Origin of the sequence: Citrobacter sp. Cy070 (genome assembly GCF_030332245.1) — a bacterium.
GTDB lineage: Bacteria > Pseudomonadota > Gammaproteobacteria > Enterobacterales > Enterobacteriaceae > Citrobacter > Citrobacter youngae.
In genome coordinates this window covers 1-85,253 of record NZ_JAOWIG010000061.1, presented here as the reverse complement: position 1 = coordinate 85,253, position 85,253 = coordinate 1, and the positions used below count along the sequence as shown (strand labels likewise).

General features: G+C 53.2%; 78 protein-coding genes and 5 tRNA genes. 63 read left to right on the top strand and 20 right to left on the bottom strand.

The features are described 5' to 3' along the window. Positions 1-125 precede the first annotated feature (125 nt). Positions 126-201: transfer RNA gene (locus tag OGY19_RS10035), tRNA-Trp, on the top strand. Between the two features lie 102 nt (positions 202-303). Here the strand turns inward: OGY19_RS10035 and hdfR are convergent. After that, positions 304-1,149: an HTH-type transcriptional regulator HdfR gene (hdfR, locus tag OGY19_RS10030; RefSeq protein WP_286596416.1), complete on the bottom strand. Its 846-nt coding sequence runs from the start codon at positions 1,147-1,149 to the stop codon at positions 304-306. A 106-nt stretch (positions 1,150-1,255) separates the two neighbouring features. Here hdfR and maoP point away from each other — a divergent pair, with 106 nt between their 5' ends. After that, positions 1,256-1,594 carry a macrodomain Ori organization protein MaoP gene (gene maoP, locus OGY19_RS10025; protein ID WP_003018025.1) on the top strand — a complete coding sequence of 113 codons (339 nt, stop codon included), beginning with the start codon at positions 1,256-1,258 and terminating at the stop codon, positions 1,592-1,594. 24 nt (positions 1,595-1,618) lie between these two features. On the opposite strand, the gene OGY19_RS10020 is transcribed toward maoP, so the two are convergent. Next, positions 1,619-3,139: a YifB family Mg chelatase-like AAA ATPase gene (locus OGY19_RS10020; protein ID WP_115601249.1), complete on the bottom strand. Its 1,521-nt coding sequence runs from the start codon at positions 3,137-3,139 to the stop codon at positions 1,619-1,621. A gap of 352 nt (positions 3,140-3,491) precedes the next feature. Here OGY19_RS10020 and ilvL point away from each other — a divergent pair, with 352 nt between their 5' ends. From ilvL to ilvA, 6 genes are all read left to right on the top strand, one after another. Then, positions 3,492-3,590 (top strand): ilv operon leader peptide, encoded by a 99-nt coding sequence (gene ilvL, locus OGY19_RS10015; RefSeq protein WP_001311244.1) that lies wholly within the window; start codon positions 3,492-3,494, stop codon positions 3,588-3,590. A 139-nt stretch (positions 3,591-3,729) separates the two neighbouring features. Beyond that, positions 3,730-5,376 (top strand): acetolactate synthase 2 catalytic subunit, encoded by a 1,647-nt coding sequence (ilvG, locus tag OGY19_RS10010; protein WP_115601248.1) that lies wholly within the window; start codon positions 3,730-3,732, stop codon positions 5,374-5,376. Continuing rightward, on the top strand, positions 5,373-5,636 hold the full coding sequence (gene ilvM, locus OGY19_RS10005) for an acetolactate synthase 2 small subunit (RefSeq protein WP_003018017.1): 264 nt from the start codon (positions 5,373-5,375) through the stop codon (positions 5,634-5,636). Before ilvG ends, ilvM begins: the two co-directional genes overlap by 4 nt. Positions 5,637-5,653: 17 nt before the next feature. Then, complete coding sequence (locus OGY19_RS10000; RefSeq protein WP_003018014.1) at positions 5,654-6,583, top strand: branched-chain amino acid transaminase; 930 nt, start codon at positions 5,654-5,656, stop codon at positions 6,581-6,583. Between the two features lie 60 nt (positions 6,584-6,643). Beyond that, complete coding sequence (ilvD, locus tag OGY19_RS09995) at positions 6,644-8,494, top strand: dihydroxy-acid dehydratase (RefSeq protein ID WP_003844609.1); 1,851 nt, start codon at positions 6,644-6,646, stop codon at positions 8,492-8,494. Between the two features lie 5 nt (positions 8,495-8,499). Beyond that, complete coding sequence (ilvA, locus tag OGY19_RS09990; RefSeq protein WP_061068785.1) at positions 8,500-10,044, top strand: threonine ammonia-lyase, biosynthetic; 1,545 nt, start codon at positions 8,500-8,502, stop codon at positions 10,042-10,044. A gap of 86 nt (positions 10,045-10,130) precedes the next feature. Here ilvA and ilvY read toward each other — a convergent pair whose 3' ends face one another. Then, on the bottom strand, positions 10,131-11,021 hold the full coding sequence (ilvY, locus tag OGY19_RS09985) for an HTH-type transcriptional activator IlvY (protein WP_048214055.1): 891 nt from the start codon (positions 11,019-11,021) through the stop codon (positions 10,131-10,133). 153 nt (positions 11,022-11,174) lie between these two features. On the opposite strand from ilvY, the gene ilvC reads away from it, so the two are divergent. Beyond that, entirely contained in the window at positions 11,175-12,650 is a 1,476-nt protein-coding gene (gene ilvC, locus OGY19_RS09980) for a ketol-acid reductoisomerase (protein ID WP_048214056.1), read from the top strand. A gap of 93 nt (positions 12,651-12,743) precedes the next feature. On the opposite strand, the gene ppiC is transcribed toward ilvC, so the two are convergent. After that, positions 12,744-13,025, bottom strand: coding sequence for a peptidylprolyl isomerase PpiC (gene ppiC, locus OGY19_RS09975; RefSeq protein ID WP_003017999.1), 282 nt, complete (start codon positions 13,023-13,025; stop codon positions 12,744-12,746). A gap of 84 nt (positions 13,026-13,109) precedes the next feature. Between ppiC and rep the strand changes: the two genes are divergently transcribed. Next, on the top strand, positions 13,110-15,131 hold the full coding sequence (gene rep / locus OGY19_RS09970) for a DNA helicase Rep (RefSeq protein WP_115601246.1): 2,022 nt from the start codon (positions 13,110-13,112) through the stop codon (positions 15,129-15,131). A gap of 50 nt (positions 15,132-15,181) precedes the next feature. On the opposite strand, the gene gppA is transcribed toward rep, so the two are convergent. Next, complete coding sequence (gene gppA, locus OGY19_RS09965; RefSeq protein WP_048214058.1) at positions 15,182-16,666, bottom strand: guanosine-5'-triphosphate,3'-diphosphate diphosphatase; 1,485 nt, start codon at positions 16,664-16,666, stop codon at positions 15,182-15,184. A gap of 8 nt (positions 16,667-16,674) precedes the next feature. Then, the gene (rhlB, locus tag OGY19_RS09960) at positions 16,675-17,943 is read right to left on the bottom strand and encodes an ATP-dependent RNA helicase RhlB (protein ID WP_048214059.1); all 1,269 of its coding nucleotides are present in this window, start codon (positions 17,941-17,943) and stop codon (positions 16,675-16,677) included. A 239-nt stretch (positions 17,944-18,182) separates the two neighbouring features. On the opposite strand from rhlB, the gene trxA reads away from it, so the two are divergent. From trxA to OGY19_RS09860, 20 genes are all read left to right on the top strand, one after another. Beyond that, on the top strand, positions 18,183-18,512 hold the full coding sequence (trxA, locus tag OGY19_RS09955; RefSeq protein WP_001280776.1) for a thioredoxin TrxA: 330 nt from the start codon (positions 18,183-18,185) through the stop codon (positions 18,510-18,512). Positions 18,513-18,688: 176 nt separating this feature from the next. Further along, a complete protein-coding gene (locus OGY19_RS09950; RefSeq protein WP_101743114.1) occupies positions 18,689-18,772 on the top strand; it encodes a rho operon leader peptide in 84 nt (27 codons plus the stop codon). Between the two features lie 78 nt (positions 18,773-18,850). Next, positions 18,851-20,110, top strand: a complete 1,260-nt coding sequence (gene rho, locus OGY19_RS09945) for a transcription termination factor Rho (RefSeq protein WP_002437993.1) — start codon at positions 18,851-18,853, stop codon at positions 20,108-20,110. Between the two features lie 239 nt (positions 20,111-20,349). After that, positions 20,350-21,453 carry a UDP-N-acetylglucosamine--undecaprenyl-phosphate N-acetylglucosaminephosphotransferase gene (gene wecA, locus OGY19_RS09940; RefSeq protein ID WP_005133353.1) on the top strand — a complete coding sequence of 368 codons (1,104 nt, stop codon included), beginning with the start codon at positions 20,350-20,352 and terminating at the stop codon, positions 21,451-21,453. A gap of 12 nt (positions 21,454-21,465) precedes the next feature. Then, positions 21,466-22,512, top strand: coding sequence for an ECA polysaccharide chain length modulation protein (gene wzzE, locus OGY19_RS09935; RefSeq protein ID WP_048214060.1), 1,047 nt, complete (start codon positions 21,466-21,468; stop codon positions 22,510-22,512). Positions 22,513-22,567: 55 nt separating this feature from the next. Further along, a complete protein-coding gene (gene wecB, locus OGY19_RS09930) occupies positions 22,568-23,698 on the top strand; it encodes a non-hydrolyzing UDP-N-acetylglucosamine 2-epimerase (RefSeq protein ID WP_048214061.1) in 1,131 nt (376 codons plus the stop codon). After that, positions 23,695-24,957: a UDP-N-acetyl-D-mannosamine dehydrogenase gene (wecC, locus tag OGY19_RS09925; RefSeq protein ID WP_048214062.1), complete on the top strand. Its 1,263-nt coding sequence runs from the start codon at positions 23,695-23,697 to the stop codon at positions 24,955-24,957. Before wecB ends, wecC begins: the two co-directional genes overlap by 4 nt. Continuing rightward, the gene (rffG, locus tag OGY19_RS09920; RefSeq protein ID WP_101743113.1) at positions 24,957-26,024 is read left to right on the top strand and encodes a dTDP-glucose 4,6-dehydratase; all 1,068 of its coding nucleotides are present in this window, start codon (positions 24,957-24,959) and stop codon (positions 26,022-26,024) included. Before wecC ends, rffG begins: the two co-directional genes overlap by 1 nt. A 33-nt stretch (positions 26,025-26,057) precedes the next feature. After that, positions 26,058-26,939: a glucose-1-phosphate thymidylyltransferase RfbA gene (gene rfbA, locus OGY19_RS09915; protein WP_048214064.1), complete on the top strand. Its 882-nt coding sequence runs from the start codon at positions 26,058-26,060 to the stop codon at positions 26,937-26,939. Continuing rightward, positions 26,917-27,594 carry a dTDP-4-amino-4,6-dideoxy-D-galactose acyltransferase gene (gene rffC, locus OGY19_RS09910; protein ID WP_115601245.1) on the top strand — a complete coding sequence of 226 codons (678 nt, stop codon included), beginning with the start codon at positions 26,917-26,919 and terminating at the stop codon, positions 27,592-27,594. Before rfbA ends, rffC begins: the two co-directional genes overlap by 23 nt. A gap of 4 nt (positions 27,595-27,598) precedes the next feature. Beyond that, positions 27,599-28,729, top strand: a complete 1,131-nt coding sequence (gene rffA, locus OGY19_RS09905; protein WP_048214066.1) for a dTDP-4-amino-4,6-dideoxygalactose transaminase — start codon at positions 27,599-27,601, stop codon at positions 28,727-28,729. A 1-nt stretch (position 28,730) separates the two neighbouring features. After that, the gene (gene wzxE, locus OGY19_RS09900; RefSeq protein ID WP_115601244.1) at positions 28,731-29,981 is read left to right on the top strand and encodes a lipid III flippase WzxE; all 1,251 of its coding nucleotides are present in this window, start codon (positions 28,731-28,733) and stop codon (positions 29,979-29,981) included. Beyond that, complete coding sequence (locus tag OGY19_RS09895) at positions 29,978-31,057, top strand: TDP-N-acetylfucosamine:lipid II N-acetylfucosaminyltransferase (RefSeq protein ID WP_048214068.1); 1,080 nt, start codon at positions 29,978-29,980, stop codon at positions 31,055-31,057. The genes wzxE and OGY19_RS09895 overlap by 4 nt, the downstream gene beginning before the upstream one ends. After that, positions 31,054-32,409, top strand: a complete 1,356-nt coding sequence (gene wzyE / locus OGY19_RS09890) for an ECA oligosaccharide polymerase (protein ID WP_115601243.1) — start codon at positions 31,054-31,056, stop codon at positions 32,407-32,409. The genes OGY19_RS09895 and wzyE overlap by 4 nt, the downstream gene beginning before the upstream one ends. After that, the gene (gene wecG, locus OGY19_RS09885) at positions 32,409-33,149 is read left to right on the top strand and encodes a lipopolysaccharide N-acetylmannosaminouronosyltransferase (RefSeq protein WP_115601242.1); all 741 of its coding nucleotides are present in this window, start codon (positions 32,409-32,411) and stop codon (positions 33,147-33,149) included. Before wzyE ends, wecG begins: the two co-directional genes overlap by 1 nt. A 278-nt stretch (positions 33,150-33,427) precedes the next feature. Then, positions 33,428-34,813, top strand: a complete 1,386-nt coding sequence (gene thrP / locus OGY19_RS09880) for a bifunctional threonine/serine APC transporter ThrP (protein ID WP_048214071.1) — start codon at positions 33,428-33,430, stop codon at positions 34,811-34,813. A gap of 102 nt (positions 34,814-34,915) precedes the next feature. After that, positions 34,916-34,992, top strand: a tRNA-Arg gene (locus tag OGY19_RS09875). Between the two features lie 56 nt (positions 34,993-35,048). Next, a tRNA-His gene (locus OGY19_RS09870) sits at positions 35,049-35,124 on the top strand. Between the two features lie 20 nt (positions 35,125-35,144). Next, a tRNA-Leu gene (locus tag OGY19_RS09865) sits at positions 35,145-35,230 on the top strand. Between the two features lie 41 nt (positions 35,231-35,271). After that, positions 35,272-35,348: transfer RNA gene (locus tag OGY19_RS09860), tRNA-Pro, on the top strand. 455 nt (positions 35,349-35,803) lie between these two features. Here OGY19_RS09860 and hemY read toward each other — a convergent pair. The 4 genes from hemY to hemC are packed head-to-tail and all read right to left on the bottom strand — an operon-like array spanning position 35,804 to position 39,887. Next, positions 35,804-37,003, bottom strand: a complete 1,200-nt coding sequence (hemY, locus tag OGY19_RS09855; RefSeq protein ID WP_048214072.1) for a protoheme IX biogenesis protein HemY — start codon at positions 37,001-37,003, stop codon at positions 35,804-35,806. A 2-nt stretch (positions 37,004-37,005) separates the two neighbouring features. Then, the gene (gene hemX / locus OGY19_RS09850) at positions 37,006-38,187 is read right to left on the bottom strand and encodes a uroporphyrinogen-III C-methyltransferase (RefSeq protein WP_048214073.1); all 1,182 of its coding nucleotides are present in this window, start codon (positions 38,185-38,187) and stop codon (positions 37,006-37,008) included. Between the two features lie 21 nt (positions 38,188-38,208). Further along, positions 38,209-38,949 (bottom strand): uroporphyrinogen-III synthase, encoded by a 741-nt coding sequence (gene hemD / locus OGY19_RS09845; RefSeq protein WP_048214074.1) that lies wholly within the window; start codon positions 38,947-38,949, stop codon positions 38,209-38,211. Further along, the gene (hemC, locus tag OGY19_RS09840; RefSeq protein ID WP_137345892.1) at positions 38,946-39,887 is read right to left on the bottom strand and encodes a hydroxymethylbilane synthase; all 942 of its coding nucleotides are present in this window, start codon (positions 39,885-39,887) and stop codon (positions 38,946-38,948) included. The genes hemD and hemC overlap by 4 nt, the downstream gene beginning before the upstream one ends. A gap of 389 nt (positions 39,888-40,276) precedes the next feature. Here hemC and cyaA point away from each other — a divergent pair, with 389 nt between their 5' ends. Continuing rightward, complete coding sequence (gene cyaA / locus OGY19_RS09835; RefSeq protein WP_048214075.1) at positions 40,277-42,823, top strand: class I adenylate cyclase; 2,547 nt, start codon at positions 40,277-40,279, stop codon at positions 42,821-42,823. Between the two features lie 46 nt (positions 42,824-42,869). Here cyaA and cyaY read toward each other — a convergent pair whose 3' ends face one another. After that, a complete protein-coding gene (gene cyaY / locus OGY19_RS09830; protein ID WP_003828967.1) occupies positions 42,870-43,190 on the bottom strand; it encodes an iron donor protein CyaY in 321 nt (106 codons plus the stop codon). Between the two features lie 137 nt (positions 43,191-43,327). Here cyaY and lptM point away from each other — a divergent pair, with 137 nt between their 5' ends. The 8 genes from lptM to corA all read left to right on the top strand — a co-directional run bounded on the left by lptM (position 43,328) and on the right by corA (position 50,247). Beyond that, complete coding sequence (gene lptM / locus OGY19_RS09825; protein WP_005133315.1) at positions 43,328-43,531, top strand: LPS translocon maturation chaperone LptM; 204 nt, start codon at positions 43,328-43,330, stop codon at positions 43,529-43,531. A 36-nt stretch (positions 43,532-43,567) separates the two neighbouring features. Further along, positions 43,568-44,392: a diaminopimelate epimerase gene (gene dapF, locus OGY19_RS09820; RefSeq protein ID WP_005133314.1), complete on the top strand. Its 825-nt coding sequence runs from the start codon at positions 43,568-43,570 to the stop codon at positions 44,390-44,392. After that, positions 44,389-45,096 (top strand): DUF484 domain-containing protein, encoded by a 708-nt coding sequence (locus OGY19_RS09815; protein ID WP_061066917.1) that lies wholly within the window; start codon positions 44,389-44,391, stop codon positions 45,094-45,096. Before dapF ends, OGY19_RS09815 begins: the two co-directional genes overlap by 4 nt. Then, entirely contained in the window at positions 45,093-45,995 is a 903-nt protein-coding gene (gene xerC / locus OGY19_RS09810) for a tyrosine recombinase XerC (protein ID WP_061066918.1), read from the top strand. Before OGY19_RS09815 ends, xerC begins: the two co-directional genes overlap by 4 nt. Beyond that, complete coding sequence (yigB, locus tag OGY19_RS09805; RefSeq protein ID WP_115601241.1) at positions 45,995-46,711, top strand: 5-amino-6-(5-phospho-D-ribitylamino)uracil phosphatase YigB; 717 nt, start codon at positions 45,995-45,997, stop codon at positions 46,709-46,711. Before xerC ends, yigB begins: the two co-directional genes overlap by 1 nt. 64 nt (positions 46,712-46,775) lie before the next feature. Then, a complete protein-coding gene (uvrD, locus tag OGY19_RS09800; RefSeq protein WP_115601240.1) occupies positions 46,776-48,938 on the top strand; it encodes a DNA helicase II in 2,163 nt (720 codons plus the stop codon). A 148-nt stretch (positions 48,939-49,086) separates the two neighbouring features. After that, complete coding sequence (gene ysgD / locus OGY19_RS09795; RefSeq protein WP_212723238.1) at positions 49,087-49,143, top strand: YsgD/CorL family protein; 57 nt, start codon at positions 49,087-49,089, stop codon at positions 49,141-49,143. 153 nt (positions 49,144-49,296) lie between these two features. Continuing rightward, positions 49,297-50,247 carry a magnesium/cobalt transporter CorA gene (corA, locus tag OGY19_RS09790; RefSeq protein ID WP_003017920.1) on the top strand — a complete coding sequence of 317 codons (951 nt, stop codon included), beginning with the start codon at positions 49,297-49,299 and terminating at the stop codon, positions 50,245-50,247. A gap of 73 nt (positions 50,248-50,320) precedes the next feature. Here the strand turns inward: corA and rarD are convergent, their stop codons facing one another. Together rarD and yigI are read right to left on the bottom strand one after the other, a co-directional pair. Beyond that, positions 50,321-51,214: an EamA family transporter RarD gene (rarD, locus tag OGY19_RS09785; RefSeq protein WP_101743044.1), complete on the bottom strand. Its 894-nt coding sequence runs from the start codon at positions 51,212-51,214 to the stop codon at positions 50,321-50,323. Positions 51,215-51,265: 51 nt separating this feature from the next. After that, positions 51,266-51,733 (bottom strand): acyl-CoA thioesterase YigI, encoded by a 468-nt coding sequence (gene yigI / locus OGY19_RS09780; RefSeq protein WP_003017917.1) that lies wholly within the window; start codon positions 51,731-51,733, stop codon positions 51,266-51,268. A gap of 165 nt (positions 51,734-51,898) precedes the next feature. Here yigI and pldA point away from each other — a divergent pair, with 165 nt between their 5' ends. The 3 genes from pldA (at position 51,899) to rhtC (ending at position 55,370) form a co-directional block, all read left to right on the top strand. Then, a complete protein-coding gene (gene pldA, locus OGY19_RS09775; protein WP_079939623.1) occupies positions 51,899-52,768 on the top strand; it encodes a phospholipase A in 870 nt (289 codons plus the stop codon). 88 nt (positions 52,769-52,856) lie between these two features. Further along, positions 52,857-54,686 carry an ATP-dependent DNA helicase RecQ gene (recQ, locus tag OGY19_RS09770; RefSeq protein ID WP_115601239.1) on the top strand — a complete coding sequence of 610 codons (1,830 nt, stop codon included), beginning with the start codon at positions 52,857-52,859 and terminating at the stop codon, positions 54,684-54,686. A gap of 63 nt (positions 54,687-54,749) precedes the next feature. Next, positions 54,750-55,370: a threonine export protein RhtC gene (gene rhtC, locus OGY19_RS09765; protein ID WP_003828942.1), complete on the top strand. Its 621-nt coding sequence runs from the start codon at positions 54,750-54,752 to the stop codon at positions 55,368-55,370. Positions 55,371-55,408: 38 nt separating this feature from the next. Here the strand turns inward: rhtC and OGY19_RS09760 are convergent, their stop codons facing one another. Together OGY19_RS09760 and rhtB are read right to left on the bottom strand one after the other, a co-directional pair. After that, the gene (locus OGY19_RS09760) at positions 55,409-56,281 is read right to left on the bottom strand and encodes an Rpn family recombination-promoting nuclease/putative transposase (RefSeq protein ID WP_115601238.1); all 873 of its coding nucleotides are present in this window, start codon (positions 56,279-56,281) and stop codon (positions 55,409-55,411) included. A 162-nt stretch (positions 56,282-56,443) separates the two neighbouring features. After that, complete coding sequence (gene rhtB / locus OGY19_RS09755) at positions 56,444-57,064, bottom strand: homoserine/homoserine lactone efflux protein (protein WP_069325083.1); 621 nt, start codon at positions 57,062-57,064, stop codon at positions 56,444-56,446. 110 nt (positions 57,065-57,174) lie between these two features. On the opposite strand from rhtB, the gene pldB reads away from it, so the two are divergent. From pldB to OGY19_RS09740, 3 genes are all read left to right on the top strand, one after another. After that, complete coding sequence (gene pldB / locus OGY19_RS09750) at positions 57,175-58,191, top strand: lysophospholipase L2 (RefSeq protein WP_115601237.1); 1,017 nt, start codon at positions 57,175-57,177, stop codon at positions 58,189-58,191. Positions 58,192-58,206: 15 nt separating this feature from the next. Then, complete coding sequence (yigL, locus tag OGY19_RS09745) at positions 58,207-59,007, top strand: sugar/pyridoxal phosphate phosphatase YigL (protein ID WP_115601236.1); 801 nt, start codon at positions 58,207-58,209, stop codon at positions 59,005-59,007. A gap of 75 nt (positions 59,008-59,082) precedes the next feature. Next, on the top strand, positions 59,083-59,982 hold the full coding sequence (locus tag OGY19_RS09740) for a carboxylate/amino acid/amine transporter (RefSeq protein WP_115601235.1): 900 nt from the start codon (positions 59,083-59,085) through the stop codon (positions 59,980-59,982). Here the strand turns inward: OGY19_RS09740 and metR are convergent. Then, a complete protein-coding gene (metR, locus tag OGY19_RS09735; RefSeq protein ID WP_115601234.1) occupies positions 59,870-60,823 on the bottom strand; it encodes an HTH-type transcriptional regulator MetR in 954 nt (317 codons plus the stop codon). The two genes, OGY19_RS09740 and metR, sit on opposite strands and share 113 nt — an antisense overlap. Before the next feature lie 235 nt (positions 60,824-61,058). Between metR and metE the strand changes: the two genes are divergently transcribed. Beyond that, on the top strand, positions 61,059-63,320 hold the full coding sequence (gene metE / locus OGY19_RS09730; RefSeq protein WP_115601233.1) for a 5-methyltetrahydropteroyltriglutamate--homocysteine S-methyltransferase: 2,262 nt from the start codon (positions 61,059-61,061) through the stop codon (positions 63,318-63,320). 54 nt (positions 63,321-63,374) lie between these two features. On the opposite strand, the gene OGY19_RS09725 is transcribed toward metE, so the two are convergent. Further along, positions 63,375-64,181, bottom strand: coding sequence for a dienelactone hydrolase family protein (locus OGY19_RS09725; RefSeq protein WP_115601232.1), 807 nt, complete (start codon positions 64,179-64,181; stop codon positions 63,375-63,377). A gap of 265 nt (positions 64,182-64,446) precedes the next feature. On the opposite strand from OGY19_RS09725, the gene udp reads away from it, so the two are divergent. From udp to tatD, 9 genes are all read left to right on the top strand, one after another. Then, a complete protein-coding gene (gene udp / locus OGY19_RS09720; RefSeq protein WP_003017903.1) occupies positions 64,447-65,208 on the top strand; it encodes a uridine phosphorylase in 762 nt (253 codons plus the stop codon). A 158-nt stretch (positions 65,209-65,366) separates the two neighbouring features. Beyond that, the gene (gene rmuC / locus OGY19_RS09715) at positions 65,367-66,779 is read left to right on the top strand and encodes a DNA recombination protein RmuC (protein WP_233605626.1); all 1,413 of its coding nucleotides are present in this window, start codon (positions 65,367-65,369) and stop codon (positions 66,777-66,779) included. A 94-nt stretch (positions 66,780-66,873) separates the two neighbouring features. Next, a complete protein-coding gene (gene ubiE, locus OGY19_RS09710) occupies positions 66,874-67,629 on the top strand; it encodes a bifunctional demethylmenaquinone methyltransferase/2-methoxy-6-polyprenyl-1,4-benzoquinol methylase UbiE (RefSeq protein ID WP_003017897.1) in 756 nt (251 codons plus the stop codon). A 13-nt stretch (positions 67,630-67,642) separates the two neighbouring features. After that, complete coding sequence (gene ubiJ / locus OGY19_RS09705; RefSeq protein ID WP_115601231.1) at positions 67,643-68,248, top strand: ubiquinone biosynthesis protein UbiJ; 606 nt, start codon at positions 67,643-67,645, stop codon at positions 68,246-68,248. Next, a complete protein-coding gene (gene ubiB, locus OGY19_RS09700; RefSeq protein WP_061066930.1) occupies positions 68,245-69,885 on the top strand; it encodes a ubiquinone biosynthesis regulatory protein kinase UbiB in 1,641 nt (546 codons plus the stop codon). The genes ubiJ and ubiB overlap by 4 nt, the downstream gene beginning before the upstream one ends. A gap of 78 nt (positions 69,886-69,963) precedes the next feature. After that, a complete protein-coding gene (gene tatA, locus OGY19_RS09695; protein WP_003017888.1) occupies positions 69,964-70,218 on the top strand; it encodes a Sec-independent protein translocase subunit TatA in 255 nt (84 codons plus the stop codon). 3 nt (positions 70,219-70,221) lie between these two features. Then, entirely contained in the window at positions 70,222-70,770 is a 549-nt protein-coding gene (tatB, locus tag OGY19_RS09690; protein WP_048214091.1) for a Sec-independent protein translocase protein TatB, read from the top strand. A 2-nt stretch (positions 70,771-70,772) separates the two neighbouring features. Then, positions 70,773-71,564 (top strand): Sec-independent protein translocase subunit TatC, encoded by a 792-nt coding sequence (gene tatC, locus OGY19_RS09685; RefSeq protein WP_048214092.1) that lies wholly within the window; start codon positions 70,773-70,775, stop codon positions 71,562-71,564. Positions 71,565-71,605: 41 nt separating this feature from the next. Continuing rightward, positions 71,606-72,388 (top strand): 3'-5' ssDNA/RNA exonuclease TatD, encoded by a 783-nt coding sequence (gene tatD / locus OGY19_RS09680; protein WP_048214093.1) that lies wholly within the window; start codon positions 71,606-71,608, stop codon positions 72,386-72,388. A 10-nt stretch (positions 72,389-72,398) separates the two neighbouring features. Here the strand turns inward: tatD and rfaH are convergent, their stop codons facing one another. After that, positions 72,399-72,887 (bottom strand): transcription/translation regulatory transformer protein RfaH, encoded by a 489-nt coding sequence (rfaH, locus tag OGY19_RS09675; protein WP_005133248.1) that lies wholly within the window; start codon positions 72,885-72,887, stop codon positions 72,399-72,401. A 166-nt stretch (positions 72,888-73,053) separates the two neighbouring features. On the opposite strand from rfaH, the gene ubiD reads away from it, so the two are divergent. The 4 genes from ubiD to OGY19_RS09655 all read left to right on the top strand — a co-directional run bounded on the left by ubiD (position 73,054) and on the right by OGY19_RS09655 (position 77,418). Further along, positions 73,054-74,547: a 4-hydroxy-3-polyprenylbenzoate decarboxylase gene (gene ubiD / locus OGY19_RS09670; protein WP_040230095.1), complete on the top strand. Its 1,494-nt coding sequence runs from the start codon at positions 73,054-73,056 to the stop codon at positions 74,545-74,547. Positions 74,548-74,587: 40 nt separating this feature from the next. Next, positions 74,588-75,289 (top strand): NAD(P)H-flavin reductase, encoded by a 702-nt coding sequence (gene fre / locus OGY19_RS09665; RefSeq protein ID WP_115601229.1) that lies wholly within the window; start codon positions 74,588-74,590, stop codon positions 75,287-75,289. Positions 75,290-75,515: 226 nt separating this feature from the next. Then, positions 75,516-76,430 (top strand): ROK family protein, encoded by a 915-nt coding sequence (locus tag OGY19_RS09660; RefSeq protein ID WP_115601228.1) that lies wholly within the window; start codon positions 75,516-75,518, stop codon positions 76,428-76,430. 7 nt (positions 76,431-76,437) lie between these two features. Next, a complete protein-coding gene (locus OGY19_RS09655) occupies positions 76,438-77,418 on the top strand; it encodes a LacI family DNA-binding transcriptional regulator (RefSeq protein ID WP_115601227.1) in 981 nt (326 codons plus the stop codon). Positions 77,419-77,596: 178 nt separating this feature from the next. Here the strand turns inward: OGY19_RS09655 and fadA are convergent, their stop codons facing one another. Both fadA and fadB read right to left on the bottom strand, forming a co-directional pair. Then, positions 77,597-78,760: an acetyl-CoA C-acyltransferase FadA gene (gene fadA, locus OGY19_RS09650; protein WP_061066935.1), complete on the bottom strand. Its 1,164-nt coding sequence runs from the start codon at positions 78,758-78,760 to the stop codon at positions 77,597-77,599. Between the two features lie 9 nt (positions 78,761-78,769). After that, positions 78,770-80,959, bottom strand: coding sequence for a fatty acid oxidation complex subunit alpha FadB (gene fadB, locus OGY19_RS09645; protein ID WP_115601226.1), 2,190 nt, complete (start codon positions 80,957-80,959; stop codon positions 78,770-78,772). A 189-nt stretch (positions 80,960-81,148) separates the two neighbouring features. Between fadB and pepQ the strand changes: the two genes are divergently transcribed. The 4 genes from pepQ to hemG are packed head-to-tail and all read left to right on the top strand — an operon-like array spanning position 81,149 to position 85,141. Beyond that, complete coding sequence (gene pepQ, locus OGY19_RS09640) at positions 81,149-82,480, top strand: Xaa-Pro dipeptidase (protein WP_115601225.1); 1,332 nt, start codon at positions 81,149-81,151, stop codon at positions 82,478-82,480. Then, positions 82,480-83,094 carry an IMPACT family protein gene (locus OGY19_RS09635; RefSeq protein WP_048214101.1) on the top strand — a complete coding sequence of 205 codons (615 nt, stop codon included), beginning with the start codon at positions 82,480-82,482 and terminating at the stop codon, positions 83,092-83,094. Before pepQ ends, OGY19_RS09635 begins: the two co-directional genes overlap by 1 nt. 38 nt (positions 83,095-83,132) lie before the next feature. Next, on the top strand, positions 83,133-84,584 hold the full coding sequence (trkH, locus tag OGY19_RS09630) for a Trk system potassium transporter TrkH (protein WP_286596400.1): 1,452 nt from the start codon (positions 83,133-83,135) through the stop codon (positions 84,582-84,584). Between the two features lie 11 nt (positions 84,585-84,595). Continuing rightward, positions 84,596-85,141: a menaquinone-dependent protoporphyrinogen IX dehydrogenase gene (gene hemG, locus OGY19_RS09625; protein WP_005133225.1), complete on the top strand. Its 546-nt coding sequence runs from the start codon at positions 84,596-84,598 to the stop codon at positions 85,139-85,141. Positions 85,142-85,253: the final 112 nt, after the last annotated feature.

Here is an 85,253-nt window from a genome sequence, read left to right as displayed (position 1 = left end):
CGGTAGTTCAGTTGGTTAGAATACCTGCCTGTCACGCAGGGGGTCGCGGGTTCGAGTCCCGTCCGTTCCGCCACTTATTAGAAAATTAAGCCTGCTTAGTAGCAGGCTTAATGATAAGAAAATTTAGGGGCGTAGCTCAGTTGGTAGAGCACCGGTCTCCAAAACCGGGTGTCGCGAGTTCGAGTCTCTCCGCCCCTGCCAGAAACAATCCTTAGCATCCTTGCTAAGGATTTTTTTTTACCTGAACATCATATTCTGGATCTTCCAGTTCATTTTTTCCCGGCATCCTTGCCAGCGTTTTCATTAATCTTCCAAAATATTTGTTTTCAGCAGATCGCGAATAAGTGCATGTTTGTCGCTATTTTGCAGCCAAACCGCATATAACGGACGTGAAAGAGTCGTACTGTCAGTAACTGTGTGAAGATCGCTTTTGGTTCTGGCCCAACTGACGGGAAGCCAACTAAACCCTTTAATTACAGAAAGTTGCTGTCTTGCCAGTTCTGCAGAACTGGTGGTAAGTACCGGCACTTCATCTCCAGCAATCAATCCCGCTTCGTGCTGCTGAAAATCCGGTCCCCATTCCAGGCGTAGGTAATTCAGTTCATCTTTGGTTTGCGATGGAGAGCTACAATAGAGCGCCAGCGTGAAATATCCCAACAGTTGGCTGCTAAATTCGTCCATTTTTGGGGTTTCGGTCGTAATTAACAGATCCAGCTGTCGTTCATGGAGCTGCTTTACTAGCGACTGGCGCTGAGCGATCCTCGCTTCAAACTGCAGGCTGGATTGTGGCTCCTGAGATTGGTATAAACGCCGCAACCAGTCATTGAGCATGCATTCCCAAAGGGATGCACTGGCACCGATCGAAAACTCGTTGTGCCGTGAGGTATTCGCGACCTCCTTACGTGCTGCTTGCCATGTATTCATCAGCGTTTCTGCGTAAGGCAATAATTTTTCACCTGCAGCGGTCAAACGAATATTGTTTCTGTGTCGGGTGAACAGGTTCACACCCAGTTGATTTTCCAGTTGTCTGATCCGAAAACTCACCGCCGACTGGGTCAGGTAGAGCGCTTCAGCTGCCCGACCAAAGTGGCGTGTCCGGCTAACTTCCAGGAAAGTTTTTAACAATTCCGTATCCACAACGCGCTCCATAAAATTATTTGTCGTGATGATTTAAATCTTTTGTTTGACGCTCTGTCAAGCGTAACTAATACTCCGCGCCATAAATAGCTCGGCCAAAGAATTAGGAGCGTGCAGGATGGCGGAAAGCTTTACGACGACTAATCGATATTTCGACAATAAATATTACCCCCGCGGATTCTCCCGTCATGGTGATTTCACCATTAAAGAGGCACAGCTGCTTGAGCGTCATGGCTATGCCTTCAACGAGCTGGATCTGGGTAAACGTGAGCCAGTAACTGAAGAAGAAAAATTGTTTGTTGCGGTATGCCGTGGTGAACGTGAGCCAGTTACCGAAGCTGAACGCGTGTGGTCTAAATACATGACGCGCATTAAGCGTCCAAAACGCTTCCACACGCTGTCTGGCGGGAAACCTCAGGTGGAAGGTGCAGAAGACTACACCGAATCTGATGATTAATAAAAAAGGGCGTAAGCCCTTTTTTTATGCCAGTAATTTCTGCAGGTGAATTAATAACCTGTCTATCGCCCGATAAGCAACGGCCTCCTGCAAGTGCTGGCGGGTGATATGGTCGCACTGTTCAATATCCGCAATGGTACGTGCGACTTTTATCAGGCGTAGCCAGGCGCGGATGGACAATCCAAGACGAGCTAACGTGTCCTCAAGCCAGTGCGCATCATCACTGCGAAGCATGCAAAATTTATGGATATCCTGGCTGTCCAGATACGCATTTAACTTATTTTGCCGCCGATACTGACGCTCTCGTGCGGCGATGACGCGTTGCTTCACCGTTGCGCTATCTTCACCTTTCACTACGCTCTGGCTGAGTATGCCGGGTGGCGGTAAGGGAATTTCGAGGGAGAGGTCAAAGCGGTCAAGAAATGGACCTGATAATCGATTGAGGTAGCGCAGAGTCTGTTCTGGGGTACAGCGGTTATGATTCCCCTGATAATGGCCTGTCGGGCTTGGATTCATTGCAGCAATGAGTTGAAAGCGCGCGGGATAGGTTATTTTTGCTCTGGTACGGGATAGATGGATCTGCCCGGACTCAATGGGTTCGCGCAGTGCATCCAGCGTGCGTCGCTCAAACTCAGGTAATTCATCCAGAAATAATATACCGTTATGCGCCAGGGAGATCTCGCCTGGCGCAGGAATAGAGCCTCCACCGACCATTGCGGTTAATGAAGCACTGTGATGGGGAGAACGAAAAGGGCGTTGCTTCCACTGTTTTTGTATCGTATCGGAATTGACCAGACTGAGGATCGCTGCACTTTCCAGCGCCTCATCGTTGCTAAGTGGAGGAAGCAGTCCTCTGAGACGGCTGGCCAGCATGGTCTTGCCCGTACCTGGCGGGCCGATAAACAGGAGGTTGTGACCACCAGCGGCGGTGATCTCCAGCCCTCGTTTACCCTGTTCCTGACCGATAACATCGCTGAGATCCTCTGGTGAAGGTTCGGCGGTAAAGTCTGCAGATTGCGGTTTGTCTAAATCATGCTTTCCTTCCAGGAATGCGCATACCGCCTGCAGGTGATCGGCAATCAGGCACCCTTCGCCGTGTATTAGACCAACCTCTGCGGCATTCTCTTTAGCGACAATGATTCTCCGGCCTGCACGAATCGCTTCGGTTGCGCTTGATATAGCGCCTGGAACGCTGCGTAAAGCGCCTGTAAGCGCTAATTCGCCTACCAGCTCATAGGTGTCGAGATTATGGGTTGTAAGCTGCTCAGAAGCGACCAGAAGCGCAACAGCGATAGGTAAATCATATCGCCCCCCTTCTTTGGGGAGGTCAGCCGGAGCCAGGTTGATGGTTATCTTCCTAGCCGGGAATTCATACCCGCTATTAATAATTGCACTGCGTACCCGATCGCGAGCCTCTTTCACTGTCGTTTCAGGTAACCCCACCATGGTTAAACCAGGCAGGCCATTACTAATATGTACCTCGATGGTAATGGCTGGTGCATTCACGCCGAGGGCGGCGCGTGTGTGAACAATCGATAGTGACATAACCCCTCCTGATGGGAATATTATGTCGCAATAGATATCAGCAAGATTCTGCATAATTGATGTTTTTAGACGCTTATTCCTGTGTTTTTGTGTAATCAGGAATTGCTTGCCCCATGTCTGGAATCTCGCTCGCAAATGCGTATAAGTGTGCCGAGGAAAGAGATCGCAGGTGGTGCTGATGCGCTGAAACGTGAAATATTTTCATTTTATATTTTTTGTATAAAAAACAACGATATTTATCTAAACCGTTAACGGCGTCAGAAAAATGAAAACAAAAATATCTTGTGCTATTCGCAAATTCTATGGTAACTCTTTAGGTATTCCTTCGAACAAGATGCAAGAAAATACAAAAATGACAGCCCTTCTACGAGTGATTAGCCTGGTCGTGATTAGCGTGGTGGTGATTATTATCCCACCGTGCGGGGCTGCACTTGGACGAGGAAAGGCTTAGAAAACAAGCCTTAACGAACTAAGACCCCCGCACCGAAAGGTCCGGGGGTTTTTTTTGACCTTAAAAACTTAAACGAGGAGCAGAAAGTGAACGACAGCATAAAATTCTGTTTCTCAAGATTTACGGCGGGGATGTAACTATGAATGGGGCACAGTGGGTGGTACATGCGTTGCGTGCACAAGGGGTTCAAACCGTCTTTGGTTATCCCGGTGGCGCAATTATGCCGGTTTACGATGCATTGTATGACGGCGGCGTAGAGCACCTGTTGTGCCGACACGAGCAGGGTGCGGCGATGGCGGCGATTGGTTATGCCCGTGCAACGGGTAAAACCGGTGTTTGTATCGCCACTTCCGGCCCTGGTGCTACCAACCTGATCACCGGACTTGCCGATGCGTTGTTAGATTCTGTTCCAGTGGTCGCGATCACCGGCCAGGTGGCATCACCTTTCATCGGAACGGATGCGTTCCAGGAAGTGGACGTGCTTGGTATGTCGCTGTCCTGCACCAAACACAGCTTCCTGGTGCAGTCACTGGAAGAGCTGCCGCGCATCATGGCTGAGGCCTTCGCCGTGGCGAATTCCGGTCGCCCGGGTCCGGTTCTGGTGGATATCCCGAAAGACATCCAATTAGCCAGCGGTACGCTGGAGCCGTATTTTACCACCGTCGAAAACGTTGAGGCTTTCCCGCATGCTGACGTTGAGCAGGCGCGTAACATGCTGGCGCAGGCGCAAAAACCGATCCTGTACGTCGGTGGCGGCGTAGGTATGGCGCAGGCGGTTCCGGCCCTGCGTGAGTTTATTGCACTTACTCAAATGCCGGTTGCCTGCACGCTGAAAGGCTTGGGCGCAGTAGAAGCCGACTACCCCTACTATTTGGGCATGTTGGGAATGCACGGGACTAAAGCGGCAAATTTCGCGGTGCAAGAGTGTGATTTACTGATTGCAGTTGGCGCGCGTTTTGATGACCGGGTGACTGGTAAGCTGAATACTTTCGCACCGAACGCCAGCGTGATCCACATGGATATCGACCCGGCAGAAATGAACAAACTGCGCCAGGCGCATGTGGCCCTGCAGGGCGATTTAAATTCGCTGCTGCCGGCATTACAGCAGACGTTGAAGATTGACGAATGGCGTCAGCACAGTGCAGAACTGCGAGCAGAGCATGCCTGGCGCTACGACCATCCGGGTGAGGCCATCTATGCACCGTTGTTGTTAAAACAACTGTCGGACCGTAAACCAGCGGATAGCGTTGTTACGACGGATGTTGGCCAGCATCAGATGTGGTCTGCACAGCATATGATCTATACCCGCCCGGAAAATTTCATCACCTCGAGCGGCTTGGGTACGATGGGCTTTGGTTTACCTGCCGCGGTTGGCGCACAGGTTGCTCGCCCGAACGATACGGTAATCTGTATCTCCGGTGACGGTTCCTTCATGATGAATGTACAGGAACTCGGCACCGTAAAACGCAAGCAGTTGCCGCTGAAGATAGTTTTACTCGACAACCAGCGGTTAGGCATGGTGCGACAATGGCAGCAGCTGTTTTTCCAGGAACGTTATAGCGAAACCACCCTTACCGATAACCCCGATTTCCTCATGTTGGCCAGCGCCTTCGGCATACCTGGTCAGCACATCACCCGTAAAGACCAGGTTGAAGCGGCACTCGACACCATGCTGAACAGCGAGGGGCCATACCTGCTTCATGTCTCAATCGACGAACTTGAGAATGTCTGGCCTCTGGTACCACCAGGTGCCAGCAACTCAGAAATGCTGGAGAAATTATCATGATGCAACATCAGGTCGCCGTTGAGGCTCGTTTCAATCCGGAAACGTTAGAACGTGTTTTACGCGTGGTACGCCATCGTGGTTTTCAGGTGTGCTCCATGAATATGGAAGCCGCCAGCGATGCGCAGAATATAAATATCGAATTGACCGTTGCCAGCCCCCGGTCGGTCGACTTACTGTTTAGTCAGTTAAGTAAACTGGTGGACGTTGCACATGTTGCCATCTGCCAGAGCACAACCACATCACAACAAATCCGCGCCTGAGCGCAAAAGGAAGAAAAATGACGACGAAAAAAGCTGATTACATTTGGTCTAATGGCGAGATGATTCGTTGGGAAGACGCGAAGGTTCACGTGATGTCCCACGCGCTGCACTACGGTACTTCTGTATTTGAAGGCATCCGTTGCTACGATTCTCACAAAGGGCCGGTGGTGTTCCGTCATCGCGAACATATGCAGCGTCTGCGTGATTCAGCCAAGATCTATCGTTTTCCCGTTTCTCAGAGCGTTGATGAGCTGATGGAAGCTTGCCGTGAGGTGATTCGTAAAAACAATCTGACCAGCGCCTATATCCGTCCGCTGGTGTTTGTTGGCGACGTGGGGATGGGCGTTAACCCGCCAGCGGGTTACACCACCGACGTGATTATCGCCGCGTTCCCGTGGGGGGCTTACCTTGGTGCTGAAGCGCTGGAACAGGGGATCGATGCGATGGTTTCTTCCTGGAACCGCGTTGCGCCAAACACTATCCCTACCGCTGCTAAGGCTGGTGGTAACTATCTGTCTTCGCTGCTGGTGGGTAGCGAAGCGCGTCGTCATGGTTACCAGGAAGGTATTGCGCTGGATGTGAATGGTTACATCTCTGAAGGCGCGGGTGAAAACCTGTTTGAAGTAAAAGACGGCATTCTGTTTACCCCGCCGTTTACCTCCTCCGCGCTGCCAGGTATCACCCGTGACGCAATCATTAAGCTGGCGAAAGATCTCGATATCGAAGTGCGTGAGCAGGTGCTGTCCCGTGAATCGCTGTACCTGGCCGACGAAGTGTTTATGTCCGGTACTGCGGCCGAAATCACGCCCGTACGCAGCGTCGATGGTATTCAGGTGGGCGAAGGCCGCTGCGGCCCTGTCACCAAACGCATCCAGCAGGCCTTCTTTGGTCTCTTCACCGGTGAAACGGAAGATAAATACGGCTGGTTGGATCAGGTTAATCAATAAACATAAATTTGGGACGGCACGCACCGTCCCAATTATTAGACAGACGGGAGTTAATCAAGCATGCCTAAGTATCGTTCTGCTACCACCACCCACGGCCGTAATATGGCGGGTGCCCGCGCACTGTGGCGCGCCACCGGGATGACCGATGATGACTTCGGTAAACCTATTATCGCTGTGGTGAACTCTTTTACCCAGTTTGTGCCGGGCCATGTCCATCTGCGCGATCTCGGTAAGCTGGTTGCCGAACAAATCGAAGCCTCTGGCGGCGTAGCGAAAGAGTTCAACACCATTGCTGTGGATGATGGTATCGCCATGGGCCACGGGGGCATGCTGTATTCACTGCCGTCACGCGAGCTGATCGCTGACTCCGTTGAGTACATGGTTAACGCCCACTGCGCCGATGCGATGGTCTGCATCTCCAACTGCGACAAAATCACCCCGGGGATGTTAATGGCCTCCCTGCGTCTGAACATTCCGGTGATCTTTGTTTCTGGTGGCCCGATGGAAGCCGGGAAAACCAAGCTCTCTGACCAAATCATCAAGCTCGATCTGGTTGATGCAATGATTCAGGGCGCGGACCCGAAAGTCTCTGACTCACAAAGCGAACAGGTTGAGCGTTCCGCCTGCCCGACCTGCGGCTCATGCTCCGGGATGTTTACCGCAAACTCCATGAACTGTCTGACCGAAGCGCTGGGTTTATCGCAGCCGGGTAACGGTTCGCTGCTGGCGACTCACGCCGACCGTAAAACGCTGTTCCTTAACGCGGGTAAACGCATCGTTGAGCTGACTAAACGCTACTATGAGCAGGATGATGCTTCTGCGCTGCCGCGCAACATTGCCAGCAAGGCGGCGTTTGAGAATGCCATGACGCTGGATATCGCCATGGGTGGCTCCACCAACACCGTTCTGCACCTGCTGGCGGCGGCGCAGGAAGCGGAAATCGACTTCACAATGAGTGATATCGACAAGCTGTCCCGCAAAGTCCCACAGCTGTGTAAAGTGGCGCCGAGCACGCAGAAATACCATATGGAAGATGTGCACCGCGCAGGCGGCGTATTGGGTATTTTAGGCGAACTGGATCGTGCCGGACTGCTGAACCGCGACGTGAAAAACGTGCTGGGGCTGACGCTGCCGCAAACGCTCGATCGGTATGACGTGATGCTGACCAAAGATGACGCGGTGAAAAAGATGTTCCGCGCTGGCCCGGCGGGCATCCGTACCACTCAGGCGTTCTCGCAGGACTGCCGCTGGGACACGCTGGATGACGATCGCGCCGAAGGCTGTATCCGTTCGCTGGAACATGCTTACAGCAAAGATGGCGGTCTGGCAGTCCTGTACGGTAACTTCGCGGAAAACGGCTGTATTGTGAAAACCGCAGGTGTGGATGACAGCATCCTGAAATTTACTGGCCCGGCGAAAGTGTACGAAAGCCAGGATGACGCGGTTGAGGCGATCCTTGGCGGCAAAGTGGTGGCGGGCGACGTGGTGGTGATTCGCTACGAAGGGCCGAAAGGCGGGCCAGGTATGCAGGAAATGCTCTACCCAACCACCTTCCTGAAATCGATGGGGCTCGGCAAGGCCTGTGCGCTGATAACAGATGGCCGTTTCTCCGGCGGCACATCCGGCCTGTCTATCGGCCACGTTTCCCCGGAAGCGGCCAGCGGCGGTAATATCGCGATTATCGAAGATGGCGACATGATTGCTATCGATATCCCGAATCGTGGTATTCAACTGCAGTTGAGCGATGCGGAAATCGCTGCGCGTCGTGAAGCACAGGAAGCACGCGGTGACAAAGCCTGGACGCCTAAAGATCGTCAGCGCCAGGTCTCCTTTGCGCTGCGCGCCTACGCCAGTCTGGCAACCAGCGCCGACAAAGGCGCGGTGCGCGATAAGTCGAAACTCGGGGGATAATGACCATGGCGGATTCACAACCTCTATCTGGCGCTCCTGAGGGCGCCGAGTATCTCAGAGCGGTATTGCGTGCGCCGGTCTACGAAGCGGCGCAGGTAACGCCGCTACAAAAAATGGACAAGCTCTCTTCGCGCCTCGATAACGTCATTCTGGTGAAGCGCGAAGACCGTCAACCCGTTCATAGCTTCAAGCTGCGCGGAGCCTACGCCATGATGGCGGGCCTGACCGAAGAGCAAAAAGCGCATGGGGTCATCACCGCATCGGCGGGTAATCATGCCCAGGGCGTCGCGTTCTCTTCTGCACGACTAGGCGTGAAGGCACTGATTGTCATGCCAACGGCTACTGCCGATATCAAAGTTGATGCCGTGCGCGGCTTCGGCGGAGAAGTGCTGCTGCATGGCGCGAATTTTGATGAAGCCAAAGCCAAAGCGATTGAGCTATCGCAGCAGCAGGGTTTTACCTGGGTTCCACCGTTTGATCATCCGATGGTGATTGCCGGGCAGGGCACGCTGGCGCTGGAGTTACTGCAGCAGGATGCTCACCTTGACCGTGTTTTTGTCCCGGTGGGCGGCGGCGGTCTGGCGGCGGGCGTGGCGGTGTTGATTAAACAGCTGATGCCGCAGATCAAAGTGATCGCCGTTGAAGCTGAAGATTCCGCCTGCCTGAAAGCGGCGCTGGATGCCGGTCATCCGGTTGATCTCCCGCGCGTCGGTCTTTTTGCTGAAGGCGTGGCGGTCAAACGCATTGGTGATGAAACCTTCCGTCTGTGCCAGGAATACCTCGACGACATTATCACCGTTGATAGCGATGCTATTTGCGCAGCGATGAAAGACCTGTTTGAAGATGTGCGAGCCGTGGCTGAGCCATCGGGCGCGCTGGCGCTGGCGGGAATGAAAAAATACATCGCCCAGCACAATATTCGCGGTGAACGACTGGCACATGTGCTGTCCGGTGCGAACGTTAACTTCCATGGCCTGCGCTACGTGTCTGAACGCTGTGAATTGGGGGAACAGCGCGAAGCGCTGCTGGCGGTGACCATCCCGGAAGAGAAGGGCAGCTTCCTGAAATTTTGCCAACTGCTGGGTGGGCGCTCGGTTACTGAGTTTAACTACCGTTTTGCTGATGCCAAAGATGCCTGCATTTTTGTCGGCGTACGCCTGAGCCGTGGTCTGGAAGAACGTAAAGAAATCCTCCAGTTGCTTAGCGACGGCGGCTACAGTGTGGTGGATCTGTCCGACGACGAAATGGCGAAGCTGCACGTGCGCTATATGGTCGGTGGACGTCCGTCAAAACCCTTGCAGGAGCGACTGTTCAGCTTCGAATTCCCGGAATCGCCGGGGGCGCTGCTGAAGTTTCTGCATACTCTGGGGACGCACTGGAATATTTCATTGTTCCACTATCGCAGTCATGGAACTGACTACGGCCGTGTTCTGGCAGCATTTGAACTGGGTGAACATGAACCTGATTTCGAAACGCGACTAAATGAACTGGGCTATGACTGTCATGATGAAACACATAACCCGGCGTTTCGTTTTTTTCTCGCGGGGTAATGTTTGGGGAGCCTGACGGCACTGCGCCTGTCAGGCCTGCGCCCTGACTCTCTGCCGGTTAAGGTGCTTGCGCCGCCGTTCGGCGGCTAGTGATTTGGCAATATCTTCCAGAAAGCATCAATAAGCGGCTCATGCAGCCGCTTTTTTTGTGCGCATACGCCCAGCTCGAACGGTGTTTTTTCGTCGCTACGTTCCAGAATCATCACGCGGTTACGTACCGGCTCCGGGCTATTCTCCAGCACCACTTCTGGCAACAATGCTACGCCGCAGCCCAGCGCCACCATCGACACCATCGCCTCGTGGCCGCCCACGGTGGCGTAAATCGACGGGTTGCTGATTTTATTGCGCCGGAACCACAGCTCAATGCGGCGGCGCACCGGCCCCTGGTCGGCCATGATAAACGGCACCGTTGACCAGTCTGGCTCATCCACCGAAATCTGGTTGCGCACCGGGCAGGGCAGTGCTGGCGCTATCAATACCACAGCCAGATTCTCCAGCATGGAAAATGCCACCGCGCCGGGCAGTGTCTCGGGCTTACCGGCAATTGCCAGATCGGCCTCGCCGGTGACGACTTTTTCCATTGCATCAGCCGCGTCACCGGTGGTGAGCTTGATTTCCACCGACGGATGCTCGGCGCGGAAGCGGTCGAGGATCGGTGGTAAATGGCTGTAGGCGGCAGTCACTGAGCAGAATATATGCAGTTCACCGGACAACGACGGTCCTTGTTGATCAATGGTATGGCGTAATTGCTGATACTGCAGCAGCGTCTGCTGGGCAAACACGCGCAGCTCCTCACCGGCTTCGGTGAGCGTCACCGTGCGGTTATCGCGGACAAACAGCGGCTGGCCGAGGTCTTCTTCAAGACGCTGAATTTGCCGGGAGAGCGTGGAGGGGCTGACGTGCATCGCCCGCGCGCTGCGGCCAAAATGGCGGCTTTCCGCCAGATGCAGGAACATTTTCAAATCGCGTAAATCCACAGATTCCACTCCCTCTTTTTATATTGCAGAAATTGCAACGTGACGTTGTGAATATATCAATTTCCGCAATAAATTTCCTGTTGTAATGTGGGTTCATTCTCGCTGAAACGCGAACCGAACAATAAGACACACAACATCACGGAGTACACCATCATGGCTAACTACTTTAATACACTGAATCTGCGTCAGCAGCTGGCTCAACTGGGCAAATGTCGCTTCATGGGCCGCGAAGAATTCGCCGACGGCGCAAGCTACCTTCAGGGTAAAAAAGTGGTCATCGTCGGCTGTGGCGCTCAGGGTCTGAACCAGGGCCTGAACATGCGTGACTCCGGTCTGGATATCTCCTACGCCCTGCGTAAAGAAGCGATCGCTGAGAAACGTGCTTCGTGGCGTAAAGCGACCGAAAACGGCTTCAAAGTCGGTACCTACGAAGAGCTGATCCCGCAGGCTGACCTGGTGGTTAACCTGACGCCAGACAAACAGCACTCCGACGTTGTGCGTTCCGTACAGCCGCTGATGAAAGACGGTGCAGCGCTGGGTTATTCCCACGGTTTCAACATCGTCGAAGTGGGCGAGCAGATCCGTAAAGACATCACCGTTGTGATGGTGGCACCGAAGTGCCCGGGTACCGAAGTGCGTGAAGAATACAAACGCGGTTTCGGTGTTCCAACCCTGATCGCAGTTCACCCGGAAAACGATCCAAAAGGCGAAGGCATGGCGATCGCTAAAGCCTGGGCTGCAGCGACCGGTGGCCACCGTGCTGGCGTACTGGAGTCCTCCTTTGTTGCAGAAGTGAAATCTGACCTGATGGGCGAGCAGACTATCCTGTGCGGTATGCTGCAGGCGGGCTCTCTGCTGTGCTTCGACAAGCTGGTGGAAGAAGGTACTGACCCGGCTTACGCAGAAAAACTGATTCAGTTCGGCTGGGAAACCATCACCGAAGCGCTGAAGCAGGGCGGCATTACGCTGATGATGGACCGTCTGTCTAACCCGGCGAAACTGCGCGCTTATGCGCTGTCCGAACAGCTGAAAGAGATCATGGCGCCGCTGTTCCAGAAACACATGGACGACATCATCTCCGGTGAATTCTCCTCCGGCATGATGGCTGACTGGGCTAACGACGATAAGAAACTGCTGACCTGGCGTGAAGAGACCGGTAAAACCGCGTTCGAAACCGCACCGCAGTTTGAAGGCAAAATTGGCGAGCAAGAGTACTTCGATAAAGGCGTCCTGATGATTGCGATGGTGAAAGCGGGCGTTGAGCTGGCGTTCGAAACCATGGTTGATTCTGGCATCATCGAAGAGTCTGCTTACTACGAATCACTGCACGAACTGCCGCTGATCGCGAACACCATCGCGCGTAAGCGTCTGTACGAAATGAACGTGGTTATCTCCGATACCGCAGAATACGGTAACTACCTGTTCTCTTACGCTTGCGTACCGCTGCTGAAAGAGTTCATGACCACTCTGCAGACCGGCGATCTGGGCAAAGCGATTGCTGAGGGTGCGGTAGATAACGCGCAGCTGCGTGATGTGAACGAAGCGATTCGCGGCCACGCTATCGAGCAGGTTGGTAAGAAACTGCGTGGTTATATGACGGATATGAAGCGTATTGCGGTAGCGGGTTAAATAGATTGTCGGGTGGTGCTAGCGCTTACCCGACCTACAATTTAGCCAAGAATGTAGGCCGGGTAAGGCGACAGCCGCCACCCGGCTTTTTTATTAGTTACGGTACAGCACTTTAATGATGTGGTAACCGAACTGCGTGTGCAGCGGGCCAGTTGGCTCCAGCACCGGGCAAGAGAAGACCACTTTGTCGAACGCCGGAACCATCTGGCCCTGGCGGAATTCGCCTAAATCACCGCCGCGTTTGCCTGATGGGCAGATTGAGTGTTTCTTCGCCAGCTTGCCAAAGTCGGCACCGTTTTTAATTTGTTCCAGAAGATCCAAAGCCAGTTTCTCTTCTTTAACAAGGATATGCACTGCTGCTGCTGTTTTTGCCATGATCGTGCCTTGAGTGGGGTGGTTGAGGCTGGCTATACTACCATGCTCTAAATTTCCCCTCCTGACTTTCATTGAGTGATCTTTATGCGTTTGAATCCCGGACAACAACAAGCCGTCGAATTTGTCACAGGACCTTGCCTGGTGCTGGCGGGGGCGGGTTCCGGAAAGACGCGCGTTATCACCAATAAAATTGCGCACCTGATCCGCGTTTGTGGCTATCAGGCGCGGCATATCGCGGCGGTGACTTTTACCAATAAGGCCGCGCGTGAAATGAAAGAGCGTGTGGCGCAGACGCTGGGTCGTAAAGAGGCGCGTGGATTGATGATCTCCACGTTCCACACGTTGGGGTTGGATATCATCAAGCGTGAATTTGCGGCGTTGGGGATGAAGTCGAACTTCTCGCTGTTTGACGATACCGACCAGGTGGCTCTGCTTAAGGAACTGACCGAAGGGCTAATTGAAGACGATAAACTTATCCTTCAACAGCTGATCTCAACGATCTCCAACTGGAAAAACGATCTGATGACCCCGGTGCAGGCAGCAGCCAGCGCTAAAGGCGAACGCGATCGTATTTTCGCGCACTGCTATGGCCTGTACGACGCGCATATGAAGGCGTGTAACGTGCTGGACTTTGACGATCTGATCCTACTGCCGACATTGCTGCTTCAGCGTAATGAAGAGGTGCGCGAGCGCTGGCAGAACAAAATCCGCTACCTGCTGGTGGATGAATACCAGGATACCAACACCAGCCAGTACGAGCTGGTGAAGCTGCTGGTGGGGCAACGTGCGCGCTTTACCGTGGTGGGTGATGACGATCAGTCGATTTACTCGTGGCGTGGTGCGCGTCCGCAAAACCTGGTACTGCTGAGCAAAGATTTTCCGGCGCTGCAGGTGGTGAAGCTGGAGCAAAACTACCGTTCCTCCGGGCGTATCCTGAAGGCGGCGAACATCCTCATTGCTAACAACCCGCACGTCTTTGAAAAGCGGTTGTTCTCTGAGCTGGGCTACGGACCTGAGCTGAAAGTACTGAGTGCCAACAACGAAGAGCATGAAGCGGAACGCGTGACCGGGGAGTTGATTGCTCATCACTTTGTGAATAAGACGCAGTATAAGGACTATGCGATCCTGTATCGCGGCAACCACCAGTCACGGGTGTTCGAAAAATTCCTGATGCAAAACCGCATCCCGTACAAAATTTCCGGGGGGACATCATTTTTCTCGCGTCCGGAAATCAAAGATCTGCTGGCCTACCTGCGTGTGCTGAGCAACCCGGATGACGATAGCGCGTTTTTGCGGATCGTCAACACGCCAAAACGTGAAATCGGCCCGGCCACACTGCAAAAGTTGGGTGAGTGGGCGATGACGCGTAATAAAAGCTTGTTTACTGCCAGCTTTGATATGGGTCTAAGCCAGACGCTGACCGGCCGCGGTTATGATTCTCTAACCCGCTTTACGCACTGGCTGGGGGAAATCCAGCGCCTCGCGGAGCGTGAACCGATTGCTGCCGTGCGTGACCTGATCCATGGCATTGATTACGAATCCTGGCTGTATGAAACCTCGCCGAGCCCGAAAGCGGCAGAAATGCGTATGAAGAACGTCAACACGCTGTTCAGCTGGATGACGGAGATGCTGGAAGGCAGCGAGCTGGAAGAGCCGATGACCCTGACTCAGGTCGTTACCCGCTTTACCCTGCGTGACATGATGGAGCGTGGCGAAAGCGAAGAAGAGCTGGACCAGGTGCAGTTGATGACGTTACATGCCTCAAAAGGGCTGGAGTTCCCCTATGTGTTTATGGTGGGAATGGAAGAGGGCTTCTTACCTCATCAGAGCAGCATCGATGAAGACAACATTGATGAAGAGCGTCGTCTGGCCTACGTCGGCATTACCCGTGCACAGAAAGAGCTTATCTTCACGTTGTGCAAAGAACGCCGTCAGTACGGTGAACTGGTGCGTCCGGAGCCAAGCCGCTTCCTGCTGGAACTGCCACAGGATGACGTTATCTGGGAACAGGAGCGTAAAGTGGTGAGCGCTGAGGAGCGGATGCAAAAGGGGCAGGCCAGCATTGCGAATATCCGGGCAATGATGGCGAAAGCCAAAGAGAAGTAATATTTATTTGGTAGACCGGATAAGCGTGAGCGCCATCCGGCAGCCAGCATCTAACGCACTTCCAGCGGCCAGTGGACATAGCTTTGCCACTGGATTTCCTGATCGATCAACTCTTTACCTAATGGATGATGTTCCAGCCAGCTTTCCGGCAACGTTAGCGTCAGATCTTCATCCTGAGCTTGCAGGGTGATATGTGGCACTAAATCGTCACGGCGGCGGCTTGCGAAGATGATCGCCAGGCGTAGCAAACGGCAAAGGTGCTCCGCGATGCGCGGCGGCACGGCGTTTTGCTGGTGGAGCGAAGAGAGATCGACTGGGTTGGTCTGATTTAATAACAGCGTGGCTAACAGCTTTTTCTGCGCGGGAGTGAAGCCCGGAAGATCGAGATTACGCACCAGCCAGGCGGCATGCAGCGGTGCCTGCTTATATTCCACGCTCAGCCCTATTTCATGCAGCTGACAGGCACTTTGCAGCAGTTCACGGCTAATGGCCTCAAGATGCCACTCATCTTTCACCTGATCGAATAAATGTACAGCCAACTGTGCGACGCGGTTCGCCTGATCGGTGTCGACCATAAAGCGACGCTGAATATTACGCAGCGTACGGCTGCGAATATCCTGATCGACAGGCAGGTGCAGCATACCGTAAACCAGACCTTCACGCAGTGCGCCGCCGGCCAGGGTCATGCATTGAATATTCAACTCAGTGAAAATCGCGATCAGGATTGCCAGCCCGCTGGGGAACACCAGTGCGCGTTCCAGCGTTAACCCTTCGATTTCCAACTCTTCCAGACGACCGCAGTGGATAGCGCGCTGCTTAAGCTGCTGAAGTTTGGCCAGCGTAATGCGCTCATCCATACCCTGCGCCATCATGATTTCCTGCAACGCCTGGACGGTACCGGAGGCACCAACGCAAACTTTCCAGCCATGAAAACGCAGTTTGTCGGCGACCGGGCGCAGAACCTCACGCGCCGCTTTCTCGGCTTCGTCAAAATTTTCCTGCGCCAGATTACGATCGGTGAAGTACCGTTCGAGCCAGGTAACGCAGCCCATTGACAGGCTGAACAGAGAGGTTGTTTGGGCGCCGGAGCCGGTAACCAGTTCCGTACTGGCGCCGCCAATATCAACGACCAGACGCTGATCGGCTCCGCCAGTGGTGTGGGCAACACCCTGATAAATCAGTCGTGCTTCTTCTTCACCACTGATGACCTGGACAGGGCAGCCGAGAATCTCTTGCGCTTTGGCGATAAAGACATCGGCGTTTACCGCGATGCGCAATGTTGCCGTGGCGACCACGCGGATTTGCGGTTGCGGGATATCCTGCAGACGTTCAGCAAACAAGCGCAGGCATTGCCAGCCGCGTTCCATGGCTTCAGCGGAGAGAATGTTGTCGCTGTTGAGTCCAGCGGCCAGACGCACCTTGCGTTTAATACGCGTGAGCGTCTGGATGCTTCCCGCCACTTCGCGTACAACCAGCATATGAAAACTATTCGAGCCTAAATCGATTGCGGCGTACAGCGAAGTGGTTGTGAGCATATCTTACGTTAACCTGAACGACGACGATTACGCGGAGCACCACCGGTACGACGCGGGCCATTGCCTGGGCGTGGGCGCGTCATGCGCAGCGGCTTTGGCAGGTCAGTCATTAGCGCGTCCGGGTTGTACTTGCTGACCGGAATCGAGTGGCCAATGTAGGTCTCGATTGCAGGTAAATTCAGCGCGTACTCTTCACAAGCCAGGCTAATAGAATGACCACTTGCGCCTGCACGACCTGTACGACCAATACGGTGGACGTAATCTTCACAGTCGTCCGGCAGGTCATAGTTAAACACGTGCGTTACGGCTGGGATGTGCAGGCCACGCGCCGCGACATCGGTTGCGACGAGAATATCGAGATCGCCACGGGTGAACTCATCAAGGATACGCAGGCGTTTTTTCTGCGCCACGTCACCGGTAAGCAAGCCTACGCGATGTCCGTCAGCAGCAAGACTGCCCCAGATCTCTTCACAGCGATGTTTGGTGTTAGCAAAAACAATGGCGCGATCTGGCCACTCTTCTTCAATCAGCGTTTGCAGCAAACGCATTTTCTCTTCGTTGGAAGGATAGAAGAGTTCTTCTTTAATACGGTGGCCCGTCTTCTGTTCCGGTTCGACTTCAACGTACTCGGCGTTATTCATTTGTTCAAACGCCAGTTCGCGAACGCGATAAGAGAGGGTTGCAGAAAACAGCATGTTCAGACGTTGGGTGGTTGGCGGCATACGACGGAACAGCCAACGGATATCTTTAATAAAGCCCAGATCGTACATACGATCGGCTTCATCCAGCACCACGACCTGAATCGCGCCCAGGTTGATATGGTTCTGTTTTGCGTAGTCGATAAGACGACCGGTCGTGCCGATAAGAATATCGACGCCGCTTTCCAGCACTTTCAGCTGTTTGTCGTAACCGTCGCCGCCATAAGCCAGGCCTAATTTCAGACCGGTGGTCTGTGCCAGCGGCTCGGCGTCGGCGTGGATCTGCACGGCTAACTCACGCGTTGGCGCCATAATTAACGCACGCGGTTGGTTCACCTTGCGATCGTCAATCGCGGGATGAGAGAGAAGATAATGAAACGTTGACGTCAGGAACGCCATCGTTTTTCCGGTACCGGTTTGCGCCTGCCCTGCAACATCACGGCCTGCCAGCGTAAGCGGCAGCGCGAGAGCCTGAATGGGCGTGCAGTTATGAAACCCTTTATTTTCAAGGGCTTCTATCACCTTCGGGTGCAGGGCGAAGTCGGAAAACTTCTGTTCTGTTAAATGTGTTTTGCTCATAGTGTGGTAGAATATCAGCTTACTATTGCTTTACGAAAGCGTATCCGGTGAAATAAAGTCAACCTTTAGTTGGTTAATACTGTACACAATTCATTCATGATGCGTCGAGATGGCAAGTGAATGGGTCCAAAGAAGCGTATTGAGTACGTGACCAGGACGCAGCGCACAGCCAACAAAAAGGCGGCTTGAAGGATGATGTGTAAACACCAACACACCAGGCTTATTCCTGTGGAGTTATTATGAGCGATAAAATTATTCACCTGACTGACGACAGTTTTGACACGGATGTACTCAAAGCGGACGGAGCTATCCTCGTTGATTTCTGGGCAGAGTGGTGCGGTCCGTGCAAAATGATCGCTCCGATTCTGGATGAAATCGCTGACGAATATCAGGGCAAATTGACGGTTGCTAAACTGAACATTGACCAAAACCCAGGCACCGCGCCGAAGTATGGTATTCGTGGCATCCCGACCCTTCTGCTGTTTAAAAACGGCGAAGTTGCGGCGACTAAAGTCGGCGCGCTGTCCAAAGGTCAGTTGAAAGAGTTCCTCGACGCTAACTTAGCGTAAGGAAGTATCATGATCGGGCGGCCATACTTCGAAATGATTCGGATGACTGGACGCCCGACTTGAGTCGTGCTAAGTTAGTGTTGACTTCGTATTAAACATACCTTATTAAGTTTGAATCTAGCTTTATCCAATACTTCCCGTTGTTTCTCGTGCGAGAAGTAGACAGATTCAGGGCCTTGTCACTCAATCCGTCTTGTCGTTTCAGTTCTGCGTACTTTCCTGTGACCAGACAGCGAACAGACATGAGTCGATGGCCGTAAACAGGCATGGATGACCCTGCCATACCATTCACAACATTAAGTTCGAGATTTACCCCAAGTTTAAGAACTCACACCATTATGAATCTTACCGAATTAAAGAATACGCCGGTTTCTGAGCTGATCACTCTCGGCGAAAATATGGGCCTTGAAAACCTGGCTCGTATGCGCAAGCAGGACATTATTTTTGCCATCCTGAAGCAGCACGCAAAGAGTGGCGAAGATATCTTTGGTGACGGTGTGCTGGAGATATTGCAGGATGGATTTGGTTTCCTCCGCTCTGCAGACAGCTCCTACCTCGCCGGTCCTGATGACATCTACGTTTCTCCAAGCCAAATCCGCCGTTTCAACCTCCGCACTGGTGATACCATTTCTGGTAAGATTCGCCCGCCAAAAGAAGGTGAACGCTATTTTGCGCTGTTGAAAGTTAACGAAGTTAACTACGACAAACCGGAAAACGCCCGTAACAAGATCCTCTTCGAAAACTTAACGCCGCTGCACGCAAACTCCCGTCTGCGTATGGAGCGTGGTAATGGTTCTACCGAGGACTTAACGGCGCGCGTACTGGATCTGGCATCGCCGATCGGTCGTGGTCAACGTGGTCTGATTGTGGCACCGCCAAAAGCGGGTAAAACCATGCTGCTGCAGAACATTGCGCAGAGCATTGCCTACAACCACCCGGACTGTGTGCTGATGGTGCTGCTGATTGACGAACGTCCGGAAGAAGTGACCGAGATGCAGCGTCTGGTTAAAGGTGAAGTTGTGGCTTCTACCTTTGATGAACCCGCATCTCGCCACGTTCAGGTTGCGGAAATGGTAATCGAGAAGGCGAAACGTCTGGTTGAACATAAGAAAGACGTTATCATCCTGCTCGACTCCATCACGCGTCTGGCGCGTGCGTACAACACCGTGGTCCCGGCTTCCGGTAAAGTCCTGACCGGTGGTGTCGATGCTAACGCCCTGCACCGTCCGAAGCGTTTCTTCGGTGCGGCACGTAACGTGGAAGAGGGCGGCAGCCTGACCATCATCGCGACTGCGCTTATCGATACCGGCTCTAAAATGGATGAAGTTATCTACGAAGAGTTTAAAGGTACCGGCAACATGGAACTGCATCTCTCTCGTAAGATCGCTGAAAAACGCGTCTTCCCGGCTATCGACTACAATCGTTCCGGTACCCGTAAAGAAGAGCTGCTTACCACCCAGGAAGAGCTGCAGAAAATGTGGATCCTGCGCAAAATCATCCATCCGATGGGTGAAATTGATGCAATGGAGTTCCTCATTAACAAGCTGGCGATGACGAAGACCAATGATGACTTCTTCGATATGATGAAGCGCTCATAATTCAGGCATCATCCGAAAACGCCACGTTTTTACGTGGCGTTTTGCTTTTATGCCTGTAATCTTAACGACACAATAACAATAATACGGTATGACATACCGCCAGGTTGAAAAAGATTCGTAATTTGTATCTTGTGGTTGATAATTATACAGAACCATCGGATATGGAGACGGGTTTCCCTTCTGAATAAAGGTCTTCGTGGTTATACTTCTGCTATTAATTTTCTCTGAGAGCATGCATTGTGAATTTACTGACAGTAAGCACTGATCTCATCAGTATTTTTTTATTCACAACACTGTTTCTTTTCTTTGCGCGTAAGGTCGCAAAAAAGATTGGTTTAGTGGATAAACCCAACTTTCGCAAACGGCATCAAGGATTGATCCCGCTGGTTGGGGGGATTTCGGCTTACGCAGGTATTTGCTTTACGTTTGTGATTGCTGATTATTACATCCCGCATGCTTCTCTCTATCTGGCCTGTGCCGGCGTGCTGGTTTTGGTTGGCGCGCTGGACGATCGTTTTGATATCAGTGTAAAAATCCGCGCAACTATCCAGGCCGCGATCGGCATTATCATGATGTCGGTTGGCAAACTCTATCTTCTTAGCCTTGGGTATATTTTTGGCCCCTGGGAGATGATTCTTGGCCCGTTTGGCTATTTACTGACGCTGTTTGCCGTCTGGGCGGCAATTAATGCTTTCAATATGGTGGACGGTATTGACGGCCTGTTAGGTGGGCTGTCCAGCGTTTCATTCGCGGCGATGGGGTTTATCCTGTGGTTCGATGGGCAGACGAGTCTGGCCGTATGGTGTTTTGCGATGATCGCCGCCATTCTGCCTTATATTCTGCTGAACCTGGGCGTTCTTGGGCGCCGTTATAAAGTCTTCATGGGTGATGCTGGCAGTACGCTGATTGGTTTTACCATCATCTGGATCCTGCTGGAAACCACGCAGGGCAAAACACATCCTATAAGCCCAGTTACCGCACTGTGGATTATCGCCATCCCGTTAATGGATATGGTGGCGATCATGTACCGCCGTTTGCGTAAGGGCATGAGCCCGTTCTCAGCCGATCGCCAGCACATTCATCATTTGGTGATGCGGGCAGGGTTTACTTCCCGCCAGGCATTTGTTCTGATTACGCTGGCGGCGGCCGTGCTGGCATCGATCGGTGTGCTGGCTGAATATTTCCGTTTGGTTCCGGAATGGGCCATGCTGGTGCTGTTTTTAATGGCATTTGGCCTCTACGGATACTGTATCAAGCGTGCCTGGAAAGTGGCGAGATTTATCAAGCGAGTGAAGCGCAGACTGCGAAGAATTCGTGAAGGCAAACCAAACTTAACCAAGTGAATTGAGGATGCGATGACACAACCATTACCGGGGGAAGACGCCATGAGCGCTGAAAATGAACTGGATATCCGTGGGTTGTTTCGTACCTTATGGGCAGGGAAGGTGTGGATTGTCGGTATGGCGCTCGCATTTGCACTTGTTGCTCTCGCCTATACTTTTTTCGCCCGTCAGGAGTGGAGCGCAACGGCTATTTCAGACAAGCCTACGGTGAATATGTTGGGGGGCTATTACTCTCAACAACAGTTCCTGCGCAACCTGGATATTAAGGCCAGCCTCGCATCAACGGACCAGCCGTCGGTGATGGATGAAGCCTATAAAGAATTTATCATGCAGCTTGCCTCCTGGGATACGCGCCGTGAATTCTGGCAGCAGACTGATTATTACAAGCAGCGTATGGTCGGAAACAGTAAAGCCGATGCCGCGCTGCTGGATGAACTGATCAACAACATTCAGTTTATGCCTGGTGATGCGTTGCGGAACACCAATGACAGCGTGAAGCTTATTGCGGAAACGGCACCTGATGCCAACAATCTTCTGCGCCAGTACGTGGCCTTTGCCAGCCAGCGTGCAGCACGTCATCTGAACGATGAGCTGAAAGGCGCATGGGCTGCGCGGACGGTGCAAATGAAAGCGCAGGTCAAACGGCAGGAAGAGGTAGCAAAATCGATTTTCTCTCGCCGTGTTCATAACATTGAACAAGCGCTCAAAATTGCTGAGCAGCATAATATTTCGCGTACTTCTACTGATGTCCCTGCTGAAGAGTTGCCTGATTCTGAGTTGTTTTTACTCGGACGCCCTATGCTGCAGGCGCGACTCGAAAACCTGCAATCTGTTGGCCCAGATTTTGATATGGACTATTTTCAAAACAGAGCCATGCTGAACACGCTGAACGTAGGACCGACCCTGGATCCGCGTTTTCAGACCTATCGTTATTTGCGGACGCCGGAAGAACCGGTAAAACGTGATAGCCCACGTCGTGCCTTCCTGATGATTATGTGGGGCATCGTTGGGGCCCTGATCGGTGCTGGTGTCGCGTTAACCCGTCGCCGTTCGATTTAGCAATACCGTTGCAGTGAGGGGCTGGGCTCTCACTGCCAATCCGAAGAGAATCGATGTGAAAGTACTGACTGTATTTGGTACGCGACCGGAGGCCATTAAGATGGCTCCTCTGGTTCATGCGTTGGCTAAAGATCCTGATTTCGACGCGAAAGTTTGCGTCACTGCACAGCATCGGGAGATGCTCGATCAGGTATTGCACCTCTTTTCCATCGTACCTGACTACGATCTCAATATTATGCAGCCAGGTCAGGGACTGACAGAAATTACCTGTCGAATTCTGGAAGGATTAAAGCCAATCCTCGCTGAGTTCAAACCTGATGTGGTGCTAGTCCACGGTGATACAACAACAACCCTTGCGACCAGCCTGGCCGCGTTTTATCAGCGTATTCCGGTGGGGCATGTTGAGGCTGGGTTGCGAACTGGCGATCTCTATTCTCCCTGGCCGGAAGAGGCAAACCGTACACTGACCGGGCGCCTGGCAATGTATCACTTTTCCCCAACTGAAAATTCACGCCAAAACCTGTTGCGTGAAACCATTCCGGATGACCGTATTTTTGTCACGGGGAACACGGTTATTGATGCGTTGATCTGGGTTCGCGATCGTGTACTCGGAAATGAAGCACTGCGCGCTGAACTGGCTGAGCGCTATCCTTTCCTGGATGCGGATAAGAAGATGATCCTGGTAACCGGTCATCGTCGGGAAAGCTTTGGTCGCGGCTTTGAGCAAATCTGCCATGCACTGGCGGAAATTGCCGCGGCTAATCAGAATGTACAGATTGTCTATCCCGTACACCTGAACCCCAACGTTAGCGAGCCGGTAAATCGTATTTTGGGTCATGTTGAGAACGTGATTCTGATTGAGCCACAGGACTATCTGCCATTCGTCTGGCTGATGAATCATGCCTGGCTTATCCTTACCGATTCCGGCGGGATTCAGGAGGAAGCCCCTTCTCTGGGCAAACCTGTGTTGGTGATGCGAGAAACAACGGAGCGGCCAGAAGCCATTACCGCAGGCACAGTACGTCTGGTTGGGACTGACCCTCAGCGTATTGTGGCAGAAGTCACGCGCTTGCTGCATGACGAAAATGAATATCAGACCATGAGCCGCGCCCATAATCCGTATGGTGATGGGCAGGCGTGTGGCCGCATTTTACACGCGTTAAAAAATAATCGGATATCGCTATGAGTTTTACGACCATTTCTGTCATTGGGCTGGGTTATATCGGACTGCCGACGGCGGCCGCTTTTGCTTCCCGTCAAAAACATGTTATTGGCGTAGATGTAAATCAACATGCGGTGGATACCATTAACCGCGGTGAAATCCACATCGTTGAACCTGATTTGGGTGCTGTGGTGAAAACAGCAGTCGAAAATGGCTTTCTGCGTGCGGTTACGACACCTGTTGAAGCAGACGCTTATCTGATTGCTGTGCCGACCCCCTTCAAGGGGGAGCATGAACCCGATATGGTCTATGTTGAAGCCGCAGCGAAGTCGCTTGCGCCGGTGCTGAAAAAAGGGGCGTTGGTGATCCTTGAATCGACGTCACCCGTCGGGGCAACGGAGCAGATGGCAGCATGGCTTGCAGAAATGCGCCCTGATCTGACTTTCCCGCAGCAGGCGGGGGAACAGGCTGACGTGAACATTGCTTATTGTCCGGAGCGCGTGCTGCCAGGCCAGGTGATGGTTGAACTGATTAAAAATGACCGTGTGATTGGCGGAATGACCCCCGTTTGTTCTATGCGCGCCAGCGAACTGTACAACATCTTCCTCGAAGGTGAATGTGTGGTGACTAACGCCCGCACTGCAGAAATGTGCAAGTTGACCGAAAACAGCTTCCGCGATGTCAATATCGCCTTTGCTAATGAACTGTCGCTGATTTGCGCCGATCAGGGGATTAACGTCTGGGAACTGATCCGTCTGGCGAACCGTCACCCGCGGGTTAACATTTTGCAGCCTGGACCTGGTGTTGGCGGGCACTGTATCGCGGTCGATCCGTGGTTTATTGTGGCGCAGAACCCGCAGCAGGCGAGATTGATCCGCACCGCGCGCGAGGTAAATGATAGTAAGCCTCATTGGGTTGTCGATCGGGTAAAAGCCGCTGTAGCGGATTGTCTGACGGAGACCAATAAACGTGCCAGCGACGTAAAAATTGCCTGTTTTGGTCTGGCGTTCAAACCGAATATTGATGATTTACGTGAAAGCCCGGCAATGGGGGTGGCGCAAAGTATCGCACGCTGGCACAGCGGCGAGACGCTGGTGGTTGAACCGAATATCCATCAGTTGCCGAAAAAACTGGATGGCCTGTGCCAACTGGCGAAACTGGACGATGCGCTGGCAAGCGCCGATGTGCTGGTGATGCTGGTTGACCATAATGAATTTAAAGCGATTAAAGGCGATGCGGTTCACCAGCAATACGTGGTTGATACCAAAGGAGTCTGGCGCTAATGAAACGAATTCTGGTTACCGGTGGTGCAGGATTTATTGGCTCAGCGGTTGTGCGTCACATCATTAATGAGACTCGGGATGCCGTGGTAGTGGTTGATAAGTTAACCTATGCCGGAAACCTGATGTCGCTGGCGCCGGTTGCACAGAATGCCCGTTTTGCCTTTGAACACGTGGATATCTGCGATCGCCTGGCGCTCGACAACGTGTTTCAACAGTATCAGCCGGATTGCGTGATGCACCTGGCGGCAGAAAGTCATGTTGATCGTTCTATCGATGGCCCCGCCGCATTTATTGAAACCAATATTGTCGGAACCTACACGTTGCTGGAAGCCGCTCGCGCATACTGGAATGTGTTAGCCGATGATAAAAAGCAGGCGTTTCGTTTCCACCATATATCAACCGACGAGGTGTACGGCGACCTGCATTCTACGGATGATTTCTTTACCGAAACAACGCCGTATGCACCGAGTAGTCCTTATTCCGCGTCAAAGGCCAGCAGCGATCATCTGGTACGTGCCTGGCTACGTACGTACGGGCTGCCAACGTTAATGACTAACTGCTCCAACAATTATGGGCCCTACCATTTCCCGGAAAAACTGATCCCGCTGATGATTCTCAATGCACTGGCGGGAAAACCTCTGCCGGTGTACGGCAACGGACAGCAGATTCGTGACTGGCTGTATGTGGAAGATCATGCCCGGGCGCTCTATTGCGTCGCGACTACAGGCGCGGTTGGCGAGACCTATAATATTGGTGGTCATAACGAGCGTAAAAACCTGGACGTGGTCGAAACGATTTGCAGCTTGTTGGAAGAACTGGCACCGCAAAAACCAAAAGGTGTTATGCGGTATCGTGAATTGATCACTTATGTTGAAGATCGCCCAGGCCATGATCTGCGCTATGCCATTGATGCGTCGAAAATTGCGCGTGAACTTGGCTGGGTGCCGCAGGAAACGTTTGAAAGTGGCATGCGTAAAACCGTGCAATGGTATCTGGCAAATGAGGCCTGGTGGAAACCCGTGCAGGATGGCAGCTACCAGGGTGAGCGTTTGGGCCTGAAGGGCTAACAGCCTGGTTTTGGCGCCCGGAGGAGGGATCATATGAAAGGTATCATTCTGGCAGGTGGCTCAGGCACTCGCCTGTACCCCATTACGCGCGGCGTATCGAAGCAGCTATTGCCTATTTACGATAAGCCCATGATCTATTACCCGCTATCGGTACTGATGCTGGCGGGAATTCGCGAGATCCTCATTATTACCACACCGGAAGATAAAGGGTATTTCCAGCGTTTGCTGGGAGATGGCTCTGAGTTCGGTATTGAATTGCATTATGCAGAGCAGCCCAGCCCGGATGGTTTAGCACAGGCATTCATTATTGGTGAAACGTTCCTTAACGGCGAACCATCATGTCTGGTGCTTGGGGACAATATCTTCTTTGGTCAGGGATTTAGTCCAAAACTACGCCACGTCGCTGCCAGAACACAAGGTGCGACGGTATTTGGCTATCAGGTGATGGATCCTGAGCGTTTCGGTGTGGTTGAGTTTGATGACAATTTTCGCGCAGTCTCGCTGGAAGAGAAGCCGAAAGAACCAAAATCAAACTGGGCGGTGACAGGACTCTATTTCTACGACAGTAAGGTAGTGGAATACGCAAAGCGCGTGAAACCTTCTGAGCGTGGGGAACTGGAAATTACCTCCATTAACCAGATGTACCTTGACGATGGCAATCTGACCGTTGAATTGCTTGGCCGTGGCTTTGCCTGGCTGGATACCGGTACGCACGACAGTCTGATTGAAGCGAGCACGTTTGTGCAGACGGTGGAGAAACGTCAGGGCTTTAAAATCGCCTGCCTGGAAGAGATAGCATGGCGTAATGGCTGGCTGGATGATGAAGGTGTTAGACGTGCCGCCAGCTCTCTGGCTAAAACAGGCTACGGCCAATATTTGCTGGAGCTTCTCCGTGCCCGTCCGCGCCAGTATTGAGTCTCTGGATTGGGAAAATACGTTCTTTGGCGTGAATAGCGCCATCGTACGGTTTGACCCGCACGCACCGATCCTGACAGCAGAAGTTTTACAGCGCTGGGAACGGGTGCAGGCAAAAATTCCTGCTGCAAATACGTATGAATTAGATGCTTTACAGCAGTTGGGCTTTTCACTGGTCGAAGGTGAGATGGACTTTGTTCTGCCGGTAACGTGCGCCCGTGAAAATCCCGGTGCACAGGTGGCGCAAGCTGCGGATATTCCGCTGCTGCGTCGACTGGCAGGAGAGGTGTTCGCCCAAAGTCGTTTCCGCGCGCCGTGGTATCCCGTGGAGGCCAGTGCGCGTTTTTATGCACAGTGGATAGAAAACGCTGTGCTGGGCACGTTCGATCATCAGTGCCTCATTTTTCGTACACAGACAGGTGGGATTCGCGGTTATGTCTCACTACGTGACGTCAATGATACTGATGCACGTATTGGCTTACTGGCTGGTCGTGGTGCGGGTGCCGAACTCATGCAGGCTGCGCTTTGCTGGGCACAGGCTCGCGGTAAAACAACATTGCGGGTGGCGACCCAGATGGGCAACACCGCCGCGCTTAAACGTTATATACAGAGCGGTGCAAATGTGGAAAGCACCGCGTACTGGTTATACAGGTGACAAAATGATTCCATTTAACGCACCGCCGGTGGTGGGAACCGAGCTTGAATACATGCAGTCAGCGATGAGCAGCGGCAAGCTGTGTGGCGATGGTGGTTTTACCCGCCGTTGCCAGCAATGGCTGGAGCAGCATTTTGGCAGTGAGAAAGTGCTGCTGACGCCTTCCTGTACCGCATCACTGGAGATGGCGGCATTATTGCTGGACATCCAGCCCGGCGATGAAGTCATCATGCCCAGCTACACATTTGTATCTACCGCGAACGCATTCGTGCTGCGTGGCGCAAAAATCGTCTTTGTCGATATCCGCCCGGATACCATGAACATTGATGAAACGCTGATTGAAGCGGCGATCACCGAGAAAACCCGCGCTATTGTGCCGGTGCACTACGCCGGGGTTGCCTGTGAAATGGATACCATTATGGCGTTGGCGTCACAATACAACCTGTTCGTGGTAGAAGATGCTGCTCAGGGCGTAATGTCGACCTACAAAGGCCGTGCGCTGGGGACCATTGGGCATATTGGCTGCTTTAGCTTCCATGAAACCAAAAACTATACCGCAGGCGGTGAAGGCGGGGCGACGCTGATCAACGACCGTAAATTAGTTGAACGTGCAGAAATCATCCGTGAAAAGGGGACGAATCGCAGTCAATTTTTCCGCGGTCAGGTTGATAAATATACCTGGCGTGATATTGGCTCCAGCTATTTGATGTCCGATCTCCAGGCTGCCTATCTGTGGGCGCAACTGGAAGCGGCAGAGCGTATAAATCATCAGCGCCTGGTGCTGTGGCAGAATTATTATGATGCCCTCGAACCGCTGGCGCGTGCCGGGCGTATTGATTTACCCGCCATCCCGGAAGGTTGTGCGCAGAACGCCCATATGTTTTATATCAAGCTGCGCGATATTGACGATCGCACGGCGTTGATTAACTTCCTGAAAGAAGCCGAAATTATGGCGGTATTCCATTATATTCCGCTGCATGATTGTCCGGCTGGCGATAAATTCGGCGTGTTTTCCGGAGTCGATCGTTACACCACCAAAGAGAGTGAACGTCTGCTGCGTCTGCCGCTGTTTTATAACCTGTCGCTGGTGAACCAGCGCACAGTGATTACGACCTTACTCAACTACTTCTCCTGATATGTCGCTGGCTAAAGCGTCCTTGTGGACGGCTACCAGTACGCTGGTAAAAATTGGTGCGGGTTTGTTGGTGGTAAAACTGCTGGCGGTCTCTTTCGGCCCTGCGGGTGTGGGCCAGGCGGGAAACTTCCGTCAGATGGTCACTGTGCTTGGCGTGTTGGCGGGCGCCGGGATTTTCAACGGCGTCACGAAATACGTTGCGCAGCACCATGATGACCCGGCGCGGTTGCGTAAGGTGGTGGGGACATCGTCCGCAATGGTGTTGGGATTCTCTACGCTGATGGCGGCGATTTTTTTGCTGGCAGCAGCGCCTATCAGTCAGGGATTGTTTGGTCATACGCATTTTCAGGGGCTGGTACGCCTGGTTGCGCTGGTACAGATGGGGATTGCCTGGGCAAACCTGTTGCTGGCGTTGATGAAAGGATTCCGCGATGCCGCAGGTAATGCGCTATCGCTGATTATTGGCAGCCTGGTCGGCGTCGTGGCCTACTACGGCTGCTATCGGTTGGGCGGATACGAAGGTGCTTTGCTGGGGCTGGCGCTGGTACCAGCGCTGGTGGTGGTGCCCGCCATGCTTATGCTGATCAAGCGTGGAACCCTCCCTGTGCAATACCTGAAACCTTCCTGGGATAACGGGCTGGCAGGGAAACTTAGCAAGTTTACGTTGATGGCGCTCATTACCTCTGTGACGCTGCCCGTGGCGTATGTGATGATGCGAAACCTATTGGCGGCGCAATACAGCTGGGATGACGTGGGGATTTGGCAGGGGGTGAGCAGTATCTCTGATGCGTACCTGCAATTTATTACCGCTTCATTCAGTGTGTATCTGCTGCCAACACTGTCTCGCCTGACTGAAAAGCGCGACATCACGCGTGAAGTTATCAAATCGCTGAAATTTGTATTACCGGCAGTTGCCGCCGCGAGTTTTACCGTCTGGCTGTTACGTGATTTTGCTATCTGGCTGCTTTTCTCCGCTAAATTCACCGCCATGCGTGATTTGTTTGCCTGGCAACTGGTGGGGGATGTACTGAAAGTGGGTGCCTACGTATTTGGCTATCTGGTGATCGCGAAGGCCTCGCTGCGGTTTTATATTCTGGCCGAAATTAGCCAGTTCATTTTGTTGACGGCATTTGCCCACTGGTTGATCCCCGCGCACGGTGCTCTGGGCGCGGCACAGGCCTATATGGCAACGTACATCGTCTATTTTTCTCTTTGTTGTGGCGTGTTTTTACTCTGGCGTAGGCGGGTATGACTGTACTGATTCACGTTCTGGGATCGGATATCCCTCACCATAACCAAACCGTGCTGCGGTTCTTCAACGACGCGTTGGCTGCAACAAGTGAGCACGCACGCGTGTTTATGGTTGCCGGTCAGGATACGGGATTTAGCGAGAGCTACCCGGCGTTATCACTGAGTTTCTACGGTGGAAAAAAGGCGCTGGCAGAGGCCGTTATCGCCAAAGCTAAGACGGATCGCCAGCAGCGTTTCTTCTTTCATGGGCAGTTCAATACTAGTCTGTGGCTGGCATTGCTGAGCGGGGGGATTAAGCCTGAGCAGTTTTACTGGCATATTTGGGGTGCCGATCTGTATGAAGTCTCCAGTGGGCTGAAATTCCGTCTGTTTTACCCGATTCGCCGAATGGCACAAAACCGCGTGGGTTGTGTCTTTGCCACGCGAGGCGATCTGAGCTATTTCGCTGAGCTGCATCCGCGTGTTCGCGGGGAATTGCTCTATTTCCCAACCCGTATGGATCCGTCGCTGAACAATATGAGCAATGAGCGCCAGCGACGCGGGAAAATGACGATCCTGGTCGGAAACTCTGGCGATCGCAGTAATGAGCATATTGCCGCGCTGCGTGCTGTCCATCAGCAGTTCGGCGACACGGTTAACGTGATTGTGCCAATGGGTTACCCGGCAAATAATGCAGGCTATATTGAAGAAGTGCGCCAGGCGGGTCTGGCGTTATTTAGCGCCGATAACCTGCAAATTCTCAGTGAAAAGCTGGAGTTTGATGCCTATCTGGCGCTACTGCGTCAGTGCGATCTGGGTTACTTTATCTTTGCCCGTCAGCAGGGGATTGGTACATTGTGTCTGCTGATTCAGGCGGGGATCCCGTGCGTGCTCAATCGTGAAAACCCATTCTGGCAGGATATGGCAGAGCAAAACATCCCGGTTCTGTTTACGACAGATGTACTCAATGAAGGTATCGTACGCGAGGCGCAGCGCCAACTGGCATCGGTTGATAAAAGTGCAATTACTTTCTTTAGCCCGAATTATCTGCAACCGTGGCATAACGCGCTGCGCATTGCCTCAGGAGAAACCGTATGAGTCTGATGCAATTCAGCGGTCTGCTGGTGGTGTGGCTGCTCTCGACTTTGTTTATCGCCACGCTGACCTGGTTTGAATTCCGACGCGTGCGGTTTAACTTCAATGTCTTCTTCTCATTGCTGTTTTTATTGACGTTTTTCTTTGGTTTTCCGTTGACCAGCGTGCTGGTATTTCGCTTTGATGTGGCGGTGGCCCCGCCGGAAATTTTGCTGCAGGCGTTGCTGTCCGCTGCCTGCTTCTACGCAGTGTACTATGTGACCTATAAAACACGCCTGCGGAAACGGAGCCCGGAGAGAACGCGCAAACCGCTGTTTACCATCAATCGCGTTGAAGCACATTTGACCTGGATTATCCTGATGGCGATTGCGCTGGTGAGCGTGGGCATTTTCTTTATGCACAACGGTTTCCTGCTGTTCAGGTTGCAATCCTATAGCCAGATTTTCTCCAGTGAAGTCTCCGGGGTGGCTCTGAAACGCTTCTTCTACTTCTTCATTCCGGCGATGCTGGTGGTCTACTTCCTGCGTCAGGACAGCAAAGCGTGGTTGTTCTTCCTGGTGAGTACCGTTGCATTTGGTTTGCTGACGTACATGATTGTTGGCGGAACCCGCGCCAATATTATTATCGCGTTTGCCATTTTCCTGTTTATCGGCATTATTCGCGGCTGGATTTCGCTGTGGATGCTGGCCGCCGCGGGGGTACTGGGTATTGTCGGAATGTTCTGGCTGGCGCTGAAGCGCTACGGGATGAACGTCAGCGGCGATGAGGCGTTCTATACGTTCTTATACCTTACGCGCGACACCTTCTCGCCGTGGGAGAATCTGGCGCTATTGCTGCAAAATTACCACAATATTGAGTTTCAGGGACTGGCGCCGATTGTTCGTGACTTCTACGTCTTTATCCCTTCCTGGCTGTGGCCGGGACGACCTGGCATTGTTCTCAACTCAGCGAACTACTTTACCTGGGAAGTGTTGAATAACCACTCGGGGCTGGCGATTTCGCCGACGTTAATTGGTTCGCTGGTGGTGATGGGCGGGGCGCTGTTTATACCGTTAGGCGCGATTGTCGTCGGCCTAATTATTAAATGGTTCGACTGGTTGTATGAATTAGGCAACCGGGAAACTAATCGCTATAAGTCGGCGATTTTGCACAGTTTCTGTTTCGGTGCCATTTTTAATATGATCGTTTTGGCACGTGAAGGGTTAGATTCGTTTGTCTCGCGAGTGGTTTTTTTCCTCGTGATTTTCTGCGTCTGTCTGTTGGTGGCAAAATTGTTGTACTGGCTGTTTGATAGTGCGGGACTCATCCATAAACGAATAAAGTCGGTGCCCCGGACACAGGTTGAAGGATCGTAATGACAGATGACACAACTGCGCCGCTGTATTCACTGCGCGGATTAGAACTGATTGGCTGGCGCGATATGCAACATGCGCTGAATTACCTGTTTGCCGAGGGACGTCTCAGGCAGGGGACGCTGGTAGCAATTAACGCTGAAAAAATGCTGACAGCGGAGGATAACCCAGAGGTTCGGACGTTGATCGAAGCCGCTGAGTTTAAATATGCGGATGGGATCAGCGTGGTGCGTTCCGTGTGTAAAAAATTTCCGCAGGCGCAGGTATCACGTGTGGCGGGGGCCGATCTCTGGGAAGCGCTGATGGCTCGCGCCGGGAAGGAAGGAACGCCCGTATTCCTGGTGGGCGGTAAGCCTGATGTTCTGACACAAACAGAGGCAAAACTGCGCGCACAATGGCACGTCAATATTGTTGGCAGTCAGGACGGCTATTTTACCGCCGATCAGCGTCAGGCGCTGTTTGAGCGTATTCATGCCAGCGGCGCACAACTTGTTACCGTGGCGATGGGTTCGCCGAAACAAGAAATTTTTATGCGCGACTGTCGCCAGGTTCATCCGCATGCGCTGTATATGGGCGTGGGCGGCACCTACGATGTGTTTACCGGGCACGTAAAGCGCGCGCCCAAATTCTGGCAGAGCCTGGGATTGGAGTGGCTGTATCGCTTGCTGCTGCAACCGAGTCGTATCACCCGCCAACTTCGTTTATTACGTTATCTCCGCTGGCACTATACCGGCAATCTCTGACATCACCTCTGCGTTGTTCAGTAGCGCGTTATGCTAAACGCGCTACTTATTCACAACATAATCGCTGCTTTCTCGCACAATCTATTCATTTTTTGAATGCTTTAATTGCCATTTAGGCGATTTTAAGAAACCATTCGCAACAATCATTGCAGTGCCGTGGTGTTTTTGGCGCCAACCGTAAAGTGGTCGGTGCTGAATGGCCTGTTATGGCAGAAAACGATGTACCCATAACGATAACCGGTAATACCGGAAACGATGCAAACACAACAAGAGGATCTATGGCCGAGAACAAACCTGAGCTACAGCGTGGGCTGGAGGCTCGTCACATCGAATTAATTGCCCTTGGGGGCACCATTGGCGTCGGACTGTTTATGGGGGCTGCCAGTACCCTGAAATGGGCGGGACCGTCGGTTCTTCTGGCGTATATCGTCGCTGGGTTGTTCGTCTTCTTCATCATGCGTTCCATGGGGGAGATGTTGTTCCTGGAGCCGGTCACCGGCTCATTCGCCGTTTACGCTCACCGCTACATGAGCCCCTTCTTTGGCTATCTTACCGCATGGTCATACTGGTTTATGTGGATGGCGGTGGGGATCTCGGAGATTACCGCCATTGGGGTGTACGTCCAGTTCTGGTTCCCGGAAATGGCGCAATGGATACCCGCACTGATTGCTGTTGGACTGGTTGCGTTAGCAAACCTGGCAGCAGTTCGCTTGTATGGTGAAATCGAATTCTGGTTTGCCATGATCAAAGTGACCACCATCATTGTGATGATTGTCATTGGCGTAGGGGTTATTTTCTTCGGCTTTGGTAACGGTGGTCAGGCGATCGGCTTTGGCAATTTGACCGAGCATGGCGGTTTCTTCGCGGGGGGCTGGAAAGGGTTCCTGACAGCATTGTGTATTGTTGTTGCTTCCTATCAGGGCGTGGAGCTAATCGGCATAACGGCTGGTGAAGCGAAGAATCCACAGGTCACACTGCGTAGCGCGGTAGGTAAAGTGCTGTGGCGTATCCTGATTTTCTACGTGGGGGCGATTTTTGTTATCGTCACTATCTTCCCGTGGAATGAGATTGGCAGCAACGGCAGCCCGTTCGTTCTCACTTTTGCCAGGATTGGTATTACAGCAGCCGCTGGGATTATCAACTTTGTGGTCCTGACGGCGGCGCTGTCTGGCTGTAACAGCGGGATGTACAGCTGTGGCCGTATGCTCTATGCGCTGGCAAAGAATCGCCAACTCCCCGCCGCTGTTGGAAAAGTTTCCCGTCATGGCGTACCGGTTGCCGGCGTGGCCATTTCTATCGCCATCCTGCTGATTGGTTCGTGCCTGAACTACATCATTCCCAACCCGCAGCGTGTATTCGTTTATGTTTATAGCGCCAGCGTACTGCCGGGGATGGTGCCATGGTTTGTGATCCTGATAAGCCAGCTGCGTTTCCGTCAGGCCCATAAGGCGGCGATCGCCAGTCATCCTTTCCGCTCGATTTTGTTCCCGTGGGCGAATTATTTGACGATGGCGTTCCTGATTTGCGTATTAATCGGCATGTACTTTAATGAAGATACCCGAATGTCGCTGTTTGTTGGCATTGGCTTCTTACTGGCGGTGACGCTCATTTATAAGGTTTTTGGCCTGAATCGTCATGGCACAGCCCAAAAATTGCAGGAATAAGCGACAAAACGCACAAAGCGTGACCAAACGATAATTTATTTTAAAAAAGCACTAGACAGCAGACCGAGACCTCCGTAATATCCAGCCCCGCAACGGCGCTAAGCGCCCGTAGCTCAGCTGGATAGAGCGCTGCCCTCCGGAGGCAGAGGTCTCAGGTTCGAATCCTGTCGGGCGCACCATTTAGTAAGGTGCCGGAGCTGCGGTGGTTTTAATACCGCGTAAAAGATTTGCAGTGGTGGCTATAGCTCAGTTGGTAGAGCCCTGGATTGTGATTCCAGTTGTCGTGGGTTCGAATCCCATTAGCCACCCCATTAATTTAAAGTTGTGAAATGCGAAGGTGGCGGAATTGGTAGACGCGCTAGCTTCAGGTGTTAGTGTCCTTAGGATGTGGGGGTTCGAGTCCCCCCCCTCGCACCACGACTTAAAGAATTGAACTAAAAATTCAAAAAGCAGTAAAACGGCGAGTAGCGCAGCTTGGTAGCGCAACTGGTTTGGGACCAGTGGGTCGGAGGTTCGAATCCTCTCTCGCCGACCAATTTTGAACCCCGCTTCGGCGGGGTTTTTTGTTTTCTGTTCTTCGCTTTTGTACCTCTTCTCCCCCAAATGTCATGAAGTCCTAAAAAGCCGCAATCCCTGGTTTTTACAGTGCAATCACCGCATACGCTGTGTAATAATATGCGTGTAGATGCTCATTCCATCTCTTATGTTCGCCATCAGGCCTCATAAACTCAGGAATGATGCAGAGCCGTTTACGGTGCTTATCGTCCACTGACAGATGTCGCTTTAGCTTCATCAAACACCATGGACATAACGTTGAGTGAAGCACCCATTTATGTTGTCATACAGACCTGTTTAACGCCTGCTCCTTACCGAGCGGGCGTTTTTTTATGCATAAACAAAATCCTTCGAGCTGCTTCTCGAATGATTTTGCGTATACGATTGAAAAATATGTAGGCCCGGTAAGCGAAAGCGTCACCGGGCATTCAGGAGTTACTGCGGGGGATTGTTGTTCTGCAGTGTCAACATCAGGCCATCACGGCGCAGGGTGGCGGCTTCTTCCGGCTGATGCAGCCTGTCCAGTGCGTCGGCAAGCCAGGCGTAGTCGTATGCATCCGGGCGTTGTTTAAGCGCGGCACGGAAGGCGAGCGTAGCTTCCTGCCATTCACCGTGCTTCATCAATGACTGACCAAGCGTACTCCACAGCAGTGGGCGGTCGCCCACCACTTTAATTTGCTGGCGCAGTACTTTTTCTATCTGTTCCGGGTTGTTGGTTTTCAGACGTGGGATCGGCAGCACCAGGCGGTCGTCATACTGACGTTTCAGACCATCGATGATGATTTGCTGTGCCGTATCGTGATCGTCACACTCAATCAGATGTTCTGCCATCGCCACCTGCAGGGCAACCTGATGACGAGTCTTACGGCTCTGGTTTTTCCACCATGCGCGTAATCCCTCGCTGCCCTGATCGGCGCGAACCTGATCCATCAGACCCACCCATGCCTGCTGTTCCAGCATCGCACGGTGTTCTTCATCACCCACATGCGCTTTCGCCATTGATGGAATGATATCCAGCAAAGAACTCCATGCGCCGGTGCGAATATAAGCCTGTTCAGCCAGGCGCAAGACTTCCGGATGACGTGGCGTCACTTCCAGCAGTTTGTCTACGCTGTGGCGTGCGGCATGGTTTTCATTACGCGCCAGCTGCAAACGAACACGGGCGATTTCGACTGGGATCGTATCATTTCCGGCGAGTTCGGCTGCGCGTTCAAGGTGTTGATTAGCGCGAGCTTCATCACCACGCTGCTGAGCCGCTTCTGCCGCCAGCAGGTAATTCACCACCGGCTGTTCTGCGTGATCGGCATTTTTTGACATCAGCTTTTCAACCTGCTGATAGTCGCCTTCTGCCAGTTTAAGCAGCGCCTGCTCGGTCTGCTTACGCGCACGACGGCGTTTACGCCCCACGAACCAGCCGCGGGTATGCGCACCAGTACGGAATATACGGCGCAGCAGCCACTCAATCGCAAAAAGAATGACCATCGCGACGATCAGAATGATCACCAGACCCGTCACGCTGGTTTCGATGTTGTAGTTATCCGTCTGGATCAGCACGTAGCCCTGATGACCGGCTATCATCGGACCGACGACGATCCCGGCGATCAACAGCACAAAGAGCAACAATACTTTTAGCATCATTATTCTCCTTGCGGCGCGGCTGCCGGAGCATCTGCCTGAGGTACTGGTGCAGGTGCGGCTTCAGCCGGTGATGTGGATGGCTGGGCCAGCAAATTACGCACGCGAGTCTGCATTAGCTTCTCAAGAATAACCTGGCTCTGAAGTGTTTCCGGTACGTCCATGCTGATGCTTTGCTGGCTCAGTTGATCGACCTCTTCAAGGAACGCTTTTGTCGCCGCATCGTCAGTGTCGTAATAGGCGCGAACCCACGTGGAGACATTTTCCAGCGCCTGGCGGTATGTTTCTTCCTGATGGCGAGGTACGGCTTGCGCCGCCACTAGCAGGCGTGAACGGATGTTCTCACGTAAGTAAACATCCTGGTTTGGCGCCAGTAGCGGGACGGCGGTTTCATCACGACGGCGAATGGTGATAAAACTGTCCATAAAGTTCTGCCAGCTTTTTTGCAGATTGACGCGCCATTCGCTAATGGAACTGGAAAGCTCGCTGCTGTCAGAATCCATCGGTGAATCATCGGTATCGTTATCAGCCAGACGCAGGTTATCAATTTGGTTAGCGAGCTGGTTTACCTTGAGGATAATGCCATCATAGTCGACCTGAGTTACCGCAGAGAGGCTGGCGATATCGTCGGTAATCGCGCGACGAGCGGCAATTAAACTGGGGTCATTCATGTCAGCCAGGCTGGCGTCGGCGCTTTTCAGCAACGCTGCGGCGGTGGTAACGTCCTGATCGCTCCATAATTTACGCCCCGCCAGTTTCACCAGAAAATCGGCCTGCGCCAGTAGCCAGGTTTTGGCATCGCTTCCGGAGATAGTGGCGATTTTTTGCTGAACCTCATCAAGCTGTTTGGCCAGCGCAGTCTGCTGGCGATTGGCTTCATCCAGCTGTGTTGCCTGCTGCTTAATAATGCCTTCCAGCTCGGTCTTTTGGGTTTCTTGCGCTTTTTGCAGCGCCATGAGCTGGTTTGCCAGCGCATCACTGGTTGCTGTCTGCGTAGTGGCCTGCTGTTTTCCCCAGCCATACAGCCCCACACCTGCCGCCAGCGCAATAGCAATCGCCACCGCGCTCAGAATCAGCGCCGTGCTGTTCTTACTCTTTTTTTCAGTATTGACTGGCTGTGATGTGGTTTCCACGGCCTCCCTGGTCTCTTCAACCACGGCGGAGGTTTTTTCTTGTTCCGTCATTATGGCATCCCATTATGAGAGTTATTGTAATGCGCGTAGCAGCGCATCGTTGTCAGCGTTATCAGCGACCTTAATATCTTGCCAGCCCAGTTCCCGGGCGAGGTGCGCCAGACGCTCACTGACGACCAGCAGCCGACAGCGTAGTAACCAGTGCTCACGATACCATTGCGGAATGAGCGACCAGAGCTGTTGTAGCATCTCTCCGCTGGTGACAACCAGCGTGGTCACGCCGCGAGATTGCCAGCGCATCGCTTCCTCTGCGCCATCGTAATGTTTTGCACTGCGTTGATAACATTCACAAAAATCGACATCAGCTCCGCGTGCTGTCAGGGTTTCACCTATTAGCTCGCGGCCACCGTTGCCGCGTAATATCAGTGCGCGTTTTCCCGCAATATTTTGTAATTCAGGTAATTGTAGCAAGACTTCGCTGATTTCCCGATCCAGAGGGTAGTGAATATTGCATCCGCTCACGGTGTGTAACGCCAGCGCCGTTGTACGGCCGATGGCAAAATAGTGCGGGAGAGTGGACCAACTTACCCCTTGCCGCTGAAGCTCGGCATCGGCAAAGGTGACGGCGTGCTGCGAGAGTGCGAAGACCAGATCGTTTTCGGTGAGCGCCGAAAGACGGGGGGCAAGCGTTGGCAGTTCCCGGCCCGGCGCGAACTCAATAAGCGGAAAGCTCCAGGCCACCTGCCCCAGTGTGCGCAGACGGCTCACTAACTCTTCCCCAGCGGGAGACGGGCGGGTGACCAGAATACTCATGCGGGGGCATCTCCGTTATAAACTTCAGCCAGAATGGCGCGCGCACCGTTCTCCAGCAGTTCTTCTGCCAGAGATATACCCATTTTTTCCGCATCCTGCGCGGCGCCGCGACGTTCTCCGCATACCATCTGCGAACCGTCAGGCGCGCCAACCAGCGCTCGTAGCCAAATCTCACCGTTGATGAGTTCGGCATAACTGCCGATTGGCACCTGACATCCCCCTTCCAGGCGGGTGTTCATGGCACGTTCGGCTTTGACGCGTAGCGCAGTTTCTTCATGGTTGAGCGGCGCTAACAGCGCCTGAGTGCGCATGTCATCCAGTCGACATTCTATGCCAACTGCGCCTTGTCCGACCGCAGGCAGGGAGACTTCTGGCGGCAGAGCAGTACGGATTCGCGACTCCAGTCCTAAGCGTTTTAATCCGGCGACCGCCAGAATAATCGCGTCGTAGTCGCCGTTATCCAGTTTGCTCAGGCGAGTGCCTACGTTGCCGCGCAGCGAACGGATGATGAGGTCCGGACGACGCTTCGCCAACTGGCACTGGCGACGTAAGCTGGACGTTCCAACGATGCTACCTGCCGGGAGTTCATCCAGCGTGTTGTACTTATTGGAGACAAAAGCATCACGCGGATCTTCACGCTCGCAAATGGTGACCAGTCCAAGACCGTCAGGGAATTCAACCGGCACATCCTTCATGGAGTGCACGGCGATATCGGCGCGTTTTTCCAGTAGTGCGACTTCCAGCTCTTTAACAAACAAACCTTTACCCCCGACTTTTGCCAGTGGGGTATCCAGAATCACGTCGCCACGGGTCACCATGGGAACCAGTTCCACGATCAGACCGGGGTGGTTTGCCATTAAGGCGTCTTTGACATAATGTGCCTGCCAGAGCGCAAGGGGGCTTTGGCGTGTGGCAATTCTCAAAACATTGTCTAACATGCTTGTTACCGTCATTATCAATCATTGACCATCCTAACATCCTTATCAAAGGGATGTCAGCGTTACGCTCAAACGTAAGTGAGAGGAAAAGGCGCTGCATCATCACTGGCAGTGATTAATGACGAGAAACCTCCCGACCGTATGAAGGAATTTACACGTAACGAACGGTGCTACACTTGTAAGTAGCGCATCTTTCTTTACGGTCAATGAGCAAGGTGTTAAATTGATCACGTTTTAGACCATTTTTTCATCTGTAACTAATAAAAGTGCAGGTGAAAAAGGTAACGGTTATTTTTGACATACGGTTTATCCGGATTGATAACGAGGGTGGTGAGCGTTTGCGCCGCCGCTATCGACACCATGACGGATGCAACATCAGGCGATACGTCTTGTACCTCTATATTGAGACTCTGAAACAGAGACTGGATGCCATAAATCAACTGCGTGTGGATCGCGCGCTTGCTGCCATGGGACCTGCCTTCCAGCAGGTATACAGTCTGCTGCCGACATTATTGCACTACCACCACCCACTGATGCCGGGTTACCTCGATGGTAACGTTCCCAAAGGCATATGCTTTTACACGCCTGATGAAACCCAACGCCACTACCTGAATGAGCTGGAACTGTACCGCGGTATGTCACCGCAGGATCCCCCAAAGGGCGAACTGCCGATCACTGGCGTTTACTCGATGGGCAGTACCTCTTCGGTAGGGCAAAGCTGTTCGTCTGACCTTGATATCTGGGTCTGCCATCAATCCTGGCTGGATAGCGAAGAGCGCCAGTTGCTGCAGCGTAAATGTAGCCTGCTGGAAAGTTGGGCCGCGTCGCTGGGCGTGGAAGTCAGTTTCTTCCTGATTGACGAAAACCGTTTCCGTCACAATGAAAGCGGCAGTCTGGGTGGTGAAGACTGTGGCTCGACGCAGCATATTCTGCTGCTTGATGAATTCTATCGCACCGCTGTGCGCCTCGCGGGTAAACGTATTCTGTGGAATATGGTGCCGGGCGACGAAGAAGAGCATTACGACGATTACGTCATGACGCTCTACGCACAAGGGGTGCTAACGCCAAACGAATGGTTGGATCTCGGCGGGCTCAGTTCGCTCTCTGCCGAAGAGTATTTTGGCGCCAGCCTCTGGCAGCTGTACAAGAGTATCGACTCCCCGTACAAAGCGGTGCTGAAAACGCTGCTGCTGGAAGCCTATTCCTGGGAATACCCCAATCCACGCCTGTTGGCGAAAGACATTAAACAGCGCCTGCACGACGGCGAGATTGTCTCTTTTGGTCTCGACCCATACTGCATGATGCTGGAGCGCGTGACCGAATACCTCACGGCGATCGAAGACCCGACGCGTCTGGATTTAGTGCGTCGATGTTTCTACTTAAAAGTCTGTGAGAAACTGAGCCGTGAACGCGCCTGCGTGGGCTGGCGTCGTGAAGTATTAAGTCAGTTAGTGACAGAGTGGGGTTGGGATGAAGCCCGTCTGACCATGCTGGATAATCGCGCTAACTGGAAAATTGACCAGGTACGCGAAGCGCACAACGAACTGCTCGACGCAATGATGCAGAGCTATCGTAATTTGATCCGTTTTGCGCGCCGTAACAATCTTAGCGTCAGCGCCAGTCCGCAGGATATCGGCGTGCTGACCCGTAAGCTGTATGCCGCATTTGAAGCCTTGCCCGGCAAAGTGACGCTGGTGAACCCGCAGATCTCACCGGATCTCTCAGAACCCAATCTGACCTTTATCCACGTGCCGCCAGGTCGCGCTAACCGTTCGGGTTGGTATCTCTACAACCGCGCGCCTAACATGGATTCGATCATCAGCCATCAGCCGCTGGAATATAACCGCTACCTCAATAAGCTGGTAGCGTGGGCGTGGTTTAACGGTCTGCTGACCTCGCGTACGCATTTGTTTATTAAAGGTAACGGTATTGTCGACTTGCCGAAGCTGCAGGAGATGGTCGCTGATGTGTCGCACCACTTCCCGCTGCGTCTGCCGGCACCGACGCCAAAAGCGCTATACAGCCCGTGCGAAATTCGTCATCTGGCGATTATCGTTAACCTCGAATATGACCCGACGGCGGCGTTTCGCAATCAGGTGGTGCATTTTGATTTCCGTAAGCTGGATGTCTTCAGCTTTGGCGAAGAGCAAAATTGTCTGGTGGGTAGCGTAGACCTGCTGTATCGCAACTCGTGGAATGAAGTGCGAACCCTGCACTTCAACGGCGAGCAGGCGATGATTGAAGCGTTAAAAACGATTCTGGGCAAAATGCATCAGGATGCCGCGCCGCCGGATAGCGTCGAGGTCTTCTGCTATAGCCAGCATCTGCGCGGTTTAATTCGTACTCGCGTACAGCAACTGGTGTCTGAGTGCATCGAATTACGCCTGTCCAGTACGCGGCAGGAAACCGGACGCTTTAAAGCACTGCGTGTTTCCGGCCAGACATGGGGACTGTTCTTCGAACGCCTGAACGTCTCGGTGCAGAAGCTGGAAAACGCGATTGAATTCTATGGCGCGATTTCACATAACAAACTGCACGGGCTTTCCGTTCAGGTTGAAACCAACCATGTGAAACTCCCGTCGGTGGTGGACGGATTTGCCAGTGAAGGGATCATTCAGTTCTTTTTCGAAGAAACGGGTGATGAGCAGGGCTTTAACATCTACATTCTGGACGAGAGTAACCGGGTCGAGGTGTATCACCACTGCGAAGGTAGCAAAGAGGAACTGGTACGCGACGTCAGCCGTTTCTATTCATCGTCGCACGATCGCTTCACTTACGGCTCCAGTTTTATCAACTTTAACCTGCCGCAGTTTTATCAGATTGTGAAAACTGACGGGCGCGCGCAGGTGATCCCGTTCCGCACCCAGCCGATTAGTCCAGTCCCGCAAACCAGTCAGGATAACGACACGCCGCTGTTGCAGCAGTATTTTTCGTGAACATGATGCCGGATGCCGGTGTGAACACCTTATCCGGCAATCACACTTAGCGGAAGCTCACCTCTTCACCTGCCTGCTGCGTTGCCGCCTGTTCCAGCAGATCCCAGAACGTTTCGCCGCTGCGATCGCAGATCCACTCGTCGCCTTTCAGATCAAAGTGGTAGCCGCCCTGTTTGGTCGCCAGCCACACCTGGTGCAGCGGCTCCTGACGGTTAATGATAATTTTGCTGCCGTTTTCGAAGCTGATGGTCAGCACGCCGCCGTTGATTTCACAATCGATATCGCTGTCGCCGTCCCAGTCGTCCAGGCGTTCTTCAATGGTCATCCACAGGGTGTCGGCAAGGCGATGAAATTCACTGTCGTTCATTTTTTTATCCTGTTTTTCGTGATGGTCGCAGTATAACGCGGAATAAATCACGTTGCAGTTTTTAGCCAAACTCTTGCTTTTACGCCTTCTCCTGCGATGATAGAAAACAGAAAGCATGAACTTACAGGCAATCCATAATGAAAAACGTGTTTCAGGCACTCGCTGTACTTTTTACACTGTTCAGCCTGACGGGCTGTGGTCTGAAGGGACCTCTCTATTTCCCGCCAGCAGACAAAAACGCGCCGCCTCCGACGAAGAGCATTCAGTCACCAGCACAATCTACGACGCCAGATAAAAACGATCGTGGAATCAGTGATGGACCTTCTCAGGTGAATTACTGACGGTAAGTTTCTGTACCCGCGTGAACGGAGTAAACAATGCAATTCTCTAAAATGCATGGCCTTGGCAACGATTTTATGGTCGTCGACGCGGTAACGCAGAATGTCTTTTTCTCACCCGAGCTGATCCGCCGCCTGGCCGACAGACATCTCGGCGTTGGATTTGATCAACTGCTGGTGGTTGAGCCTCCGTACGATCCGGAGCTGGATTTCCACTACCGTATTTTTAATGCCGACGGCAGTGAAGTGTCACAGTGTGGCAATGGCGCCCGCTGTTTTGCCCGCTTTGTTCGCCTGAAAGGGCTGACCAATAAGCGCGATATTCGCGTCAGTACCGCGAATGGCCGGATGGTATTAAGCGTAACGGATGATGAGCTGGTGCGGGTCAACATGGGTGAACCCAACTTTGAACCCTCGCAGGTCCCTTTTCGTGCCAATAAAGCAGAGAAGACCTATATTATGCGAGTGGCCGAGCAGACAGTATTGTGCGGCGTAGTTTCAATGGGGAATCCGCACTGCGTGATTCAGGTTGATGATGTTGATACGGCCACGGTAGAAACACTGGGACCGGTTCTGGAAAGTCACGAGCGCTTCCCTGAACGCGCCAATATCGGCTTCATGCAAGTGGTCAAGCGTGAGCATATTCGACTGCGTGTTTATGAGCGCGGGGCGGGTGAAACGCAGGCCTGCGGCAGCGGGGCGTGCGCCGCTGTTGCGGTTGGTATTCAGCAGGGTCTGCTGGCAGATGAAGTGAGGGTGGAATTACCGGGCGGTCGACTTGATATCGCCTGGAAAGGTCCGGGTCATCCGTTATATATGACTGGCCCGGCGGCACATGTCTACGACGGATTTATTCACTTATGAAGCAACCAGGGGAAGAACTACAGGAAACGCTCATGGAACTGGACGACCGGGCGGTCGTCGATTACCTGCAACGTAATCCTGAGTTTTTTATCCGTAATGCCCAGGCCGTTGAAGCGATGCGAGTTCCGCACCCAGTGCGGGGCACGGTCTCTTTAGTGGAATGGCATATGGCGCGGGCGCGCAATCATATCAACGTGCTGGAAGAGAACATGGCGCTGTTGATGGAACAAGCGAATGCCAACGAAAGCCTGTTCTATCGACTGTTAAATCTGCAAGGACGACTGGTGTCCGCGAACAGTCTCGACGACATGCTGATGCGACTTCATCGCTGGGCGCGTGAGTTAGGGCTGGCGGGAGCGACGGTTCGTCTGTTCCCGGATCGCTGGCGACTTGGCGCGCCATCAAAATTCACCCATCTGGCATTAAGCCGTCAGGCTTTTGAACCGTTGCGTATCCAGCGTCTGGGTCAGTCGCAGCACTATCTTGGGCCGCTTAATGGCCCGGAATTGCTGGTGATGATGCCGGAGGCGAAAGCCATAGGCTCAGTCGCGATGTCGATGCTCGGGCAGGATGGATCCCTTGGCGTGATGCTGTTCAGCAGTCGTGATGTTAATCATTACCAGCAGGGGCAAGGCACGCAATTGCTGCAGGAAATCTCGCTGATGTTGCCGGAGCTGCTGGAGCGCTGGATTGAACGCGTATGACCGATTCACCCCTTTCTCAGGATGTGGCGCGCTTTTTGCGCTATCTGGGCGTTGAGCGCCAGCTTAGCCCGATCACATTGCTTAATTATCAGCGTCAGCTTGATGCCATCATCGCGTTAGCCGGTGAAACCGGTCTGCAAAGCTGGCAGCAGTGTGATGCGCTCATGGTTCGTAGTTTTGCCGTGCGCAGCCGCCGTAAAGGGCTGGGACCGGCGAGTCTGGCTTTGCGCCTGTCTGCACTGCGCAGTTTCTTCGACTGGATGGTCAGTCAGGGCGAGCTGAACGCCAATCCGGCAAAAAGCGTTTCCGCACCCAAAGCGCCGCGCCATTTACCCAAAAATATCGACGTCGACGACGTTAATCGCCTGCTGGATATCGATCTCAACGATCCCCTCGCCGTGCGCGATAGAGCGATGCTAGAAGTGATGTACGGTGCCGGGCTGCGTTTATCTGAACTGGTTGGGCTGGATATTAAACATCTCGATCTCGACACCGGCGAAGTGTGGGTGATGGGCAAGGGCAGTAAAGAGCGCCGCCTGCCGATTGGCCGCAATGCGGTGGCGTGGATTGAGCACTGGCTGGATCTGCGCGGACTCTTTGGTTGCGATGACGATGCGCTATTTCTGTCAAAACTGGGCAAACGCATCTCGGCGCGTAACGTGCAGAAACGCTTTGCTGAATGGGGTATCAAGCAGGGGCTGAACAGCCACGTACATCCCCACAAATTACGCCACTCCTTTGCGACGCATATGCTGGAGTCGAGCGGCGATCTGCGCGGAGTGCAGGAGTTATTGGGTCATGCCAATCTCTCCACAACCCAAATCTATACCCATCTTGATTTTCAACACCTGGCTTCAGTGTACGATGCGGCGCATCCGCGCGCCAAACGGGGGAAATAATGCGTTTTTACCGGCCTTTGGGGCGCATTTCTGCGCTCACCTTTGACCTTGATGACACTCTTTACGATAACCGTCCCGTTATCACACGCACCGAGCAGGAAGCGCTCGCGTTTGTACAGAATTACCATCCGGCGCTGAGTTCGCTGCAAAATAGCGACCTCCAGCGCTTACGTCAGGCCGTTCGCGACGCCGAGCCGGAAATCTACCACGATGTTACCCAATGGCGTCACCGTGCCGTAGAGCGCGCTATGCTGGAAGCGGGTTTGTCAGCGGCAGAAGCCAGAATGGGGGCGAATGCGGCGATGATGAATTTTGCCAAATGGCGTAGCCGCATTGAAGTCCCGCAGGTGACGCATGACACGCTGAAGGCGCTGGCTCGCAAATGGCCGCTGGTGGCGATCACCAACGGTAACGCGCAGCCGGAACTGTTTGGCTTGGGTGATTACTTTGAGTTTGTGCTGCGCGCCGGTCCCGACGGACGATCAAAACCGTTCAGCGACATGTACGCGCTGGCGGCGGAAAAACTGAACATGCCCGTGGGCGACATTCTGCACGTGGGCGATGACCTGACGACAGACGTCGCGGGTGCCATCCGTTGTGGTATGCAGGCCTGCTGGATCAAACCGGAAAATGCCGACCTGATGCACACCGCAGACAGTCGTTTGCTTCCGCATATCGAAATTTCACAGTTGGCATCTCTGACCTCGCTGATATAATCACCAACAACTCTGTATAAATTCCCAGGGGTCCGGCTGGGCCCTGTTGATTCCGGCGGTGCCAATGGACGTTTCTTACCTGCTCGATAGCCTCAATGACGAACAGCGCCAGGCTGTGGCCGCGCCACGCAGCAACATGTTGGTTCTGGCAGGCGCGGGGAGTGGTAAAACGCGCGTGCTTGTGCACCGTATCGCCTGGTTACTGACGGTAGAGAACAACTCGCCGTATTCGATTATGGCGGTAACCTTTACCAACAAAGCGGCAGCGGAAATGCGCCACCGTATTGGTCAGATCATGGGGACCAGCCAGGGCGGTATGTGGGTGGGTACGTTCCACGGTCTGGCGCACCGTCTGCTGCGCGCGCACCATATGGATGCCAACCTGCCGCAGGATTTCCAGATCCTCGACAGCGAAGACCAGTTGCGTCTGCTCAAGCGCTTGATCAAAGCGATGAACCTGGATGAGAAGCAGTGGCCGCCGCGTCAGGCGATGTGGTTTATCAATAGTCAGAAAGACGAAGGGCTGCGCCCGCATCATCTGCAGAGCTATGGCAACCCGGTTGAGCAAACCTGGCAGAAAGTGTATCAGGCTTACCAGGAAGCGTGTGACCGCGCCGGGTTGGTGGATTTCGCCGAGCTGCTGCTGCGCGCCCATGAACTGTGGCTCAACAAACCGCATATCCTGCAGCACTATCGCGAACGCTTTACTAATATCCTGGTGGACGAATTCCAGGATACCAACAACATTCAATACGCCTGGATCCGCCTGCTGGCGGGCGATACCGGTAAAGTGATGATCGTGGGTGATGACGACCAGTCGATCTACGGCTGGCGCGGGGCGCAGGTGGAAAACATCCAGCGCTTCCTCACCGATTTCCCGGGCGCAGAAACTATTCGCCTGGAGCAGAATTACCGCTCGACCAACAATATCCTCAGCGCAGCTAACGCCCTGATTGAGAACAACAACGGACGTCTGGGTAAAAAGCTGTGGACCGACGGCGTCGACGGTGAACCGATCTCGCTGTACTGCGCGTTCAACGAGCTCGATGAAGCGCGCTTTGTCGTTAACCGCATCAAGACCTGGCAGGACAACGGCGGCGCGCTTGAACAATGCGCTATTCTGTACCGCAGCAACGCCCAGTCGCGCGTACTGGAAGAGGCGTTGTTACAGGCCAGCATGCCGTATCGGATTTATGGCGGGATGCGCTTCTTCGAACGCCAGGAAATCAAAGATGCGCTCTCTTACCTGCGCCTGATCGCTAATCGTAATGATGACGCGGCGTTTGAGCGCGTAGTAAATACGCCGACGCGCGGGATTGGCGATCGTACTTTAGATGTCGTGCGTCAGACCTCCCGTGACCGCCAGCTAACGCTGTGGCAGGCCTGTCGTGAACTGTTACAGGAAAAAGCCCTCGCGGGGCGCGCTGCCAGCGCCTTACAGCGTTTTATGGAATTGATTGACGCCCTGGCCCAGGAGACCGCCGATATGCCGCTGCACGTGCAGACTGACCGGGTGATTAAAGACTCCGGGCTGCGCATGATGTACGAGCAGGAAAAAGGCGAGAAGGGCCAGACGCGTATCGAAAACTTAGACGAACTGGTGACGGCAACGCGCCAGTTCAGCTACAACGAAGAAGATGAAGACTTAATGCCGCTGCAGGCATTCCTGTCTCACGCCGCGCTGGAAGCGGGCGAAGGGCAGGCGGATACCTGGCAGGATGCGGTTCAGCTGATGACCCTGCACTCGGCGAAAGGTCTGGAGTTCCCGCAGGTGTTTATCGTCGGCATGGAAGAAGGCATGTTCCCCAGCCAGATGTCGCTGGACGAAGGCGGACGTCTCGAAGAGGAACGCCGCCTGGCCTACGTCGGCGTGACCCGCGCAATGCAAAAGCTGACGCTGACCTACGCCGAAACGCGTCGTCTGTACGGCAAAGAGGTTTACCATCGCCCGTCGCGCTTTATTGGTGAACTGCCGGAAACGTGTGTTGAAGAGGTACGTCTGCGCGCCACGGTCAGCCGTCCGGTGAGCCATCAGCGAATGGGCACGCCAATGGCGGAAAATGATACCGGCTATAAGCTTGGCCAGCGGGTGCGCCATGCCAAGTTTGGCGAGGGCACCATTGTCAATCTGGAAGGCAGCGGCGAGCACAGTCGTTTGCAGGTCGCGTTCCAGGGGCAGGGGATCAAATGGCTGGTGGCGGCCTATGCCCGACTGGAAACGGTATAACTTTCAGAAAAATATCATTATTTTGTAACGATCTGCTAGCCTTACTGATGAGCAGGTAATTTATCCAGGCTAGCGTTTCGTTGCGTGTTGACGTCAAAATTTTGCTGGCGTAACATGCGCGCACGATTACGCTAAGAGGACATTCGCCTTGGACACACCCAGTAGATACTGGCTCATTATCCTGTCATCCAGGATCAACTCCTAAGGCTATCCCTTTTTGCTGATAGCCTTCGCGGTTGTCAGCGACCTTCTGTTTTTCCCGTCGCGCTGAGTCAGGCTGTTTAATGGTCTGAAACCCAATTTGTTTCTGTGTGCCCTCCGAACTGTCCGATAATTTTTTGCATTGGGAGTCCCGGTCATGCTGAGCGCATTTCAACTGGAAAACAATCGTTTAACTCGCCTTGAGGCAGACGAGATCGAGCACCTGGCCAGTTCGGTTTGGGTCGATTTAGTCGAGCCGGATGACGAAGAACGAAACCGTGTGCAAAAGGACTTGGGCCAGAATCTGGCTACGCGCCCTGAACTGGAAGACATCGAAGCATCCGCGCGTTTTTTTGAAGACGAAGACGGTCTGCACATTCACTCCTTCTTCTTTTATGAAGACGCCGACGATCACGCGGGTAACTCAACCGTCGCATTTACTATTCGCGAAGGCCGTCTGTTTACCCTGCGCGAGCGCGAATTGCCGGCCTTTCGCCTGTACCGCATGCGTGCGCGTAACCAGGCGATGGTGGATGGCAACGCCTACGAGCTGTTGCTCGACCTGTTCGAAACCAAAATTGAACAGCTGGCGGATGAGATCGAAAACATCTACAGCGACCTGGAAAAACTCAGCCGTGTGATCATGGAAGGGCGTCAGGGCGATGAATATGATGAAGCGCTTTCTACGCTGGCGGAACTGGAAGATATCGGCTGGAAGGTTCGTCTGTGTCTGATGGATACCCAGCGCGCACTGAATTTCCTGGTGCGTAAAGCGCGGTTGCCGGGCAGTCAGCTGGAGCAGGCGCGTGAGATCCTGCGCGATATCGAATCTCTGCTGCCGCACAATGAATCGCTGTTCCAGAAGGTTAACTTCCTGATGCAGGCGGCGATGGGCTTTATTAACATTGAGCAGAACCGCATCATCAAGATCTTCTCGGTGGTCTCCGTGGTGTTCCTGCCGCCGACGCTGGTGGCTTCAAGCTACGGGATGAACTTTGAATTCATGCCGGAACTGCACTGGAGCTTTGGTTATCCTGGGGCGATTGTCTTTATGATGCTCGCCGGTCTGGCGCCGTATCTGTACTTTAAGCGCAAGAACTGGCTGTAATGGCGGTGACTTATCCGGCCTACGGTGATGTGCTTTTGTAGGCCGGATAAGCGAAGCGCCATCCGGCAATGCCCTAGCTCCGACGTACCCGTCGTTGCGTATAAATCGCATCCATCACGAAAATCGCCAGCGCGACCCAGATAAACGCAAATGTGACCATTTTATCCGTTCCTGGGACTTCACCGTAGAAGGTGACGGCCAGCAGGAACATCAGCGTAGGTCCGATATACTGGAAGAAACCCAGCGTCGACAGACGTAGGCGGGTCGCCGCGCCGGTAAAGCACAGCAGCGGAATGGTGGTCACGACACCCGCAGCAATCAGCAGCAGATTGAGCGACATCGGGTTTTGCCCCATATGGCTGGTTGGGCTGTCCGCAATACCAAACAGATAGATGGCTGCAACGGGTAAAAGCCACAGGGTTTCGATCAGCATGCCGGTTTGTGCTTCGACCGCAATCTTCTTGCGCACCAGACCATAGAAAGCAAAGCTGAACGCCAGTCCCAGCGCGATGATTGGCAGCGATCCAAAGGTCCACAGCTGTACCAGCACGCCGCAGGCGGCTAATAGTACCGCCAGCCACTGCATGCGACGAAAGCGTTCGCCGAGGAATAGCATTCCCAGCACAATATTCACCAGCGGGTTAATAAAATAGCCGAGGCTGGCTTCCAGCATATGGTGATTATTGACTGCCCAAATGAACAGCAGCCAGTTTCCGCCGATGAGCACCGCCGAGAGCGCCAGCAGGAAGATCTTCTTTGGCGTTTGGAGCAGCGTTTTGACACCCGACCATTGGCGGCTGATGCTCATCAGCACCACCATGAAGAAAAATGACCAGATGACGCGGTGCGTCAGGATCTCATCTGCCGGGACATAGTAAATCAGCTTGAAGTAGGCAGGAGCGATACCCCAAATAAAATAAGCAGCAAGAGCGAGTAACACGCCCTGCCGCGTTTGTTTAGCATCCATCGGGAAAACTCATTGCAGAAATGTAACAGCAGTTTACCTTTTTTTGGCTGCTTACCCCACCATATAAGTGGCGGTTGCGCTGGCAATATAAAGCTGTTCTTCGTTATGCAGTTCCACGCGTGCAACGGCGACTTTATTACCCGCCCGCAGCAGGCTGCTGGTGGCGGTAAAGCGATTTCCTCTGCCCGGACGCAGGTAATCAACGCGCAAATCGATGGTGCCCATGCGTGACATCCGCTGACGCAGTTCGTCTTCGCTGATCGTTTCATGGCGAGTCAGCGTACTGCCAACGCACACCAACCCGGCGGCGACGTCCAGCGCCGAGGCGATCACGCCGCCATGCAAAATGCTTTGCGCCCAGTTGCCGACCATCATCGGTTGGTTATTAAAGGCTAATTGGGCAAATTCTTTCTCATAGCGTTCAAGCTCCAGTCCCAGCGCCCGGTTAAACGGCATATGATAGACAAACATTTCACCCACTAACTTCAGCGCTTCCTCAGCAGTAAGTACGGCAGACATACGATCCCTATATCTCAATGGTTAATGAAATGTTGATATTATGCTTATTATTTGTTGTTTTCTACTTTAGGACGGGATGATTAACGAGGAACTCGCTAAGTATGTAGAATACTTGCCAGATAATTATACAATTCATCAATATTTTGGTTCAGGAGAACAGTACCGATGCGGGCGATTCTGGGATGGTTACTACCAGCAGTCATGCTGCCGTTGACCGCGTATGCGCAGGAAGCGACAGTGAAAGAGATCCATGATGCACCAGCAGTGAGAGGCAGTATTATCGCCAACATGCTGCAGGAGCATGACAACCCTTTCACGCTTTATCCTTATGACACCAACTATCTCATCTACACCAATACCAGCGACATGAACAAAGAGGCGATCAGCAGCTATAGCTGGTCCGAAAATGCGCGCAAAGATGAGGTTAAATTTCAGCTAAGCCTGGCGTTTCCGCTCTGGCGCGGGATATTAGGCCCGAATTCGGTACTCGGTGGTTCCTATACCCAGAAGTCCTGGTGGCAGCTTTCGAACAGTGAAGAGTCTTCACCGTTTCGCGAAACCAACTACGAACCGCAATTGTTCCTCGGTTTCGCCACCGACTATCGCTTTGCCGGTTGGACGCTTCGTGATGTCGAAATGGGTTATAACCATGACTCCAACGGCCGCTCCGATCCCACTTCACGTAGCTGGAACCGTCTTTATACTCGTCTGATGGCTGAAAATGGTAACTGGCTGGTGGAAGTTAAGCCGTGGTACGTCATCGGCAGCACTGACGATAACCCGGATATCACAAAATATATGGGCTACTATCAGCTGAAAATGGGTTATCACCTGGGTGACGCGGTCATCAGTGTGAAAGGCCAGTACAACTGGAATACCGGCTACGGTGGCGCAGAGCTGGGAGCCAGTTACCCCATCACGAAGCATGTGCGTCTATACACTCAGGTCTACAGCGGTTACGGCGAATCGTTGATTGACTATAACTTCAATCAGACCCGTGTTGGTGTGGGCGTGATGCTCAACGATATCTTCTGATAAGTATTGAGAGTATTTTAATCATTGCAGTTTCTCTCTCAGGCGCTGAAAATAGCGCCTGTTTTTATTTCAGGCTAATGGGGTTAATGTGGCGCAGGCGGAAGTGTTGAATCTGGAAATGGGCGCTAAACAGGTTTTGCAAGAAACCTTTGGCTACCAACAGTTTCGCCCTGGTCAGGAAGAAATCATTGATACCGTGCTCTCTGGTCGCGACTGCCTGGTCGTTATGCCGACCGGCGGCGGTAAATCCCTGTGCTATCAAATTCCCGCATTATTGCTAAACGGACTCACCGTTGTTGTTTCTCCGTTGATTTCTCTGATGAAAGATCAGGTCGATCAACTGCTGGCCAACGGCGTGGCGGCGGCGTGCCTTAACTCTACTCAAAGTCGTGAGCAGCAGCTTGAGGTGATGGCAGGCTGTCGTACAGGACAGATTCGCTTACTGTACATTGCGCCCGAACGCCTGATGCTGGATAACTTCCTTGAGCATCTGGCGCACTGGAATCCGGTGCTGCTGGCGGTTGATGAAGCGCACTGTATTTCACAGTGGGGGCATGATTTCCGCCCCGAATACGCTGCGCTGGGCCAGTTACGTCAGCGTTTCCCAACCCTGCCGTTTGTGGCGCTGACCGCGACCGCGGATGAAACCACCCGGCTGGATATTGTGCGTCTGCTGGGACTCAACGACCCGTTAATTCAGATCAGCAGCTTTGACCGCCCGAACATTCGCTACATGTTGATGGAGAAGTTTAAGCCGCTCGATCAGCTGATGCGCTACGTGCAAGAGCAGCGCGGTAAGTCCGGCATTATCTACTGTAACAGTCGCGCTAAAGTAGAAGACACCGCCGCGCGTCTGCAAAGCCGGGGCATCAGTGCCGGGGCTTATCATGCCGGGCTGGAAAATACCGTACGCGCTGACGTGCAGGAGAAATTCCAGCGCGACGACCTGCAAATCGTGGTGGCGACCGTGGCGTTCGGTATGGGGATCAACAAACCCAACGTACGCTTCGTGGTGCATTTTGATATTCCGCGCAACATCGAGTCCTATTACCAGGAAACCGGCCGCGCCGGGCGTGACGGCCTGCCTGCGGAAGCGATGCTGTTTTACGATCCGGCTGATATGGCATGGCTACGCCGTTGCCTCGAAGAAAAGCCCGCCGGACAACTGCTGGATATCGAGCGCCATAAGCTCAATGCGATGGGGGCATTTGCCGAGGCGCAAACCTGCCGTCGTCTGGTGCTGCTGAATTATTTTGGCGAAGGGCGTCAGGAGCCGTGCGGTAACTGCGATATCTGCCTCGATCCGCCAAAACAGTACGACGGACTCATGGATGCGCGCAAAGCGCTGTCGACGATTTACCGTGTTAACCAACGCTTCGGCATGGGGTACGTCGTGGAAGTGCTGCGCGGAGCGAATAACCAGCGTATTCGCGAGCTGGCCCATGACAAGCTGCCGGTCTACGGCATTGGTCGTGAGCAAAGCCATGAACACTGGGTGAGCGTTATTCGCCAGCTTATTCATCTTGGACTGGTGACGCAGAATATTGCTCATCACTCCGCGTTACAGTTAACCGAAGCCGCGCGTCCGGTGCTGCGCGGTGAAGTTCCACTACAGCTTGCGGTGCCGCGTATTGTGGCGCTGAAACCGCGCGCGATGCAGAAATCCTTCGGCGGTAATTACGATCGCAAACTGTTCGCCAAATTGCGTAAGCTGCGTAAAGCCATTGCCGATGAAGAGAACATCCCACCGTACGTGGTGTTCAACGACGCCACGCTGATTGAAATGGCGGAGCAGATGCCAGTTTCAGCGAGCGAAATGCTGAGCGTCAACGGTGTGGGGATGCGTAAACTTGAGCGTTTCGGTAAAGAGTTTATGGCGCTTATTCGCGCACACGTTGATGGTGACGACGAAGAGTAGTCAGCCGGGCAAAAAAGTGCCAGGATGGTGACTCACTGAACTATTCCCCCGCGAGTCATTTTTATGTTAACGCTATTTTTCACCGTTGCGTTGGTGCACATCGTTGCGCTGATGAGTCCCGGTCCCGATTTCTTTTTTGTTTCTCAAACTGCGGTTAGCCGTTCGCGCAAAGAAGCCATGATGGGCGTGCTGGGGATTACCTGTGGCGTCATGGTCTGGGCTGGCGTGGCACTGCTCGGCCTGCATCTGATTATCGAAAAAATGGCCTGGCTGCACACCATTATTATGGTAGGTGGGGGGCTGTATCTGTGCTGGATGGGTTATCAGATGCTGCGCGGCGCATTTAAAAAACAGGATGTTGCAGCTCCCACTCCGCAGGTGGAGCTGGCGCAGAGCGGACGCAGCTTTTTGAAAGGTCTGCTGACCAATCTGGCGAACCCTAAAGCCATTATCTATTTTGGCTCCGTCTTCTCGTTGTTCGTTGGCGATAACGTGGGAACGGGCGCGCGTTGGGGGATTTTTGCTCTGATCATCGTGGAAACCCTGGCGTGGTTTACCGTAGTTGCCAGCCTGTTTGCGCTGCCGAAAATGCGTCGTGGCTATCAGCGTCTGGCGAAGTGGATTGATGGTTTTGCTGGCGCGCTGTTCGCGGGTTTCGGCATCCACCTGATTATTTCGCGCTAAGTTTGTTACCCGCCTGGGAGCCCCAGGCGGAGTACGGTTTATTGCGCAAGCTTCTGTAATTCATCCTTCGAAAGGCCGGTCATTTCCATAATCGCATCGGTATCCAGACCTCGCTTGAGCATTGCTTTTGCTACATCAGTGAGGGCAATGCGTTTGCCCTCTTCACGTAGTTGATCCGCCATTGTCATCAGTTTGTCTCCATGCTGCGGCACACGCTGTGCCAGCTTATACAGTAATGTCTGAACATCTTGTGTATTCCCTGCTTGCACCATGTAGTTTACCAGCACGGTTATTTGTTGTCCGCTCATCTTCTCCAGCATAAACAGGCGGGTAAGTTTATCCAGCAGCTGTGCCATGTCGCGCTGGCGAATATGCTTTTGCACTAATGTCAGCGCCGCCATACTGCGATGCTGCATGATTTCATTATCTGGAATAACCGTCACATCCACCAACGGAAACGGTGTGCTGTAAAGTTGAAGGGCGGTTCCCGAATCCTCAAAGTGATCCAGCCAGTTCATTGAGCCTTGCCATGGGCTTTGCTTGCCATGGTAAAAGAGCACTGGAATCACCAGCGGTAGAGTGTCGTTTCCAGCCTCAAGATGACGCTGCATCGCTGCGATAGCGTAGCGCATCAGGCGAAATGACATATGCTTGTCAGGTGAGCTTTGATGCTCGATGAGCACATGTACATAGCCATGCCCGCTGGTGGTTTCCAGTGAGTAGAGAATATCGCTGAAATAGGGGCGCAGATCGTCCTCCACAAAACTGCCTGATTCCAGACGGAGCGTTTCCAGTTTGCAGATTTTAATTAACGAAGGCGGAAGATGAAGTTCAATAAAGTCCCGCGCGGTTTCCACGCGGGAGAGGAAGGTCTTAAATACTGCGTCATGGGGTGTCGTTGCTTCCGCCATCGTCCATCATCCGTGAGAAGTGAGAGTGGCGGCATTCTGACTCTGGTATTCAACACCTAACAGCGCAGAATAAAAGACTTTTCCTCCTTTGCGGCTAAGTACGGAAAGTCATATTCAGACGCTCATACTGTTAGCATTTCTTTGCGAGTGCCGTTCCATTTGCTAGGCATGCCTTGCCGATGCCAGCAGGGCGCCTATCAGCATAAACAGTGAACCAAACACTTTGTTCAGCGCCTTCATTTGCTTTGGCCCTTTAATCCAGCCAGCAATGCGCGTGGCCAGCGTCGCGTAACCGATCATCACAATGATATCGACCACAATGGTCGTGACGCCAAGCACCACGTACTGCATCAGTTGCGGTTCCTGCGGCAGGATAAACTGCGGGAACAGAGCGGCAAGAAAAACAATGCTCTTGGGGTTGGTCAGATTCACAAAGACCGCGCGTTTGAACAGGCGGCTGCGCGATTGTGTATTCGCCATGGTGTTCAGATCGATAGCACCCGCCGCGCGCCATTGTTGAATACCCAGCCAAATCAGATAGGCCGCTCCCGCCCACTTCAGCACCTCAAACGCGATCGCCGAACGTGAAAATAGCGTTCCCAGCCCCACGCCTACCAAAACGATATGAATGCCCAGCCCGGTCTGTAAACCCGCAATCGACGCGCTGGCACCGCGATAACCATGGCTGATGGCGGTGGTCATAGTGTTGATTGCGCCAGAGCCTGGAGACAAGCTCAAAATAATAGAGGTCAGCAGGTAGGCGAACCACCATTCAAAGGTCATGAGAAACTCCCGGATTGTCTATTTTTATGCCACAATACGCTACTGCCGTTAGGTTGTGTCAGCGATGGCGAAAAAAACGATTTTACTTGGTCAGCGAGGCTGGATACCCGATGTTTCAGCAGCAAAAAGACTGGGAAACAAGAGAAAACGCGTTTGCTGCTTTTTCCATGGGGCCACTGACAGATTTCTGGCGTCAGCGGGAAGAAGCGGAATTTACGGGCGTGGATGATATCCCCGTACATTTTGTGCGTTTTCATGCAGAAAAAAACGATCGCGTCATCGTCGTCTGTCCTGGACGCATTGAAAGCTACGTGAAATACGCTGAACTGGCGTATGACCTGTTTCATTCTGGTTTTGACGTGCTCATTATCGATCACCGTGGTCAGGGGCGTTCCGGGCGAATGCTTTCTGATCCACATCGCGGTCATGTCGATAACTTTAATGACTATGTCGACGATCTAACCGCCTTCTGGCAGCAGGAAGTGCTACCCGGTCCGTGGAGAAAACGCTATATACTGGCGCATTCTATGGGCGGAGCGATTGCCACATTGTTCCTGCAGCGCCACCCGAATCAGTGTGATGCCATCGCGCTTTGCGCGCCAATGTTTGGTATTGTGATGCGCTTTCCCGACTGGATGGTGCGCCACATTCTTGACTGGGCTGAAGGGCATCCGCGCATCCGTGAAGGCTATGCGATGGGAACCGGTCGCTGGCGGGCGCTGCCATTCGGTATGAATGCGCTCACGCATAGTCGACAGCGCTATCGGCGTAACCTACGCTTCTACGCAGATGATCCGCGGTTACGTGTGGGTGGCCCTACCTATCACTGGGTGCGTGAAGGCATTCAGGCGGGCGAACAGGTTCTGGCTGGCGCGGGAGACGACGCGACGCCGACGCTGCTGATTCAGGCCGAAGAAGAGCGTGTAGTGGATAACCGCATGCACGATCGTTTTTGTGAACTCCGCGCTGCAGCAGGCCATCCGGTAGAAGGAGGTCAGCCGCTTGTCATAAAAGGCGCGTACCATGAGATCCTTTTCGAAAAGGACGCAATGCGCTCAGTCGCGCTTAACGCTATTGTTGATTTTTTCAACAGGCATAACTCATCCAGCGGAACTCGCTTTGCCTAGAGGTTGAATTTTCTTATGTATCAGGTTGTTGCGTCTGATTTAGACGGTACGCTGCTTTCCCCCGACCATACTCTGTCCCCTTATGCCAAAGAGACGCTGAAGTTATTGACCGCTCGCGGCGTTAACTTCGTGTTTGCGACTGGCCGTCATCATGTTGATGTGGGACAAATTCGCGATAATCTCGGCATTAAGACCTACATGATCACGTCCAACGGCGCGCGCGTGCATGATTCTGACGGGAATCTGGTGTTTTCCCATAACCTGGATCGCGACATTGCCAGCGACCTGTTTGGTGTAGTGAATGCCAACCCGGATATCGTGACGAATGTTTACCGCGATGATGAGTGGTTCATGAACCGCCACCGCCCGGAAGAAATGCGTTTCTTTAAAGAGGCGGTATTCAATTATTCACTGTTTGAACCTGCGCTGCTGGAGCCGGATGGCGTCAGCAAAGTGTTTTTCACCACTGATTCTCACGAAAGGTTGCTGCCGCTGGAACAGGCGATTAACGCTCGCTGGGGCGATCGCGTCAATGTCAGCTTCTCTACGCTTACCTGTCTGGAAGTCATGGCGGGCGGCGTGTCGAAAGGTCATGCGCTGGAAGCGGTAGCGAAAGCGATGGGCTACAGCCTGAAAGACTGTATCGCTTTTGGCGATGGGATGAACGATGCGGAAATGCTCTCTATGGCGGGCAAAGGCTGCATCATGGGTAATGCCCACCAGCGCCTGAAGGATCTGCATCCGGAGCTGGAAGTCATCGGACTCAACGCCGACGATGCCGTGCCGCACTACCTGCGCGATCTCTTTTTAAAGTGATTGTTCTTTAGTTGACCAGTTGTCAACTAAACTCTCCGCTACAATGGATGTTCCCTGTTCTAAGAGGCATCCATTGTGGCGCTACTCATCATTACCACTATTTTGTGGGCCTTTTCCTTCAGCCTGTTTGGCGAGTACCTTGCCGGTCATGTCGATAGCTATTTTGCAGTGCTGGTGCGCGTTGGGCTGGCAGCGCTGGTGTTCTTGCCGTTTCTACGTACTCGTGGGCACAGCGTAAAAACGATCGCGCTGTATATGCTGGTGGGTGCCATGCAGCTTGGCATTATGTATATGCTGAGTTTTCACGCCTATCTGTATCTGACGGTTTCAGAGCTACTGCTGTTTACCGTGCTGACGCCGCTCTACATCACGCTGATTTATGACCTGATGAGCGGGCGCCGTTTGCGTTGGAGTTATGCCTTTAGTGCGTTACTGGCGGTGATTGGCGCGGGGATCATTCGTTACGATCAGGTGACCAGCCACTTCTGGACCGGTCTGTTGCTGGTGCAGTTGTCCAATATCAGCTTTGCCATCGGTATGGTGGGCTACAAGCGTCTGATGGAAACCCGCCCAATGCCACAGCACAACGCTTTTGCCTGGTTTTACATGGGCGCCTTTATGGTGGCGGTCGTCGCCTGGTTCATGCTGGGCAATGCGCAGAAAATGCCTGCAACCACGCTACAGTGGGGAATTCTGGTCTTTCTTGGCGTGGCGGCATCCGGTATTGGTTACTTTATGTGGAACTACGGTGCGACCCAGGTGGATGCCGGTACGTTGGGCATCATGAACAATATGCATGTGCCGGCCGGGCTGTTGGTCAACCTGGCCATCTGGCATCAACAGCCTCACTGGCCAAGCTTCATCATTGGCGCGGCTGTGATAGTGGCCTCACTGTGGGTACATCGAAAGTGGGTCGTTCCGCACTCCGCACAAACGGCAAATGATCGCAGGCGTGATTCCGCGCTGAGCGAATAAACGCTTCTGTTACCGGCTGGCGCTGCTCGCCATCACGCACGGCGGCGTACAGTCGGCTCCACAATCCATCGCCCAGGGTTTTGGTCACTACCAGGCCCTGGCGTTCAAAACTCTCCACCACCCAATGCGGTAACGCCGCGATGCCCATTCTGGCTGCAACCATCTGAATCAGCAGCAGGGTATTATCCACGCTCTTCAGCGACGGGCTAACGCCTGCGGGCTGCAGGAAATGTCGCCAGACATCCAGTCGACTCCGTTGCACCGGGTAAATAAGCAGCGTCTCGCTGGCTAAATCTTCCGGCGTGATTTGCGTTTTGCTGGCTAACGGGTGATCCGGCGCCAGTACCAGGCGGACTTCAAAATCGAACATCGGCGAATAGTGCAGTCCGCTGCGCGGCAGAATGTCGGAGGTTAACACCAGATCCAGCTCATCCTGCTGTAGCGCCGGTTGCGGATCGAACGTCACGCCGGATTTAAAGTCCATCTCCACCTGCGGCCAGTTGGCACGAAAATTCTCCAGCGCGGGCGTCAGCCACTGGATACAGCTGTGGCATTCAATCGCGATTCGCAGCCGGGTTTGCTGTGGTTCGTTGCAGGCCTGCAGCGCACGACCAATTTGCGGCAACACCTGATTGGCTAACTGCAGCAGGATTTCTCCCTGCGGCGTAAAGCGCAGAGGCTGGCTTTTACGGACAAAGAGTCGAAAGCCAAGGCGCTGCTCCAGATCGCTGAACTGGTGAGAAAGAGCGGATTGGGTCTGATGCAACGTCGCCGCGGCGGCTGCCAGCGAACCACTACTCCGCAACGCCTGGAGCGTTTTCAGGTGTTTAATCTCGATCATGAAAGTCCTTCACTTCGGCATGAACAAATTGCGCTTGAGGAATATACAGTAACCGCCAATTATGGATGTGTAAACATCTGGACGGCTAAAATCCTTCGTCTTTTAAATTTATGGTGCGTTGGCTTCGTTTCCCCACCCCAGTCACTTACTTCAGTAAGCTCCTGGGGATGAGTAAACTTGCCGCCTTCCCTAAATTCAAAATCCATAGGATTTACATATAATTAGAGGAAGAAAAATGACAATATTGAATCACACCCTCGGTTTCCCTCGCGTTGGCCTGCGTCGCGAGTTGAAGAAAGCGCAAGAAAGTTACTGGGCGGGAAATTCTTCCCGTGAAGATTTGCTGACCGTTGGCCGTGAGCTGCGTGCTCGCCACTGGGATCAGCAGAAGCAGGCGGGCGTTGACCTGCTGCCAGTAGGTGATTTTGCCTGGTACGATCACGTGCTGACTACCAGCCTGCTGCTCGGCAACGTTCCGGCCCGTCATCAGAATAAAGACGGCTCGGTCGATATCGATACCTTATTCCGCATTGGCCGTGGCCGCGCACCGACCGGTGAGCCAGCGGCGGCAGCAGAAATGACCAAATGGTTTAACACCAACTATCACTACATGGTGCCAGAGTTCACCAAAGGTCAGCAGTTCAAACTGACCTGGACGCAACTGCTGGACGAAGTAGACGAAGCGCTGGCGCTCGGCCACAAGGTGAAGCCGGTGCTGCTGGGGCCGGTAACTTACCTGTGGCTGGGGAAAGTGAAAGGCGAACAGTTTGACCGCCTGAGCTTGTTGAACGACATTCTGCCGGTTTACCAGCAGGTGCTGGCTGAGCTGGCAAAACGGGGTATTGAGTGGGTGCAGATTGATGAACCTGCTCTGGTGCTGGAGCTGCCGCAAGCATGGCTGGATGCCTTCAAACCCGCGTATGACGCGCTGGCAGGGCAGGTAAAATTACTGCTAACCACCTATTTTGAGGGCGTAACGCCAAACCTGGATACCATTACCGCGCTGCCGGTGCAGGGGCTGCACGTTGACTTCGTGCACGGTAAAGATGATGTCGCCGAACTGCACAAACGTGTGCCTGCCGACTGGCTGCTGTCAGCGGGCCTGGTGAACGGACGTAACGTCTGGCGCGCCGACCTCAGCGAAAAATACGCACAAATTAAAGATATCGTCGGGAAACGTGACCTGTGGGTGGCTTCTTCCTGCTCCCTGCTGCACAGCCCCATCGATCTCAGCGTGGAAACCCGCCTTGATGCAGAGGTGAAGAGCTGGTTTGCCTTCGCCCTGCAAAAATGCGGCGAGCTGGCGCTGTTGCGTGATGCGTTGAACAGCGGTGATACGGCGGCAATTGTCGAGTGGAGCGCACCGATTCAGGCTCGTCGTCACTCTACCCGTGTCCATAACGCCGCAGTGGAAAAACGCCTGGCGGCGATCACCGCTCAGGACAGCCAGCGCGCCAACGCCTATCCGGTTCGCGCCGAGGCGCAGCGTGCCCGCTTTAATCTGCCGGCATGGCCGACCACGACTATCGGCTCATTCCCGCAAACCACCGAAATTCGCGGTCTGCGTCTGGATTTCAAAAAAGGCAACCTGGATGCTGGTAACTACCGCACCGGTATCGCGGAACATATCAAACAGGCGATCATTGAACAGGAACGTCTGGGTCTCGACGTGCTGGTACACGGTGAAGCCGAGCGTAACGACATGGTGGAATACTTTGGTGAGCATCTGGACGGCTTCGTCTTTACCCAGAACGGTTGGGTGCAGAGCTACGGTTCTCGCTGCGTGAAGCCACCGGTTGTTATTGGCGACGTCAGCCGTCCGGAAGCGATTACCGTTGAGTGGGCGAAGTATGCCCAGTCGCTGACCGACAAACCGGTAAAAGGCATGCTGACCGGACCGGTGACCATTCTCTGCTGGTCATTCCCGCGTGAAGACGTGACGCGTGAAACCATCGCGAAGCAGATTGCGCTGGCGCTGCGTGACGAGGTAGCTGATCTGGAAGCGGCGGGGATCGGCATCATTCAGATTGACGAACCGGCACTGCGCGAAGGTCTGCCGCTGCGCCGCAGCGACTGGGCGGCGTATCTGGAATGGGGCGTGGAAGCCTTCCGCATTAACGCGGCGGTGGCGAAGGATGAAACCCAGATCCACACCCACATGTGTTACTGCGAGTTCAACGACATCATGGACTCCATTGCGGCGCTGGACGCGGACGTGATCACTATTGAGACTTCACGTTCTGATATGGAGTTACTGGAGTCATTCGAAGAGTTCGACTATCCGAACGAAATCGGGCCGGGCGTCTACGACATTCACTCGCCGAACGTCCCGAGCGTGGAGTGGATTGAAGCTCTGCTGAAGAAAGCCGAGCAGCGTATTCCGGCTGAACGTCTGTGGGTGAACCCGGACTGCGGTCTGAAAACGCGCGGTTGGCCGGAAACCCGCGCCGCGCTGGCAAACATGGTTAAAGCGGCGCAGAATCTGCGTCAGGCGTAAAAACAAAACGGAGGCTGATGCCTCCGTTTTGTTTATTGGTTTGCCTGGCGGGAATTATTTCTTCCCACCGTATTGCGCGAACCACTCCAGCATTCTCTGCCAGCCGTCTTTCGCGGACTCTTCGTGATAGCTCGGGCGATAATCGGCGTTGAACGCATGTCCGGCATCGGGATAGACCACGATTTCCGCTTTCGCATTGGCGGCGCGTAGCGCCTGACGCATTGTTTCAACGGTATCTTGTGGAATGCTGGTGTCCTGGCCGCCATAAAGTCCCAAAACGGGGGCGTTAAGATCGGTTGCGATATCAACGGGATGTTTGGGGGAGTTCAGCGTTTTATCGCCCACCAGTTTGCCGTACCACGCCACCGCCGCTTTTAGCTGTGGATTGTGTGCGGCATACAGCCAGGTAATACGCCCGCCCCAGCAAAATCCGGTGATCATCAGTTGGTGCGCATCTCCCCCGTTGCGGGAAGCCCAACTGGCGACGTGATCCAAATCGGCCAGTACCTGAGAGTCAGGCACTTTGGCGACGAGGCCGCTTAGAAGCGTCGGGATATCGGCAAAGTCATTGGGATCGCCTTCGCGAAAATAGAGTTCGGGTGCGATAGCCAGATATCCTTCCAGCGCCAGTCGACGGCAAACATCACGAATGTGCTCATGAATACCAAAAATCTCCTGCACGACAATGATGACGGGCAGCGGACCATCGGTCTGTTGCGGCCGTGCGTAATACGCAGGCATATCATCGCCTTGTGATGGTATTGATGTCACTCCAGCGATAATCGCGTTATCCGGAGTGTGAACCGTCGTGGACGCCGGTGGGGATACAGCAGGTGCAAAACCAGATTGTCGTGTTGTCATGGTATTCTCCGTACCCTTAAATATTCAGCCAAAAAGCGCATTGTTAACTATAGACACATGCAACGAACCACATTGCCTTAAACGGGCTATCTTTTGTGCAGGGCTTCCTTACATCGCATCGTTTATGTGATATGTATCACTATTTGATGGTAATTGAATGCAATTGATTTACATCAGAGTGATGACTGTCACGAAAATATGTTCATGCCTTCGGTAAAGTGTGTTTTTGCTTCTTCTGACAAAACCGATTCACAGAGGAGTTTTTATGTCTAAGTCTGATGTTTTTCATCTCGGCCTCACTAAGAGCGATTTACAAGGGGCTACGCTTGCTATCGTCCCTGGCGACCCGGAGCGTGTGGAAAAGATCGCCGCGCTGATGGATAAGCCGGTTAAGCTGGCATCTCATCGCGAGTTCACTACCTGGCGTGCTGAGCTGGATGGTAAAGCCGTGATCGTTTGCTCTACCGGTATCGGCGGCCCGTCAACCTCTATTGCCGTAGAAGAACTGGCACAGCTGGGCATTCGTACCTTCCTGCGTATCGGTACGACTGGCGCTATCCAGCCGCATATCAACGTGGGTGACGTACTGGTCACCACGGCGTCTGTCCGTCTGGACGGCGCAAGCCTGCACTTCGCGCCAATGGAGTTCCCGGCTGTTGCAGACTTCGAGTGCACCACCGCGCTGGTGGAAGCGGCGAAATCTATCGGCGCTACTACCCACGTTGGCGTTACCGCGTCTTCTGATACCTTTTACCCGGGCCAGGAGCGTTACGACACCTTCTCTGGTCGCGTCGTGAGCCGTTTCAAAGGCTCAATGGAAGAGTGGCAGTCTATGGGCGTTATGAACTACGAAATGGAATCTGCCACGCTGCTGACCATGTGTGCAAGCCAGGGTCTGCGTGCTGGTATGGTCGCGGGTGTTATCGTGAACCGTACTCAGCAAGAGATCCCTAATGCGGAAACGATGAAACAAACGGAAAGCCACGCGGTGAAAATCGTGGTAGAAGCCGCACGTCGTTTACTGTAATTCTCCCGTCTATTCAAAAAGGCCGACTCGTTCGGCCTTTTTATTTTGCGTAGTACCTCGCAGGAAATACCTTTTAAACTGGACGTTTATACAGCACAATTCTATTTTGTGCGGGTAAGTCGTTGCTGTAAGGGGGTGTTGTGGATATTCCAATTTTGATGAGTGCCGTGCTGGCATTAGCTGCAGGGCTGCTGGTGGGTTGGCTGGCGACAAAAGCGCACGCCGACAGGATCCGTGCCGATCTCATCGAAGAACGACGAGAACTGGATATCGCGCTAAGCGCCGCCCGGCAACAACTCTCACAGGAAGCCCACTGGCGTGATGAGTGCGAACTGCTGAATAACGAACTCCGCAGCCTGCACAGTATCAATACCTCACTGGAGGCCGATCTCCGTGAAGTCACTACCCGGCTAGAAGCAACGCAACAGCATGCGGAAGATAAAATTCGCCAGATGATCAACAGCGAACAGCGCCTGAGCGAACAGTTTGAGAATCTGGCGAACCGTATTTTCGAGCACAGCAATCGCCGCGTAGATGAGCAAAATCGCCAAAGCCTGAACAGCCTGCTGGCACCGCTTCGCGAACAACTGGACGGTTTTCGCCGCCAGGTTCAGGATAGCTTTGGTAAAGAGGCTCAGGAGCGCCATACCCTGGCGCACGAAATTCGTAATCTCCAGCAACTGAACGCGCAGATGGCACAGGAAGCGGTAAACCTGACGCGGGCATTAAAAGGCGATAACAAAACGCAGGGAAACTGGGGAGAGGTCGTACTCACGCGGGTGCTTGAGGCTTCCGGTCTGCGCGAAGGCTATGAATACGAAACCCAGGTTAGCATCGAGAATGATGTGCGCTCGCGGATGCAACCGGACGTTATTGTCCGATTACCACAGGGCAAAGATGTGGTGATCGACGCGAAAATGACGCTGGTTGCCTATGAACGCTATTTTAACGCTGAAGATGAATTCACCCGTGAGAGTGCGTTGCAGGAGCATATCGCCTCCGTGCGAAACCATATTCGTCTGCTGGGGCGCAAAGATTATCAACAGCTTCCGGGGCTGCGTACGCTTGACTATGTGCTGATGTTTATCCCCGTTGAGCCTGCTTTTTTACTGGCGCTCGACAGGCAGCCCGAACTGATTACCGAAGCGCTTAGAAATAACATTATGCTGGTCAGTCCCACTACGCTGTTGGTGGCATTGCGTACGATTGCCAATCTGTGGCGCTACGAGCATCAGAGTCGTAATGCGCAACAAATTGCCGATCGGGCCAGTAAACTTTATGACAAGATGCGATTGTTTGTGGATGATATGTCGGCAATCGGCCAAAGCCTGGATAAAGCCCAGGATAATTACCGACAGGCGATGAAAAAACTCTCTTCCGGTCGTGGAAACGTCCTGTCGCAGGCAGAAGCCTTCCGTGGCTTAGGGGTGGAAATTAAGCGTGAGATTAATCCTGAGCTGGCTGAACAAGCCACTACCCAGGATGAAGAGTACCGTTTGCGCTCGGTCCCTGAGACGCAACAAGATGAGCCTTACCCCGATGATGAAACGGTAAATCAGCAATCAAGCTAGTCCATTTGGGGTAGTTGAACCCGGCAGAAGGGTAGGGCAAATTGGCCCAATCTGTTACACTTCTCGAACATTTTTTGAATGAGCAGGCACTGAGATGGTGGATAATTCACAAGAAACGACGCACTTTGGCTTTCAGACCGTCGCTAAAGAGCAGAAAGCTGACATGGTGGCCCACGTTTTTCATTCTGTGGCCTCTAAATATGACGTTATGAATGACTTAATGTCATTCGGCATTCATCGTTTGTGGAAGCGCTTCACCATTGACTGCAGTGGCGTGCGTCGCGGACAAACCGTTCTCGATTTGGCTGGCGGTACCGGCGATCTGACGGCGAAATTCTCTCGCATGGTAGGCGAAACCGGCAAAGTTGTGCTGGCGGATATCAATGACTCAATGCTCAAAATGGGTCGCGAAAAGCTGCGCAATATTGGTGTGGTGGGTAACGTTGAGTACGTTCAGGCGAATGCGGAAGCACTACCTTTCCCTGACAACACGTTTGACTGCATCACCATCTCTTTCGGTCTGCGCAACGTTACGGATAAAGACAAAGCATTACGCTCTATGTATCGCGTGTTGAAGCCGGGCGGACGTCTACTGGTGCTGGAATTCTCCAAGCCGATTATCGAACCTCTGAGCAAAGCCTACGACGCATACTCTTTCCACGTTCTGCCGCGCATTGGCTCCATGGTAGCAAGCGATGCAGACAGTTATCGCTATCTGGCGGAATCCATCCGCATGCATCCCGATCAGGACACCTTAAAAGCAATGATGCAAGATGCCGGGTTCGAAAGCGTTGATTACTACAACCTGACGGCAGGTGTCGTTGCGCTGCATCGTGGCTACAAGTTCTGACAGGAGATTGGGGATGCCTTTAAAACCCTTAGTGACCGCAGGCGTTGAAAATCTGCTCAACACCTTTCTGTACCGTTCTCCTGCGCTGAAATCGGCCCGAACGCGTTTGCAGAGTAAGGTGCTGCGTTTTGACCTGAAAGGATTTTCGACGTCGCTAGTCCTGGTATTCAGTGAGCGCCAGGTCGATGTGCTGGGGGCATGGGAAGGCGAAGCCGATTGCACCGTGATTACACATGCCAGCGTGTTACCGAAACTACGCGATCGGCAGCAACTCACCACGCTTATTCGCAGCGGCGAACTGGAAGTGCAGGGCGATATTCAGGTGGTGCAGAACTTTGTGGCTCTGGCTGACCTGGCGGAATTCGACCCTGCAGAGCTATTAGCTCCTTATACCGGTGATATCGTCGCGGAAGGTGTTAGCAAAGTCCTGCGCGGTGGCGCGAAGTTCCTGCGTCATGGCATTCAACGTCAGCAACGTTATGTTGCTGAAGCGATCACCGAAGAGTGGCGCATGGCTCCTGGCCCACTAGAGGTTGCATGGTTTGCTGAAGAAACGGCAGCCGTTGAGCGCGCGGTTGAATCTCTGGCCAGACGGCTGGAAAAACTGGAGGCCAAATGACGCCAGGTGAAGTACGGCGCCTTTATTTCATCATTCGCACTTTTTTAAGCTACGGTCTTGATGAACTCATCCCCAAAATGCGAATCACGCTGCCGCTTCGGTTGTGGCGTTACTCGTTGTTCTGGATGCCCAACCGACATAAAGACAAACCGCTGGGAGAAAGGCTGAGACTGGCTTTACAGGAACTCGGCCCGGTATGGATCAAGTTTGGGCAGATGCTCTCCACCCGTCGTGACCTTTTCCCTCCGCACATCGCCGATCAGCTTGCGCTATTGCAGGATCGTGTTGCCCCGTTCGATGGGCTTAGAGCGAAAAAACAAATCGAAGAGGCCATGGGCGGGCTGCCCGTCGAGGAATGGTTTGATGATTTTGAAATCACGCCGCTGGCATCTGCGTCTGTTGCTCAGGTTCATACCGCGCGACTGAAGTCGAATGGCAAAGAGGTGGTGATCAAAGTTATTCGTCCGGATATCCTGCCGGTAATCAAAGCCGATTTAAAACTGATCTACCGCCTGGCTCGTTGGGTTCCTCGTCTGCTGCCAGATGGGCGTCGCCTGCGACCAACAGAAGTCGTCCGTGAATATGAAAAAACGTTGATTGATGAGCTAAATCTGCTGCGCGAATCGGCGAACGCCATTCAGCTACGACGTAATTTTGAAGATAGCCCGATGCTGTACATCCCGGAAGTGTATTCCGACTATTGCAGTCAGAACATGATGGTGATGGAGCGCATTTACGGTATCCCGGTTTCAGATGTCACCACGCTTGAGAAGAACGGCACCAATATGAAACTGTTGGCCGAGCGTGGTGTTCAGGTCTTCTTTACTCAGGTTTTCCGCGACAGCTTTTTCCATGCGGACATGCACCCTGGGAACATTTTCGTCAGCTATGAGCACCCTGAAAACCCGAAATACATCGGTATTGATTGCGGGATCGTGGGCTCATTAAATAAAGAAGATAAGCGCTATCTGGCTGAAAACTTTATTGCGTTTTTTAATCGCGACTACCGCAAAGTTGCTGAACTGCACGTGGATTCTGGCTGGGTTCCGCCGGATACCAACGTTGAAGAGTTCGAATTCGCCATTCGTACCGTGTGTGAGCCGATCTTCGAAAAGCCGCTAGCAGAGATCTCCTTTGGTCACGTGCTGTTGAATCTGTTCAATACGGCACGTCGATTTAATATGGAAGTCCAGCCTCAACTGGTGCTGTTACAGAAGACGCTGTTGTACGTTGAGGGTGTTGGCCGACAGCTCTATCCTCAGTTGGATCTGTGGAAAACGGCCAAACCTTTCCTTGAATCCTGGATTAAAGATCAGGTCGGTATTCCGGCGCTTGTCAGGGCATTTAAAGAAAAAGCACCGTTCTGGGTCGAAAAAATGCCAGAAATACCTGAACTGGTGTATGACAGTTTGCGCCAGGGCAAATATTTACAGCACAGTGTTGATAAGATTGCGCGCGAGCTTCATGCGAATCACGTACGTCAGGGACAATCCCGTTATTTATTGGGCATTGGCGCAACGTTGCTGTTAAGTGGGACATTCCTGCTGGTAAGCCGCCCTGAGTGGGGGCTTATGCCGGGCTGGTTAATCGCGGGTGGTGTTATCGCCTGGCTGATCGGCTGGCGCAAAATGCGCTGATTTTTTCATCGCCCAAGGCAGGTCGTGTAACGTATACTACGGCCTTATTAATTCATCATCTATGACAGAGGAACATGTATGGGTGGTATCAGTATTTGGCAGTTGTTGATCATTGCCGTCATCGTTGTACTGCTATTTGGCACCAAGAAACTCGGCTCCATCGGTTCCGACCTTGGCGCGTCTATTAAAGGCTTCAAGAAAGCGATGGGTGATGATGAACCTAAGCAGGATAAAACCAGCCAGGACGCTGATTTTACCGCTAAATCCATCACCGATAAGCAGGGTGAAGTGAAGAAAGAAGACGCCAAAAGCCAAGATAAAGAGCAGGTATAATCCGTGTTTGATATCGGTTTTAGCGAACTGTTATTGGTGTTCGTTATCGGCCTCATCGTACTGGGGCCACAACGATTGCCAGTGGCAGTAAAAACGGTCGCGGGCTGGGTCCGTGCGCTGCGCTCTCTTGCAACTACTGTGCAGAATGAACTGACCCAGGAGCTTAAGCTTCAGGAGTTTCAGGACAGCCTGAAGAAAGTAGAGAAAGCGAGCCTGACAAATTTGACGCCGGAGCTGAAAGCATCGATGGATGAGCTGCGTGAAGCGGCTGAGTCGATGAAGCGTTCTTACAGCGTGCACGATCCTGAGAAAGCGAGCGATGAAGCGCACACTATCCATAACCCTGTAGTGAAAGGAAGTGAAGCGCAGCACGAGGGGGTTACCCCTGCTACTGCTGAAGCACAGGCCAGTTCGCCGGAGCAAAAACCGGAATCCACGGGTGCTGACACGCCGGAGTTGAAAGACACTGCTTCCGTTACGTCGATGGACGCGGAAAAGAAACCTGCCGCACCTGCTGTCGAATCCTCACCCTCGTCGAGTGATAAACCGTAAACATGTCTGTAGAAGATACTCAACCGCTCATCACGCATCTTATTGAGCTGCGTAAGCGACTCCTGAACTGCATTATTGCGGTTATGGTGATCTTTCTGGCGTTGGTTTATTTTGCCAACGACATTTACCATATGGTTGCGGCACCGCTGATTAAGCAAATGCCGCAGGGCGCAACGATGATCGCCACCGATGTGGCTTCACCGTTCTTTACCCCGATAAAGCTAACCTTTATGGTGTCGCTGATCCTGTCGGCACCAGTGATCCTGTACCAGGTATGGGCATTTATTGCGCCTGCTTTGTATAAGCATGAACGTCGCCTTGTCGTGCCGCTGCTGGTCTCAAGTTCGCTGTTGTTCTATATCGGGATGGCATTCGCCTATTTTGTCGTCTTCCCGTTGGCGTTTGGCTTCCTTGCCAACACAGCTCCGCAAGGCGTGCAGGTTTCGACAGACATTGCCAGTTATCTCAGCTTTGTCATGGCGCTGTTTATGGCGTTTGGTGTCTCTTTTGAGGTTCCTGTCGCCATTGTATTGTTGTGCTGGATGGGCATTACGACACCTGAGGACCTACGTAAGAAACGTCCTTACGTAGTTGTCGGGGCATTTGTCGTGGGGATGTTACTGACTCCACCAGATGTCTTCTCGCAAACGCTGTTGGCGATACCGATGTACTGCCTGTTCGAAGTGGGTGTTTTCTTCTCTCGTTTTTATGTCGGCAAGCGACGTACGCGAGACGAAGACAACGAGGCTGAGAATGCGAAAGAAGCCGAAGCCACCGAGAAAACCGAAGAGTAAATTCAGCCGCCCGTAAGGGCGGTTGTCATATGGGAGGAAGCATGTTTGATATTGGCGTTAATCTAACCAGTTCACAATTTGCGAAAGACAGGGATGAGGTTGTGGCGCGCGCCTTTGCTGCGGGTGTAAACGGCATGCTTCTGACCGGAACAAACCTGCATGAAAGCCAGCAGGCGCTAAAGTTGGCACAGCATTATCCACATTGCTGGTCCACAGCTGGCGTCCACCCGCATGACAGTAGCCAATGGCAATCCTCAACAGAGGCGGAAATTATTGCACTGGCGAACCAGTCCGAAGTGGTCGCCATTGGTGAGTGTGGCCTGGATTTCAATCGTAATTACTCCACTGCGCAGGAACAGGAACGGGCTTTTGAGGCGCAATTGCGTATTGCCGCCGAATTGCAGATGCCTGTTTTCATGCATTGTCGGGATGCCCACGAACGTTTTCTGACGCTGCTGGAACCCTGGCTGGACAGCCTCCCCGGCGCAGTGCTGCACTGTTTCACTGGCTCGCGCCGGGAGATGCAGGACTGCGTGGACAGAGGGCTTTATATCGGGATTACCGGATGGGTCTGCGATGAGCGTCGGGGTATGGAACTACGGGAGCTACTGCCGTTTATCCCGGTGGAAAGGCTGCTGATAGAAACAGACGCGCCCTATTTACTCCCACGCGATCTGGCCCCGAAGCCGACTTCCCGACGCAATGAACCTGCACACCTGCCGCATATTCTTGAGCGTATTGCGCACTGGCGCGGGGAAGATCCTCAGTGGCTATCAACGGCGATTGATGCCAACGTCAGAACGTTATTCGAAGTGACCTTCTGAGTCAGTCTGTTTATATTTTTCGAAAGCCGGTGTTTTTCACGCTCTGCTTAACCTCTTTATTCAACAGGTTAAGCAGGAGCATGGAACGTGCTTCGCCGTCGGGTTCGGTGAAAATCGCCTTCAACCCTTCAAATGCCCCTTCAGTGATAATGACGCAGTCTCCAGGATGCGGCGTTTCCGGGTCAACAATTCCTTCGGGCTTGTAGATAGAAAGCTGGTGAATGACGGGAGAGGGGACGGTGGCTGGTGTCGCTCCAAAACGTACAAAATGGCTAACGCCACGTGTCGCATTGATGGTCGTGGTGTGGATCACTTCCGGATCGAACTCGACAAACATGTAATTAGGGAAAAGTGGCTCACTGACTGTGGTACGTTTACCACGCACCATTTTTTCCAGGGTGATCATTGGCGTCAAACAGTTTACTGCTTGTCTTTCCAGGTGTTCCTGGGCACGTTGAAGTTGCCCGCGTTTGCAGTACAGTAAATACCAGGCTTGCATAATAACTCTTATCCGCTTGTTCTGAGCGCAAGCATAGCAAAAGTCATTATACACTTCATCTTTCAAGCCTCATCGGTGTTGGTTGCCAGAGTTCACGCTAATTTAACAAAAATACAGCATCACAATGATGAACGCCGTATAATGAGGCGCTTACACAGAGGCCATAATGGACGCCATGAAATATCACGATTTACGCGACTTCCTGACGCAGCTTGAACAGCAGGGCGAGCTCAAACGCATTACGCTTCCAGTGGATCCCCATCTGGAGATCACTGAAATTGCCGATCGCACCTTGCGTGCCGGTGGGCCTGCGCTGCTGTTTGAGAATCCAAAAGGCTATTCAATGCCGGTGCTGTGCAATCTGTTTGGCACGCCGAAGCGTGTCGCCATGGGGATGGGGCAAGAAGATGTCTCAGCACTACGGGAAGTTGGTAAGCTGTTGGCGTTTTTGAAAGAGCCGGAGCCGCCGAAAGGATTCCGCGATCTGTTTGATAAGCTGCCACAGTTCAAGCAGGTGCTGAACATGCCGACCAAACGGCTACGCGGTGCGCCTTGTCAGCAAAAAATTTCTTCAGGCGATGACGTTGATTTAAACCGCATTCCGATCATGACCTGCTGGCCGGAAGATGCTGCGCCTCTGATTACATGGGGACTCACCGTCACGCGTGGTCCGCATAAAGAGCGACAGAATCTGGGTATTTATCGCCAACAGTTGATTGGCAAAAATAAGCTCATTATGCGTTGGCTTTCACATCGTGGCGGCGCGCTGGATTATCAGGAGTGGTGCGCTGCACACCCTGGTGAGCGTTTCCCAGTCTCCGTTGCGTTAGGGGCAGACCCGGCGACCATTCTGGGCGCGGTGACCCCTGTACCTGATACATTATCAGAGTACGCCTTCGCCGGGCTGCTGCGTGGCACCAAGACCGAAGTCGTCAAATGCATCTCCAACGATCTCGAAGTACCCGCCAGCGCTGAAATCGTGCTGGAAGGTTATATCGAGCCGGGTGAACTGGCACCGGAAGGACCGTATGGCGATCATACGGGTTATTACAATGAAGTGGATAGCTTCCCGGTTTTCACCGTCACCCACATTACCCAGCGTGAAGATGCGATTTATCACTCCACCTATACCGGACGTCCACCAGATGAGCCAGCGGTTCTCGGTGTGGCGCTGAATGAGGTCTTTGTTCCTATTCTGCAAAAGCAGTTCCCGGAAATCGTCGACTTTTATCTGCCGCCGGAAGGTTGTTCTTATCGACTGGCCGTGGTGACGATGAAAAAACAGTACGCGGGTCATGCCAAACGCGTCATGATGGGCGTTTGGTCATTTTTGCGTCAGTTTATGTACACCAAATTTGTTATTGTCTGCGATGATGATGTCAACGCACGTGACTGGAACGATGTGATTTGGGCAATTACTACCCGTATGGACCCGGCCCGGGATACGGTACTGGTAGAGAATACGCCAATTGATTACCTGGACTTTGCCTCGCCGGTTTCCGGCCTTGGTTCAAAAATGGGGCTGGATGCCACAAATAAATGGCCGGGTGAAACCCAACGAGAGTGGGGACGCCCGATTAAAAAAGATCCTGAAGTGACTGCGCGTATTGACGCAATTTGGGATGAATTAGCCATCTTTAATGACGGCAAAAGCGCCTGAGGCGCGATCGTTTTGCCTATTGATCCGACAGAGAGAGCGCATGACAACCTTAAGCTGTAAAGTGACCTCGGTAGAAGCTATCACTGACACCGTATATCGCGTACGTTTAGTGCCGGACGCGGCGTTTTCCTTTCGTGCAGGTCAGTATTTAATGGTCGTGATGGACGAACGTGATAAACGCCCGTTCTCCATGGCATCTACGCCGGATGAGCATGGGTTCATTGAGCTGCACGTGGGTGCTTCTGAGCTAAATCTTTATGCCATGGCTGTTATGGACCGAATTCTGAAAGATCGGGAAATCAAGGTCGATATTCCGCATGGCGAAGCCTGGCTGCGCGATGAAGACGAACGCCCGCTGATCCTGATTGCCGGAGGTACAGGGTTCTCTTACGTGCGTTCTATTCTGCTTACCGCGCTGGCGCGCAATCCAAACCGCGATATCACTATTTACTGGGGCGGGCGCGAAGAGAAGCATCTCTACGATCTCTCAGAGCTGGAAGCGTTGTCGGTGAATCACCCGAACCTGCGTGTTGAGCCGGTGGTAGAGCAACCTGAAGACGGCTGGCGTGGTCGTACGGGAACCGTGTTAACGGCAGTATTGCAGGATTACGGTACTCTGGCGGAACACGATATCTACATTGCCGGTCGTTTCGAGATGGCAAAAATCGCGCGCGACCTGTTCTGTAATGAGCGTCAGGCACGTGAAGATCGCCTGTTTGGCGACGCGTTCGCGTTCATTTAAGCGCTGTGCGCCGGAGTCCTTCCGGCGCATTCATCACCAACCTTACTTCTTCTAACAGGGTGCAAGCCCGGTCTCACGGCCCCTCTTTTCAGAACATTTTTAGTAAACATGTTTTTCCTATCTATTAACCATAAAACTGATTTTTTGTGACGGGTTTCATTTTGTTTAGTAAACAAAATAGGCAAGCTGTATCGATCACATTGCTGGACATCAACGAGGGAAAACCATGAGGCTCGGACTGGATATCGGCGGGACTAAAATTGAAGCGGTGGTGATTGATAACGCGGGTGAAATTGTTTACCGCGAGCGATGTGCGACACCAAAGCTGAGTTACGGTGATTTTTTCCAGGCCGTGACGGAGATGATTTCTAAGGCCAGACTGGCCGTTAATCAGTCTTTATCGGTGGGTATCGGGGTGCCCGGCGCGGTGGATAGCGAAGGTTTGATTAAGAATTCCAATATCCTGGTGCTGAATCAGCAGGCTTTTTCGCAAGATCTTGAGCGTGCATTAGGAATGCCAGTGCCCGTAACTAATGACGCCAACTGCTTCACACTGTCGGAAGCGATGGACGGTAGCGGACGGGGCTATCGTGTCGTATTTGGCGTTATCCTCGGTACCGGATGCGGCGGTGGACTATGCATCGATAACCGTTTGATCTCTGGACCTAACGCCTGTGCAGGAGAGTGGGGACATAATGCATTGCCGCGCTACCACGAATCTCGGGACGGGGCTGAAGTGACATGCTATTGCGGACAGGTGAACTGTATTGAGAGCTTTATTTCCGGCAGCGGCCTGGAGCGTCAGTATATGAATCACACCGCGCAACATGCGGGTGTGCCACAAATTATGCAACGGGTAGAATCGGGTGATACGGTAGCCTGTTTGTTATGGGAACGCTATTGCGATCAGCTGGCGCGCGCGTTGGCGGGGGTGGTGAATACGCTCGATCCCGATGTTATCGTGCTGGGCGGTGGGGTATCCAATATCACTTTACTGTACTCAGGCTTGCAGGCGCGAGTGGCGCAGTACGTATTTGGTAAACAGTGCCGTACGCCGATCGTTCAGGCCCGACACGGTGACAGCAGCGGCGTACGCGGCGCGGCCTGGCTGGGGGCGCAAAAGGCCAGCGTAAATCAATGAGAGTGACATGACGAAACCTGTACGTATCAGGGACATTGCCGAAGCTTGTGGTGTCTCGGTTGGCGCGGTTTCCCGCGCCCTGAAAGGGCAGCCAGGGCTACGTGAAGATACCCGGCTGCGCATTATTTCTGTGGCGCAGCAGCAGGGTTATGATTTTTCCCGCCTGCGCAGTGACAAGCTCAAGCGAGTCCTGTTTTTGCTTCACCGCCAGCACAATATCAGCCGGGCATTGCCGTTTTACTCGCAGCTGCTGCTGGGGATAGAAGATAACTGTCGTGACCATGGTATTGCGCTGAGCTTTCTCTCCATTGGTCCAGGCGATGCAGTGAGTGAGCAGGTGATGTTGCACCAGCCTGATGCGCTGATCTGCGCGGGATTTTTTGAGCCTGAATTACTTGGCTTGCTGCAACAGATGAAACTGCCGTTGGTGCTGGTGGATCTCTGGGCGCCGGGCCTGCCTTGCGTGAACCCGGACAATACCCAGGGCGGTTATCTGGCCACGCAACATCTGATTGCACAAGGGCGCAGCCGTATCGCTTTTCTTGCCAGTTCGCTTGCGCACTACAGCATCCGTCAGCGCGAGAAGGGCTACCGTCAGGCATTGTATGAGGCCCGTTTGCTGATGCCGCCAGAATACGACGCCGTTGCGCCACCGCTGCTGGATACCGAGCAATCCCTGGTGGAAGCGGTTAATGAGCTTTTCAGGCTGCCGGAGCCGCCTGATGCCATTTTTGCCTATAACGACGCAGCGGCGATGGTTGTTCAGCGGGTGTGTGCGCAGCAGGATATACGTATCCCGGAAGATCTCGCGCTGGTGGGGTTTGATGATATCGATGCTGCGGCCTGGTCACATCCGCCGCTGACCACTATTGCGGTTGATAAAAAGCAACTGGGGCGTGAAGCGCTGCGTTTATTGCTGGAAGAGAAACTGGAAGAGAATCTGCTGTTGCCGGTGCAATTAGTGGTGCGTGGTAGTTCAGGTAAATAAAAAACCCGCCCCTGACAGGCGGGAAGAACGGCAACTAAACCTTTCCCCGTCATAATTCACTCTGCCTCTTTGTTGGCTGCCTTTGCTCACCCCGGTCACATAGTTATCTATGCTCCCGGGGATTCGCTCAGTTGCCGCCGCGATGCAGCGCGAATTATTTAGGGGAATTTATCTTTGATTAAACTCGCTCAAATACCGTCGCGATGCCCTGGCCTAACCCGATACACATCGTCGCCAGGCCAAACTGTACGTCTTTGCGTTCCATCAGATTGAGCAGGGTGGTGCTGATACGCGCCCCGGAGCAACCCAGTGGGTGGCCCAAAGCGATCGCCCCGCCGTTGAGGTTGATCTTCTCGTCTATCTGCTCCATCAGCCCCAGATCTTTAATGCACGGCAGGATCTGAGCGGCAAAGGCTTCGTTCATCTCAAACAAGCCGATGTCGCTGGTGGAGAGTCCCGCTTTTTTCAGCGCCAGCTTTGAGGCCGGAACCGGACCGTAACCCATGATTGACGGGTCGCAGCCAACAACAGCCATCGAACGAATACGGGCACGTGGCGTCAGACCCAGCTCACGGGCGCGACTTTCACTCATGACCAGCATCGCCGCTGCGCCGTCGGAGAGCGCGGAGGAAGTACCGGCAGTGACCGTTCCGCTCACCGGATCGAACGCCGGGCGCAGGGTGGAGAGCGCTTCAACGGTTGTCTCCGGGCGGATAACCTCATCGTAGTTAAACTGCTTCAGCACGCCGTCGGCATCATGACCGCCGGTCGGGATGATTTCGTTTTTAAATGCGCCAGACTGTGTTGCAGCCCAGGCGCGAGCATGTGAGCGTGCGGCGAAGGCATCCTGCATTTCACGACTGATACCGTGCATACGCGAGAGCATTTCTGCCGTCAGCCCCATCATCCCCGCAGCTTTTGCTACGTTGCGGCTCATGCCTGGATGGAAATCAACGCCGTGGCTCATTGGTACATGGCCCATATGCTCCACGCCACCAATCAGGCACGCCTGAGCATCACCGGTCATGATCATGCGCGCAGCGTCGTGCAGCGCCTGCATCGAGGAACCGCACAGGCGGTTGACGGTGACCGCCGGAACGGAGTGCGGAATTTCTGCCAGCAGCGCGGCGTTACGGGCAATGTTGAAACCCTGCTCCAGCGTTTGCTGCACACAGCCCCAGTAAATGTCATCCAGCGCGGTTGGCTCCAGCGCCGGATTACGCGCCAGCAGGCTACGCATTAAGTGTGCGGAGAGATCTTCTGCCCGTACGTTACGAAACGCGCCCCCTTTTGAACGGCCCATCGGGGTACGGATCGCATCAACAATTACAACCTGTTCCATTGTGACTCCTTAAGCCGTTTTCAGGCTGCCAACCGGGCGGGCAGGCTCAACCTGGGGATAATACGGTTCGTTATGGCGCGCCTTATCACGCAGACCAGCCGGAACTTCATACAGCGCTCCGAGGTGCTGATACTGCTGAGCCATATCGAGATACTTCGCGCTGCCGAGCGTATCCAGCCAGCGGAACGCACCGCCGTGGAACGGAGGGAAGCCCAGGCCATACACCAGCGCCATATCGGCTTCTGCCGGGCTGGCGATAATGCCTTCTTCCAGGCACCGTACCACTTCGTTGACCATTGGGATCATCATGCGAGCGATAATCTCTTCATCACTGAATTCGCGTTTCGGCTGGCTGATATCTGCCAGCAAACCGTCAACGGCGGCATCTTCTTCTTTCTTCGGCTTGCCCTTGTTGTCTTCTTTATAACGCCAGAATCCAAGACCGTTTTTCTGTCCGAAACGGTTAGCATCAAACAGGGCGTCTATCGCGTCGCGATAATCTTTCTGCATACGCTGAGGGAAGCCTGCGGACATCACTGCCTGCGCGTGATGTGCGGTATCAATTCCCACCACGTCCAGCAGATAAGCCGGGCCCATCGGCCAGCCAAACTGTTTTTCCATGACTTTGTCGACTTTGCGGAAATCCGCCCCATCGCGCAGCAACTGGCTGAAACCGGCAAAATATGGGAACAGCACGCGGTTCACGAAGAAACCGGGGCAATCGTTGACCACAATTGGCGTTTTGCCCATCTGGCTTGCCCACGCGACAACTTTGGCGATGGTTTCATCCGAGCTTTTCTCGCCGCGAATGATCTCAACCAGTGGCATGCGATGTACTGGGTTAAAGAAGTGCATCCCACAGAAGTTTTCCGGGCGCTTGAGCGCGCTGGCCAGCTCGTTGATTGGGATGGTAGAGGTATTCGACGCTAGTACGGTGTCCGGGCGAACTTTGTCTTCAGTCTCCGCCAGCACCGCTTTTTTCACTTTCGGGTTTTCTACGACCGCTTCAACCACCACATCCACACGCTCAAAACCGCTATAGTCGAGGGTTGGATGAATAGTGGAAATCACGCCCGCCATTTTCAGACCGTCAATTTTGCCGCGCTCAAGCTGTTTGTTCAGCAGTTTGGCCGCTTCGGTCATGCCCAGCGTTAATGATTTGTCGTTGATATCTTTCATCACAACCGGCACGCCTTTCCAGGCTGACTGGTAAGCGATGCCACCGCCCATAATGCCTGCACCCAGCACTGCCGCTTGCTTTGGTGCTTCAATATTTTTGGTGAGCTTTTTGGCTTTGGCTTTCACGAACTGATCGTTAAGGAAGATCCCAACCAGCGCGCGAGCTTCACTGGTGTGCGCCAGTGGCACAAAGCTCTTATTTTCCAGATTCAGCGCTTCTTCACGGCCAAAACGAGCCGCTGCTTCAATGGTTTTTACCGCGGTAATCGGTGCGGGATAATGCTTACCTGCCGTCTGCGCCACCATGCCTTTGGCGATGGTAAAGCTCATAGCCGCTTCAATTTTGCTGAGTTTCAACGGCTCCAGCTTCGGCTGACGTTTGGCTTTCCAGTCAAGGTCGCCGTTAATCGCCTGACGTAATACGGCAATCGCGCCATCAAGCAGTTTGTCTTGCTTCACCACGCCATCGACCAGGCCGATTTTTAGCGCCTGGTCAGCGCCAACATCTTTACCTGCCGCAATAATTTCCAGCGCGCTGTCCGCGCCCAGCATACGTGGCATACGCACGGAGCCGCCAAAGCCCGGCATAATGCCCAGTTTGGTTTCCGGCAGACCGATGCGCAGGTCTGGTGTTGCCAGACGATAATCGGTTGCCAGGACACACTCGCAGCCACCGCCCAGCGCGTAACCGTTTACCGCAGAGAGGGTCGGAACAGGCAGATCTTCGAGGCGGTTAAAGACGCTGTTGGCAAAATGCAGCCACTGGCTTAACTGTTCTTCAGGCACGAGGAACAGTGAAAGGAATTCGGTGATATCGGCACCAACAATAAAGGCTGCTTTGTTAGAACGCAGCAGCAGCCCTCTTAAATTCGGTTGTTTTTCCAGCACATCAAGCGCATGGCCCAGGCTGGCAACGGTGGCCGTGTCGAGTTTATTGACCGAACCAGGGGCATCGAACACCAGTTCGGCGATGCCATCTTCCAGCCAGTCGAGGTACAGGGTGTCGCCTTTGTAAAGCATGTCAGTCTCCTGAATCCGCAAGGTGATCTGGTCATACCAGATGGATCGAAGTGTGTATTTTGTGTTAAAAAAATGCAAATTAATGTTTAAAGAAATGACGATTCGATCACGCTCGGCAGAAATCACGCACTCACAAAGCGATGTGCTAAGATGCGGAGACTTGAGGTCAAAAAAACAGAAGGATAGAAAATGGAATCACTGGCCGCACTCTATAAAAATCATATCGTTACCTTACAAGAACGGACGCGCGATGCGCTGGAGCGCTTCAAGCTGGATGCGTTACTTATTCACTCAGGTGAGCTGATTAACGTCTTTCTCGACGATCATCCATATCCGTTTAAGGTTAATCCGCAGTTCAAAGCCTGGGTGCCTGTAACGCAGGTTCCTAACTGCTGGTTGCTGGTGGATGGCGTGAACAAGCCGAAACTGTGGTTCTACCTGCCGGTCGATTACTGGCACAACGTTGAGCCGCTGCCGACCTCCTTCTGGACGGAAGAAATTGAGATCATCGCGCTGCCAAAAGCGGATGGTATTGGTAGTCAACTGCCTGCGGCTCGCGGCAATATCGGTTACATTGGTCCGGTTCCGGAACGCGCACTGCAGCTGGATATCGCGGCCAGCAACATCAACCCGAAAGGGGTGATCGACTACCTGCACTATTACCGCGCCTATAAAACAGATTACGAACTGGCCTGTATGCGCGAAGCGCAGAAAATGGCGGTGAATGGACACCGTGCCGCGGAAGAAGCGTTCCGTTCCGGAATGAGCGAGTTTGACATCAACCTCGCTTACCTGACGGCTACCGGTCATCGTGACACCGACGTGCCGTACAGCAATATCGTTGCACTTAACGAGCATGCTTCGGTTCTGCATTACACCAAGCTGGATCATCAGGCTCCGTCTGAAATCCGCAGCTTCCTGCTGGACGCGGGTGCGGAATATAACGGCTATGCGGCAGACCTGACGCGTACCTGGTCGGCGAAAAGCGACAGCGACTATGCGCATCTGGTGAAAGATGTGAATGACGAGCAACTGGCGCTGATTGCCACGATGAAAGCAGGCACCAGCTATGTGGATTACCACATTCAGTTCCATCAGCGCATCGCGAAACTGCTGCGTAAGCATCAAATCATCACCGATATGAGTGAAGAGGCGATGGTAGAAAACGATCTTACCGGGCCGTTTATGCCGCACGGCATTGGTCACCCGCTGGGTCTGCAGGTGCATGATGTTGCTGGCTTTATGCAGGATGATACGGGCACACACCTTGCCGCGCCGTCGAAGTATCCTTATCTGCGTTGCACCCGCGTTTTGCAACCGGGCATGGTTCTGACCATCGAACCGGGCATCTACTTTATTGAATCGCTGTTGGCACCGTGGCGTGAAGGGCAATTCAGCAAACACTTCAATTGGCAAAAAATCGAAGCCCTGAAGCCGTTCGGCGGGATTCGTATTGAAGACAACGTGGTGGTCCACGAGAGCAATATTGAAAACATGACGCGGGATTTGAAACTGGCGTAATGGACAGTTGGTTAATCCCTGCGGCGCCGGTTAGCGTCGTTGAAGAGATCAAAAAAAGCCGCTTCATTACGTTGCTCGCCCATACGGACGGTGTAGAAGCGGCGAAAGCGTTTGTTGAGTCAGTCAGAGCGGAACACCCGGATGCACGTCATCATTGTGTGGCGTGGGTGGCGGGTGCGCCCAATGACTCGCAACAGCTGGGATTTTCAGACGATGGCGAACCGGCGGGTACCGCAGGCAAACCGATGCTCGCTCAACTGATGGGGAGCGGCGTTGGTGAGATTACTGCGGTGGTGGTGCGCTACTACGGCGGTATCCTTCTCGGTACGGGGGGGTTGGTAAAAGCCTACGGTGGTGGTGTGAATCAGGCGCTGCGCCAGTTAACGACACAGCGCAAGACGCCATTAACCGAATATACTTTGCAGTGTGAGTACGGCCAACTGGCAGGCATTGAAACACTGTTGGGGCAGTTTGACGGTAAAATCGTTTTCAGTGATTACCAGGCATTCGTTCTGCTTCGGGTAGCACTTCCTTATGCGAAAGTGGATGAATTTTCAGCAAAGCTGGCGGATTTTAGTCGTGGTTCATTGCAATTGTTATCGATTGCAGAATAATCCCCACCTCATTTTAAAGAACTAAGGAAGCGGCAGAGATGCATTTTCGCGCCATCACCCGAATCGTTGGACTACTGGTCATCTTATTTTCGGGAACGATGATCATCCCCGGACTGGTAGCACTTATCTACCGTGATGGTGCGGGTCGTGCATTTACCCAAACTTTCTTCGTTGCTCTGGCTATCGGCTCCATGCTGTGGTGGCCAAACCGTAAAGAGAAGGGCGAACTGAAATCCCGTGAAGGGTTTCTGATTGTCGTCTTATTCTGGACCGTGCTGGGGAGCGTGGGTGCGTTGCCGTTCATTTTTGCGGAAAGTCCTAACCTCACGATCACCGATGCTTTTTTTGAATCCTTTTCCGGGTTAACAACCACAGGTGCGACGACGCTGGTGGGGCTGGATTCACTGCCGCATGCCATTCTCTTTTATCGCCAGATGCTGCAATGGTTCGGTGGGATGGGGATCATCGTGCTGGCGGTGGCTATCCTGCCTATTCTTGGCGTGGGTGGCATGCAGCTCTATCGTGCAGAAATGCCGGGGCCGCTGAAAGATAACAAAATGCGCCCACGTATTGCCGAAACGGCGAAAACCTTGTGGCTCATCTATGTGCTATTGACGGTTGCGTGTGCGCTGGCGCTGTGGTTTGCCGGCATGCCTGCCTTTGACGCCATTGGGCACAGCTTCGCCACCATTGCTATCGGCGGCTTTTCCACACACGATGCCAGTGTGGGGTATTTCGACAGCCCCACGATTAACACGATTGTTGCTATCTTCCTGCTGATCTCCGGTTGTAACTATGGCCTGCACTTCTCTTTATTAAGCGGGCGTAGTCTGAAGGTCTACTGGCGCGATCCGGAATTCCGCATGTTTATCGGGGTGCAGCTAACGCTGGTGGCCGTCTGTACGCTGGTGTTGTGGATACATAATACCTATGGGTCGGCGCTCACGACGATCAACCAGGCATTTTTCCAGGTGGTATCGATGGCGACGACCGCCGGATTTACTACGGACAGTATTGCTCGCTGGCCGTTGTTCCTGCCGGTGCTGCTACTGTGTTCTGCGTTTATTGGTGGCTGTGCCGGGTCAACGGGCGGTGGCTTGAAGGTGATTCGTATCTTGTTACTGTTCAAACAGGGTAACCGCGAACTGAAGCGACTGGTTCACCCCAATGCGGTCTATAGCATTAAGTTGGGCAACCGAGCGTTGCCGGAACGAATCCTTGAAGCGGTATGGGGCTTCTTTTCTGCCTATGCGCTGGTCTTTATTATCAGTATGCTGGCAATTATTGCGACCGGTGTGGATGACTTCTCTGCGTTTGCCTCAGTTGTGGCGACGCTGAATAACCTCGGGCCTGGGCTGGGGGTTGTTGCCGACAATTTTGCCAGCATGAACCCGGTGGCGAAATGGATCCTGATTGCCAACATGCTGTTTGGTCGTCTGGAGGTCTTTACTCTGCTGGTGCTCTTTACCCCTACTTTCTGGCGTGAATAATGGAGTAACACGTGAAAACACTGATTCTTTTTTCTTCCCGGGACGGACAAACGCGCGAAATCGCTGAGTATCTGGCTTCTGAACTTAAAGAGCTGGGTGTCTGGGCAGATGTCATGAATTTGCATCGTACCGAAGAGCCTGAGTGGAAAAATTATGACAGTGTGGTGATTGGTGCATCAATTCGCTATGGCCATTACCATTCTGCATTTCAGGAATTTGTGAAAAAGCATGCCACGCAGCTGAATACGATGCCGAGTGCGTTTTACTCTGTAAACCTGGTTGCCCGTAAACCGGAGAAACGCACACCGCAAACTAATAGCTATGCGCGTAAGTTTCTGATGAGTTCACCGTGGCGACCAGACCACAGTGCAGTCATTGCGGGTGCTTTGTTGTATCCCCGCTATCGCTGGTATGACCGCGTCATGATCCAACTGATTATGAAGATGTCAGGTGGTGAAACGGATACGAAGAAAGAAGTGATCTATACCGACTGGGAACAGGTGGCGGGATTTGCCCGGGAAATTGCCCAATTAACCAACAAAACGTTGTTAAAATAAACGCAAAGAATAAAAAACACGCACTTGGAAAATTATTTTAAATTTCCCCTTGTCAGCCTGAAATAACTCCCTATAATGCGCCTCCACTGACACGGAACAACGGCACGCAAGC

Bases quoted from the DNA above. Each gene is read 5' to 3' on its own strand.
- OGY19_RS09655 (WP_115601227.1), top strand. From the start codon at position 76,438: ATGACGAAACCTGTACGTATCAGGGACATTGCCGAAGCTTGTGGTGTC.
- pepQ (WP_115601225.1), top strand. From the start codon at position 81,149: ATGGAATCACTGGCCGCACTCTATAAAAATCATATCGTTACCTTACAA.
- ppiC (WP_003017999.1), bottom strand. From the start codon at position 13,025: ATGGCAAAAACAGCAGCAGCAGTGCATATCCTTGTTAAAGAAGAGAAA.
- rep (WP_115601246.1), top strand. From the start codon at position 13,110: ATGCGTTTGAATCCCGGACAACAACAAGCCGTCGAATTTGTCACAGGA.
- trkH (WP_286596400.1), top strand. From the start codon at position 83,133: ATGCATTTTCGCGCCATCACCCGAATCGTTGGACTACTGGTCATCTTA.
- corA (WP_003017920.1), top strand. From the start codon at position 49,297: ATGCTGAGCGCATTTCAACTGGAAAACAATCGTTTAACTCGCCTTGAG.
- ubiD (WP_040230095.1), top strand. From the start codon at position 73,054: ATGGACGCCATGAAATATCACGATTTACGCGACTTCCTGACGCAGCTT.
- OGY19_RS09660 (WP_115601228.1), top strand. From the start codon at position 75,516: ATGAGGCTCGGACTGGATATCGGCGGGACTAAAATTGAAGCGGTGGTG.
- hemY (WP_048214072.1), bottom strand. From the start codon at position 37,003: ATGCTAAAAGTATTGTTGCTCTTTGTGCTGTTGATCGCCGGGATCGTC.
- metE (WP_115601233.1), top strand. From the start codon at position 61,059: ATGACAATATTGAATCACACCCTCGGTTTCCCTCGCGTTGGCCTGCGT.
- lptM (WP_005133315.1), top strand. From the start codon at position 43,328: ATGAAAAACGTGTTTCAGGCACTCGCTGTACTTTTTACACTGTTCAGC.
- fadB (WP_115601226.1), bottom strand. From the start codon at position 80,959: ATGCTTTACAAAGGCGACACCCTGTACCTCGACTGGCTGGAAGATGGC.
- rhtB (WP_069325083.1), bottom strand. From the start codon at position 57,064: ATGACCTTTGAATGGTGGTTCGCCTACCTGCTGACCTCTATTATTTTG.
- ubiJ (WP_115601231.1), top strand. From the start codon at position 67,643: ATGCCTTTAAAACCCTTAGTGACCGCAGGCGTTGAAAATCTGCTCAAC.
- OGY19_RS10000 (WP_003018014.1), top strand. From the start codon at position 5,654: ATGACGACGAAAAAAGCTGATTACATTTGGTCTAATGGCGAGATGATT.
- ubiB (WP_061066930.1), top strand. From the start codon at position 68,245: ATGACGCCAGGTGAAGTACGGCGCCTTTATTTCATCATTCGCACTTTT.
- rhtC (WP_003828942.1), top strand. From the start codon at position 54,750: ATGTTAACGCTATTTTTCACCGTTGCGTTGGTGCACATCGTTGCGCTG.
- tatC (WP_048214092.1), top strand. From the start codon at position 70,773: ATGTCTGTAGAAGATACTCAACCGCTCATCACGCATCTTATTGAGCTG.
- udp (WP_003017903.1), top strand. From the start codon at position 64,447: ATGTCTAAGTCTGATGTTTTTCATCTCGGCCTCACTAAGAGCGATTTA.
- hdfR (WP_286596416.1), bottom strand. From the start codon at position 1,149: ATGGAGCGCGTTGTGGATACGGAATTGTTAAAAACTTTCCTGGAAGTT.
- uvrD (WP_115601240.1), top strand. From the start codon at position 46,776: ATGGACGTTTCTTACCTGCTCGATAGCCTCAATGACGAACAGCGCCAG.
- rffA (WP_048214066.1), top strand. From the start codon at position 27,599: ATGATTCCATTTAACGCACCGCCGGTGGTGGGAACCGAGCTTGAATAC.
- dapF (WP_005133314.1), top strand. From the start codon at position 43,568: ATGCAATTCTCTAAAATGCATGGCCTTGGCAACGATTTTATGGTCGTC.
- fre (WP_115601229.1), top strand. From the start codon at position 74,588: ATGACAACCTTAAGCTGTAAAGTGACCTCGGTAGAAGCTATCACTGAC.
- wzyE (WP_115601243.1), top strand. From the start codon at position 31,054: ATGAGTCTGATGCAATTCAGCGGTCTGCTGGTGGTGTGGCTGCTCTCG.
- ilvM (WP_003018017.1), top strand. From the start codon at position 5,373: ATGATGCAACATCAGGTCGCCGTTGAGGCTCGTTTCAATCCGGAAACG.
- yigB (WP_115601241.1), top strand. From the start codon at position 45,995: ATGCGTTTTTACCGGCCTTTGGGGCGCATTTCTGCGCTCACCTTTGAC.
- wzzE (WP_048214060.1), top strand. From the start codon at position 21,466: ATGACACAACCATTACCGGGGGAAGACGCCATGAGCGCTGAAAATGAA.
- hemD (WP_048214074.1), bottom strand. From the start codon at position 38,949: ATGAGTATTCTGGTCACCCGCCCGTCTCCCGCTGGGGAAGAGTTAGTG.
- gppA (WP_048214058.1), bottom strand. From the start codon at position 16,666: ATGCTCACAACCACTTCGCTGTACGCCGCAATCGATTTAGGCTCGAAT.
- rffG (WP_101743113.1), top strand. From the start codon at position 24,957: ATGAAACGAATTCTGGTTACCGGTGGTGCAGGATTTATTGGCTCAGCG.
- rfbA (WP_048214064.1), top strand. From the start codon at position 26,058: ATGAAAGGTATCATTCTGGCAGGTGGCTCAGGCACTCGCCTGTACCCC.
- tatA (WP_003017888.1), top strand. From the start codon at position 69,964: ATGGGTGGTATCAGTATTTGGCAGTTGTTGATCATTGCCGTCATCGTT.
- rfaH (WP_005133248.1), bottom strand. From the start codon at position 72,887: ATGCAAGCCTGGTATTTACTGTACTGCAAACGCGGGCAACTTCAACGT.
- metR (WP_115601234.1), bottom strand. From the start codon at position 60,823: ATGATCGAGATTAAACACCTGAAAACGCTCCAGGCGTTGCGGAGTAGT.
- maoP (WP_003018025.1), top strand. From the start codon at position 1,256: ATGGCGGAAAGCTTTACGACGACTAATCGATATTTCGACAATAAATAT.
- cyaY (WP_003828967.1), bottom strand. From the start codon at position 43,190: ATGAACGACAGTGAATTTCATCGCCTTGCCGACACCCTGTGGATGACC.
- fadA (WP_061066935.1), bottom strand. From the start codon at position 78,760: ATGGAACAGGTTGTAATTGTTGATGCGATCCGTACCCCGATGGGCCGT.
- rho (WP_002437993.1), top strand. From the start codon at position 18,851: ATGAATCTTACCGAATTAAAGAATACGCCGGTTTCTGAGCTGATCACT.
- ilvG (WP_115601248.1), top strand. From the start codon at position 3,730: ATGAATGGGGCACAGTGGGTGGTACATGCGTTGCGTGCACAAGGGGTT.
- OGY19_RS09815 (WP_061066917.1), top strand. From the start codon at position 44,389: ATGAAGCAACCAGGGGAAGAACTACAGGAAACGCTCATGGAACTGGAC.
- ilvD (WP_003844609.1), top strand. From the start codon at position 6,644: ATGCCTAAGTATCGTTCTGCTACCACCACCCACGGCCGTAATATGGCG.
- xerC (WP_061066918.1), top strand. From the start codon at position 45,093: ATGACCGATTCACCCCTTTCTCAGGATGTGGCGCGCTTTTTGCGCTAT.
- trxA (WP_001280776.1), top strand. From the start codon at position 18,183: ATGAGCGATAAAATTATTCACCTGACTGACGACAGTTTTGACACGGAT.
- hemX (WP_048214073.1), bottom strand. From the start codon at position 38,187: ATGACGGAACAAGAAAAAACCTCCGCCGTGGTTGAAGAGACCAGGGAG.
- rhlB (WP_048214059.1), bottom strand. From the start codon at position 17,943: ATGAGCAAAACACATTTAACAGAACAGAAGTTTTCCGACTTCGCCCTG.
- pldB (WP_115601237.1), top strand. From the start codon at position 57,175: ATGTTTCAGCAGCAAAAAGACTGGGAAACAAGAGAAAACGCGTTTGCT.
- OGY19_RS10020 (WP_115601249.1), bottom strand. From the start codon at position 3,139: ATGTCACTATCGATTGTTCACACACGCGCCGCCCTCGGCGTGAATGCA.
- wecC (WP_048214062.1), top strand. From the start codon at position 23,695: ATGAGTTTTACGACCATTTCTGTCATTGGGCTGGGTTATATCGGACTG.
- ilvA (WP_061068785.1), top strand. From the start codon at position 8,500: ATGGCGGATTCACAACCTCTATCTGGCGCTCCTGAGGGCGCCGAGTAT.
- tatD (WP_048214093.1), top strand. From the start codon at position 71,606: ATGTTTGATATTGGCGTTAATCTAACCAGTTCACAATTTGCGAAAGAC.
- yigL (WP_115601236.1), top strand. From the start codon at position 58,207: ATGTATCAGGTTGTTGCGTCTGATTTAGACGGTACGCTGCTTTCCCCC.
- rarD (WP_101743044.1), bottom strand. From the start codon at position 51,214: ATGGATGCTAAACAAACGCGGCAGGGCGTGTTACTCGCTCTTGCTGCT.
- ubiE (WP_003017897.1), top strand. From the start codon at position 66,874: ATGGTGGATAATTCACAAGAAACGACGCACTTTGGCTTTCAGACCGTC.
- ilvC (WP_048214056.1), top strand. From the start codon at position 11,175: ATGGCTAACTACTTTAATACACTGAATCTGCGTCAGCAGCTGGCTCAA.
- OGY19_RS09725 (WP_115601232.1), bottom strand. From the start codon at position 64,181: ATGACAACACGACAATCTGGTTTTGCACCTGCTGTATCCCCACCGGCG.
- OGY19_RS09760 (WP_115601238.1), bottom strand. From the start codon at position 56,281: ATGGCGGAAGCAACGACACCCCATGACGCAGTATTTAAGACCTTCCTC.
- yigI (WP_003017917.1), bottom strand. From the start codon at position 51,733: ATGTCTGCCGTACTTACTGCTGAGGAAGCGCTGAAGTTAGTGGGTGAA.
- wecG (WP_115601242.1), top strand. From the start codon at position 32,409: ATGACAGATGACACAACTGCGCCGCTGTATTCACTGCGCGGATTAGAA.
- hemC (WP_137345892.1), bottom strand. From the start codon at position 39,887: ATGTTAGACAATGTTTTGAGAATTGCCACACGCCAAAGCCCCCTTGCG.
- pldA (WP_079939623.1), top strand. From the start codon at position 51,899: ATGCGGGCGATTCTGGGATGGTTACTACCAGCAGTCATGCTGCCGTTG.
- thrP (WP_048214071.1), top strand. From the start codon at position 33,428: ATGGCCGAGAACAAACCTGAGCTACAGCGTGGGCTGGAGGCTCGTCAC.
- ilvL (WP_001311244.1), top strand. From the start codon at position 3,492: ATGACAGCCCTTCTACGAGTGATTAGCCTGGTCGTGATTAGCGTGGTG.
- wzxE (WP_115601244.1), top strand. From the start codon at position 28,731: ATGTCGCTGGCTAAAGCGTCCTTGTGGACGGCTACCAGTACGCTGGTA.
- OGY19_RS09895 (WP_048214068.1), top strand. From the start codon at position 29,978: ATGACTGTACTGATTCACGTTCTGGGATCGGATATCCCTCACCATAAC.
- OGY19_RS09635 (WP_048214101.1), top strand. From the start codon at position 82,480: ATGGACAGTTGGTTAATCCCTGCGGCGCCGGTTAGCGTCGTTGAAGAG.
- rmuC (WP_233605626.1), top strand. From the start codon at position 65,367: ATGAGTGCCGTGCTGGCATTAGCTGCAGGGCTGCTGGTGGGTTGGCTG.